The following is an 87,820-nucleotide window of genomic DNA, read 5'->3' as shown; positions in this document are numbered from 1 at the left end:
GTCGAACGCATGATGCGCGACGCCAAGATCACCCAGATCTACGAAGGCACCAACCAGGTCCAGCGCATCGTCATGGCCCGCAACCTCCCGTAATCGTCCGCCGCTTGAGGCCCTTTGAAAGGAGACAGGCCGTGACCCTGAAGATCGCTGTCTGTGTGAAGTACGTTCCCGACGCCACCGGCGACCGCGGTTTCGCCGACGACCTGACCACCGACCGCGAGGCCGTCGACGGCCTCCTCTCGGAGCTGGACGAGTACGCGGTGGAGCAGGCCCTCCAGATCGCCGAGGAGGCGGACGACGCCGAGGTCACCGTCGTCACCGTCGGCCCCGACGACGCCAAGGACGCGCTCCGCAAGGCGCTGTCGATGGGCGCCGACAAGGCCGTCCACGTCAACGACGAGGACATCCACGGCACCGACGTCATCGGCACCTCCGCGATCCTCGCCAAGGCCCTGGAGAAGACCGGCTTCGACCTGGTCGTCTGCGGCATGGCGTCCACCGACGGCACCATGGGCGTGCTGCCCGCGCTGCTCGCCGAGCGCCTGAGCCTCCCGCAGGTCACCCTGCTGTCCGAGGTCTCGGTCGAGGACGGGGTCGTGCGCGGCCGCCGCGACGGCGACGCCGCCAGCGAGCAGCTGGAGGCCCCGCTGCCGGCCGTCGTCTCGGTCACCGACCAGTCGGGCGAGGCCCGTTACCCCTCCTTCAAGGGGATCATGGCCGCGAAGAAGAAGCCGGTCGAGGAGCTGGACCTGGACGACCTCGGCATCGACGCCGACGAGGTCGGCCTCGGCGGCTCGTGGACCCTGGTCGACTCGGCCGCGGCGCGCCCGGCCCGTACCAAGGGCACGATCGTCACGGACGAGGGCGACGGCGGCAAGCAGCTCGCCGCCTTCCTGTCCGGCCAGAAGTTCATCTGACCCACCGTCACCATCCCTCAGGAGCAAGGAATCATGGCTGAGATCCTGGTTCTCGTGGACCACGCCGACGGTGCGGTCCGCAAGCCGGCCCTCGAACTGCTCACCCTGGCCCGCCGGCTCGGCGAGCCCACGGCGGTCGTCCTCGGCGCAGGCGACGCCGCGGCCTCGATCGCCGCGACGGCCGGCGAGTACGGCGCGGCGACCGTGTACGTCGTGGACGGCGCCGAGTTCGCCGAGCAGCTCGTCGTGCCGAAGGTCGACGCGCTCACCCAGATCGCCAAGGACAAGGGTGTCGCCGCCGTCCTGGTGACCTCCTCGGGCGAGGGCAAGGAGGTCGCGGCCCGCGTGGCGCTGCGTCTCGGCTCCGGTCTGATCACGGACGCGGTGGAGCTGGAGGCCGGCGAGACCGGCCCGGTCGCCACCCAGTCGGTGTTCGCCGCCTCGTACCAGGTGAAGTCGACCGTCTCGCACGGCGTCCCGGTCATCACCGTCAAGCCGAACTCGGCCGCCCCGGAGGCCGCTCCGGCCGCCGGCGCCGTCGAGAACGTGACGGTGGCCTTCACCGGCAACGCCGCCAAGGTCGTCTCGCGCACCGCCCGGGTGTCCACCGGCCGCCCGGAGCTCACCGAGTCGGCGATCGTGGTCTCCGGCGGCCGCGGTGTCGGCGCGGCCGAGGGCTTCGAGGTCGTCGAGAAGCTGGCCGACTCGCTCGGCGCCGCCGTCGGCGCCTCGCGCGCCGCGGTGGACGCGGGCTGGTACCCGCACTCCAACCAGGTGGGCCAGACCGGCAAGCAGGTCTCCCCGCAGCTGTACATCGCGGCGGGCATCTCCGGCGCGATCCAGCACCGGGCCGGCATGCAGACCTCGAAGACGATCGTCGCGGTCAACAAGGACCCGGAGGCCCCGATCTTCGACCTGGTCGACTACGGCGTGGTCGGCGACCTCTTCACCGTGCTGCCGCAGCTGACGGACGAGATCGGCACCCGCTGACGCAAGGAAGGAGGGGGCGGGTGGCACTCTGTGCCACCCGCCCCCTCCTTCGTGTCCGTGGGACGCGCTCAGAACCAGCCGTCGAGCGCGACCTCCTCGCAGAGCCGGACGACCGGCCGGCGGCCCGGTCCCGTGCCGTCGTGGAGCAGCCTGACCCGCACCCCGGGGCGCACCGCGTGCGGCGGACCGTCGACCCGGCAGCGCACCACGAAGCCCTCGGCCATGTGCACCGGCCAGAGGTCGGCCTCGGCGGCGGTGAAGGCGCGCCGCACGGAGATCACGCCCTCGCCGGCGCTGAGTTCGGGGGCCAGGTCGGTCGACCCGCAGGTCGGACACAGCAGGCGCTGGAAGGTGGTGGTCTGGCACCAGCGGCACACCTGGTAGTAGAGCTCCGGCTCGGCGGCCGACTCGTCGGCCAGGAGGGCGGCGGAGGACGTCCGCAGGCCCGTGGATCCCGTGTGGAACACGATGACATCTCCTTGCACTCGGCGGCTCGACCGTGCGTGGTGCAAAGATATGGCACTCAGTGCCAGCATTGAAAGACCTCAGTACCCTCAATTGACGATACTGAGATCCCTTCGTGTCCCTCAGTCCTCGCCCAGGCTCGCCTCGACCTCGCGCACCACGCGCCACATGGGGGTGGAGCGCTTGGTGATCACGACCACCACGTCCTCGGCCTCCTGCTCCCCCGCCGCCCCGCCGCCGGCCGGCACCGCGTCCGGGCTCAGCGTCTCGCGGACGAACCCGAGCGCCCGGTCGACCTCCGCCAGCGGGTCGCCCTCGCCGCCGGAGCGCAGCCAGTGGCGCAGGGTGTGGTTGTGCGCGGCGACCACGGCCGCGGCCACCACGTTGGCGCGCAGGGTGCCGTCGCGGCGGTCGGCGTAGCGGGTGCGCAGATAGTCGCCGAGGGTCTTCTCGTACCGCCAGACCACGGAGAGTTCGTACGTCCGCAGGCCGGTCACCTCGCGGGTGAGGCGGTAGCGCTGGACGGAGAAGGTGGGGTTCTCGGCGTACATGCGCATCACGAGCCGGGTGGCCTCGCAGACCCGCACCAGCGGGTCGTCGGAGTCCGCGCTCGCGGCGAGGAACTCGGTCATGTCGGCGAGGCTCTGCTCGTGGTCCGGGAAGACCACGTCCTCCTTGGACGGGAAGTAGCGGAAGAAGGACCGCCGGCCGACCCCCGCCGTACGGACGATGTCGTCGACCGTCGTCTGCTCGTAGCCGCGCTCCAGGAAGAGCTCGAAGGCCGCCGCGACGAGGGAGTCGCGCATCGAGGGCTTGGCGGGGGTGGCGGGGTTGCTGCTCATGCCCCGAACCTAGCACTCGGATCCCTCTCGCGGCGGCACTTGGTGCCATCGCCCAGGTCAGCGGCTCACCGCCGCCGTCTGCTCCGGCTCAGCGGGCCGCCATGCGCAGCGCGCCGTCCATCCGGATGGTCTCGCCGTTGAGGTAGTCGTGCTCGGCGATCATGGTGACCAGGCGGGCGTACTCGTCGGGGCGGGCGAGCCGCTGCGGGAAGGTGACGCTCGCCGCGAGCCCGGCCCGGACGTCCTCGCTGAAGCCGGCCATCATCGGGGTGTCCACGATGCCGGGGGCGACGGTGACCACCCGGATGCCGTACTGGGCGAGGTCGCGGGCGGCCGTGACGGTCATCCCGGCGACACCGGCCTTCGACGCCGCGTACGCGATCTGGCCGACCTGCCCCTCGAAGGCGGCGATGGAGGCGGTGTTGACGACGAGGCCGCGCTGCCCGTTCTCGTCGGCGTCCCGCTTGGCGATGACCTCGGCGGCCAGCCGCATGACGTTGAAGGTGCCGACCAGGTTGACGTCCAGGACCGCGCGGAACAGCGCCAGGTCGTGCGGGCCCTTGCGGCCCAGGATCCGGGCGGAGGGCGCGATGCCCGCGCAGTTGACCGCGAGCCGCAGCTCGGCGCCGTCCTCCTCGATCCGCGCGAGCGCCGCCCGCACCTGCTCCTCGTCGGTGACGTCGGCGGCGAGCAGGGTGACGCCCTCGGCCGGCGCCTCGGCCCCGGCGACGGCCTTGTCGAGGTCCAGGCCGTAGACGGTGGCGCCGCGGGCGGCGAGCGCGGCGGCGGTGGCGGCGCCCAGGCCCGAGGCGGCACCGGTGACGAGCGCGGCGGATCCTGCGATGTCCATCAAACCTTCTTTCGGAGAGACCACCGGCTTCAGCCGGAGGGGGAATCGAATCCTTGGAGCGGAGGCGCGAAGCGCCGGAGTTCACTGCGTTGTCAGTGGCGGAGGATAGGTTGATCGCATCAGCCGCGACCTGGGAAACCGGAGGAGGTGGGCCGCGTTGATGCGTGCGTACAAGTTCCTCCTGCGGCCTACGGTCCGCCAGGAGCAGGCTCTTGCCGAGATGCTGCGGGATCACTGCTCGCTCTACAACGGGGCCTTGCAGGAACGGCGGGACGCCTACCGGCACGCCTCGAAGACGAGCATCAAGTACGGGGATCAGTCCGCGCAGCTCAAGGAGATCCGGGCCTTCGAACCGGAGCGTCAGGGCCGCTGGTCGTTCTCCAGCCAGCAGGCGACCCTGCGCCGCCTGGACAAGGCGTTCCAAGCCTTCTTCAAGCGGGTCAAGGCCGGTCTGACGCCTGGATACCCGCGCTTCAAGGGTGTGGGCCACTTCGACACCGTGGTGTTTCCGAAGGACGGAGACGGCTGCCGCTGGGCCTCCACCCCGCACGATGCGCGAACCCGCGTCCGGCTCCAGGGAGTCGGGCATGTCCGCGTGCATCAACACCGGCCCGTGCGCGGTCAGGTGAAGACGATCAGCGTCAAGCGGGAAGGCCGCCGCTGGTACGTCGTCCTCGCGTGTGACGAGGTGCCCGCCGACCCTCTGCCGCCCACGGGCGCGGTCGTCGGCATCGACATGGGTGTGATGCACTTCCTCACCACATCCCACGGCGAGCACGTCGCCAACCCGCGCTTCCTCGAAACGGCGGCGGAGGAACTGACCGAAGCTCAGCGCGTCCTCTCGACGTTCCCGATGCGCACTCGTCAGCGGACGAAGAAGCACCAGGCCGCAGCCCGGAAGGTCGCCAGGCTGCACGCCAGGATCCGTCGCCAGCGTCTCGACCACCACCACAAGACCGCCCTCGGCCTGATCCGCGACAACGACGTGATCGGGCACGAGCGGCTGAACACAGCGGGCATGACCAAGACGCCCGCGCCCCAGCCCGACCCCGCGCAGGATGGCGCGTTCCTGCCGAACGGTGCCGCCGCGAAGGCCGGGTTGAACAAGAGCATCCTCGATGCGGGTTGGGGGATCTTCCTCGGAATCCTGGCGCAGAAGGCTGAGAGTGCCGCTCGCCGCGTGATCCCGGTGGACGCCCGCAACACCTCCCGCACCTGCCCCGAATGCGGGCATGTCGCGAAGGAGAACCGCGTCACCCAAGCGAAGTTCGAATGCGTCCGATGCGGCTTCGCCGAGAACGCCGACATCGTGGGCGCGCTGAACGTCGAGCGCAGGGCCGGGCTGGCCCTCTGCGACGCTGCTTAGCCAGCGACGGAGGAAGCCCGCGACTTCAGTCGTGGGTGGAGTCACGAATCTCCTCGTACGAAGCGGCGGCCCGGAGCCGGGCCGCCTCAGGTGTGCACTGCTACTTCCATTCCCAGACCCTGGCCGTCGCCTTGTCGTTCGCGTCCGTCTCGAACTCGAAGACTCCGGCGCAGCCGTTGAGCCGGGTGAACTTCGCGGACGCGGTCTCCCAGAAGAGGGCACCGCGCCAGCTCACTCCCCCGGACTCCGTGAAGCGGCCGACTCCGGAGCCGTGCCAGGTGACGGTCTCGCCGTCCCGGGTCATCACGACCCCCTGGCCTTCTCCGAAGAGCGTGCCGTCGGCGCCCAGGACCGACTCGTACGTGCCCATGTCCGTGATCTCGGCACCGAGCATCGTGCCGGAGGCCCGGAAGGACGCCTCCATGACCGGGTGGCCACCGTCCGTGGCCAGCACCCGGAACCCCGTGACCTCTCCCTGTTCCTCACCGATCAGATCGCCGAGCATGATGGGACTCCTCTCCGGAACCTGCGGATCGGGATCCCCTCTTCCGGAGTACGCCCGGCGGCACACCCCGGCAACCGGAGCCGCCGGGCACGGGCGGGCGACCGTCAGGCGGTCAGACCCCGGCTGATGACCAGGCGCTGGATCTGGTTCGTCCCCTCGAAGATCTGCATGATCTTCGCCTCGCGCATGTAGCGCTCGACCGGGAAGTCCCGCGTGTAGCCGTAGCCGCCGAGGACCTGGACCGCGTCCGTGGTGACCTTCATCGCCGTGTCGGTGGCGATCAGCTTCGCCGCGCTGGCCTGGCGGCTGAAGGGGCGGCCGAGGTCGCGGCGGCGGGCCGCGTCGAGGTAGGTGGCGCGGGCGGCGTCCACGGCGGCGGCCATGTCGGCGAGCAGGAAGCCCAGGCCCTGGTGGTCGATGATCTTCCGGCCGAAGGTGGTGCGCTCGTTGGCGTACGCGACGGCGGCGCTCAGCGCGGCCTGGGCGAGGCCGGTGGCGCAGGCGGCGATGCCGAGGCGTCCGTTGTCGAGGGCGCTGAAGGCGATCTGCAGGCCCTGGCCCTCGGTGCCGATCAGCCGGTCGGCCCCTATGACCGCGCCGTCCCAGTGGGCGGAGGTGGTGGGCACGGCCTGGAGGCCCATCTTGCGCTCGGGCTTGCCGAAGCTGAGGCCCTCGGTGGCGCCGGGCGCCAGGAAGCAGGAGATGCCGTGGCTGCCGGGCGCGGTGCGGGCGAAGAGGGCGTAGAAGCCGGCCCTGCCGCCGTGGGTGATCCACGCCTTGTTGCCGTTGAGGCGGTAGGCGGCGCGGCCCTCGGCGTCCTCGGTGCGCTCGGCCTTGCAGGCCAGCGCGGCGGCGTCCGAGCCGGCCTGCGGCTCGGAGAGGCTGTAGCCGCCGATCTCGCGGCCCTCCAGCATGGCCGGCAGCCAGCGCTCCTTCTGCTCGGCGGTGCCGAAGGCGTGCAGCGGGTGGCAGGCCAGGGTGTGGACGCTGGTGGCGACGGCGACGGCGGCCCAGCGGGCCGCCAGCTCCTCCAGGACCTGCAGATAGACCTCGTACGGCTGGCCTCCGCCGCCGTACTCCTCCGGGTACGCGAGGCCGAGCAGCCCGGCCTCGCCGAGGGTCGCGAACAGACCCTCCGGATACGTCTCGGCGGCCTCGTGCTCGTCGACGCGCGGGGCGAGCTCCTTGTCGGCGATCTCCCGCGTGAGGGCGATGAGGTCCGCTGCCTCGGGGGTGGGAAGCAGGCGGTCGACATCCATGGCGACTCCATCAGGACACAGGCGGTGCTGCGAAACGGTACTGCGAGGGGTACGGCAGTACCGGTTAGCGTAGCGCAGCAGCCGGAAGGCACAAGCCCCCGAACGGGTCGACCCGGCATACTGTTCGGGTGATCGAGACCTCCGCCGCCGCACCCCGCCTCACCGGCCGCGGCGCCGCCAGGCGCTCCGAGCTCTTCGAGGAGCTGGTGGCGCTCCTGGTCGGCGAGGGCTTCGCGCGGCTCACGCTCGACGACCTCGCGGCCCAGCTGCACTGCTCCAAGCGCACCCTGTACGGCCTGGCCGGCAGCAAGGAGCAGCTGGTCAGAGCGGCCGTGGTGCACTTCTTCCGACGGGCCACCGGCCGGGTCGAGGCGGTGCTCGCGGCCGCGACGGGACCGGCCGAACGCCTGGCCGCGTACCTGCGCGCGGTGGCCGCCGAGCTCGCGCCCGTCTCCCCGCAGTTCTTCGACGACGTGGCCGCCTTCGAGCCCGCCGCCGAGGTCTACGAGCGCAACACCAGGGCCGCCGCCGGACGGGTCCAGCAGCTCATCGAGGAGGGCGTGACGGCCGGGGTCTTCCGCGACGTCCACGTGGCCTTCGCGGCCGACGTGATCGCCTCCGTCATGGTCCGCATCCAGCAGCGCCAGGTGGCCGCGGCGACCGGTCTGGCCGACGCCGCCGCGTACGAGCAGCTCGCGGAGCTGCTGCTGCACGGCCTGCAGAAGGCGGGTCTCAGCCCGGGCGGCCTGAAGCCGGCCTGAGCCGGTCCCCTTCGGAGCCGTACGCACGCGAAGAGGGCACCCCGGGGATCCGGGGTGCCCTCTTCGGCTCGTACGCGTACGGGCCAGGTGGTACGCGTACGGGTCAGGCGACCGAGCCGATGCGGCCGGCCGGCTCGCTCGTGCCGTCGTGGTGGATCGGGGTGTGCGCGCCGGTCAGCGAGACGCCGCTGCCGCCGCGCCGGTTGGCGACGATCTCGGCGCCGATGGACAGCGCGGTCTCCTCGGGCGTACGGGCTCCGAGGTCGAGGCCGATCGGGGAGCGAAGGCGCGCGATCTCGAGCTCGGTGACGCCGACCTCGCGTAGGCGCCTGTTGCGGTCCTCGTGGGTGCGGCGGGAGCCCATCGCGCCGACGTAGGCGACGGGAAGACGGAGGGCGACCTGGAGCAGCGGCACGTCGAACTTGGCGTCGTGGGTGAGCACGCACAGCACGGTGCGGCCGTCCAGTTCGCCTGCGGCGGAGGCGGCCTCCAGGTAGCGGTGGGGCCATTCGACGACGATCTCGTCGGCCTCGGGGAAGCGGGCCTTCGTCGCGAACACGGGCCGGGCGTCGCAGACGGTGACGTGGTAGCCGAGGAACCTGCCGACCCGGACGAGCGCGGACGCGAAGTCGATCGCACCGAAGACGATCATGCGCGGGGCGGGGACGGAGGACTCGACGAGGAGGGTGAGCGGCTGTCCGCAGCGGCTGCCGTCGGCGCCGATCTCCAGCGTGCCGGTGCGGCCGGCGTCGAGCATGGCGCGGGCCTCGCCGGCGGCGGTGCGGTCCAGCTCGGGGTGGCCGCCGAGCCCGCCCTCGTACGAACCGTCCGGCCGGACCAGGAGGGCCTGCCCCAACAGGTCCTCCGGGCCCGAGACGATCCGGGCCAGCGCCGCCGCCTCCCCCGAGACGGCGGCGGCGAGCGCGGCGGGGAAGACCCCGCCGCGGACCGGGGTGACGAGGATGTCGATGATGCCGCCGCAGGTCAGACCGACCGCGAAGGCGTCCTCGTCGCTGTAGCCGAAGCGCTCGACGACGGTCCGGCCGTCCTCGAGTGCCTGCCGGCACAGCTCGTAGACGGCGCCCTCCACACATCCGCCGGACACCGATCCGATCGCGGTGCCGTCGGTGTCGACGGCGAGCGCGGCGCCCGGCTGCCGGGGCGCGCTGCCGCCGACCGCCACCACGGTGGCGACGGCGAACTCGCGTCCCTGCTCGACCCACCGGTGCAGCTCCTCGGCGATGTCCAGCATCTCGAACTCCTAGGGGGATGGTGTGGGGAGGGCGACGTCACGCAGGGCTCGTGCCCCGTCAGCCGACGCCCACCCAGCTCTCGATCGGGTGGATGGCGAAGTAGACGATGAAGACCGCGGTCAGCGCCCACATGAAGCCGCCGACCTCCCGCGCCTTGCCCTGGGCGGACTTGATCACCGCGTAGGAGATCACGCCGGCCGCGACACCGGTGGTGATGGTGTACGTGAAGGGCATCAGGACCACGGTGAGGAACACCGGGATGGCGACGGAGCGGTCGCTCCAGTCCACGTGCTTCGCGTTCTGCATCATCATCGAGCCGATGACGACCAGGGCCGCGGCGGCGACCTCCTGCGGCACGATCGCGGTCAGCGGCGTGAAGAAGAGGCACAGGGCGAAGAATCCGCCGGTGACCACGGAGGCCAGGCCGGTACGGGCGCCCTCGCCGACGCCGGTGGCGGACTCGACGAAGACCGTCTGGCCGGAGGCACCGCCCGCGCCGCCGAGGATGCCGCCGGCGCCGTCGATGAACAGGGCCTTGGACAGACCGGGCATGCGGCCCTTGTCGTCGGCGAGCTTGGCCTCGGTGCCGACGCCCAGGATGGTCGCCATGGCGTCGAAGAAGCCGGCGAGGACCAGGGTGAAGACGATCATGGTGATCGTGATGTAGCCGACGTCGCCCCAGCCCGTGAAGTCCACGTTGCCGATGAGCGAGAAGTCCGGGGCGGAGACGGCGCTGCCGTGCAGCTCCGGGGCGCCGGAGAACCAGGCCTTGGCCGGGATGTCGGCGACCGCGTTGAGGACGGCCGCGAGGACGGTGCCGGTGACGATGCCGATGAGGATCGCGCCGGGGATGTTGCGGGACTGCAGCGCGAAGATCAGCAGCAGCGTGAAGGCGAAGATGAGGACCGGCCAGCCCTCCAGCTCGCCGGCCGGGCCGAGCGAGACGGGGCCGCCGCCGGGGGCGGGGTTCTCGTGGACGAAGCCGGCCTTCACGAAGCCGATGATGGCGATGAAGAGGCCGATGCCGATGGTGATGGCGTGCTTGAGCGCGAGCGGGATCGCGTTCATGATCATCTCACGCAGGCCGGTGACGACCAGGAGACAGATCACGGCGCCGTAGGCGATCGACATGGCCATGGCCTGCGGCCAGGTCATGACGGGGACGACCTGGGAGGCCATCACGCCGGAGACGCTGAGGCCGGCGGCGAGGGCCAGCGGGACCTTGCCCCAGAAACCCATCAGGAGGGTCGTGGCCGCCGCGCAGAGCGCGGTGGCGGTGATCAGCGCGGGCTGGCTGAGGACGTTGCCGTCGACATCCTTGCCGGAGAGGATCAGGGGGTTGAGCAGGAGAATGTACGCCATCGCCATGAAGGTGGTGACGCCGCCGCGGATCTCCGTCGCGACGGTGGATCCTCTCTCCGAGATGTGAAAGTACCGGTCGAGCCAAGACCTGCCGGCGGGGTTGCGCGAGCCGTTGCCCGCGTCCTCGGCCGTGGTCTTGGGCTCCACTGACGACTGGGTCATGGGGCCTACTCCCAAGGTTCAAAGGGGCACCCGCGTACTGCGTTGGGGATTGCGGGATTTGGGATATCGAGTTGGCTGCACGACCCGGGGGACGGCCCGAGACGAACGGGTGATTCGGTACTGCGGTTCCTGCTGGTTCTGTTGGTTCTGCTGTTACTGCTGGGGTACTGCGGTGTGGGGGGTTTCCCCGGACGGCGCGAGCGGGAGGGAAGTGTGACGTTCCTGGGAGGCACGCACCGTCCGGGGAGGTCCTAGAGGGTGCCGGTCAGGTGCTCGGGGCGGACCGGCGTCCTGTTGAGCTCCAGGCCCGTCGCGTTCCGGATCGCCGCGAGGACGGCCGGGGTGGATGACAGGGTCGGGGCCTCGCCGATCCCGCGCACGCCGTACGGCGCGTGGGGGTCGGCCAGTTCGAGGTAGTCGACCGGGATGGTCGGCGTGTCGAGGATCGTGGGGATCAGGTAGTCCGTGAAGGAGGGGTTGCGCACCTTCGCGGTCTTCGGGTCGACGATGATCTCCTCCATCACCGCGACGCCGAGGCCCTGGGTGGTGCCGCCCTGGATCTGGCCGACGACGGAGAGCGGGTTGACCGCCTTGCCGACGTCCTGGGCGCAGGCCAGCTCGATCACCTTGACGAGTCCGAGCTCGGTGTCGACCTCGACGACCGCGCGGTGCGCCGCGAAGGCGTACTGCACATGGCCGTTGCCCTGGCCGGTGACGAGGTCGAAGGCCTCCGTGGGGCGGTGCCGCCACTCCTCCTCGATCTCGATGACCTCGTCCTCCAGGACGTCCACGAGGGAGGCGAGGGCCTCGCCGTCGTCGGTGACGACCTTGCCGCCCTCCAGGAGGAGTTCGGCGTTCGCCCAGGCCGGGTGGTACGAGCCGAACTTGCGCCGGCCGATCTCCAGGACCTTCTCGCGGACGAGCTCGCAGGAGTTCTTGATGGCGCCGCCGGTCATGTACGTCTGGCGGCCCGCGGAGGTCGAACCGGCCGAGCCCACCTGGGTGTCGGCGGGGTGGATGGTGACCTGCTGGACGCCGAGCTCGGTACGGGCGATCTGCGCGTGGATCGTGACGCCGCCCTGGCCGACCTCGGCCGCGGCGGTGTGGACGGTCGCGACGGCCTCGCCGTTGATGACCTCCATGCGGATCTTCGCCGTCGAGTAGTCGTCGAAGCCCTCGGAGAATCCGACGTTCTTGATGCCGACCGCGTAGCCCACGCCCCGCACCACGCCCTCACCGTGCGTGGTGTTGGACAGGCCGCCCGGCAGCGCGCGGACGTCCGCGCCCTCGCCGGCGGTCTCCCACTGGCGCTCCGGCGGCATCGGACGGGCCTTGACCCGGCGCAGGAGTTCGGCGACCGGGGCCGGCGAGTCCACCGGCTGGCCGGTGGGCATGATCGTGCCCTGCTCCATGGCGTTGAGCTGGCGGAACTCCACCGGGTCCATGCCCAGCCTCGCCGCGAGCTTGTCCATCTGCGCCTCGTACGCGAAGCAGGCCTGCACCGCGCCGAAGCCGCGCATGGCGCCGCAGGGCGGGTTGTTCGTGTAGAGGCCGATCGCCTCGATCTCCACGTCGTCGATGACGTACGGGCCGACCGAGAGGGAGGAGGCGTTGCCGACGACCGAGGCCGTGGACGACGCGTACGCGCCGCCGTCGAGCACGATCTTGCACTTCATGTGCGTGATCTTGCCGTCCTTGGTGGCACCGTGCTCGTAGTACAGCTTGGCCGGGTGCCGGTGGACGTGCCCGAAGAAGGACTCGTAGCGGTTGTAGACCATCTTGACCGGCTTGTTGGTGCGCAGCGCGAGCACCGAGGCGAGGATCTGCATCGAGATGTCCTCGCGGCCGCCGAAGGCGCCGCCGACGCCGGCCATGGTCATGCGGACCTTCTCCTCGGGCAGGCCGAGGCAGGGGGCGATCTGCTTGAGGTCCGAGTGCAGCCACTGGGTGGCCACGTACAGGTCGACGCCGCCGTCCTCGGCGGGCACGGCGAGGCCGGACTCCGGGCCGAGGAAGGCCTGGTCCTGCATGCCGAAGGTGTACTCGCCCTTGACGATCACGTCGGCGCGCTTGGCGGCCTCGGTCGCGTTTCCGCGGATGATCGGCTGGCGGTGCACGATGTTGGGGTGCGGGACGTGGCCGGAGTGGTGGTCGTCGCGGTTCTCGTGGACCAGGATCGCGTCGGGCGCGGTCGCCGAGGCCTCGTCGGTGATGACGGGCAGCTCGCGGTACTCGATCCTGATCTTCGCGGCGGCGCGGCGGGCGGTCTCCGGGTGGTCGGCGGCCACGAGGGCCACCGGCTCGCCGTGGTGGCGGACCTTGCCGTACGCCAGGACGGGGGTGTCCTGGAACTCCATGCCGTAGTTCTTCGCGGCCGGCAGGTCGTCGGCGGTCAGGACGGCGTAGACGCCGGAGACGGCCAGGGCCTCGGAGGTGTCGATGGACACGATCTCGGCGTGGGCGACGGTGGAGCGCAGCACCTGGCCCCACAGCATCTCCTCGTGCCACATGTCCGAGGAGTAGGCGAACTCGCCGGTGACCTTGAGGGTGCCGTCGGGGCGCAGCGTGGACGCGCCGACACCGCCCTGGGTGTGGTTCTGGGTGACGTCGCGGGGGATGCCCGTGGTGGTACCAGCCATGATCAGACCGCCTCTCCCTGGCGGGCGGCCGCCAGGCGGACCGCGTCGAGGATCTTCTCGTAACCGGTGCAGCGGCAGAGGTTGCCGGAGAGCGCCTCGCGGATGTCCGCGTCCGTCGGGGACGGGTTGCGCTCCAGCATCTCGTCGGCGGCGACCAGCAGACCCGGGGTGCAGAAGCCGCACTGGACGGCGCCGGCGTCGATGAACGCCTGCTGGATCGGGGACAGTTCGACGCCCTCGCCGGTCTGCGAGTCCTGGGACGCCCGCGGGCGGAGCCCGCTATTGGACGGGCGTGCCTCCCACTTCTTGGCGGCGTCGAGCGAGGTGCCGCACGCGCCGGAGGCACAAGCGCCTCCTTCCCGATGGGCTTCCTCGCGCTCCTTGGCGTACTCGGCGAGGCCCTCGACCGTGACGACCTCGCGGCCCTCGACCTGACCGGCCGCGACCAGGCAGGAACAGACCGGCACGCCGTCCAGACGGACCGTGCAGGAGCCGCACTCGCCCTGCTCGCAGGCGTTCTTGGAGCCGGGCAGACCCAGGCGCTCACGCAGAACGTAGAGGAGGGACTCGCCCTCCCAGACGTCGTCGGCTTCCTGCGGACGACCGTTGACCGTGAAATTCACGCGCATGGTTATGCAGCTCCTTCAAGGGTGCGACCGTTGCCGGCGCGGTACTGCTCCCAGGTCCAGCCGAGCGTGCGGCGGGCCATGATGCCCACGGCGTGGCGGCGGTACCGGGCGGTGCCTCGGACGTCGTCGATCGGGTTGCAGGCGCCGGAGGCGAGCTCCGCGAACTGCTTGGCGATCGACGGGGTGATGATCCTGCCGTTGTCCCAGAAGCCGCCCTCTTCGAGCGCCGCGTTCAGGAACTCCTCGGCCGCGGTCGCCCGCACCGGGGTCGGGGCGGCGGAGCCGATGCCGGTCCGCACGGTCCGGGTCTCCGGGTGGAGGGCGAGGCCGAAGGCGCAGACGGCGATGACCATCGCGTTGCGGGTGCCGACCTTGGAGTACTGCTGGGGGCCGTCCGCCTTCTTCACGTGGACGGTCTTGATGAGCTCGTCGGGCTCCAGCGCGTTGCGCTTCACACCCTTGTAGAACTCGTCGATCGGGATGAAGCGGGTGCCGCGCACCGACTCGACCTCGACCTCGGCGCCCGCCGCGAGCAGCGCGGGGTGGGCGTCACCGGCCGGGGAGGCGGTGCCCAGGTTGCCGCCGACGCCGCCGCGGTTGCGGATCTGCGGGGAGGCGACCGTGTGCGACGCGAGCGCCAGACCGGGCAGTTCCTCGCGGAGGTTCTCCATGATCCGGGAGTACGGGACGGAGGCGCCGAGCCGGACGTTCTCCTCGCCGACCTCCCACTCGCTCAGCTCCTCGATGCGGTTGAGGTCCAGGAGGTACTCGGGACGCCGGTGGTCGAAGTTGATCTCGACCATGATGTCCGTACCGCCTGCGATGGGGACGGCCGTGGGGTGCTCTGCCTTGGCGGCGAGCGCCTCCTCCCAGCTGGCGGGGCGAAGGAAGTCCATGGTGGCTCTCTTCTTGTGCTTCGGGTGGGGGTCGTTCGTACGGGCCATGGGGGACGGCCGGCCCTCGACAAACGATCTCTTCATGTGCTGTTAACGCGTGGTGTGTGGCCTAGTACACAAGCCCCGGTCCCCCGTGTGCAGCCACCGAACACATGAAGCAGTTGGCTGGCTGCCGCCCTCGTCTTGTAGATTCGAACGAAAGGCGGGGAACAGTAACCACTGCGTTTCCCCCTGGAAACGGTGGCACCACGTCACCGACCACAACGCGACACCCATCGACGAGGAACGGCGGCGAGACCATGCGGCTGCGCGCACTGCTGGAGAACGACGCGCTCGGGCTGCGCCTGCTCGGCGGAGAGGACGAGCTGGACCGCACCGTCCGCGGCGTGATGACGACCGACCTGAAGGACCCCAGCCGCTACCTCTCGGGCGGTGAGCTGGTCCTGACCGGTCTCGCCTGGCTCCGCGAGCCGGCCGACGCGGAACCCTTCGTCCGCATCCTCGCGAGCGCCGGAGTGGCCGCGCTGGCCGCCGGCGAGGCCGAGCTCGGCGACATCCCGGAGGACCTCGTGGCGGCGTGTTCACGCCATCGCCTTCCGCTGTTCGGAGTCAACGAGTCCGTTGCGTTCGCGACGATCACCGAGCACGTTGTTCGACAGGTCTCCGGCGAGCGGGCCGGCGACCTGGCCGCCGTGGTGGACCGGCACCGGCGCCTGATGACCTCCGGACCGGCCGGCGGCGGCCCCGAGGCCGTCCTCGACCTCCTCGGCACGGACCTGGACCTCCGGGCCTGGGTGCTCTCCCCCACCGGCCGCAGCATCGCGGGCGCCGGGGAGCCCCTGGAGCCCTCGCTCGCCGCCACCCTGGCCGGCGAGCACCTGGCCGCCACCCGCACCGGCCGGCGCGGCCCGCACCGGCTCTCCGTGGCCGGAACCGCCTACTCGCTGTTCCCGATCCGCAACACCGGCCGCGGCGCCGCCCCCGCCGCCCGTGACGTGCGCGAGACGGTGCTCTCCGACTGGCTGCTCGCCGTCGAGGCCGACGCCGGCGACTGGCCGGCCGCCCGGCTCGACCTGCTGCAGGGCGTCACCCAGCTGATCGCCGTCGAGCGCGACCGCCGCGACGCCGCCCGGACGGTACGCCGCCGGCTCGCCCAGGAGGTCCTGGAGCTGGTCCAGACGGGCGCCGCACCCGCCGAGATCGCCGCCCGGCTGCGGGTCGCCGCACCGGTGCTGCTGCCCGGCCTCGGCACCGCCCCGCACTGGCAGGTCGTGGTCGCCCGCGTCGAGTGGGACCAGGAGCCCGGGCAGAACGCCGTCGACGCCGGCCCCGTCGCCCAGGCGCTCCTGGAGGAGATCCTGGTCGACCCGGCCGCCTCCGGCGCCGACTCCGCCGACCGGATCGCCGTCGCGCACAGCGGCGACGAGGCCATCGCCCTCGTCCCGCTGGCCACCGCGCCGCTGCCGGACAGCGAGGACGAGCTGCCGCCGGTCACCCTGGGCCTGCACGCCGACGCGCTGCTCGACGCCGTCCGCGCCCCGCTCACCGCCGGCCTCGCCGACGACGGCCGGCTCACCCTCGGCGTCAGCGCCGCCGTGCACTCCGCCGAGGGGCTGCGCGGCGCCCTGGAGGAGGCCCGGCACGCCCGCCGGGTCGCCGCCGCCCGCCCCGGCCGGGTCTGCGCCGCCGGCCACCACGAGCTGGCCTCCCACGTCCTGCTGCTGCCCTTCGTCCCGGACGACGTGCGGCGCGCCTTCACCGCGCGCCTCCTCGACCCGCTGCGCGACTACGACCGCCGCCACCGGGCCGAGCTCATCCCGACCCTGGAGGCCTTCCTCGACTGCGACGGCTCCTGGACCCGCTGCGCGACCCGCCTCCACCTGCACGTGAACACGCTGCGCTACCGGGTGGGCCGGATCGAACAGCTCACCGGCCGGGACCTGTCCCGCCTGGAGGACAAGCTCGACTTCTTCCTGGCGCTCCGGATGAGCTGACCGGATGAGCTGACCGGATGAGCTGATCGGGTGAACCCGCGATTCCGCCGCGGGGATTCATCTCATCGGGTGATCAAGCGACCTGACGGGGCGGCAGTCGAGAGCCGCCCCGTCCCGCGTCCCCCCGTGTTTCCGGCCCCATGTCTTTGTGAAAACTTTCACCCACCCCCTTGGCCCGTGCCCTCGTTCGTGCTGAGATGCCGTCCTACTCACAGCTCGATGGCGTGCTCGGGGAGGGCAATGTGGCGTACGGGCGGGGAACCCCACTGGAAACCGCGATCTGGAGGCTTCGCTCCCGCGGCTGCTGGACGGACGCCGCCGAACTCCTCGCCCCCCGCGCGACGGAACCCGCCGCCGCCCTGGAACGGGCGGCCCTGCTGATCGAGCGCTGCCTCTACACCGAACAGGGCTGGGCCGAGGCCGAGGAGGCGCTGCGCGCCGCCGAGGCGGTCGCCCGCACCGACGAGGAACGCGGGGCGGCGGCCTGCGAACGCGGCCATCTCGCCTACGCGTCGACCCTGCTCGGCGTACGGGACCGGGCCGACGAGGCCCGCGCGGCGCTCGGCCGGGCCGCCGCCCTCGTCGGTACCGACACCGCGGGACGGGCGCTCCTGGACTACCGGCGCGGACTGTTCGCGCAGAACCTCGGCGACTCCCCGCAGGCCGCCCGCGCCGCGCTGCGCCGCGCCCACGCGGGCGCCACCGCCCACGAGGACGCGCTGCTGCTCTCCTCGACCTGGCGGCACCTCGCCGGACTCGCCCTGCGCGAGGGCGAGTTGGCGGAGGCGCGGCACGGATTCGCCGAATCCCTGCGGATCCGCGAGGAGTTGGGCTACCTCGTCGGCACGGCCCCGGCCCTCGCCTCCCTGGCGGCCACCGAGACCGAACCCGAGGCGGGCCGCCTGCGCGCGGAGGCGACCCGCCTGTTCCGCCTCCTGGGCGGCGTACCGACCTGGCTGGCGGCCCAGCTGACGCCGCGGCCGGCGATCTGAGGGGGCGCGGGGCGGGGCGGGGCGCGGATCGTGGGCGGGGCGGGGCGCGGGTGCCGTTCCGGTGACCGCATTCGGGACTGCATGATTTACGGCGCGGCCAACTCTCCTGAGACCTGAACGCCCTGCACTCCGCGCCACAAATCACGCTTCACGTCCCGAACGCGGCCCCCTGCACGTCCCCCGCGCCCCTCAACTCGTCGGTTCCCACCGCACCGGCCCCTCTTCGGCCGGGGTGAGGGGGTCAGCCCACCCGCTCAAGCCGTATCAGCGCCTCGTCGAGGCCCACGATCAGCGCCCCGTCATCGGTGACCGCGACGGCGCGGACCGGCGGGCCGGGCCGGAAGACGAGGCGGGTGCGCCGGTCGACGTCGTGGAGTTCCACGGTCCCGTCCCCCCAGGCGGCGGCGAGGACCGGCCCGCGCGGGGTCTCGGTCGCGGCGAGCGAGACCACCGGGGCGCGGCGCTCGGCGAGCGGGCGCGGGTCGGCCTCCTTGCCGGGTGTCCACCGGCGCACCGCGCCGTCCGTGCCGCCGCTGCACACGAACGGCGTCGCGGACTCGACCGCGGCGACCGCCGTGACCCGCCCGCTGTGCAGGGCCGCCTGGTGCAGCCCGGTCAGGCCGAAGGCGTGTACGGACCCCAGCCGGTCCCCCACCACCACGGACCCGGCGATCGCGGCGAGCGCCGTGCCGGGGTGCCGGCTGAGGGTGGTGGAGACGGCCTCGGTGAGGCGCTGGAGGTACGGAGCGCGCGGTTCCCGGCCCCGTACGGTGTGCAGCCGGCCCCGCTCGTCGAGCAGCAGCACCGTCCCGTCGGGCGCGGGCGCGAGGGCGGTGACCCGGCCGGTCACCGGGTGGTCGAGCCGCCCGAGCGGCCGGGCGTCGGTCGCGGCGAGCAGCCGTACGGTGCCGCCGAGGTCGGCGGCGAGCAGGGTGCCGCCCTGTACGGCGAGCGCGCCCACCGGCCCGGGCCAGGGCGGGGCGACGTCCCCGACGACCCGGGTCCAGCGCACTCGCCAGGGCGCGGGCGCGGCCAGCTCCTCCAGGGCGGGCCGCAGCCGGGGGTCGGCGCCGTCGCCGAGGGCGCCGAGCAGCACGAGGGCCCGGTCGGCGGGGGTGCGGGCCGCGCAGAGCGCCTGCCCGGCGCGCAGCCAGGCGGTGCGGAGCCCGCCGTGGGCGTCGTCGGGGTCGCTCTCGTAGCCGGTGGTGACGGCGACGGGGTCGGCGGTGCAGACGACGGCCGGGTCGGAGAGCGTGCTGCCGAGTGAGGGCAGCGGGGTCGGGGTTCCCGCGTCCTCGTCCTCGTCCTCGTCCTCGTCCTCCGCGTCGACGACCGTCACCCGCCCCTCCGCGAGCAGCGCGTACGCGGCGGTGCCGGGCCGCACCTCGACGACCACCCGCACCCGGCCGAGCCGGGCCAGGTCGGCGACGAGCGCGGCGACGGCCGCGGGCTCGGCGGCGGCATGCAGCGCGGGCAGCAGCAGCACGGTGCGGGCGGCGCGGGCGGTGTCGCTGGTGGCGAGGGCCCGGACGAGGTCGCCGGGCGAACCGGCGACGACCCCGAGGCGGTCGGCGACGGCCCAGGCGGTGCCGAGCGCGGTGCGCCCGGTCAGCGGGACGAGCGCGCGGGCACTGCGGTGCCGCCCGGCGGCCCGGGGCCCGTGCCCGGCGAGCCAGTCGAGCAGCCCGGGGCCCCCGGTGACGAGGCAGAGGCGGGGTGCGTCGGGGTCGGTGAGCCAGCCGAGCAGGGCCGCGGCCCCGGGGCGCTCCGCGCGGACGGACGGCATGGACACCTCTCGGTCGGTCGCGGGGTCGGCGCGGTTCGAACGGAGTAACAGGCTGACACTGTCGACCTTAGTCGTCAGTGCTGCGCTCCGGTGAAGTGCTCGCGTACGAGTGACGAGACGACCGCGAGATCCTGGGCGATCAGGGCGTCGAGGAGGGCGGTGTGCTCGGCGGCGTCGGCGACGAGTTCGCCGTGGCGGGTGGCGGGGGCGCTGACGAGGGGCCACTGGGAGCGGCGGTGGAGGTCGTCGGCGACGGCGAGGAGCTGTTCGTTGCCGGCGAGGGCGAGGACGGCGCGGTGGAAGGCGCGGTCGGTCTCGGCGTAGTGGGCGCGGTCGCCGCGGGCGGCGGCGGTGGCGGTGGCCTCGGCGAGGGGGCGGAGGTCGGCCCAGCGTTCGGCGGGCACGGTGCGGGCGAGCCGGAGCATGACGGGGACCTCGATGAGGGCGCGGACCTCGGCGAGTTCGGCGAGTTCGCGCGGGGTGCGTTCGGTGACCCGGAAGCCCCGGTTGGGGACGACCTCGACGGCGCCCTCGGTGGCGAGCTGCTGCATGGCCTCGCGGACGGGGGTGGCGGAGACGCCGAAGCGTTCGCCGAGGGCGGGGGCGGAGTAGACCTCGCCGGGGACGAGTTCGCCGCCGACGAGGGCGGTGCGCAGGGCTTGGAGGATCTGGCCGCGGACGGAGTGCCGGCGCACGGTGCGGGGCTCGCCGAGACCGAGGCCGGGCTCGGCGTCGAGGCCGGGGGCCGGGGGCTCGCTGTGGGTGTGTTCGCCGCGGACGGTCTGTTCGGGGACCCGGCCGGCCGCCGGGTCGCCGTACGCCGCGGGGGCGGGGCGGCCGGTCGTCCGCCCGCGGGTGCTGCCCTGCTCCACCGGGGTCCTCCTGCGCCGTCGTGCCTGGGGCCCGGCTCGCGGTGCCGGGGTCCCCCGTGCACGATAGGCGGACGGCGTCGCAGTTCAAACACCGCATCGGTCGGGTAAGGTAAGGCTAACCTGCTAACGATCGTGATTCGGTGGTCCCGCATGGCCGTGCCCGCTCTGCTGCCGTCACCTTTCGCCTCGCCCGTCGCCGCCGCCTACGCACGGCTCGCCGAGGTCTTCACCGGTCTACGCGTGGAGGAGCTCGCCGGGGACGAGCGGCTGCCGCGCGGACCGGGCTGGGTGACCGCGCAGGAGCTGGGCGCCGGCGGGGCCGGTCTGGACGCCTTCCTGGCCTGGGACGAGGAGCAGGTGCGGCGGGACTACGGGCGGGCCGCCCGCCCGGACGTGGTGGCGGGCTTCGGGCTTCACCGGTACGCGTGGCCGGTGTGCCTGCTCGTGACGCTCCCCTGGTTCCTGCACCGCCGGGTGCCCCGGCTCCCCGCGCGGAACCTGTCCTTCCAGCGGGCCCTCGGCCGGATCGCGGTGCGGGTCGAGGAGTTCTCGTGCCTGCCGGGGGATCCGCTGGCGGAGCTGCCCGGCGCCCGCGTGGTGGCGGACGAGGAGGCCCTGCGCGCGGCGGCGCGGGACGCGCTGGCCGAGCACTTCGAGGAGGTGCTCGCGGGTTTCGGGCCCCGGATGCGGCGCGGCCGGCGGGGACTGTGGGGCATGGTGACCGACGAGGTGGTCGAGAGCCTCTGGTACATCGCGGCGCTGCTCGGCGAGGAGGGCCGGGCGCTCGCGGACCTGGAGCGGCTGATGCCGGGCACGGCGCGGCCGTACGTGGGGACGGCGGGCTTCCGGGAACTGCCCGGGTCGGCGGAGGCCTGCGGCGGCGGGGCGCGCGCCACCCGTGACCGGGTCACGTGCTGTTTCTTCTACACGGTGCGCCCCGAGGACACCTGTCTGACCTGCCCGCGCACGGCCGACCCCGAGCGGGTCCGCCGGCTTGCCGCGACCGCCTGACCCGCCTGCCCTCCCTCCACGGTCACACCACCCGCAGGGGTGATCGAATTCGAACGCGACTCGGCGTCCTCGCACCGCAGTTCGACCAGATCGCACCTATTCGTATGCTGTGCGACCCCAATGGCGTGCTCTTGTCCCGAAACCCCGTGGCCGCCCCGCCCGGTCGGCCAATATGGGCCGCCGTATCGCCCTCTCTGCGAGACAAAGGGACACCGCATGAGACTGACCGACATATCGCTGGACTGGCTGCTTCCGGGCGGCGTGATGGTGGCGGGAGTCCTGACGGCGGTGGCGGTGCTCGCGCGCGGGAAGCGCGCCGCTGACCAGGCCGCGGCCGACGACACCTGGGAGCGCAGCGAGGAACGCCGCAGACGCAAGGAGGCCGTCTACGGCACCGCCTCCTACGTACTGCTCTTCTGCTGCGCAGCGGTCGCCGCGGCGCTCTCCTTCCACGGGCTCGTCGGCTTCGGCCGGCAGAACCTCAACCTCACCGGGGGCTGGGAGTTCCTGGTCCCGTTCGGCCTCGACGGCGCCGCGATGTTCTGTTCGGTGCTCGCCGTCCGCGAGGCCAGCCACGGTGACGCGGCGCTCGGCTCGCGCCTCCTGGTGTGGACGTTCGCCGGGGCGGCGGCCTGGTTCAACTGGGTGCACGCGCCGCGCGGCCTGGGCCACGCGGGCGCCCCGCAGTTCTTCGCGGGCATGTCCCTGTCGGCGGCGGTGCTCTTCGACCGGGCCCTGAAGCAGACCCGGCGGGCCGCGCTGCGCGAGCAGGGCCTGATCCCGAGACCGCTGCCGCAGATCCGGATGGTCCGCTGGCTGCGGGCGCCCCGGGAGACCTTCGGCGCCTGGTCGCTGATGCTCCTGGAAGGCGTACGGACGCTGGACGAGGCCGTGGACGAGGTGCGCGAGGACCGGCGGGAGAAGGAGCAGAACCGGATCCGCCGGCGGGAGCAGGCCAAGCTGGACCGGGCGCGCCTGAAGGCCATAAACCGTCAGCACCGGGCGTTCGGCCGCTCCGGCCGCCAGGTCGACGTGGCGGCGCTCGGCGCCTCCGGTGGCGGTGCGGGCTCCGCGGCGGGGCCGGTGCCGGCCGCCGTCGCGGAGCCCGCCATAGCCGACCCCGGACAGCTGCCGCTTCGCTCCCGACCCTCCCTGCAAGCCGTCAAGGGCGCTGAGCCGCGCACGGGCGAATCCCGGACGGTGGACCTCACCGCCGAGGACGACACCCAGGCGCTGCCGCGCCTCGACTCCCTGGAACGCAAACTCGCGGACCTGGAGCAGCAGTTCGGCTGAGCTGCACACGCCGAGCCGCACAGCTTGAACGGCGGGGTCGCCCGAGGATCCTCCTCGGGCGGCCCCGCCGTTTCAGTCCGCCCCGGACAGTTCGAACCAGACCACCTTGCCCACGCCGTGGTTCTCCACCCCCCAGGAGTCGGCGAGGGCCTGGACCAGGACCAGACCGCGCCCGTGCGTACCGTCGTCGGCGTGCGGTACCCGCGGGCGGGTGAGTCCGGACACGAAGTCCCGCACCTCGACCCGCAGTTGTCCGGGGAGCACGGTGGCCGTGACGACCGCACCGTGCTCGGTGTGGACGAGGGCGTTGGTCACCAGCTCGCTGGTGAGGAGTTCGGCGACGTCGGAGGCGCCCGGTCCGCCCCACGACCCCAGCATCGCGCGTAAGGCATGTCGCACCTCCGGTACGGCGGTGAGATCCGCGCATCCCACCTTTCTGAGCAGTCGAGTCGACCGTGTCGTCTCCCCGGCCATATCCCCCACCCCGTCGTCGGATCGAACAGGCTCACGGGGATGCATGCCCGGCTGGCAGGGCGGCATTCATGGATGTGCACGGCCCGTCAGGGGCGCGGGACGCCGGGTGTCAGGGACGAGGGACGTTGCGAAGGTTCGACCGGGCCATCTGGAGCATCCGTCCCACTCCCCCGTCGAGCACCATCTTGCCGGCGGACAGGGCGAAGCCGGTGACCATCTCGGCGCTGATCCGGGGCGGGATGGAGAGCGCGTTGGGGTCGGTCACGACGTCCACGAGTGCCGGACCCTTGTGCTTGAAGGCGTCCCTGAGGGCGCCCGCGAGCTGCTTGGGCTTCTCGACCCGCACTCCGTAGGCGCCGGCGGCCCGCGCGATGGCGGCGAAGTCGGGGTTCTTGTTGGTGGTTCCGTACGAGGGCAGTCCGGAGACCAGCATCTCCAGCTCGACCATGCCGAGCGAGGAGTTGTTGAAGACGATCACCTTCACCGGCAGGTCGTACTGGACCAGGGTGAGGAAGTCGCCCATGAGCATGGTGAATCCGCCGTCGCCGGACATCGACACGACCTGCCGCCCGCGGTCGGTGAACTGGGCGCCGATGGCCTGCGGCAGCGCGTTGGCCATGGAGCCGTGGCTGAAGGAGCCGATGATCCGGCGGCGTCCGTTGGGGGTGAGGTAGCGGGCGGCCCAGACGTTGCACATGCCGGTGTCGACGGTGAAGACGGCGTCGTCGTCGGCGAGTTCGTCGAGCACGGAGGCCACGTACTCGGGGTGGATCGGGACGTGCTTCTCGACCTTGCGGGTATAGGCCCTGACCACGCCCTCCAGGGCGTCGGCGTGCTTCTTCAGCATCCTGTCGAGGAAGCGCCGGTCGGTCTTGGCGCGGACCCGCGGAATGACGCAGCGCAGGGTCTCGCGGACGTCGCCCCACACGGCGAGGTCCAGCTTCGAGCGCCGGCCGAGCCGCTCGGGCCGTACGTCGATCTGGACGATCTTCACGTCGTCGGGCAGGAAGGCGTTGTACGGGAAGTCGGTGCCGAGCAGGATCAGCAGGTCGCACTCGTGGGTGGCCTCGTAGGCGGCACCGTAGCCGAGCAGTCCGCTCATGCCGACGTCGTACGGGTTGTCGTACTGGATCCACTCCTTGCCGCGCAGCGCGTGTCCGACCGGCGACTTCACCCGCTCGGCGAACTGCATGACCTCGGCGTGCGCGCCGGCGGTGCCGCTGCCGCAGAACAGCGTCACCCGTTCGGCCGAGTCGATCATCCGTACGAGGTCGTCGATCTCGCCGTCGCCGGGCCGGACGGTGGGCCGGGAGGTGACGAGTGCGCTCTGGGCGGCCCGCTCGGGGGCCTGCTGGGCGGCGATGTCGCCGGGCAGCGAGACCACACTGACGCCGCCCCGGCCGACGGCGTGCTGGATGGCGGTCTGCAGCAGCCGGGGCATCTGGCGCGGGTTGGAGATCAGCTCGCTGTAGTGGCTGCACTCGCGGAACAGCTGGTCGGGGTGGGTCTCCTGGAAGTAGCCGAGGCCGATCTCGCCGGACGGGATGTGGGAGGCGAGGGCCAGCACCGGGGCCATCGAGCGGTGCGCGTCGTACAGGCCGTTGATGAGGTGGAGGTTGCCGGGGCCGCAGGAGCCGGCGCAGGCCGCGAGCCTGCCGGTGACCTGCGCCTCGGCGCCGGCCGCGAACGCGGCGACCTCCTCGTGCCGCACCTGGATCCAGTCGATGGCGCCGTTGCGGCGGATCGCGTCGACGACGGGGTTCAGGCTGTCGCCGACCACTCCGTAGAGGCGCTGGACGCCCGCGCGCACGAGGAGGTCGACGAACTGTTCCGCCACGTTCTGTTTGGCCATGGATCCATCAACCCATGGGCACCGCCGTCGTGCCTCCTTGGGTTACGCCTCCCAGACGGCGACGCCCGTGCGGTCGTCGGCGTAGCCGGTGACGCGCAGCTGGGTGTCGGCGAGGAAGGCGGCGAGGCCGGGCGGTTCGGCGCCGGACCAGCGGGCGGCGAGTTCGTGGGCGAGGGCGGGTTCGCCGCGCATGGGCTCGGCGAGGCCGTGCGAGGCGAGCAGCAGCGTGTCGCCGGGGCGGGCGACGGAGGCCCGGAAGCGGAACGGTTCGGCGGGCGGCGGCAGGGGGTCCTCGACGAACGGGCGGCCGGGGGCGTCGGCGACGCCGAGCCGCATGGTGAGCCGGTCGCCGTCCTCGCCCGCCTCGGGCACGTCGTAATCGGCCGGGTCGTCCTCGCCGAGCACGGTCCGGGCGGGCGGCACGGGCCGGGAGCCGAAGCCGACGACGGGGGCGCCGACGGTCGCGGTGGGCTCGGGGAGCAGTGGCTCGATGTCCTGCCAGGTGCCGTCGCGGAGCCGGAAGAGGCCGCCGGTGCCGATGCCGAAGAAGATCCGGGTGCGGCACTCGGGGTCGGCGGAGAGCAGCAGACAGCGCAGGCCCGCGGTGTACTCCTCGGGGTCGAGGTCGCGTTCGGCGGCGCGGGAGCGGAGCTTGCCGTAGGTGCGGTCGGTGAGCCGGTGCAGTCCGGACTTGAGGTCGCCGCGGCGGCCGGCCCGGATGTCCTCGGAGAGCCGGGCGTGGCTGCGGCCGACGGACTCGGCGATCCAGCGGCAGGCGTCGGCGGCGGCGAGGTGGGTGTGTTCGGAGCCGCGCCGTCCGGCGGCGACGGCGACGAGCACGAGGGCGGCCTCGTCGTGGCCGAAGCGGGCGGTGAGCAGGGCGTCGCGGCGGGGTTCGCCGCGGAAGCGGGCGGAGTCGCCGCGGACGGAGACGGCGCGCAGGGTGTAGCCGCCGTAGCGGGCTCCGTCGAGCACGGTGTCGGCGACGAGCGCGTCGAGTTCGCCGGGCCGGGCGGCGGGCAGGTGGGTCGGCTCGGGGTCGTAGGTGGGCGGCCGGGTGCCGACGTGTCCGGTACGGGGCCGGGGCGCGGGGACCTGCACGGTCGGTGTCTCGACGGGCGGCGGCGCGGGCGGGGGCTCCGGGTCCAGGACCGGGTCAGGGACCGGGACCGGGGCAAGGACCGGGTCCGGGGCGAGGCGCGGGTCCCGGTCGGCCTCGGCCGCGGGCGGGGCCTCGGGCGGCGGGGCCGGGAGCTCGGTCGTGGTCGCCGCGGCGGAGTCGTAGCGCTCGTCGAGGCTGTCCGGCGTGGGCGCGGGTGCGGTGTCCTGCGCGTCCTCGTCGTACAGCTTGTCCCACCAGTTGGTGTCCCCCTGCTGAGTCATGCCCTTATTGTCCACCGCACAGGGCGTCAGAAAACGGGACATCGGGAAAAGCTCTGGGCCGAAAGAGTGGTCCGCCGGACGACCCCACCCCCCACGGGAAGGACGCCCGGCGGACCGGCGTGGTCAGCGCACGTCGTAAGCGCGGACCACGGTCTGGGTGACGGAGTTGCCGTGGGCGTCCGTCAGTTCGGTTCTCAGGGTGCCCTGCTTGCCGCCGGCGCCCGCGTGGTTCACGGTCGCGGTCCAGGCGTCGCCCTGGTGGGTGATCTGCGCCGCGGTCCAGGTGGTGCCGCCGTCGTAGGAGTACGAGAGGGTGGCTGCGGCGATCGCGGCGGGGGTGTAGCCCGCGTGACCCGTCACACCGAGGCCGATGTGCTGGCCGTCGGTGGCGGCGAGGGTCTTGAGTCCGTCCTCCGGAAGGTCGTACCGGGGGAAGAGAATCGGGATGCCCTGAGAGTAGACGTTCTCGTCGAGCTTCGAGGTGAATTTCCAGAGGGAGTTGACGGAGGTGGAGCGGTTCCACACCTTGCTGCCGAACTTCATGACGTTCTGTTCGAGCGTGTACTCGGCGCTCTCGGACGGGACTTCGAAGACACCGAACGGCCATGCGCTCTCGCCGAGCACCTCGTCGCCCTTGCGCAGCCGGAGGCTGCCGGCGTCGCCGAAGGAGCCGGCCTCGCCGTGGTGGGTCCGGTCGCCCCACACGGGCCTCCCCCAGCCTTCGGCCGGGGGCACCCCCATCTCGCTTCGCCCGCCACCGCGGGCGGCGGCCTCGCTGCCGACCAGCGGTCGCTCACCGGTACCGATGGCGGTCGACCGGGTGTCCCGCGGCGCTGCGGCCGCGGTCGTGGCGACCGCGGTGACGGCCAGGACGGCGGCGGTCGCCGCTCCCAGGGCCGTACGCGAAATCGGGCGCATCGCTCTCCCCATCTGGATCCGGACACGAGGGCATCGGCACATAAGGGCATAAGGCACCCATGTCCGGAGGCTGTTGGTGCTGCGGTGGCGCCACATTGGCAGAGGTGAGGGTGGTGCAGGCAGGATGGGCGAGGCGGGAATGCGCCGTGGCCGATTCCCGCCAGAGCACCAACGGAACGAACACGTCCGGTGGATGTCCGGAACATTCCGGGTCGTCCCGGGACGTCCGCGCGAGGGGTGGGACAGCGATGCTGGCAGCGATAGGTCTCGACGAACGGCAGGAGTCCGCCTACCGTGCCCTGGTCTCGATGGGCGCGGCCGAGGTCTCCGACCTGGCCCACCGGCTCGCGCTTCCGGAGCCCGACACCGAGCGGGCGCTGCGCCGCCTGGAGGCACAGGGCCTCGCCGCGCAGTCCTCGGCCCGGATCGGCCGGTGGGTCGCGGCCCCGCCCGGAGTGGCCCTCGGCGCGCTGCTCACCCAGCAGCGCCACGAGCTGGACCAGGCCGAGCTGGCGGCGGCACTGCTCGCCCAGGAGTACCGGGCGGAGGCCACCGAGCCGGCCGTGCACGACCTGGTCGAGGTGGTGACCGGCGCGGGGGCGGTCACCCACCGCTTCCTGCAGCTCCAGCTCGGCGCCACCGACGAGGTGTGCGCGCTGGTCACCGGGAAGCCGATCGCCGTGTCCGGGATGGAGAACGACGCCGAGGCGCTGGCCGTCGAGCGCGGGGTGCGCTACCGGGTGGTCATCGAGCGCGAGGTCATGACCCTGCCGAACGGCCTGGTGGAGCTGTCGGCGGCGCTCGGCCGCCACGAGCAGATCCGGGTGGTGGACCGGGTGCCGACCAAGCTGGTGGTGGCCGACCGCCAGCTCGCGATGGTCCCGCTCACCGGCCGGGGCGCCGAGCCGGCCGCGCTCGTGGTGCACGCGAGCGGCCTGCTCGAATCGCTGATGGGTCTGTTCGAGTCGGTGTGGCGGGACGCCCTGCCGCTGCGCCTCGGCGCGGGCGCGCAGATCACCGAGGACGAGGTGCCGGGCCCGGACCCGACCGACCTGGAGATCCTCAGCCTGCTGCTCGCGGGGATGACCGACGCGAGCGTCGCCAAGCAGCTGGACCTGGGGCTGCGGACCGTGCAGCGGCGGGTGAAGGGCCTGATGGAGCTGGCCGGGGTGACCACCCGGCTGCAGCTCGGCTGGCACGCGTACGAGAAGGGGTGGGTGGCCCGCGGGTGAGCCGGGGCCGTATGGCAGGGTGAGCGCCCGGTCGGTGAGCACCGGCCGGTCTCGTCACCCCTCTGGAGTACCGCGCATGAACGGAAGGCGCCGTCGCGCCCTGCTGGCCACCGTCACCCCGATGCTGGAGCCCGGGGAGCAGGTGGAGGTGACGTCGATCGTGGGCCTGAGCACCGTGTCCGTGGGGCGGACGGCGGCCTTCGGCATCGCCTCGGCGATCGCGAGCGGCGGCGCGATGACCGTGGTCCCGACCCCGGTGCCGCACTACCTGGCGATGACCGACCGCCGGCTCTTCATCTTCCGGGCGGACCCGACGTTCGCGAAGCCGGTGGAGCACACGATGACGATCCAGCGGGAGGGCCTGTTCCGCTCGGAGATCAGGGAGCGGATCCTGAACTCGTCGTTCGTGCTGTCCTCCCCGTACAGCGAGACCCGGCTGAAGATCGTCTTCCCGCTGATCAGCCGCAAGGAGCGGCATCTCGTCGCCGCGGCGATTCCTGTGACGGGTCCTGTGACCGGCCCGACGACCGGCTGACGATCGCGTCCTCCGTGCGTATCGCTTGACCTGCGGGAACGCCGGGCCTCCGGCACCCTGGGCGAATGGGTGTGTGGCAGCTCCTGCTGATCGCGATGGTGATGCTGCTCGGCCTGTTCGGGGTCCTGACGCCCGGCGTGCCGGGGACGTGGCTGGTGTGGGCGGCGATGCTGTGGTGGGCGCTGCACGAGCAGACCGGCCTCGCCTGGATCCTGCTGGTCTCCTCGACCGGCCTGCTGCTGCTCACCCAGGTGGTGGTCTGGCAGCTGCCGCCCCGGCGTTTCCGGGGCGTCGGCATCACGCGGCGGATGGTGGCGTACGCGGGGACCGGCGCGTTCCTGGGCTTCCTCCTCCTCCCGGTGCTCGGCGCGATCCCCGGCTTCATCGGCGGCGTCTATCTGTCCGAGCGCCTGCGCCTCGGCGGGCACGGCCAGGCCCGCGCGGCCACCCGCACGGTGATGCGTGCGGCCGGCACGAGCGTGCTGGTGGAGCTGTTCTCTTGTCTGCTGATCGTGGGAGCCTGGGCGGGGGCGGTGATCTGGGGCTGACGTCAAGGAGGTCGGGTGCGATGGCCGGCGGCATGAGGGACTTCGACGGTTTCACCGAGGCCGAGCAGGCCTATCTCGCGACGCAGCGCCTCGGCCGGCTGGCCACGGTCGACCCGGCCGGCCAGCCGCAGGCCAACCCGGTGGGCTTCTTCCCGCAGGACGACGGCACGGTCCTGATCGGCGGCGGCGCGATGGGCCGCACGAAGAAGTGGCGCAACCTCCGCACCAACCCGCGGCTCGCCCTGGTCGTCGACGACCTGGCGAGCGTCCGCCCCTGGCGGGTGCGGGGCGTGGAGATCCGCGGCGAGGCGGAACTCCTCGTGGGCCCGCACGCGCTGGGCCCGTACTTCAGCGAGGAGGTGATCCGGATCCATCCGCGCCGGATCCACAGCTGGGGGCTTGAGGAGTTCCAGGGGGCGGACACGGCCTAGGCCGTTTCTTCCGGATCAGGGTCGGACAGGCCCTGGGCGTCGCTCAGATAGCGGGCGGCGTACGAGCGCCAGGGGCGCCATTCCGGGTGGTCCCGAAGGCCCGGGGCCGGGACGTCAGGGTCGCCGAGGGCGCGGGTGCGGATGACGGCGACGGCCTCGGGGCCGACCCCCGGGACGGCGGCCAGGGCCTCGGCGGAGGCGTCGCGGTCGGCGCCCGGGTCGAGACGGACCGTGCCGTCGGCGAGGGCGGCGGCCAGCGGGCCGGCGACCGGGTGGCCGGTGAGCGCGGCGGGCTCGGGGAAGACGTGGGTGAGCGCGCCGCAGGGCGTCTCCAGGGGTGTGCCGTACGACTCCACGAGCCGCGCGGCCTCGTCGGGGCCGACGAGCGTCCGCAGCGCGAACTCCTCCGGTTCGGCGGCGCCCGGGGACCGTACGCCCGGGCGGGCGGCGACCTCGGCGGCGAGGCGGGGGTCCGCGCCGAGGCGTTCGGCGACGGCGTACGGGTCGGCGTCCAGGTCGAGGAGGCGGCGCAGCCGCTGTACGGCGGTGGTGAGGTCGCGGAGCTCGGTGAGGTGGATCCGGGCCTCCAGCCAGCCGCCGCTCCCGCCCCGGCCGCCGCGGCCCGGGGCGCGCTCGTCGACGGAGACGATCCCGGTGCCGTACGGCAGGCGCAGGGTGCGCCGGTAGGTGCGGGCGCCGGGCGCGCCGACCACCTCCTCGACGCCCGGCAGCGCCTCCGCGGCGAGCAGGTCGAAGACCTCCCCCGTCGCGTACGGACCCCGGTGCGCGAGCCGCAGCGGCACCCCGGCGGCCAGCGCGGTGCGCGTCCCCGCGCCGGTCCCGGTGCCGGACTCGGCGCGCAGTTCGGTGGGGGTGCGGGCGTAGACGGCGCGGATGGTCTCGTTGAACTGCCGCACGCTCGCGAACCCGGACGCGAACGCGATCTCGGTGACCGGCAGCCCGGTGGTCTGCAGCAGCAGCCGCGCGGTGTGCGCCCGCTGCGCCCGCGCCAGCGCGACCGGCCCGGCCCCGAGCTCCGCGGTCAGCTGCCGCTGCACCTGCCGCGCGCTGTACCCGAGCCGCCCCGCCAGCCCCGGCACCCCCTCCCGGTCCACCACCCCGTCCCCGATCATCCGCACAGCGCGCCCCACGACATCCGCCCGCACGTTCCACTCGGCCGACCCCGGCACCGCATCCGGCCGGCACCGCCGGCAGGCTCTGAACCCGTGCCCCTGCGCCGCCGCGGCGGTCGGGAAGAAGCTCACGTTCCGCCGCTTGGGCGTGACGGCCGGACAACTGGGCCGGCAGTAGATCCCGGTCGTGGCCACCGCGAAGAAGAACACCCCGTCGAACCGTGCGTCCCGACTGCTGACCGCCTGGTACCGGGTCTCCTCGTCGAGGGGCCCGAGGTGGGTGCCGGCGGGTGCCGTGGGGCCGGTCTCCGTGTCCGTCATGTCGTCCAGTGTGCGGGACCGGGAGGGCTGCGACTGGCGGATTTCGGACACGGAGTCGGGGCTGATGCCCCGGGGCGTACACCCTGCGGTTGCGGCCCGGGCGGCCGTGGGCCGGAGCTGACCAGCCTCAGGCGCACAGGCCCGCCGTGCCGGTGAGGTGGCCCGGTGAAGCCGGGGCCGTCCCGGCCCCGGCTTGGCAGGCCCCGGGCCGCCCTTGCCCGTGCCCCGGGCCCGTCACCGCAGGCGGCCCCGCTTCGCGTCCATCGCCGCGCGGCCCTCCGCGCCCTTGCGCTTCCAGTCCTTCAGGATTTCGGCGCGGAGGCGGGCGTCGGTCTTGGCGACCAGGCGCTGGTTCTCGCGGATGAGCTTGCGGTAGCTGTCGAGGCGGCGTTCCGGGAGGGTGCCGTCGGCGATGGCGGCGGTGACGGCGCAGCCCGGTTCGGACTCGTGGGCGCAGTCGTGGAAGCGGCACCGCGTGGCGAGGTCCTCGATCTCGGCGAAGACCTGGCCGACGCCGGCCTCGGCGTCCCAGAGGCCGACCCCGCGGAGGCCGGGCGTGTCGATCAGGACGCCGCCACCGGGGAGCACCAGCAGGTTGCGGGTGGTCGTGGTGTGGCGCCCCTTGCCGTCCACGTCGCGGGCGGCCTGGACCTCCATGACGTCCGTGCCGAGCAGGGTGTTGGCGAGGGTCGACTTGCCGGCGCCGGAGACGCCGAGCAGCACGCTCGTACCGCCCGCCGTGACCGCGCGCAGTACATCGAGACCGTCCCCGGTCAGGGAGCTGACCGGCAGCACCTGCACACCGGGGGCGACCGTCTCGACGTCCTCGACCAGGTACGACAGCCCCACCGGGTCCGGCACCAGGTCGGCCTTGCTGAGGACGACGAGCGGCTGCGCTCCCGACTCCCAGGCGAGTGCCAGGAAGCGCTCGATCCGCCCGAGGTCGAGTTCGACGGCCAGCGACACGGTGATGATCGCGTGGTCCACGTTGGCGGCGAGGACCTGGCCCTCGGACCTCTTGGAGGAGGTGGAACGGGCGAAGGTGGTGCGGCGCGGCAGGTACGCCCGTACGTAGCGGGGGTCGCCGACACCGTCCGGGTCGACGGCGGCCCAGTCGCCGGTGCAGATCACCCGCAGCGGGTCGTGCGGCACGACGAACGTGGTGTCGGCGCGCACGACGCCCTCAGGCGTGACGACGTCGCACTGGCCCCGGTCGACCCGGAGGACCCGTCCGGGCAGCAGACCCTGCGCCGCGTACGGGGCGAACTCGGCCTCCCACCCCTCGTCCCAGCCGTAGACGGCGAGGGCGTGCTGAGCATCAGAAGTGGAAGACGTGTTGAGCGAAGCGTTGAACAAGGGGAAACCCTTCGAAGGGTGGCCCCGGCGGCGCGCTTCGAGCGCGCGGAAGCGGAGTGGGTGTCAGCCGGAGACCACGGGGGTGGGAACGATGAACTCCTGAATGCGGGCAGCGCCCGTCACCGTGACAGTCATCAATGTCCTCACCTCCTGCTTCTTCTCGACGAACCGACACCGTGCCCTCGGCAACGACACAGCCGCGCCTCGGAACGAGCAGAACCATAGCCCCACCCAAGGACACGGCACCACCGATTAAATCCCGGGCCTCACCCGGACGCCCCACCTGCTCCACGCATCACCATGCGAAGCGAGACGGCTCCGCGGCCGCCCAGCAGGACGGGACCTCGCCGTCGCGCCACAGGGTCCTTCGAGGTGACGGCCTTGCTCGGGCCGGTCAGAGGTAGTGCTGGAGCAGGGCGGCCGCGTCGACGGTGCCGAGGACATGCGGCCGGCCGTCGTCGTACTCGACGACCAGGACGACGCTGCTGTCGGTGCGCTCCATGAGCGTGGCCATGTGGAGGGGCGAGGCATCCGGACTCACGACGGTGAGTGCGTCCGGGCGCTTCGGCAGCACGTCGGCGAGCCGAAGGATCTCGGTCCGGGCCCGGACCGTGTCGTCGAGGGAGTCGTCCACCACCGCGGCGAGGAGGGGGTCCTCGCGTACGGCCTCGGGCAGGGCGGCGGCCAGGATCCGCGTCGCCGGGACGGTGGCGAGGGGGTGCCCGTCCTCGCTCACCACGACGAGCGCCGGGGCCCGCTCGTGAACCAGGACTTCCGCGGCCTCCCGGAGGGTGGCGTCCAGGCGCACGCAGGTGCAGGGCCAGGCCAGGTCACGCGCGCGCACGGGCCGGGGCCTCCGCGGTCGTCGCTCCGTCCTCGGGGCGCGCTTCGGGTGCCTCGCCGGTGTCGACGAGGTCGTCGACGCGGAAGAGGCGGGCGATGGGGACGTCGGTGCTGCTGTGGGCGATGATCGAGAAGGCGATGCAGACCGCGATCAGGGTGTACGCCTCCGGGCCCTGCGGGATGCCCGCCTGGAGGACCAGCAGGCCGTAGACGACCGAGGCGAAGCCCTTGGGCCCGAACCAGGCCGCGACCAGCTTCTCCCTGCGGTCGATCCGCGTCCCCCACAGCGACAGCAGCAGCGACGCGGGCCGGATGAGCACGATCGCCAGGACCACCGCGACGTACCCGCCCACAGACAGGTCGCCGAACAGGTGCGGTGTCAGCAGCGCGCCGAAGACGAGCAGGGCGGCGAACTTGGCCAACTCCGCCAGGGACTCCCCCAGCGGCTCGAAGGCCTTCTGCGACTCCGGCGAGACGGCGGCGAGGACCGCGCCCGCGGAGAACGCGGCCAGGTACGGGTTGGCGTGGGTCAGGTGGCACGCGCCGTACAGGATGATCCCGGTGGCCAGCGGCAGCAGGGGCTGGAGCTTCGGCTCGGCGCCGAGCAGCGGAAGCCGTACGAGCCCGTTGACCAGCAGCGGGAGCAGCACGCCGAAGGCCAGCCCCAGGCCCAGCTCCAGACCGATCGTCCCGAACGACGCCTCGGCGTGGCCCGCGGTCGGGCCGGCGGCGGCGATGAGGACCAGGACGACCGGCAGAGCGAGCCCGTCGTTGATCCCGCTCTCGACGTTCAGCAGCTCGCGCAGCCGGGCCGGGACCTCCTTGCGTCCGACGATCGCGGAGGCGAACACCGGGTCCGTCGGCGCCAGTACGGCGCCGACCAGGAAGGAGGTCGTCCAGTCGAGTCCGACCAGGTAGTGGGTGATCAGCGCCATGCCCACGCATGCGAGCGGCATGCCCAGACCGAGCGCCCGTGCCGGATTGCGCCAGTTCGCCCGCAGCTTGGCGAAGGAGACGTGCATGCCGTCGGTGAACAGCACGGCGAACAGCGCGAGATCGGCGGTCACCGACACGATCTCGCTCTCCGGCGAGATGTGGATCAGCCCGAGGAATCCGTCGCTGACCAGCGCTCCACCGAGGAGGAAGAGCAGCGAGGTGGACAGAACGGTCCGGGCGGCGAGCCCGGACAGCAGCACCGCGACAAGCAGCGCGGCCCCGAAGACAGCGACGAGCACCATGAAGGAAGTCCCCCGATCGGCAGCGAAGACATGTGTCCCTTGTTCGCCGACCAGACTTCTGTTCGCCGACCAGACTTCCCGGCACTCCGCAACGGACCTTACACATTTCTTACGCGGCATTGACAGGGCCTTGACGGGCACCCGGGCGCGGCCGGAATTGCCGGGATCCGGCAACCAGGGCGGCGAGGGCTCCCGTTCGACATCACCCACGCGAAACCCGCAGGCGCAGGCCGTGATCCATCGACTCGGCCTGGAGCGCTATCTGCCGGACGGCACCGTCCGCAGTCGGCTCGCCGGTGATCGGCGTCGTTACGAGGAGGCTGCACAAAATAGGGAAGGGTGGCGGGCATGGCTTGGGTTTCGATGGTCGCGGGCGCGCTGCTGGTGCTGGTCATCCTCCGGGACGTGTTCCACACGCTGTGGCATCCGACCAGGCACGGCGGGCTGAGCCGACTGGTGATGATGGCCTTGTGGCGGCTGTCGGCCGCGTGGGGAGTCCGGCGGCGGCCCGCCGGACTGGCGGGCCCGCTGGGCATGGTCATGGTCGTCGCGCTGTGGACGCTGACCGTCGCGGTCGGCTGGGGGCTGGTCTACTGGCCCCACATGCCCGAGCGGTTCTCCTACGCGGAGGCTCTCGTCCCCGCTGAGCACGCCGGCCCCGTCGACGCGCTGTACGTCTCACTGGTCACCCTGGCCACGCTGGGACTGGGGGACATCGCGCCGGCATCCGGATGGCTGCGTGTGTTCGCCCCCCTGGAGGCTCTGGTGGGCTTCGTCCTGCTGTCGGCGACCGTGGCATGGATCCTCGGCGTCTACCCGGCCCTGGCCCGCCGCCGTGCCCTGGCGCTGCGCCTGTCGCACGTACGGCGGAGCCGGGCCACCGCAGAGGCGCTCGACTCGGACGGGGGCGCGGCCCTTCTGGACGGCATCGCGACGGCGCTGTCGGTGACGTCGGTCGACTTCATGCAGTACGCGGAGTCGTACTACTTCTACGACGGCGACGAGAACACCTCACTGCCCCGGCAGCTCGCATACGCGGCCACCCTGGCCCGGCAGGCGGAGAACGCGCGTCACCCGGACGTGCGGCTGTCCGCGTCGGTACTGCGTACGGCGCTGGACGATCTCGCCGCCGTCCTCGACGCGCGTTTCCTGCGCACGCAGATGCCCACTGAGCAGGTCTTCGCGGCGTACGCCGCCGATCACGGACGGGCGGACGCGTCCGCGCCGTGAGATGTCGGCGGGCGTCGCGCCGGACCGTCTCAGGCCAGGGCGAAGTAGCGCAGCCACAGGTAGAGCGCGGACACGGCGACCGTGGCGGCGGTGACGACGAGGCCGTATTTGGTGAACTGCCAGAAGGAGATGGGCCGGCGGTTGCGTTCGGCGATGCCGAGGACGACGACGTTGGCGGAGGCGCCGATGGCGGTGGCGTTGCCGCCGAGGTCGGCGCCCAGCGCGAGGGCCCACCACATCACGTGGTCGGGGTCGCCGCCCATGTCGGTGACGAGTTCGCTGGTGATCGGTGCCATCGTGGCGACGTAGGGGATGTTGTCGACGATCCCGGAGAGCACGGCCGAGCCGCCGAGCAGCAGCATCGATCCGCCGAGTTCGGCGCCGCCGATCGCGTCCGCGAGCCAGCCGGCCAGCTCGCCGATGACGCCGGTCTCGATCAGTGCCCCCACCATGACGAACAGGCCGGCGAAGAAGGCCAGCGTGGGCCACTCGACCTCGCCGAGGACCTCGCCCGTCTCGACCTTGGACACGGCCACCAGCAGGCCGGCGCCGAGCAGGGCGACCACACTGGGCTCGTAGTGCAGCACGGGGTGCAGGACGAATCCGGCGACGACGAGGGCGAGGACGCCCAGGCCCAGGGCGAGCAGCCGGGGGTCGGTGATGGCCTCGCGCTCGCGCAGCTCCATGACCTCGGCGGCGCGCTTCTCGTCGTAGACGAAGTACTTCGCGAACATCACCCGGCACAGCAGGACGAGGACGCATATCAGGACCGCGCACAGCGGTGCGAGGTGCACGAGGAAGTCGTTGAAGGTGAGGCCGGCCCGGCTGGCGATGATGATGTTGGGCGGGTCGCCGACGAGGGTGGCGGTGCCGCCCACGTTGGACGCGAAGACCTCGGCGAGCAGGAACGGCAGGGCCGGCAGTTTCAGCCGGTCGCACACCAGCAGCGTGACGGGGGCCACCAGCAGGACGGTCGTGACGTTGTCGAGCAGCGCGGACGCGACGGCGGTGATGACGACCAGCATCGTCATCACCCGGAACGGCTTCGCCCTGGCCTTCTTCACCGACCAGATCGCCAGGTATTCGAAGAGCCCGGTCCGTTTCAGCACACCGACGATCATCATCATGCCCATGAGCAGGAAGATGACGTTCCAGTCGATGCCGGTCTCCTGCGAGTGGAAGGCGGAGGCGTCGTCGGTGGCGCCGATGGCCAGCATCAGTCCGGCGCCGCCCAGGGCCGCGGCCACCCGGTGGACCCACTCGGTGACGATCAGGACGTAGACGCCCGCGAAGACGGCGACCGACGCCCAGCTCTGCCAGTCGTTCACGCCTGGCCGCCCTTGGCGAGCAGGTGTCGCATGAGCCCCGCCGCGGAGACGACGCCGAGCAGACGGCTCGTGGGACCGTCGCGCTCGACCACCGCCACCAGGGGTACGTGGGTGCGGGCCATGGCCGCCGCGATCTGCATCGACCCCGCGTCCGGGCCGACGTACGGCGGCTTGAAGGAGCGGGCGGGCAGCCACTGGGACACCGTCTTGCCCGTCAGGTCGTCGACGATCGCCTCGGCGTGCCGTTCGTCGATGACCGGGGCGAGGAGCGGGTCCTCCATCACGTACTCGGGCACGAGCTGGCGCACGACCTGGGAGCCGGGCACGACGGCGTACGGAGTCCCGTCGGCGTCGAGCACCAGAAGCGCGGGCAGATCGTGCTCGGCAAGGAGTCGGACCGCGTCCACGGCACGGTCGTCGGTCGTGACGTGCGGATACGGCTCGGCGAGATCACGGGCGGGCATGCGGCGGCTCCTGACCAGGGGTCGTCCGAAAACGGGAACACGAAAGAACTCGCCGACCAGACTTCCCGGCACACCGTCGGCAACTTTATAGGTTCCATACGGCTTTCTGGCGAGTCCTTGACGGCGGCCGGTCGTACGGCGGTGTGTCGTACGGGAGCTACGAGCCTCCGGATCAGGCGTCGGCGGGCGGGGAGGCGTGCCGTCCGCCGCCGCGGGCGAGGAGATGGCGGGGGTCCGCGGCGCGCGTGATGGCGGTCTCGACGGCCGTGATGCGGTCGGCGAGCAGCCCGAGGGCGGCGACGGCGCGGGCCAGGGGGTCGTCGGCGGCACCGCCGAGGGCCTGGGTTCGCGCGTGGGCGGCGGTGATCCCGGTCCAGCGGGTGGCCTGCTCGGGGGTGAGGGTGCCGCGCAGGGCGGCGAGTTCGAGGAGGTTGGCCTCGGCCTCGCCGGTGAGGGTCTGGGCCTCGGCCGTGTAGTGGTCGTCGATCACGGCGGCGAGCTCGGCGCTGTTCATGGCGGGCGAGATACGGGCCACGATCTTGTTCATGTTGCGGTACGAGCCCTGGAGGCGGAACGGCGGCTCGGTGCGGGCGTCGTCGGACTGGGCGGCGGAGGCGATGTACGCGGCGTTGACCGCGAGGACGGTCTCACGGGCGGTCAGCAGGTGCCGCAGCACGGCGAGGATCCGGTCGAGCTCGGCGGGGGCGTAGGGGTGGGTGAGCCGGTCGCGGTGCGCCGTCGGATCGGCGCCGGCGAGCCGGACGAGGAGTTCCAGGTCCGCCCGGTCGCGGCCGGCCAGCGGGGCGAGCACCGGGTTCGCGGTGAGGGCGTTCTCGACGAAGCTGAGGGCGAACGCGTCCTCCTTGCCGGTGAGGACGTCGCCCAGGTTCCAGACGTCGGCGCGGTTGGCCAGCATGTCCGGCACCCTGAAGCGCCCGCCGGACTCGGTGTAGGGGTTGCCTGCCATGCAGACGGCGAAGCGCTTGCCGCGCAGGTCATGGCCGTTCAGGCTGCGGGTGGCGTCGCAGAGCGGGATGAACCTCTGCAGGAACTCGGCCGAGCAGTGCTGGATGTCGTCGAGGTACAGCAGCACGTTGTTGCCGGCCGCCAGGGCGAAGGCGATCTTCTCCAGTTCGCGCCGGGCGGCGGCGTTGGGCGCCTCGGCGGGGTCGAGGGAGGTGGTGGTCCGGCCGAGGGCCGGACCGTCGGCCTTGACGAGGAGCAGGCCGAGCCGGTCGGCGACGTACTCGACGAGGGTGGTCTTGCCGTATCCGGGCGGGGAGAGGAGCAGCAGCAGGCCGTGGGAGTCGGTGCGCTTCGCGCTGCCGGCGGCGCCGATCTGCCGGGCGAGGTTGTCGCCGATCAGCGGCAGGTAGACCTCGTCGACGAGCCGGTTACGGACGAACGACGACATGACGCGGGGCCGGTACTCGTCCAGGCGCAGGCGGTCCCGCTCCGTCCGGAGGAGTGCGGTCCGCTGCCGCTGGTAGGCGCGGAAGCCGGGCACCCGGTGGTCGGCGAAGTCCGCCGTGCGCGCCAGGAACTCGTCCAGGCGGAGGGTGAGCGTGCGCCCGGTGATCCTGGGGTGGGTGCCGAGCAGGCCGGTGACCCGTGCGGTCGTCGTGGCGGCCGTGTCGTACCGCTCAAGGCCGGGGCAGAGTTCCACGGCCACGGCTTCGGCGAGGGTGCCTTCGTCGATCTCCTCTCCGCAGGACGCCGCGTAGGCCGTGAGCCAGCCCTCCACGAGCTGCCGCCGTGCGGGCAGTCCGACAAGGGCGGGCAGGGCGGCCAGGTCGTCGTCGTACGCCGTGTCCCCGACCGTACGGCGGAACTTGTCCAGGAACGTGCGGGCGGCTTCGGACAGGGCGAACCCGGCGGGCGCGGCGGCCAGTTCCTCGAAGAGATAGGCGGCGGCCGCGGCGTCCCCCACCTCCGCGGCGAGTTCCGCCGTGGCCTCGCCGATCGCGGGGGCGAGCCCGAAGGTGTCCCGGGCCCGGACCAGGGACACGGCGCGGCGCGTCCACGCGGCGCGCGTCTCGTCGGTGGTGCCGTGGGCCCAGAAGATCTGCGCCTCGGCCCGGGCGGCGGCGGGATGACGGAGCAGTCCGGCGCCTTCGTACAGGTCGAGCAGTGCGGTCAGGATGAGCGTCGCGTCGTGGTCGTGCACGCCCCGCTCGTACCCCTCCTCGTACGCGTCCTCCGCCTCCCGCCGTACGAGCGCGGGCAGCTCGGGACCGGCGAGCGGGGCGGGCCCGTGGGCGGCGAGGAGCCGGGCCGCGAGGTACTCGGACCGGTAGGTCTCCGGCGACTCGGACGGCAGCGCCTGGCCCCAGTAGGGGCGGGTGGCGGCGAACTCCGGGTCGGTGACGGGCAGGCGGTAGTCGGTGCCGCTGAGGGCGAGGGCGAGGGTGTCACCGTGCGGGACGAGGGTCAGCTCGGGTGCCTGGCGGTTGACCGCGAAGGCGTGCCGGCCCAGGCGGATGGTGTCCCCGCCGTCGGAGTAGAGGTCGGTGCGGTCCCGCAGGGCGCGGCCGACCTCCTGGCGGGCGGCGCCGAGCAGGCCGTCCAGTTCCTCGGCCCGTACGGAGTCGCCGAGTCGCCGCAGCTCGTCGATCGTGCGGCGGACCTTGGCGACCATGGGGTCGGAGGCGAAGTAGGTGTGGACCGCGTCGGCGGTGTCCAGGGTGGCGGCGCGGCGGGCGATCGTCTCCAGGACGCGGGTGGCGGAGTCGGCGAGCCGCTGGGCGCGGCAGGCGCGTTCGTCCTGGAGGGTCTGGCGGCGCGCCGAGAACGCCTCGTGGATCTCGGTGCGCCTGGCGTCCGTCTCGGCGAGGAAGCCGTCGTGGTCGGCGAAGCGGGACTCCAGGTTCTCCAGTCGGAGGAGCAGCGGGGCGAGCCGGTCGTCGCAGTCGGCCGGTGTGGTGGTGGCGGCCAGGGCTCCGGTGACCGCCTGGGCGAGCAGCGCGAGCTCGGCGGCGAACTCGGCCCGGCCCTCCCGGTCGAGGAGTTCCGACCGGCGGGCCGTGAGGGCGGCTCGGGCACGGTTGGTCCCGGCCAGGACCTCGGCGATGCGCTCCAGGATCGCGGTGCGCACGGTGGCGTCGCCGACGTCGAGGCCGGCCACGACCTCGGTCAGCGTCCGCAGGCCGGTGGTCAGTGCGTCCAGGCGCTCGGCCACGGGGCCGGCCTCGGCGACGGTGCCGATCGCCGCGGCCGCTTCCGCGAGCCGTTCGACCTCGTCGGCGTGGCCGGCGAAGGCGTCCTCGCGGGACAGGAAGGACACGGCCCGTTGTGCCGTGGTCTCGGTGGCGCCCGCCAGGTCGCCGGCCAGGGCGTCGATCCGCCCGGTGTCGGCGTAGCGGGTCTCCCGCAGGGTCAGCAGGTGGCCTTGTGCCTGCCGCAGTTCGGTGATCCGGCCGATCCACTCCGTCGCCTCGGCGGGTGCCTCCCCGCGGATCCGGCGCACCAGGCGGGCGATGTCCGCGGCCGACGCCTCGACGGCCTCGGCGGCCCGCCGGGTCAGGGTCTGTACGGTCTCGAACTCGGCGAGCACCTGCTCCGCGGTGGCCCGGAGCTCGTTCAGCGGTGTGAACAGATCACCGGCCGCGGCGTCGCTCAGCCAGTGGTGCCGGTCCGCGGCGCCTGCGCAGGCCGCCAGGAGCGTCTCGTACCCGACGAGGGTGGGTGAGGTCTCGGTGACCTGGCGGGCGATGGAGAGACAGTCGGAGACGCCGCGCACCAGGTCGGCGTTGCCGATCCGGGCCAGCGGGCCGCCCGTGGCGGGCGCGGTGTGGGTGGCGGCGGCGTACGGGCTCTGCCAGAGCTGGAGCGGGTGCACCCGGGTGGGCTCGTCCGTGTCGGCGCGGAGCACGGTCAGGGCGCCGTCGTCGAACAGCGCGTAGCCCCGGCAGGACAGGGGGTTGGCGATCTCCTTGCGGATCGTGTTGTACGGCAGGAGCAGGCTGCGGCCCTCGGCCGGCGCGTGGAAGGCGTACAGCACGTCCTCGCCGTTCGGGGAACGTACGGCCTGCCGGAACTCCAGCTCGCCGGCGGCCCCGTCGAAGGTCTTCACCGTCCCGTCGGCCAGGCAGTATCCACCGGGGAAGACGATTCCCTGGTCCTCGGGCAGCCGTCGGCAGGACTGACCGATGGCGTCGAGCCGGACCACGGTCCGCGTGACGGTGTGGAAGACCAGATGCCGCCGGGTGGGCTCCTTGTACGGGCGGATGCGCAGCAGGATCAGCGGCCCGACGGTCGTGTGGGCGACCTCGGCGTCCGCGAGCGACTGCAGGGGCTCGTCGACCGGCTCGGCGTGGATGCCGTCCGCGGTCTCGGTGTCGTTCTCGGTCTTGACGGTCAGTGTCCCGCCGACCGTGGCGACGAACACCCTGCCGCCGATGGAGATGTGCGGGTGACGGCCCAGGACGTGGTCCTCGCGGGTCGTCTCGGTCCACTCGAAGTCCTGCGGCGCTGGACGGACATGGTCGCGCTCGCCCTGGGAGTCCAGGAAGCGGGCCCCGCCGGCCGGGGTGAGAGACCAGCGGAGCACGCGGATGTCGTCGGCCTGCTCGCCGGTCCGGAAGACGGCGAGGAGCCGGCCCTCCCCGCGGCGCAGCCTGAGCAGCCGCGCCCCCTGGTAGTAGCGGTGCAGGGCGGTGAATTCCCGGACGAAGTCCGGATCGTCCAGGAGGCCGGGCACGGCGTCGTCGGGCAGCCTGTTCAGCTCACGGTCGTGGAGGGTGAACACGTCGCCGACGGCCGTCGGACGGTCGAGCCGCGTGGCGGCGGCGTCGCAGCCGAACAGCAGCAGGTCTCCGACGGCCACGATGTCGCGCGGCACACGCTCGTCGTCGGTGCGGATCCGTGCGGTGCCCATAAGGGTGAGCCCGGTGGAGCCGAATTCGGCGATCCGGGCGGTGTTGAGGGCCTCCGTCCGGCGGGCCAGTTCGGCCGCCTGGGCGCCGAGGCGGTCGCGCAGCACCTCGTACGTGCCGGCGTCCAGCGTGTTCCCCGAAGCGGCCGTGCCGGCCATACCGGTCAGATCGGCCATACCGGTCTCCATCCGTTCCAGCTCCCCTGCGTGCACAGTGATTCGGGTTGCCGAGCCGCCCCCCCTCGGCGGCTCGGCAGCCCCCGACCGCACCCCCGTGGCGGTCAGTTCTTGGCGGCGCCGTTCAACGCGCCCGGGTCGGCCGCGGCCACCGGCTCGGCCGCCGCCGTCCCGTCCAGGACGCCGGACTTCATGACCTTCGCGAGCAGCGCGGACACGCTGAGGTTCTGCACGTCGGCGGTGGACAGCGAGCCCAGCACCTTCGTCAGGTCCTCGGTGAAGGAGCCTTCGCCGTTCAACCACGGGCCGGCGAGGGTCCGCGCGGTCTGCGAGTGGTCCAGGAAGCCGTCGACCGACCTGCCCAGCGAGACGGACTGCACGAGCCGGTCGAGGAAGACGGACTCCCCTCCGACGATGTTGATGTCGGCGTGCTCCAGGCCGGTGGCCAGGACCGTCGCCTGTGCCTCGGCGACCTGCCGCTGCACGTCGAGGCCCGCGAGCCGGATGTCCTTCTCCGCCTCCAGGCGCAGCCGGTACTCCTCGTGGGTACGGGAGGCCTCGTCGAGCGCGGCCATGGCGGCGGCCTTCTCGGTGAGGCCGGCGGCCTCCGCCTTGAGCTTCTCGCCGATCGCGGTCGCGTCGGCGAGCGCCATCTCACGGGTGCCCTCCGCCTCGGCGAGCGCCTTGGCGCGCACGCCCGCCGCCTCCGCACGCAGCCTGGCCTCCGTGGCCTCGGCCTCGGCGCGGCCCGTCTTCTCGATGGCGGCGGCCTCCTGCTCGCGTACCCGCGCGGCGGCGAGGCCTTCTGCGGCGGCCTCCGCCTGGATGCCCTCGGCGAGGCGGATCCTGGCGCGGGCGTCGAGGTCCGCGGCCTTGTTGCGGGCCTCGGCCAGGGTGAGTTCCTCCGCCGCCCGGTGCACGGCCGCCTGCTCGGCGGCCTCGGCGGCCTTGATGTCCTTGACCAGCTTCTCCTGTGCCTCGGCCTCGGCGGCGATGACGATCGCCTGCCGGTTGCGCTCGGCCTCCTCGACCGTGCGCAGCTTCTTGATGGACTCCTCCTGCTCGGCGACGGTGCGGTCCACCGCGACGCGCTCGCGGATCACCTCGGCGATGTCGCGGCGCTCGGCCTCGACCTCCCGGTCGGCGGCGATCCGGGTCAGCTCCGTCTCGCGGTCCCGGGCGATGACCTCCAGGAGCCGGTCCTTCTCGATGCGCTCGTTCTCGACGGCGATGACCCGCTCACGGTTCTTCTGCGCGACGGCGACCTCGCGGGCCTGGTTCTCGCGCTGGACGCCGAGCTGTTCCTCGGTCTTGAGGAAGGCGCTCTGCGCCCGCAGCCGCTCCTCCTCCACCACCCGGGCCGTCTCGGCCTCCTCCCGGGCCCGTACGGTCTCGATCTCGCGCCGCTGCTTGATCTCGGCGTCCGCCTGCCGGCGCTCCAGCTCCAGGATGGCCTCGCGGGCGTCGACGTTCTGGCGGGTGATCTCCTTCTGCTCGTGCTGTCGGAACTCGTTGGTGCGGACGTTCTCGACAGCGGTCAGTTCGGTGATCTTGCAGATGCCCTGGGCGTCGAGGATGTTGCCGGGGTCGAGCTGGGCGAGCGGGGTCTGCTCCAGGTAGTCGATGGCCGCGTCCTCCAGGCTGTAGCCGTTGAGGTCGATACCGATGATCTCGATGATGCGGAAGCGCAGCTCCTCGCGCTTGGTGTACAGGTCGGTGAAGTCGAGCTGCTTGCCGACCGTCTTGAGCGCCTCGGAGAACTTCGCGTTGAACAGCTCCTGCAGCGTCTCCTTGTCGCTGGCGCGGGCGGTGCCGATGGCCTGAGCGACCTTGACGACGTCCTCGGCGGTCTTGTTGACCCGGACGAAGAACGAGATCCGGATGTCGGCCCGGATGTTGTCGCGGCAGATCAGTCCGTCGCGACCGGTCCGGGAGATCTCGATGGTCTTCACCGAGATGTCCATGATCTCGGCCTTGTGCAGGACGGGCAGCACCACCTGCCCGGTGAACGTCACGTCGACCTTGCGCGTCTTCGAGACGATCAGCGCCTTGCCCTGCTCCACCTTGCGGAACAGCCGGCTGACGACGAAGAGCACGGCGACGACGAAGAGCAGGGCGACGGCGACGAACACGCCGACGCCCATGGTGATGGCATCCATGACAGAACCCCGTGTCGATCGAAGAGATGAGGGCGTACCCGCTCAGGCGGAGGTACGGGGGCCGAGCGCCGTGTCGTACTGCGCGGCCCGGGAAAAGATGCCGGTTGCTTTTCCGTACCCCGGCATCGGCTGCACACCGACCCCTCCGGCAGGACCATCCTGACGCGGACGACACCGACCGTGCATTGCCGTGACCCGGCAATCTTTGACGCCTCCTTGATGCCGGTGGCGTGCCCTCGGCGAGGCCATGCCGCCCTTGGTCCCCACGCGTCAGGAACTCGTCATCGGAGCGTCAGGATCTGGGAGGGGCCGTGCCGGAGAGCGCGACGACCGAGGAATATCTGGAGGGGTACGCCGAGATCCTCGCGGACTCGTGCGCGACGGGCCGGCGCCTGACCCGCGAGGAGCTGGACGGGCTGCGGGCGCGCGGCGAGCGGGCGGCCGAGGACGGCCTGGGTCTGCGGCCGCTCGTCCGGGCCCACCTCACGGCCGCCCGCGCGTCACACCCCGGTCTGCCGGAGGCGGCTCACCGGCATCTCCTGGCCGTCGTGGAGCAGGCCGTGGACGCTTTCACCGAGGGGCACGAGCGCGCGCAGCGGCTGGCGGTGCGTCAGGAGGAGGCGGCGCGGCGGGAGTTCGTCGACGATCTGCTGTACGGGCGCAGTGATCTCGGGCGGCTCGCCGAGCGTGCCGAGCGGTTCGGGCTGCTCCTGTCGCACGCCCACGCGGTCGCCGTCGCCGAGGGGCCGGAGCCGTACGCGGACGGATATCCGGTCTCCCGCTCCGTCGAGTCCTCGCTCGTCGCCCGCTTCGGCAACCGCCGCATCCTGATCACCACCAAGGACGGGCGGCTGATCTGCGTCGCCCCCGCCGACGAACCCGAAGTGCTCGCCTACTTCGCGAAACTGGCGTACGGCGCCACCGACGGCGGCCACGTCGCCATCGGCCGCGCGCATCCCGGCGCGGGCGGCGTCGTCCACTCGTACGAGGAGGCTCTCAACGCCCTCGATCTCGCCGCCCGCATGGACCTGGACGCGCCCGTGCTGCACGCCTCGGATCTTCTCGTCTATCCGGTCCTCACCCGCGACCGCCAGGCCATGGCGGACCTCGTGGTCAGTGTCCTCGGCCCGCCGCCGCCCCACGACCTGATCCGGAAGGCGGCCCGGTCCAAGCGATCTTGGATCCATACCCGCTGCGCTTGGTGGCGCAGTCGCAGCGGACCGTTGCGTCCGATGGCGGCTGCGCCACCTCAAGCGACGGGCGGCTGGATCCGCCGGCTCGTCGAGCACCGCGCCTCCTGCGGAGCGCACTCGTCGTACGGATCCCACGCCGCCTACGGCCACGGAGACCACCACGGCGGCCACCACGACGGCCACCACGACGACCACGGCCACGGCCACCACTCCGGCCCGGGCATGGGCACGGCGATCGCGGCGGGTGCGGCCGGACTCGCCGTCGGCGTCGTCGGCGGCATGGTCGCGGCCGAGGCCGTCGACGAGATCGGCGACTTCTTCGAGGGCGACGAGGAGGAGGAAGGCGGCGAGGGCTGAGACAGCCTGACAGACCATCGCCCGGACGCCTCCCGGCCCGCGACCGCATCCCGGTCGTGGGCCTCGCCATGCCGGGCCGAAGGCGGGGAGTGCAGCCACACGGGCTACTTCCGCGGGCGGCCCCGGGGGGCATCCCTCGGAATCGCCTCTACAGGACTGTAGGTTCTGGATTCGGGTACAGAGACACCCTCTCTCCCCGCAGGAGCCCCCATGCGTGCCCGCCCCCTCACGACGACCGGCTCGCCAAGGAAGCCGCCCCTCTCGTGGAGCGGCCCGCGAGGAGGTGACCGGGAACGGCACCAGTGACGCTCACCCCTGATAGTTTCTACATCAATGTAGAAGATGTGGGTGATCCAGACCGTCCCCCCTTCCGGCCTGGACCGCCTCCGACACGTAACGCAGAACGGAGCTCGGACATGGCCCTGTGGGACCGCATCAAGGAATCCGCGTCGACGATGCAGACGCAGCTGATGGCGAAGAAGAACGATCTGAAGAGCGGCGCCTTCCGTGACGCCAGCATGGCGATGTGCGCGCTCGTCGCCGCGGCCGACGGCAGCATCGACCCCTCCGAGCGGCAGAAGGTCGCCCAGCTCATCATGAGCAACGAGGTCCTGCAGAACTTCCCGGCGGAGGACCTCCAGCGCCGCTTCGAGGCCAACTGCGACAAGCTCACCGCCGACTTCGACTTCGGCAAGGTCAGCGTCCTCCAGGAGGTCGCGAAGGCCAAGAAGAAGCCCGCCGAGGCCCGCGCCGTCATCCAGATCGGCATCATCATCGGCGGCGCCGACGGCGACTTCGACAAGGACGAGCAGGCGGTCGTACGGGAGGCGTGCTTCGCCCTCGACCTCCCGCCGCACGAGTTCGACCTGTAGTCCTACACCGTCCAGGGTGGGGCCCGCCCCGTCGTCGCGGGCCCCGCCCTTCACGCCTTCACGCCGCGGTCAGGCCAGGTCCGTCAGCTCCTCCGCGTACACCTGCGACAGCGGCTGCGGCCCCACGTACTGCTGGCAGTTGCACTGGCCGGCCTCGTAACGGACCGGCTTCTTGTGCTCGTCCCAGGCCGTCGGCACCTCGACACGTTCATGGCACCGGCCCTGCTTGTCGTGCTTCGCGAGATGGTGCGTGCACCCGCACACCGGCTCCGGCGGCTTGTGCGCGGCCTCAAGTGCGAGGCGTTCCTGCCTGGTCGCCTCCAGCAGTTCCATCTTGCGCTCGTGGCGATTGCGCAGCGCCGTACGGATGTTGTCGGCCGCCCACGCGAAGCCGCCTGTCCAGAACAGGATCAGGACCCACCAGAACCAGTCCATCAGTCCCCCTCATTCCCCCGGTAGAGGACACCAGGATAGGAGTGGGCGGAGCGCGTCAGAGAGGGGTCGCCGCCTTCAGGATCAGGAACAGGGTGATAGCCGAGTTCGCCGAGGAGAGCGCGGAGACCGTGGTGCCGGCCGCCGCACCCCACGCGGCCAGACCGGCGGTGGTGAACAAGGACGGCCAGAGGCCGGCGGCGGGCGCCGGGCCCAACAGGGCTGCCACGCGGCGCGGTACGGGGCCGGCGGAGGCGAAGCCCGCGAGCGTCACGGAAGGCGTGCCGCGGGAGAACAGCGCGGCCTTGGCGACCGCGCGGGCCACGACGCGGCGGCTGCCGACCCGGGTGGCCGCCTCCTCGTCCGCCCACCGCTCGGTGGTGTAGGTGACTGCCGTACGCAGGGGCCGCAGGAACGGATTGGCGCAGGCCGCCAGTTGCACGAGAAGCAGAGAACGGTGGTGCCGGGCGTCGAGGTGGGCACGCTCGTGGGCGAACAGGGCCCGGCGCTCGGGCCCGGTCAGCGTGGCGAGCATCGCAGTCGTGACGACGACGCGGCCCTTCCGGCCCGGCAGGGCGTACGCGTACGGGCTCTCGTCGGGCAGTACGACGACCGAGGTCGCGGGCAGTCCTGCCAAGGCCCGGCGGGCCCGGCGGCGGACGCGACGATGCCGCCACCCGGCCCTGACGCAGGAGGCGAGGACGGCGAACAGGGCGGGGATGGCGACCTTCCCGGCGATCTCGTCGTAGGGAACGGCCTCACGGACCTCCGGGTCGGACCAGCCGTCGGGCAGCGGGTTGCCGGGCAGCTGTGCGGTGCCGACGACCATCAGCAGTGCCAGGCACAGCGTGCTGCACACAGCGAGCACACCGGACACGCCGACCAGGATCCAGGTGGCCGTCCGCGGATGCAGGTGGTGCTCGGCAAGGCGGGCGACCGGCCACGCCGTTAAGGGCAGGACCAGCGGCAGGAAGACGAAGACCCCCATGCGGTCAGTCTTCCCCCTCTTCGGGGTCCTGAGCCAGCAGGTCCCGCAGAAGACGCTCGTCGTCGGGCGAGAGGCCCGTCACGAAGCTGGCGAGCACCGCTTCCCGATCCGTCTCGCCGTCGAGCACCCTCCGCATCCGGAGCGCCGCGAGTCCGGCCTCGTCGGCGACCGCCGTCCATTCGAACGAGCGGCCCGCCCGCTCGCGAGCCACCGCGCCCTTGGCGTGCAGGCGGGTCAGGATCGTGATGACGGTCGTGTACGCGAGGTCGCCACCGAGCCGCTCCTGCACCCACCCCGCAGTATGGGCACCGTCGGCCTGGCGCAGCGCGGCCAGCACCTGCGCCTCGAGCTCACCCTGTCCCCGCCGCCGGGGAGTGGCGTCCTGGCCCTCTCGCGTGTTCCTCGTCATTCCGCCACCCCTCCCACCGACTCGTCCCGCCCCCTGTGGGGGCGGTACATCGTACTGAGGCGACACGCCTCGGTCCGCGACTGTTTCCGTGATGTCGGTGGCGACGTACGCCGCCAGAGGAACGCGGGCCACCGCATCGGGGCCGCTCTTCCCGACCCTTCTACATCACTGTAGATTTACTGGCTCCAGCACGCCACGTTCCGGAAGGAGGACGACATGGGAGTGAGCCTCTCCAAGGGCGGCAACGTCTCGCTGAGCAAGGAAGCCCCTGGTTTGAGCGCGGTCACCGTCGGTCTGGGCTGGGACATCCGCACGACCACCGGTGCGGACTACGACCTCGACGCGAGCGCCCTGCTCCTGAATGACACGGGGAAGGTCGCCTCCGACCGGCACTTCGTCTTCTACAACAACCTCACCAGCCCGGACGGTTCCGTCGAGCACACCGGCGACAACCTCACCGGCGAGGGCGACGGCGACGACGAGGCCATCAAGGTCGACCTGGCCGCCGTACCCGCCGACATCACGAAGATCGTCTTCCCGGTCTCCATCCACGACGCCGCCAACCGGGGCCAGAGCTTCGGCCAGGTCCGCAACGCCTTCATCCGCGTGGTCAACCAGGCGAACGGCGTCGAACTCGCCCGCTACGACCTCTCCGAGGACGCCGCCACCGAGACCGCGATGGTCTTCGGCGAGCTCTACCGCCACGGCGCCGAGTGGAAGTTCCGCGCCGTCGGACAGGGCTACGCCTCCGGGCTCGCCGGCATCGCGGCCGACTTCGGCGTCAACGTCTGACCCACCGAGCAGGACAACCCCTCCAGCGAACGGAAGACCGTGTTCGGAATCAGCGAGATAGCGATCCTCCTGATCGTCGTCATCCTCCTCCTCGGCGCCAAGAAGCTGCCCGAGCTCGCCCGCAGCGCGGGCAAGGCGGCCCGCATCCTCAAGAGCGAGACCAAGGCCATGAAGGCCGACGACGCCCCGGAACAACAGGCCACCTACCAGGTCACCGACAGTCGCCCCCACCAGGCCCCGCCGCAGGGCGGCAACGAGCAGCCCGGCGGCTCCCCCGGCCCCACGGGGAGCACACGCCTCTGACGCCCACGTCGCCCGGCCAGGCGGTGCCGGCATGTGTCACCACGGGTATCCCAGAGCACGCCTGAGCCGCCACGTCGGAGGATGCTTCCCGTCGTCCGCTCCACAGCAAGGCCCCAGGCCAGCGGGTAGATCGCGCGGTGCAGCAGGAGATAACCGCTGCGGGGCGGCAGATAGGGCCCGATGTCGCGCCGCACGGCAGTCGGCGGTGCCCTCGCCGTCGCCGGCTGCCTGGCCCTGGGCGTCACCACCCGCACGCGTCAGCACCATCCGGTCGCGACCGCGCGCGAAGGCTCCTGACCCCATGCCCGCGCCCGCCACAGCACCGCGCACCAGCCGCTGGCTGCGTGAGGCCGTATCGCTCACCGCCTGGTGGACCGTGCTCATCCTGGCCCTCTGGCTCCTGAGACAGGTGACGGGCCACCCGGCCGGCCTCGCGCCGAGCGCCGCGTCCGCCGCCCTCATGACCGCCATCGGCGAAACCGCGTCAACACCAAACTCGACGTGCGCGAGCAGGTGTACTCGTCCGCGCCCAAGCCGGTGATCACCGAGGACAACCTCGTGGTGAACATCGACACCGTGCTCTACTACCAGATCACCGACCCGCGGGCGGCCGCCTACGAGGTCGCCGACTGGAGAGCCCCTGGGCGTCCCGACGGGACCGCCGCCGCGCGAGCTCCGCTGCCGGACCGTGCTTGCGCGGTCACCTCCCGTCCGGCCGCGACCGGCCCGCGAGGACGTCGTAGAGCACGACGAGCGCCACGGCCGCGGCGATGAGCCCCAGGCCGATGTACGCGCACGTGGAACGCACGCCGCTGGGTGCGCCGGCCAAGCGCGGGATCTCGTTGGCCGGCACCGCCCCGTACCCGGCAGGACCGGCGGCGCCGAGGAGCCGCACCGGTCCCTGCGTGTAGCGAAACCGGCCCGGCTGCCGGCCGGCGAGGACGGCGCGGCTGGGAACCAGGACGAGTACGGCTACACCGACGATGAGAGCCCAACTGCCCCACGTGCTCAAGACGATGCCTCTGGACGACCGCCTGCCGCCGCCCGTCGGACACGCAGCTGGTGCATCTCATACATCCCGAGCATCGCGGTGGCAGCGTTCAGGGGGAACGCGACGGTTTCGGCGACGGCGGTGATGCCCCAGGCGCGGCCGATACTCGCCGCGAGCGCCGCGCACAGCAGCAGCGTGGGCAGGATCCGGCGCCACAAGGGCAGCTCCGTCAGCAACCAGACCCGTACGCACAGAACGATGTTGAACATCAGGAAGGCGAGCGCGAACAGCGCGAGGATGATCAGGGTGAGGGGCATGGCCGGGTCCTTCGGGGCAGGGTGAAGGCAATGCCGACCAGACTTCCCGGCTCACCCGCCGCCGATCCTAGCGTCAGCCGTTGAGGTGCCGGTGACCCCCGGCCCCATCAGTGACCGGGGCACTTCTGCGCGGATCCACCGCTCGCGCCGCGTCCCCTGCCGCCTGCGGTGAGTGCCGGGGTGCCGGGGTGCCGGGGGATCGTTCCTCCGTCCCTCCGTGTCACTCACGGGCCCGCTTGAAATGGAGGTCACGGCCGGCGAACAGGTGGACGTAACCGCACGACCGGCAGATCAGACCGGTCGCCGATTCGTTCGCCCAGGCCAGGTCGAAGAGCTCCATCCCCGTGCTGTTCAGCTTGACCTCCCGCTTGCGGAACGTGTCGTTGTCGCACATCAGGCAGAGGATCGGATGCTCGCCGATTGCCGCGTGCACTGACTTGGCCATGCTGGTTCCCCGCTTCTACGTCGGTTCCGGCGGTGGGTGTGCGGGCAGGTGGCGTGGGTTGTCGCGCCGCGAGGCCGGGGCGGGGCGTCGTCACCGCCGGCGACTGCTGCATCCCGGGGCGAGTGCCCCGTAGTAATGCAGACGCGCCAGGGCCTGCGCTGTCTGCGCTCCATCGGTTCCGCCCCGTGTACGCTGCTGAATGTGGGTCCGGTGCCGTCAACTCCCCCGTTTGTCGGCACCGGACCCTCTCTTGTCCGCTCCTCCCGTCGGGGGCGGCGCTTGACGGCGCCAATCACGTCCATGCCCTCGATGGGGCCATCCTGAAGCAGAACCGCTGCTCTGGGCTCTGCCGCTGCCAGGCAGTCTTTGCTGTCTCCTCGATGCCGGGAACGGACCCTGGCGAACAGAGTGCCGACCATGGTCCCCGCGCCGACGGACCTCTCACCGGCGCGACGGAGTCTGATCCGGCAGGCGAGGATGCTGCGAATGGTGCCGAGCGACCGGGACGGCCATGTCCTGATGGCAGCGGTCAGGGCAGTTCGGTGAAGGTCTCCACGGCGCCGGTCTTGCCGGTGACGACGATGATGTCGCCCGGCTCGACGACCGTGTCGGCGGTGGCGTAGGTGAAGTCCTCGCCGGGGCGCTTGATGCCGACGACGGTGATCCCGTACTCGCTGCGCACCTTGGACTGGCCGAGGGGCCTCCCGGTGGCGGCCTTGGGCGCGACGGTCTTGACGAGGGCGTAGTCGTCGTCGAACTCGATGAAGTCGAGCATGCGGCCGGTGACGAGGTGGGCGACGCGTTCGCCCATCTCGTGCTCGGGAAGCACGACGTGGTGCACGCCGAGGCGTTCGAGGATCTTGCCGTGCTGGCGGCTGACAGCCTTGGCCCAGATGTTGGGGACGCCGGCTTCGAGGAGGTTGGAGCTGATGAGGATGCTCGCCTCGATGGAGCTGCCGATGCCGACGACGGCGCTGGAGAAGTCCTGGACGCCGAGCTGATTCAACACGTCGGGGTCGGTGCAGTCCGCGGCGGCGGCATGAGTGAGGCTGTCGCTGTACTTCTGGACGAGACGGGCATCGGTGTCGATGCCGAGGACGTCCCAGCCCCGGCGCATCAGCTCGTTCGCCAGCGAGTAGCCGAAGCGCCCGAGGCCGACGACGGCGACGCGCTGGTCGCCGGCGGGCCGGTGCTGCTCGGTGAGCCGCTGGCGGCGCCGCTTGCGCAGGTTGTGGAGGTAGTTAGCCAATGACGGGTCGCTCCTCGGGCAGTTCGTACCGTCGCGTGCGTTCGCGCAGCGCGAGCGCGGAGACCAGGGTGATGGGGCCGATGCGTCCGATGAACATCAGGACGACAAGGATGAGCTGCCCGACAGCCGGCAGGTCGGCGGTGATGCCGGTGGACAGACCCACGGTCGCGAAGGCCGACACGACCTCGAACAGCACGGCTTCGAAGGACGCCTTGCTCACCGAGAGCAGCGCGAGGGTGGCGCTCATGACCAGTCCGACGCCGAGGAGCGCCACGGTCAGGGCCTGGCGCAACACGTGCGGGGCGAGGCGGCGGCCGAGGACGACCGCGTTCGGCTCGCCACGGACCTCGGCGAGGATCGCTGCCGCCAGCACCGCGAAGGTGCTCACCTTGATGCCGCCGGCGGTGCCCGCGCTGCCGCCGCCGATGAACATCAGCATGCAGGTCATCAGGAGGGTGGAGGCGTGCATGGCACCGACGTCGAGGGAGTTGAAGCCCGCGGTGCGGCTCATCGCCGAGTGGAAGAAACTGTTGAGCAGCTTGCCCCACACGTCGAGCGGGCCGAGGGTCGCCGGATTGGTCCACTCCAGCAGGCCGGTGAGCACTGTGCCGACGATGAGCAGCGCCACGGTGGTGATGACCGTGAGTTTGGTGTGCAGCGTCCAGTTCTTCCGGCCGGTGGTGCGGACGCGGTTGCGGTGACGCAGTATCTCCAGCAGGACCGGGAATCCGATGCCTCCCAGGATGACGGCGACGGCGATCGGCAGGGTGACCCACACGTCCTGGGCATAGCGGGTGAGGCTGTCGGCATGGAGCCCGAAGCCCGCGTTGTTGAACGCGGACACGGCGTGGAAGAAGCCGAGGTAGGCGGCCTCACCGAAGGAGTTTCCGTACCCGAAGCGGAAACGCAGGGCGAGGAAGGCCCCCACGGCGAGCTCGATCATGAGAGTCGTGCCGGCGACGCCGAGCAGGACCCGGCGTACGTCCCCGATGCCCAGGCTCCTCGTCTCGGCCTGTGCCGTCAGCTGCATCCGCAGCCGCAGCCGGCCCGAGACCAGCAGGGCGAGGAGGGAGGCCATGGTCATGATGCCGAAACCGCCGACCTGGATCAGAGCCAGGATGACGCCTTCGCCGAAGCCGCTCCAGTACGTGCCCGTGTCCACGACCGCGAGACCGGTCACGCAGACGGCGGAGGTCGAGGTGAACAGCGCGGTCAGGACACTGGGGGCGTCACCGTTCTCGGCCGCGAGCGGCAGCATCAACAGGACGGTTCCGGCCACCACGACGCCGGCGAACCCGAGGACCACGGTCCGGGCGGGGTGCGCCGAGAAGAACGAGCGTCCACGGTGCCGAGCGACAGTGACCACGATTCCGGCAGCCCTTCCAGCGGATACGCCACGTCTCCCGAACCGGCGACGCGTCAATGACGCGTCAAGAACGCCCGTCACCCTACCCGTGCCTGCGGCGCCGGGCGGCATAGGCACCGGCTCTCCGCGCCGTGGCGCACACCGAACCTGGAGGACCTGGGCCGGCCGGAGGCCGCCCGCGCCAAGCAGGAGGCCGACATCGCCGAAGCCGTCGCCCGGCGGGCCGCCGAGCAGGCCGGGCTGAAGGCGCAGGAGGAGATCGCGGTCGCGCAGCGGACCCTCCACCTGAAGCAGGCCGAGGCCGAGGCCGACGCCTTCGCCTAGTACGGCGACGCCGCCGTCCTGCACGTCGAACTGCCCGTAGCGGGCCTTCTCGCCGCGACGTTCACCGCTCTGCCCCACCTGCCCCCCGTTCGCCGACGAGTGGATCGCGCTCGGCATCGGCATCGCCTTGCTCGTACCACTCCACGTGGCGACGATCGTCCGCAGCATCGGCGTCGGACTCCGAGACATGCGCGCCGCGAGCAGCAGGGCGAACCAGTGGCGCGCACTGCGCTCTCTGCCTCGCCGAGTCCAGGGGCTGCTCATGGGTGCGGGCCCGGCCGGAGTGGTGCTGCTCGTCGGCGCCGGGGCCGCCGGCTCTTCTCTTCCCTCCAAGGAGTGGACTCCGTACGGGGCCGATACTTCGCCGTCGACGCGACACCCTGCTGGTCGCCTGGTTCCTCCAGGACCTGCACAGGAACGGCGTCATCCCTCCTCCACCGTGACAGCGCAGGGGGGGCACCAGATACTTCCTGCCTGTCAGCAGCCCGCATTCCGCGCGAGGTTGGTAGCCGCCTCGCGGAGCACTGTGGTGCTGGTGCGGATGGCGGTATCCCGGTCGACGATGTGCTCCTTCTCCTCCTGCGAGGGCTTCCTGAGCGTGACGTTGATGTACGGGGCGGTCGAGCCCATGCGGGCGGCGCAGCCGGCGGGGAGTACGGCCCTGGCCTCGTCGGGACGCAGCCAGCCGGTGAAGGCGGGGCCGAGCGGGAAGGAGTCCTTCCTGGGGCCAGCGTCGTGCAGCTCGTCCGTAATGGTCGGTTGGAAGATGCCTCGGGGGTGGTCGCTGTCCGGGTCGGCACGCATCACGTGGCACGCCGTGAACACCGCGGTGTCGCCCTTGCCCGGACTTTCCCGCGGCTCCGCGCTGACCTCACCCGCCTTGCCGTCGTCGATCAACTCCGCCGTCTGCCGACTGAGCGCCCCGTAACACAGCCTCTGCGGCAGCGGGGGCTTCTCCGCGTCAGTCAGAAGAACGCCGTCACGACGGCCGCCCGGCGAGGCCCAGAACGATGGTCAGCGGCAGCCACTTCTTGTCCATGGTGTACGGCTGCCCCATCTTCTTGCCGGCGTCCCCGATGCCGGTCTGGTACCACTGCTCGGCGGTCGCCTGGAGGCCGAAGACCGCACGACCCTGATTCCGCCGCCGCGCACCGGCGTGCGGGAGGGCCGGACACGACACGGGAGCGCCATTACGTGCCCGAACGAGCAACGGATGTCCCCCTCCCCGTTCAAAGGGGGGGCATCCGTTGCCGTCCTAGGGGGTGTCAGCCTCCGTACCCACCGGTGCTGTCGCCGTAGCCACCCGTGCCGGGGCCGTGGTCGTGACCGCCGGGGATACCGGGCAGACCGGGGCCGTCGCCACCAGGAATACCCGGAACACCCGGGCCGTCACCACCAGGCATACCCGGAACACCCGGGCCGTCACCGCCGGGGATACCAGGAAGGCCCGGGCCGTCACCGCCCGTGCCGGGGCCGGAGCCCGTGTCCGCGCCACCGCCGCCGTTGACACAGGTGTTGCCGAAGGCCGGGTTCAGCGCACCGATCACGTTGACGGTGTTGCCGCAGAAGTTGATCGGAACGTCGATCGGGAGCTGGGCGACGTTTCCGGACCCCACGCCGGGCGATCCGGCCGCGGCGCCCTGGGCGGTCGCGCCACGCTCACCCAGGTTCGCGCAGGTGTTGCCGAAGGCCGGGTTCAGCGCACCGATCACGTTGACGGTGTTGCCGCAGAGGTTGACCGGGACGTGTACCGGGACCTGCGCGACGTTGCCGGAGGCGACACCGGGCGAGTTGGCGGCGACGGCCTCGGCGCCCGAGTCGGCGATGGCCAGAGCGGCTCCGCTCAGCGCGACTGCGCCCGTGCCGGCGAAAACCGCTGCGGCCTTCGCGATGCGAGACATCAAGAGACTCCTCAGTGAATACGGTCGCAGGGATCACGACCGTGCTGCCCGCTCAACGCCCCTTGCGAGCTGAGGTCACCTTCGTTAGCCCAAACGGGATGCCCATGTGCCGCACGGGGAGAATCGTCCCTTCACCACCGCGGGAAGTCCTCGCGCGGACTGTGGAACACCGGGTAGATCAACAGGCCGCTTCTGTCCGGACTCGGCTCGAGCGGGAGCGCGGCCCCGCCGCCCGCGGACCACGAAGTCCGTGTTTCGGGCCGTCGATCTTCACCGACGGCCGCTGAAACGCTTTGGCGGAGTCCGTCGTGCCACTGCCACCGCACTCGACGGAGGACCGTTTCGGGTGCCTCAAGGCTCTCGAAGAGGCATCTGCGCCGCCGACGGCCGGCTACCCCAAGCGCGTCAAGCTCCACCAGGCTCAAGGCGGCGGGACGCCGGAGGCGGGCACGTAGCTCTGCATCGCCGACGCGATCGGCTCGCCGCCCGGCGAACGACGTCCCGGCGAAGCCCCTCCCGCCCCCGCCGGGGTCACCGGTCGGTCCACCAGTGCACGTTCGCCGGGTCACACGTCACGTCGGCTCGGGGTAGTCGGCGTAGGAGCCCTCTCCGGTCTCGGCGGACCGGTCGTGGATGCGTGGTCGTCCCGCTCTCGAAGAGGTTCGTTCGTCCGCAGTCTCCGACCCCGCTCGCCGCAGCGCGACCGGAAGGACCGCACGGCCCACGACCCCACGTGGGTCGTCGAAGCCCGGCTGGACCACGCGCGGATCGGCGAGGGGTGGCCGAGACCATGACCGCACGTGCCGTCGGCCCACGGTGCACTCCCCCGCGGACTCAGCCGCTCAGCTCGATGTCGAAGATCCGCAGCGCGGTGCCGGAGGTGATGCTGCCTGAAGGCAGCGTGACCGATTCCAGGGTCTTCCCCGCCGGCAGGGTGATCGTCTGTGCCCAGACCGAGGCTGTGTGGACGTACGGTCCGGTGGTGCCGTTGTACGGCGAGCTGTGCTGGTTCTGGTAGGCCGCGCGGGCGACCAGGGTGTTGCCGGGCACGGGTGTGGTGTCCCACCAGTCGGTGAGAGTGAGGGTGAACGGCTGGGTGGTGCCGTCCTGGAAGCGGAGGGTTCCTGTGGCGGCGGGGGCGTGGGACGTGCTGAAGCCGAGGAAGCCGAGCTTGCTTCCGTTTCCGGTCACCCGCACGGTCTGGCCGGCGGCCACGACATGGTCCGGGGTGCCGAGGACGCCCGGGTGGAAGGTGTAGGTGACGCCGTCCGCGGTGACCTGCCGACCCGCGCCGAGCCCCGCCGCTGTCAGCGCTTCCGCGGAGAAGGTACGGCCGGAGTTGGTGACGGAGGACAGTCCGCCGGCGCTGGGATTGGCGTCGGCGGTGACGCCGACCTGGTTGTACGTCGCCGCCAGGGGCAGTGCGCCCGGAGGGACGCCCGGGCCGTTGTACGCTCCGCGGTTCGGGCTCGCCGTCGCGGAGACGGGGTTGCCGAAGAAGTCGCGTCCGCCGTTGCCGGCGATGACCGTCCCGGAGCCGAGGGCCGGGGAGCCGGTCCGGAGCTGGTGTCCGGTGAGGCCGGCCAGGCTCTCGCCGCCGCTGCCGGGCGCCACCAGCTTCGGGTCGGCGGTGATGGCCCGGCTGTCGCCAGGTGCCGGAGTGATGCCGCCGAAGTAGGAGTTGGCGTCGTAGGTGACGTCGGTACCGGTCGGGAAGCTGCCGCCGGGCGCCACGAAGACGTTGTTGGTGACGCGCTTGTTGGCGCTGATCGTGTCCTGTATCGGCCGGGACGGGCAGACGAACGTGTTGTTGTAGATATGGGTGATGCCGGTACCTCCGGTGGTGACGACCATCCGGCAGTCGTCCTGGGAGACGTTGTAGCGCAGCACGGCATCCGTGCTCGTCGAACCACCGCAGTTTCCCAGGCAGTTGAGGTACCAGCCGCCGGCGTTGCCGAACGAGTAGTTGTACTGGAACAGACAGGTGCCGGTGGTGGCGATGTCGCAGTCCCAGGCGGTGGAGTCGAAGGTGGACGGCCGACTGCGGCCGACCACGTTGAACTGGAAGGTCGGGTTGTGGCTGTTGTACGGCCACATGCCGGCGAAGTTGCCCGCGACGAAGGGGTAGGCGCCGAGGCCGAGGTCCAGGGCCGTGTTGCGCTCCACCAGTGGCGTGTCGGCGTTGTGCACGACGATGCCGTCACCGCCGGCCTCGCGGATCGTATTGCGGGCGATCAGCACCCCGGTGCTGCGCGCCGCGCCGTCCCCGCTGATCTTGATCGCACCGCCGCCGGTGTCGTGCACCGTGTTGTCGGTGATCGTGATCCCGGCGAACGGCCCTGCCACGCCCGATGCATGACGGACCATGATGCCGGCGGAATAGACGTACCACGACGAGTTGGCGCCGGTCTTGTCGCCCCACCCGGCGGTGTGGTCGACCTCGTTGCCGGTGATGACGATGCCCGCCTTGGCAGCACCGGACACCGAGTCCACCTGGATCCCGGTGCGCTGGGCACGGGACGTCGACCGGTTGGTCACGTGGAGATCCCGGATGACCCAGTGGCTCTGGTCGGTGAGGTGGACGGCGTACGGGGCTCCGTCGCCGTCGACGACCGGCGCGGGTCCGGTTCCGTAACTCCCGAGGGTGACCGGCACACCCGCCGCCCCGGAACCCTGCGGTGCCAGCGTGCCCGTGCACGTCGTACCGGCCCGCAACGACAGCGTGTCGCCAGGGCCGAAGACGTGCCCGTTGGGGCCGGCGAGGGAATTCCACGGTGCGGTGGCGGAGCCGTCGCCGTCGACCGACGCCGAGCAGTCGACATACTGGTCGCCGCTCGCGGCGGTTGCCTGCGCAGGCGGGAGGACGACGCCCCCGGCGACGATCGCCAGCGCGCCGATGACAGCGGCGCGGGCTCGAAGTAGTGATCTCACTTTTGTCAGCCTCTCGGACACGGGTTCGCGAGGAGACGACGCAGGAACGCGCGCCGCACGGTGCTCCCGGCGGCGTGCGCGTGATCTGCCTCGTCGCGAGTGAATGTCGGGCCGCCATCAACACCTGTCAAGAACTTCGGACAGAATCGCTCACCATCAAACAAAATGCCGCCCGCTCTGCCTGCACGGAGAACCAGGCAGCCACGATGGCCGCCCTCACCCCCGCGTCGCGGACCGGCGAACTCGGCCTGCCTCAGACCGCGAGCAGAGGCGAACAGTCGGTGTTCTCCCCCGTGCGACGTCAGCGGCGACCAGGACCGCGTCCGGGCCTGGTCCGCAGTTGAGTAGCCGTACTCATGCCGGGAGTTGGGGAACGGCCCGAGGATGTCGGCACCTCGACACAAGGAGCCCGGCATGTCCACCATCTCCACGACGCTCTCCCGATCGGGCGCCCGCGGCACCGGGCGTCGGCTGCGCGGTTCTCTCGTGGCCCTCGTCACCGTCGCGCTCGCGGTGTCGGCGTGGCACGCGAAGGACCCCACCACGTGGATCCTGGAGACGGTGTGGGTGATGATCGGCCTGCCCCTGGCGGTCCTCCTGCGCAAGCGGTTCCCGCTCGGCGATCTTCTGTCCTGCATGCTGGCCGTGCACGCCCTGGTCCTCATCACGGGCGGGCACTACACCTACGCGGAGGTGCCCGCGGGCGACTGGGTACGGGACTGGTTCGGCCTGGAGCGCAACCCGTACGACCGCTTCGGCCACCTCATGCAGGGATTCGTCCCGGCCATCCTGGTCAGAGAACTCCTCCTGCGCACCTCACCGCTGCGCGGCAGCCGCTGGCTGCCCCCGCTGACGGTCTGCGCCTGCCTCGCCTTCAGCGCGGTCTTCGAGATGCTGGAATGGGCCGCGGCCGTGACGGGAGGCCAGGCCGCCGACGCCTTCCTCGCCACCCAGGGCGACGTCTGGGACACCCAGTGGGACATGTTCTGCGCACTCGTCGGCGCCATCTGCTCGCTGCTTCTCCTCAGCCGCGCACACGACCGCTCCCTCGTCCGGCTGAAGCGGACGACGACCGGGCGCCGGCGCTGGTGAAGACACTCCTGAGGGCCGGTCTCCTCACGGAGCTCCGGGGGCAACAGGACGTCCGCCTCGCTCGCCTGCGCGTGGAGCGGGTGATCGCGTGGAGCGGAGCCGTACGTACGGCGATGAGCGGTACGGGCGGGCGCAGGCCGAGTCGACGTCAGGTGTTCGGCGACGCGAGCTACTGCTCCAGGGCGGCGGCGGGCAATGGCTCGACGCCCGTGATCCGTCGGATCCGGGTGGGCTCGACGAACACCGAGACGCGCCGCTCCCCCGGGAGCAGCCACGCGTAGTGGTCGGTACCGAGGTACTTACGGGCGAGTACGTCCATGTGCTGCTCGGCCTCGATGCCGGTCACGAAGCGGACGACACGGCCGAGGATCTGAACGCGGTCGTACGGGTCGTCCGGATTGACAGTGGACAGGTACAGCCGGGGGTCACGGCGGAGGTTGCGTTCCTTGACCCGGCCGACCGTGGTGTTGAACCACAACAGATCACCATCGAGATCCACCCACATGGGAGTGACGTGCGGTGCGCCGTCCTCGGTGGTGGTCGCCACGAACCAGAAGCGAGGCTCACGCACCCAGGCCCGGATCTCGTCTGTCCATCCGCTCACAAGTCACCCCTGCCGATCGCCCCTGTGCGGTCGAGCGGCTGCCCGCCGCTGCACCAGGCGCCGCGAGGACGTCACGGCTCCACGACGACCACCGCCCGGTCCAGATGGTCTTTCCTGGGGTGGTGTTCTGGCAAGCCGACAGGTGTGCGACTTCGTTCGCTCGTCGCCCTCTGAGACAGCTGCACCGAAGGGATGGGCGATGCCGGCGCCGGTGGCGCGCTCCTGATCCGATCACGCACAACAGCGGTGCCGCCTCCCCCGTACCGGGAGGAGGTGACACCACGACCGCCTGTGCGCGGCTGCGGAGGTTCAGCTTTCCCATGAGCCGGTGCAGGTGGGTCTTGACGGTGGAATCGCTGACGCACAGGTGATCGGCGATCTCCTCGTTGGCCAGGCCCTGGGCGACGAGGCCGAGCACCTCGGCCTCGCGTCCGGTGAGCAGGCTCCTCGCGTCGGCCCCGGGCCCGACCGCCTGCTGAGGCTGCTGATCCTGAACGGCGTGCTTCTGGACGAGACGGCGGATGCGGGCCGGGGCGACCAGGAGGTCGGCGGAGAGGGTCGCGTTGACGGCGCTGAGGAGCTGCTCGGGCGGCATGTCCTTCAGCAGGAAGCCGCTGCAGCCGGCGCGCAGGGCCGCGTAGACGAACTCGTCTTCGTCGAAGGTGGTGAGGACGACGATGCGCGGGGCCGGGTCGAGACCGAGGGCGAGAATGCGCTCGGCGGCGGCGAGTCCACTCAGCCGGGGCATGTAGATGTCCATCAGTATGAGATCGGGGCGGTGCTCGCGGGCCGCGGCGACCGCCTCCTCGCCGTCCGAGGCCTCGACTACCGGGCCCAGCCCGTCCACCGTGCGCAGCAGGGCGACGATGCCGGCACGGATGAGGTGCTGGTCGTCCACGACCAGGATGCGGGCCACAGGGCTCCTCGGCCTCGGGAGATGCTCACGTCAGGACCAGCCGCTGGTCCGGTCCCGGTCCTGGGGGGTGTCCGCGTCCAGGGAGGCCTCCTGCTCCAGTGGGAGGCGAAGACACACCCCGACTCCGCCCCCCGGGCGTGGTTCGGCGCTCAGCGAGCCGTGCCAGATCTTCGCCCGTTCCCGCATGCCGATCAAGCCGTGCCCGGAGCCCTGGGCACGCGCCGCGGCGCCGGGGACGGCGTCCGAAGCCGAAACGGGCGCTCCTCCGTCCAGCACCGTCACCCGCAGTTCCCGGTCCAGATAGTCGACGGCGACGTCGGCCGCCCGCGCCGTGGAGTGCTTGACGATGTTGGTGAGCGCCTCCTGGACGACGCGGTAGGCGCACAGCTCGACGCCGGGGTGCAGCCGTCGCCGTGGCCCGGAGAAGCCGACCGTGACGCAGAGGCCGGCCGCTTCCATGCGTTCGGCGAGCGCGGGGATGCGGTCGATGTCGGCGAGCAGGTCGTCGGGGATCGGCGCGGACGGGTCGTCCGGGACGGACGGTCCCTGCGCACCCGCCCTACCGTCGAGATCGTACGTACGCAGCACGACGAGGAGTCGGCGCAGGTCGTCCAGGGTGTCCCGGCCAGCCGTGGCGGCGATGCCGAGCGCCTGGTGGGCGGCGGCGGGGTCGGAGTGGAAGGTGTACTGGGCGAGGCCCGTCTGCAAGGTGACGATGGTCATGTGCTGCGAGATCGTGTCGTGGAGCTCGCGCGCGATCCGGAAACGCTCGTCGAGCACCGCCTGACGGGCCTCCTGCCGTTGCTGCTCGTCCAGCAGGATGGTGAGCCGCCGCAACTCCGCGTTACGCTGCGCGAGTCGCCGCTGCGAGAGCCCGAAGGCACCGGCGACGGCGGGCACGATCAAGGCCTGCACGACCGTCACGGGCCAGGGCAGCCGGCCGGACGCCCCACTGACAGCGATGACCGCGGCCAGCAGCATCGCGCCCCACAGGACGAGGCTGCGGCGTTCGCGGGCGGCGACGAAGACGAACGCGACCGCCGGGCACCAGAAGTTGACCGACGGCTGGAAGCCGAGCAGCAGGTATCCGGCGAATGCCGCCGCCGTGGCGACAAGGACGCCGGTCCGCCTGCCGCGAGCGCATCGCCCTCGTCGACCAGAACAGCCCCGTCATCAGCGGTACCCTCCGCGACAACATCACCTACGGAGTCCCGGACGCGCCGGACGACGAAGTCCACCGCGCCGTCCGGCTGGCCCGCCTCGACGACGTCGTCAGCCGCGTACCCGGCGGACTGAACGGCAGCGTGGGCGAACGCGGAGCGAACCTGTCCGGAGGCGAACGCCAACGCCTCGCCCTGGCCCGCGCCCTCGTCACCCGTCCTTCCCTCCTGCTGCTCGACGAGCCCACGTCCCACCTGGACGCGGTCAACGAGGCGGCCCTCACCACGGCCCTCAAAGAGATCAGCGGCCAGTGCGCCATCCTGGTCATCGCCCACCGGCTCTCCACCGTCCAGCACGCCGACCGGATCGTCGTCCTGTCCGAGGGGCGCGTCACGGCGGCCGGCCGCCACGAGGAACTCCTCACCGCAAGCCCCCTCTACCGGACCCTGGCCACCGCACAGATGCTCCGCCCGGCGTCTCCACCGCGCTCCACGGCGCACGGCCCGGCGACTTCGACGCGGTGACCGGCGTGACACAGGCCCGACCGTACAGACCGTCACGTGCGACCGGGCCGCGGATCGACCGCTACGCGGCCGCGAGTGCCAGGGTCGGTGACTGGCGGGGTCGGTGACTGGCGGGGTCGGTGACTGGCGGGCGGCGCGGACCGCCGGGTAGAGGCCTCCGCCACCGTGCCGATCGCGAGGGTCGCGACGAATCCGGCTCCGGCCGCCCAGGGCGGGACCACCCAGGGAAGTCCGCCCGTGGACGCGTACACGGCAGTCGCCGCCCCGCCCAGGAGGACGCCGACGATGCCGCCGAGGCCCGACAGCCTCTGGGGAACTCCGCCTTCGCGCTTCCACCGCTTTCTGAAGCGCCTCGACGAACAGAACGGGGACAATCTCCGCCGACGCCGGCCGTGGTCGGCTGCGCGGACGGCAGGTTCGTCGTTCCCGCCGCTCGTCGCGACCGCGCCCACGCCGCATACCCGGTCGACCACTACCACCAGTGGTGACTGACAGTGTCTTCGTGCTGATGCAGCCGAACGGTTCCTTCCGTTCACGGCTCGGGTCCCGGTCCGCGAGGACACGCGGGAACATAGGGTCCCGCTTCAGGGAAGCCGGGCAGCCCCATGTGAGCGCAGAACTCGAAGCACACAAGTTCGTCCTGCCGCCCAACCTCGAAGATAATCCGATCAAATGGTACGATTCGTCGCCTTTCCCCCACGACTGCATGATCGAGAGAGGGCTCAAAGCCTCGTGAACAACGTACTTCTCGCCAGTCAGAACGCCATCAAACTGGAAGAAGTCCGCAGCGTCTTCCCGGAAGTCGAAGTCCTGCACGTCGAACTGCTGGAAATGCAGGCGGTGGACGTGCGACGCGTGGTGGAACACAAGCTGGAGCAGGTCGCGGCCCTGGGGCTGCCCGGGCCGGTGATCGTCGAGGACACGGGCCTCGCCCTGGAGGCCTGGAACGGCCTGCCCGGAGCGCTGGTCAAGTGGTTCCTGGACGGGTTGAGCGCCCAGGGACTCAGGGAAGCCATCCCGAGCCACGGGTCCACGGCGGCGATCGCCACCAGCGCGGTGGGCGTCGTGTTCAACGGGGAATGCGAGGTGTGGGAGGGACACACCGAGGGGAAGCTGGTCGACGGCCGTGGTCGACTCGGCGGCTGGACACCGGTCTTCGAGGTCGCGGACACCGGACTCACCCTCGGCGAGATGGGTTTCGACGACCGGATGCGCTGGACCATGCGGCGCGAGCCGCTGCTCGCGGCCCGGGAATGGATCGCCGAACGCACCGCCACGAAGCGGTGAGCGTCCCGAAGATGATCGGCGTCGACCCCGAGGAGCGTAAGGCCTACACCTGCTTCAACCTCACCTATTACGGTCTGATGCGCATCGCCGCCGGGGAGGACGTGCACTCCACCGTGATCGACGCCGCGGCTCGACGCCGGCTCGGCTCCTTCGCCCGGAGCTCACGACCGGCGATCGACGATCCCTTGATGGCGTCGGACGTGGCCGGTTCCTGGTGCCAGTCGGTGAAGACCATGCCGGAGTTGTACGGCGGGTGGGAACGATGAACTCCTGACTGCGGGCAGCACACGTCACCGTGACAGTCATCGACGTCCTGGGACACGGCACCACCGGTCACATGCGGGTGGCCGGCTATCCGGTGAACGTCTGGATCCCCAGGACGGCGAGGAGCGCCAGGCGTTCGGCGTCCCGGCTGCCGGGTTCGGCTGTGTAGATCATGATGCGTAGATCGTTGCCGGCGACGACGAGTACGTCGCAGTCCAGCGTGAGGGCACCGACGTGGGGATGGTCGATGGTCTTGCGGGCGGCCTCGTGCCGGCCGACGGCACCGGATTCCCAGAGGCCGTCGAACTCGGCGCTCTTGGCGCGGAGTTGAGCGATGAGCTGTCGCAGTCGCGGATCGGCCGGGTAGCGGCCCGCTGTTCTGCGCAGGTCGGCGACCTGCGCGGCACGCAGGGCGCCCCGGGATTCGGGGGTGTGACGCACGCGGGTGCCGGTGCCGAGGAAGTTGCGCCATACGGCGTTGAGTTCGTTGCCCTGCCAGTCCCCCATCAGCGCCGTGTACAGGGGGTTGGCGAGCAGCTGGGTCCACGCGGCGTCGAAGACCACGACGGGGGTGCCGGTGAGCCGGTCCAACATCCGCTGGACGTTCGGCGTGATGTGCGTCGGGACCGTCTCCGGTCCCGGAGGAACGAGACCGGCCAGCTGAAAGAGATGGGCGCGCCCGCCGCTGGTGACCCGCAGGGCCCGGGCGAGGGCTTCGACGACCTGCGCGGAGGGGCTGGTGGCCCTGCCCTGTTCGAGGCGGGTGACGTAGTCGACGGAGATGCCGGCCAGCTGGGCCACCTCTTCACGCCGCAGCCCCGCAGCGCGCCGGTGGCCGCCCGCGGGAAGACCCGCCGTCTCGGGTGAGACCTGGTCACGCCAGCGCCGCAGGGCTGCGCCGAGTTCTGTCGTCGCCACACAGGACAGTCTGGCTCATGCGCCACACGGTGTGCCTGGTACCGGCAGTCCTATGAAGACGGGTCTACTGCCTGCTTCCGTGTTCTGCGCCCATCGTGGAGACATGACAGCGACAGGAACATCCGCCGCCCAGATGATCACCACGCCGACCCCAGGGGCGCGGGCGTGACCGCGCCGCAGCCTCGCGTCCTCGTCACCGGCGGGTCCGGCTTCATCGCCGGACACTGCATCCTCCGACTCCTGGAGCAGGGATACCGGGTACGCACGACCGTGCGCACCCTCGGGCGCGAGTCCGCGGTCCGGGCGCAGCTCCGCAGCGCCGGGATGGTGAACGGCGGCGCCTTGACCTTCGTGGCAGCGGACCTCACGAGTGACGCGGGGTGGGCCGATGCCGCCGCCGGGTGCGACTTCGTCCTGCATGTGGCCTCTCCCGTACGCGTGGAGCGTGTCGAGAACGAGGACGATGTCATCGTTCCGGCGCGTGAAGGCACTCTGCGCGTGCTGCGCGCGGCACGCGACGCCGGTGTCAGACGGGTCGTCCTCACCTCTGCCTTCCACGCGGTCGCCTACGGATACCCGCGCACCGACCACCGGTTCACCGAGGAGGACTGGAGCGTTCTCGACGGGCCGGGTGTCACCGCGTACACCAAGAGCAAGACGCTCGCCGAGCGCGCCGCATGGGATTTCGTCAGCGCCGAGGGCGGTTCGACGGAGCTCACCACGATCCTTCCCGTCGCGGTCATGGGCCCGGTGATGGGCAAGGCGGTCTCGGGATCGAACCACCTCGTTCAACGCATCCTCGACGGGGCGATGCCCGGCTACCCCGATCTGTGGATCCCGATCGTCGACGTACGCGATGTGGCAGGCGCGCACCTGCTGGCCATGACCACCCCTGAAGCGGCCGGCCGGCGCTTCCTCACCGCCGGCGGTCCGGCGATGTCGATGAGCCAGATCGGCGCCGTCCTCAGAGCCAACCTCGGAGACGCGGCCAGGCACGTACCGGCCCGGTCCCTCCCCAGTGCCGTGGTACGCATGCTTTCCCTCGTCGACAAGGAGCTCCGTACGATCGTGCCCGACCTCGGCTTCGCCAGGAGGACGACCAGCGAACGGGCCCACCGCGTGCTGGGATGGCAGCCCCTCAACCGTCCCGAGGACGCCGTCCTCGCCGCCGCCGAGAGCCTGATCAGGAAGGAACTCGTGAGGTCAGGGCGTGGCCGAGCTCCGCGCGACGCGGGCGGTGCTGCGGGGGCTGGCGGAGCGGGCCGCCGCGACCGACCCGGCCGACTGCACCGACGCCGAGGTGTGCCGGATCCTCACGGGGGCGACGAGCCGGGTCGATGGTGACCGTGGTCGCTGAGGAGGCGAAGCGGGTCTGCCTAGCGTGAAGGCTCCTGGGGGCATCCCGCCCCGTTGTACGAGGGCGAGCTCGCCACGGACCTGGGCGGGCCGGCCAGTGGTGGGGCGGCCTGGTCGCGCCCCGGTGGGAGGCCACCGTCGCCGCGTCCCTGGCCGCGATCCGCCAGGAGGCCGAACGACGAGCGAAAGTGGCCTGATCCAGGCACCGAGGCGCTCCGCTGCCCAGTACCCGAGCCGGGTACGCCGTGCCTCCAGATCGGGGCGGACGGCCCGGTCCCCCGTGGTGAGGAGGTACCAGGCGAGGCCCCCGAGGCCAGACCGTCGCAGTGTCGCTGGTCAGGCGTCTTGGCGCAGGTCGGTCAGTGCGTCCTCGACTCCGCGGTGGAAGGTGGGGTAGGCGTAGATCATGTGGCGGAGCCGGTCGACGGGGATCTCGTTGTGGACGGCGACGGCCAGTCCGTAGAGGACTTCGCCGCCCGTCGGTCCGGCGGAGGTGGCGCCGACGAGGACGCCGCGGTCGCTGTCCTCGACGAGTTTGATCAGGCCGTGGTTGCCGGCCTTGTGGATCCAGCCGCGCGCGGACGACGGGACTCGCGCGGTACCGGTGCGCACCCGCAGTCCCCGCTCGCGGGCTGCGTGTTCGGTGAGGCCGACGGAGCCGACCTCGGGGTCGGTGAAGGTGACCCTGGGCAGGGCCCGGTAGTCGGCGTCCGGGCCCGGCCGACCGAGGATGTCACGTACGGCGATCTCGGCCTGGTACATCGCCACGTGCGTGAACAGGCCCCGTCCGGTGAGGTCGCCGACGCCCCACACGCCGTCGGCGGCCCGCATCTGCCCGTCCACGTCCAGCGCGCGGGCGGCGGGGTCGAGACCGATGGTTTCGAGGCCGAGCCCGCTCAGATCGGGTCGGCGACCGGTGGCCACCAGCAGACGCTCCCCCACGATCTCCTCCCCGCCGTCGAGCGTCAGCCGGAACGTGTCGTCCGCGTGGCGGACACCAGTGGCACGCACTCCGACGCGGACGGTGACGCCCTCCTCCTGCAACACCTCGGCCAGCAGCTCGCCGGCTTCGGGCTCCTCCGCGGGAAGCAGCCGCTCCATCGCCTCCACGACGGTCACGGCGGTGCCGAAGCGGGCGAACGCCTGCGCCAGTTCGACGCCGATGGCGCCGCCGCCCAGCACCAGCAGCGAGGCGGGCGGCTCCTTGACGGAGACGGCCTGCCGGTTCGTCCAGTACGGCACATCCGTCAGGCCCGGCACCGGCGGGATCTGCGGGCGGCTGCCGGTGGCCAGCACCACCCCGCGCCGCACGGAGAGCGCTTCGCCGTCGGCCTCCACTCGGCCGGGGCCGGCCAGGCGGGCCCGGCCGCGCACGAAGAGGCCGCCCTTGCGGGTGAACCGGTCGACGGCGACCCGGTCGTCCCAGTCGTCCGTGGCCTCGTCCCTGATCCGGGCGGCGACCGGCGCGAAGTCCGCGTGGACCCGGGCGTCGCCGGCCATGCCGGGGACCCGCCTGGCCTCGGCCAGGAGGTTCCCGGCGCGGATCATCATCTTGCTGGGGATGCACGCCCAGTACGGGCACTCGCCGCCGACCAGCTCCGCCTCCACCCCGACCACGTCGAGCCCTTCCTCGGCCAGCCGCTCGGCGGCATGCTCACCGCCCACCCCCATACCGATCACCACAACATCGACTTCCTGTTCCCGCGCCATCGGGGCCTCCTCGATCAGACGTGCCCGGGGATCTCGGTCATGCGTATCCGGGGCGGAAGGGATGCCGGTGCCGCCACGTCGCCGACGTCACCCAGGTGGGTCGCACGCTTCGATCGTGCCGGGGACGAAGGAGGCGGTTCGGTGAGCGCGCTTACAGTTCTCGCCCTGCCCGGCGGCCTACGTTCGGATCACGGTTCTCAGGACGACTCACACAGGAGCTCCGCGTGACTCAGGAAGCCGCACCCCAGGCCAAGGCCGATCGCGACGAGGTGTTCGTGGAGTTCACCAAGTCGATCTGTCCGCTGTGCAAGACACCCGTCGACGCACAGGTCAACATCCGAAACGACAAGGTCTATCTACGTAAACGCTGCCGCGACCACGGCGAGTTCGAGGCGCTCGTGTACGGGGACGCCGAGGAGTACCTGTCCTCGGCCCGCTTCAACAAGCCCGGCACCATCCCGCTCACCTTCCAGACCGAGGTGAAGGACGGCTGCCCGAGCGACTGCGGACTGTGCCCGGAGCACAAGCAGCACGCCTGCCTGGGCATCATCGAGGTCAACACGGCCTGCAACCTGGACTGCCCGATCTGCTTCGCCGACTCAGGACACCAGCCTGGGGGCACCTCCCGGACGAAGTCTGCGGGAGGCTACTCCATCACCCACGAGCAGTGCGAGCGGATGCTCGACACCTTCGTCGCGAGCGAGGGCGAGGCGGAGGTGGTGATGTTCTCCGGCGGCGAGCCCACCATCCACAAGCACATCCTCGACTTCGTCGACCTCGCCCAGGCCCGGCCGATCAAGAGCGTCAACCTCAACACCAACGGCATCCGCCTCGCCACCGACAGGAACTTCGTCGCCGAACTCGGCAAGCGCAACCGGACTCCGGGCCGCTCCGTGAACATCTATCTCCAGTTCGACGGCTTCGAGGAGCGCACCCACCTGGAGATCCGGGGCCGGGACCTGCGCACCTTCAAGCAGCGGGCGCTCGACAACTGCGCCGAGCACGGGCTGACCGTCACGCTCGTCGCCGCGGTCGAGCGCGGCCTGAACGAGCACGAGCTCGGGGCGATCATCGAGTACGGCATCGACCACCCCGCCGTACGGTCCGTGGCCTTCCAGCCGGTCACCCACTCCGGCCGGCACGTCGCATTCGACCCGCTGGACCGGCTCACCAACCCCGACGTCATCCGGCTCATCAACGAGCAACGGCCCGACTGGTTCGCCAAGGGCGACTTCTTCCCCGTCCCCTGCTGCTTCCCGACCTGCCGCTCCATCACCTACCTCCTCGTCGACGGAGAACCGGGCAATCGCACCGTCGTCCCCATCCCCCGCCTGCTCGACGTCGAGGACCACCTCGACTACGTCACCAACCGCGTCATGCCCGACGCCGGCATCCGCGAGGCCCTGGAGAAGCTCTGGTCCGCCTCCGCCTTCATGGGCACGGAGACCACCGAGGAGAAGCTGCGGGCCACGGCCGAGGCCCTGGACTGCGCGGACGCCTGCGGCATCGACCTTCCCGAGGCCGTGAAGAGCCTGAACGACAAGGCGTTCATGATCGTCGTGCAGGACTTCCAGGACCCCTACACCCTCAACGTCAAACAGCTGATGAAGTGCTGCGTCGAGGAGATCACCCCCGACGGACGCCTCATCCCCTTCTGCGCCTACAACTCCGCCGGCTACCGCGAACAGGTCCGCGCCGAGATGTCCGGCGTCCCCGTCGCCCCGGTCGCCCCCAACGCCCTGCCACTCGCCGACCGCCTCACGACGACCCCGTACGGATCGAAGACCGCGAAGGAAGCCCGCGATGGACAGTGACCAGGTGAAGTCCTGCTGCGCCGCCGCGTACTCCTCCGACGTCGTCGCCCTGCTCCTCGGCGACTCCTACCATCCCGGCGGCACCGCCCTGACCCGCCGTCTCGCCGACGGCCTCGGTCTCACCCCGGGAGCGCGGGTCCTCGACGTCGCCTCCGGGCGCGGCACGACCGCCCTGCTCCTTGCCGACGCGTACGGCGCACGGGTGGACGGCATCGACTACGCGCCCGCGAACACCGCCCTCGCCCAAGGCGCCGCCCAGGCAGCCGGCCTCGCCGACCGGGCCCGGTTCACCACCGGAGACGCCGAGCGCCTGCCGTACCCGGACGGCGCCTTCGACGCCGCGGTGTGCGAGTGCGCCCTGTGCACCTTCCCCGACAAGGCCCGCGCCGCAGCCGAGTTCGCCCGCGTCCTCGTGCCCGGCGGCCGCCTCGGCATCACCGACGTCACCGTCGAGTCCGCCCGGCTGCCGGCCGAGCTCACCGGCCTCGGCGCCCGTATCGCCTGCATCGCCGACGCCCGGCCGCTCCAGGACTACGCCGAGATCCTGGCCGCCGCCGGACTGCGTACCGTACACACCGAGCGCCACGACCAGGCGATGCTCCGCATGATCGACCAGATCGAGGCGAGGCTGAACCTGCTGCGCATGACCGCGGCGGCCCGTCTCACTGCCGGGGGCGTCGACCTCGACGCCGCCCCCGGCGTCCTGGCAGCCGCCCGGGCCGCGGTCGGGGACGGCGTCCTCGGCTACGCGCTGCTGATCGCCGAGCGCACGCCGCAGTAGGGGGCCGGGAGCGGAGGCGCCTCTCGCGGAAAGGCTGCTCGGGCCGCAGGCGTCACCTCCGCCCCACCCCCGAGAGAACGACCCTCACGGATGGGACGATCACCATGACCACAGCCGCACACATCTCCCCCACGCCGTCCCCTCACCCGGGCGCCCCATCACCGGGCGCGGCGCCGCGGCGCAGAGGCCGGGTCGACGGTTCGGTGCCCTACTGTCTGGCCCGCGACCCCAAGGCACTGGGCAGCCCGGCATGGGGTGCCGCACCCCCACCGTGGGCCCCTGGACGACGCGAGGAGACGCACACCATGACCGACGCCGCAGCAGGCCACGAGGGCGCGGAGCGGACCTGGTGCCTGGCCGAGGTCGACATCTTCTGCGACCTGTCCGAGCAGGAGATGGAAGCCATCGCCGCCGCCGCGCCGATGAAGACCTACCACGCCGGCGAGATCGTGTACTCGCCCACCCAGCCCTCCGAGGTGCTGTTCATCCTCAAGAAGGGCCGGATCCGCGTCTTCCGGGTCTCCGCCGACGGCCGCGCACTGACCACCGCGATCGTCAGCCCCGGCACCATCTTCGGCGAGATGGTCCTGCTCGGACAGCACATGTACGACAACTACGCGGAAGCCCTCGACGACACCGTCGTGTGCGTGATGAGCCGCGCCGACGTCAACCGGCTCCTGCTCGCCGACGCCCGCATCGCCGCCCGGATCACCGCGATCCTCGGCCGCCGTCTGGCCGACCTCGAACAACGCCTGTCCGACAGCGTGTTCAAGACCGTGGCCCAGCGCGTCGCCACCACACTGACCACCCTCACCAGCGCCCAGCCCCCGGCCGGCCCCCTGCGGCCCGTCGGGCGCCACCCACAGATCGCCCTCACCCACGAACAGCTCGCCGCCCTCGCCGGCACCTCCCGCGAGACCTGCACCAAGGTCCTCCGCGACTACGCCGACCACGGCCTCCTCCGCCTCGCCCGCGGACGCATCACCGTCCTCGACTCCGAACGGCTCAGGGACGCCGCCGGCTGACGTCACCGATCCGCCGGACGCTCCAGGCGAGCCGGTCGGCGTCGCGGCCGTGCAGGATCAGGGTGCCGCCGTGCCCGGCGAGCGCGAGGGCGAGGTCGCGGCCCGCACACTGTCCGACCCCGTGTCCGATCCGTACAAGACGCCGCTCCCCTGCCCCTCCTAGCCTGCGGTCATGGACACCGACCGAAGCCGTAACACCGACTCCCCCACGCCCCGGCTCGACGTGATCGGGATCGTCACCGCCGACATGGCCGCCTCCCTCGCCTTCTACCGGCTGCTCGGCCTGGACGTCCCCGCCGGTGCCGAGAGCGCGCCGCACGTGGAGGTCACGCTGCCCGGCGGGGTGCGGGTGCTGTGGGACACCGAGGACGTCGTGCGCTCCTACGACCCGGCGTGGACGCGGCCGCCGGGCGGCGGCGAGCGGGTCGCGCTCGCGTTCCGGTGCGCCGGTCCGGAGCAGGTGGACGCGGTGTATGAGACGCTGACCGGAGCCGGCCACCGCGGGCATCTGAAGCCGTGGGACGCGGTCTGGGGGCAGCGGTACGCGGTCGTGCTCGACCCGGACGGGACGGGCGTGTCGCTCTACGCGGACCGCAGCCCCGCCACGTAACCGCCGATCGTCAGCCCGGTCAGCGCCCGCATCTCGCGTGCGAGGTGCGCCTGGTCGACGCAGCCGGCGCGCGGGGCGGCCTCCGCCGCCGGGACGCCCGCCGTGACGAGGGCGAGCGCCCGCTGCAGCCGGAGGATCCGGGCGAGGGTCTTCGGCCCGTACCCGAAGGCGGCGAGTGAGCGCCGGTGCAACTGGCGTACGCCGATGCCGAGCTCGTCGGCCACCGTCCCGACCGGCAGTCCGGCCCGCAGCCGGGCGACGACGGCGCGCAGCAGCGGATCGGGCGCGGGCGCCTCGGCGGCCCGCCGCAGCACCACGTCCTCCAGGGCGGCCGCCCGGTCCGCCGCCCCGCTCACCCTGTCGGCGAGCCGTCGCGCGACCCGCGCGCCCCACAGCTCCGCGAGGTCCACCCGCTCGTCCCGCACGGCGCTCGCCTCGACGCCGAGGACGCCCGCCGCCTCGCCCGGCGCGAACCGCACCCCGGCGTAGTGCGCGGCGGGGCTCCGGGGCACGTACGCCCTGGTGTCGGGTCCCGCGACGAGGAGCCGCCCGTCCGCCCAGATCAGGTCCATGCACCCGTCGGGCAGCACGGGCCGGGTCCCCGGGTCGCGGGCGTCGCCCGTCCCGATGTCCCGCCGCCACACGACGGCTCCGGCGAGCCGCGCGGGCCGTTCCTCGTACACCCGACCAGGGTAGGACCGCGGCGCCCGGGGTGCTACGTGTCCTTCTCCCAGCCCGCGTGCAGCCGGGACTTCACGTCGTCCGGCGGCAGGAACTTCGACCACCGTTCCGGGAACTCCGAGGGCATGTCGGGGTCGTCCTCGTCCACGTCGTCGGCCTCCGCGCGCAGGCGGGCGACGAGGTCGGCGGCCTGGGCGGCGCGGGCGCGTTCGGTGGCCTCGCGGGCGCCGGCGGTGGCGACGGAGGGCCAGACGCGGTCGATCGCGGCGTTGACGGCGGCGCCGACGAGGACCGCGAAGGCGGAGATGCCGATCCAGAGGAGGACGGCGATGGGGGCGGCGAGGGAGCCGTAGATGGTGGGGCCCTCGACCTGGCTGGTGAGGTAGATGCGGAGCAGGAAGCTGCCGAGCACCCACATGGCGAGGGCGACGAGCGCGCCGGGGATGTCCTCGATCCATGGGGAGCGGACCGGGACGGACACGTGGTACAGGGTCGTCAGGAAGGCGATGGAGAGCAGGATGACGGTCGGCCAGTAGAGGACCGAGACGACTTCCGTGCCCCAGGGGACCAGCTCGACGATGCGGTCGGGGCCGACGACGGCGAGCGGGAGGACGACGGCGCCGATGAGCAGCGCGATGATGTAGAGGAGCAGGGCGAGGAGCCGGGTCTTGACGATGCCCCGGTGCCCGTCGAGGCCGTACATCACCGTGATGGTGTCGATGAAGACGTTCACCGCGCGCGAGCCGGACCAGAGGGCGATGGCGAAGCCGAGGGAGATCAGCTCGGGCCGTTTGCCCTGGGTGATGTCGTCGAGGAGGGGTTCGGCGATCTCGCGGACGCCGCGGTCGGAGAGGACCGTGCCGGCCGCGTGCAGGATGTTCTCGCGGATGCTGGCGACGGTGTCGGTGTTGGTCCAGTCGTCGGCGTAGCCGAGGACGGCGATCAGGCCGAGCAGCAGGGGCGGCAGGGACAGCAGGGTGAAGAAGGCGGCCTCGGCGGCCAGGCCGAGGATCCGGTACTCGATGCACGAGTTGACGGTGTCCTTGAGGAGCAGCCAGACCGTCTTCCGCTTCGAGACGTTGCGGTAGAGGACACGCGCGCGGTGGAGCCTGCTCCAGGGCCGCCGCTCGGGCCGGTCGGGTGTTTCGTTTGCTGCCTGCACCTCCTTACCGTATCCGCATGGCAGCCGGCACCCACACCGTGACCAACCAGGCTCCGCCCCTGGTGGGATACGACATGTTCGCGACCGATCGGGCCCTGGCGGAGGCGGTGGCCCGGCATCTGCCCCCGGAGGGGGCCGAGGAGGCCCGCGCGGAGCTCTCCGCGTTCGGGGTCTCGGCGGGTTCGGCGCAGGCGCAGGAGTGGGGGCGGCTCGCGAACGAGCATCCGCCGCGGCTGCGGACGCACGACCGCTACGGGCACCGGATCGACGAGGTGGAGTTCCATCCGGCCTGGCACCGGCTGCTCGGCCGGGGAGTGGGCGCGGGGCTGACCGGCGCGTGGGGCCGGCCCGGTGGTCATGTGCGGCGGGCGGCGGGGTTCGTGCTGGCCTCGCAGGTGGAGGCGGGGCACGGCTGCCCGCTGTCGATGACCCATGCGGCGGTGCCGGCGCTGCGCGCCGAGCCGGAGCTCGCGGCGGCGTGGGAGCCGCTGATCGCCTCGCGGGTGTACGAGCAGGGGCTGCGGCCGCCGCTGGAGAAGACCGGTGTGCTGCTCGGGATGGGCATGACGGAGAAGCAGGGCGGCAGCGACGTACGGGCCAACACGACCCGGGCGGAACCCTTGGCCGCCGACGGGGAGTACGTGCTGACGGGGCACAAGTGGTTCTGCTCGGCACCGATGTCGGACGCCTTCCTGGTGCTCGCGCAGGCGCCCGGTGGTCTGTCATGTCTGCTGGTGCCCCGGGTGCTGCCGGACGGGACGCGGAACGCCTTCGCGATCCAGCGGCTCAAGGACAAGCTGGGGAACCGGTCGAACGCCTCGGCCGAGGTCGAGTTCGACGGGTCGACGTGGGCGCGCCGGGTGGGCGAGGAGGGGCGCGGGCTGCGGACCGTCATGGGGATGGTGGCGGCGACCCGCCTCGACTGTGTGCTCGGTTCGGCGGCGCTGATGCGGCAGGCGGTCGCGCAGGCCGTGCACCACGCCTCGTACCGCCGCGCGTTCGGCGGTCTGCTCGTCGACAAGCCGCTGATGCGCAACGTGCTGGCCGATCTGGCCCTGGAGTCGGAGGCGGCGACCGTGCTGGGGATGCGGCTCGCGGCGGCGTACGACGCCGATACGGAGGAGGAGCGGGCGCTGCTGCGGATCGCGGTGCCGGTGGCGAAGTACTGGGTGACGAAGCGGTGCACGCCGGTGGTGGCGGAGGCCCTGGAGTGCCTGGGCGGGAACGGGTACGTGGAGGAGTCGGGGCTGCCGCGGCTGCTGCGCGAGTCGCCGCTGAACTCGCTGTGGGAGGGCGCCGGGAACGTACAGGCGCTGGATGTCCTGCGGGCCCTGCGCAGGGAACCGGCGGCGCTGAACGCCTTTCTGACGGAGGTGGGGCGGGCGCGCGGCGCGGATCACCGGCTCGACCGGGCGATCCGGGACATGCTGGCGGAGCTGGCCGATCTGGAGGGCATCGAGGCGCGGGCACGGCGCCTCGCGGAGCGGATGGCGCGGGTGCTTCAGGGCGCGCTGCTCGTGCGCTGGGCCCCGCCGGAGGTGGCGGACGCGTTCTGCGCGTCGCGGCTCGGCGGGGACTGGGGAGCCTCGTTCGGGACGCTGCCGCACACGCCGGCCCTGGGCGCGGTGGTGGAACGGGCCCGGCCGGCGACATGAACGCGCGTGCGGAGCGTCCTCCGCGCGGGTGAGTGTGGCGTTGTGCCGCGCGCGCCAGGGGTGGACCTGAGGGGGTCGGCACGCGCGGAAAAGCGGGGGGTGGTGCTGCGCCGACACGGCACCACCCTCCGCTTCGGATCCACCCTCGTGCACGGGGGCGGGGGTTGCCAGAGTTGCATGAGGTTGCAGGATTACGGGAAGCAGCACGCGCGTGACGCTGCGGAGCGGCACGATGGGCGCCGGGCCGCGCACGGACGAGCGGGCCGCAGCCTGTGCAGAACCGATACAGCAGACCGATACAGCAGCCGTGCGTGGCAGGCGTGGCCGGGAGGGACCGATGAACAAGGCGCAGGTCGACCTGAACCGGCTCGCCGTGATGGACGCCGCCAAGGCGACCCGGCTGCTGCACAGGGTCCGCGAGGAGACTCTGGCCGGCCGGACCCCGCCGGTCGCGCCCCGCGCGGTGATCGACGCGTCCTGGCAGCGCATGTTCCGGCTCGGCGTGAGCCCGGACCAGAGCACCAGCACGGTGCTGCTCCAGCGTGACGAGCTGGAGGAGCGGCGCCGCTCCTCGGTGCTCGGCGAGGTCATGCGCACGCTCAGCGCCGGACTCGCCGGGATCGCCGACGCCTCCATGCAGATCATGGTGGTGACGGACGACCAGGGCCGGGTGCTGTGGCGCGACGGGAACCTCGCGGTGCTGCGCCAGGCCAACGGGATCTGTCTGGAGGAGGGCGCGGCCTGGAGCGAGCACACCACCGGCACCAACGCGGTGGGCACGGCGCTCGCCATGGGCAAGGCCGTGCAGGTGCACTCCGCCGAGCACTATGTGCACACGCTGCACAACTGGACCTGTGCCGCCGCCCCCGTCTTCGACCCGCGTGACCACCGGCTGCTCGGGATCGTGGATGTCAGCGGCCCGGCGTCCAGTTTCCATCCGGCGACACTGGCGCTCGTCGGCTCGGTGGCGCAGCTCGCGGAGGCCGAGATGCGCGACCGGCACCTGCGCTCGATCGAGCGGCTGCGGTCGGTGGCCGCGCCGATCCTGTGCCGGGTGGGCGGGCGCGCCGTCGCGGTGGACACTCACGGCTGGACGGCGGCGGTGACCGGCATGGCGCCGGTGGACCGGCTCGCGCTGCCGAAGTCCTTCCGGGCCGGGCGGGTGTGGCTGCCCTCGCTGGGGATGTGCGCGGTGGAGCCGCTGCCGGGCGGCTGGCTGCTGCGTGTCGAGGAGGGCGGGCGGCCGGGCGGGGACGGCGCGGCCGGCGGGGCGGTGAGCCGGGTGGTGCTCGACCTGAGCCGGCCGCGCCGCGCGACGGTGTCCGTGTCGGGGGCGGCCGGCAGCTGGTCCCAGGAGCTCAGCCCGCGCCATGCCGAGCTGCTGTATCTGCTCGCCCTGCACCCGGAGGGGCGGACGGCGGCGGAGCTGGCGCAGGACGTGTTCGGGGACCGGACGAGGACGGTGACGGTACGGGCGGAGCTGTCGCGGGTGCGGCGCAACCTGGCCGCCGTCCTGGCACACCGCCCGTACCGCTTCAGCGAGGAGGTCGAGGTCGAGCTGCGGCACCCCGCGCACCCGGCGGACCTGCTCCCCCACTCCACCGCACCGGCCGTGGTCGCGGCGCGGAGCGCGACGAGCGCGTGAGGGGTGGTGCGCCGGAGGTGCGCCCGGGGCGGCCTGGGGCCCGGGGTGCCGGGAGCCGGGCGGGCCCGGGCGAGGTGGTGTCCACGGGCCGGTCAGCTGTCCACATGCCGGACAGGCTCCCGCCCGATGTGACCGGCCTGTGGGATCCGCCCTGGGAATCCGGCGCTCCGCATGATGCGATAAGCCCATGAGCAAGCCCACGAGCATCACCCTCACCACCTGGTCCCTGGAACAGACCTCGCCGTCCGACCTCCGGCCCGTGCCCGCTCCCGAGGGACGCGACCTCAGGGTCGTACGGGCCGAGGTGCCCTCGGCGGAGTTCAGCCGCTTCCTCTATACGGCGGTCGGCGGCGACATCCGCTGGACCGACCGCCTGTCGCTGACGTACCCGCAGTGGCAGGAGATCGTGGAGAAGCCGGGCGCCGAGATCTGGGTGGCGTACGAGCAGGGGACGCCCGCGGGATACGTGGAGCTCGACCCGCAGGACGACGGCACGGTGGAGATCGTCTACTTCGGCCTGATCCCCGCCTTCCGGGGCCGCGGGATCGGCGGACACCTCCTTTCGTACGGGGTGGAGCGCGCCTGGGACCTGGCCGAGCGGTGGCCCGAGCGGACCCCGACCAAGCGGGTGTGGCTGCACACCTGCTCGCTGGACGGCGAGCACGCGATGGCCAACTACGAGCGGCGCGGCTTCCGCCTCTTCGACACCAGGGTGGAGCAGGTCGAGGAGCCGGCGAACCCGGGCCCGTGGCCGGGCGCGCACGCCTGACCCACAGCTCCGCCCGTACGCCGAAAGGGGCCCTGAACTGGGCCCCTTTCGCGTGACCCATGCCACACTGTCTTGCAGAACGAGACAGACGCGTCCATATCCTGGACGAAGCTGGACTGGGTCCAAAGTCCCGTGACACGCTTCCGTCATGCCTGGAACTGGAATTGCCTTGGTGAGTCGGCGGCACGTCGACCTCGGCCGCATGTCCAGCGCCATCTGTTCGGCGCGCTGAGCAGTTCAGCACCGCCGCACATCTTTCCTGACGTCCTGTCTCTGCGCATTGCCGCGCCACCCTCCTATCCGAGCGCGAGTGTGCAGGTCAGAGCCGCCCTCTCGCAGTCCCGAAGGACATATCGCCATGGCCGCCACCCCGGAAAACCCCACTCCCGCCACCGCCCGCCGCAAGGCCGGGCGCCACCGTGGCGAGGGTCAGTGGGCCGCGGGGCACTTCACCCCGCTGAACGGCAATGAGCAGTTCAAGAAGGATGACGACGGTCTCAATGTGCGGACACGTATTGAGACGATCTACTCGAAGCGTGGATTCGACTCCATCGACCCCAATGACCTGCGCGGACGCATGCGCTGGTGGGGCCTCTACACCCAGCGTCGCGAGGGTCTGGACGGCACCAAGACGGGTGTCCTGGAGCCGGAGGAGCTGGACGCCGAGTACTTCATGCTCCGGGTCCGCATCGACGGCGGCCGGCTGACCACCGAGCAGCTCCGGGTCATCGGCGAGATCTCGCAGGAGTTCGCGCGCGGCACGGCGGACATCACCGACCGGCAGAACGTGCAGTTCCACTGGATCCGCATCGAGGACGTGCCGGAGATCTGGAACCGCCTGGAGGCGGTCGGCCTGTCCACCACCGAGGCCTGCGGCGACACCCCGCGCGTCATCCTCGGCTCGCCGGTCGCCGGCATCGCCGAGGACGAGATCATCGACGGCACACCCGCCATCGAGGAGATCTACCGGCGGATCGTGGGCAACAAGGACTTCTCCAACCTGCCCCGCAAGTTCAAGTCCGCGATCTCCGGCTCGCCGCTGCTCGACGTGGCGCACGAGATCAACGACATCGCCTTCGTCGGCGTGCACCACCCCGAGCACGGGCCCGGCTTCGACGTCTGGGTCGGCGGCGGTCTGTCCACCAACCCCAAGCTCGGCGTCCGGCTCGGCACCTGGGTCTCGCTCGACGAGGTGCCGGACGTCTACGAGGGCGTCATCTCGATCTTCCGCGACTACGGCTACCGCCGGCTGCGCAACCGTGCCCGCCTGAAGTTCCTCGTCGCCGACTGGGGCCCGGAGAAGTTCCGCCAGGTCCTGGAGGACGAGTACCTGAAGCGCAAGCTGACCGACGGCCCCGCCCCGCCCGAGCCGGCCGGCCGGTGGCGCGACCACGTCGGCGTCCACAAGCAGCAGGACGGCCGGTTCTACGTGGGCTTCGCCCCGCGTGTCGGCCGGGTCGACGGCGCCACCCTGACGAAGATCGCCGAGATCGCCGAGCAGCACGGCTCGGGCCGGGTCCGCACCACCGCCGAGCAGAAGATGCTCGTCCTCGACATCGAGGAGGCGCAGGTCGAGTCGCTGGTCTCCGCCCTGGAGGCACTGGACCTGCGGGTCAACCCCTCGCCCTTCCGGCGCGGCACGATGGCCTGCACCGGCATCGAGTTCTGCAAGCTCGCGATCGTCGAGACCAAGGGCCGCGGCGCCTCGCTGATCGACGAACTGGAGCGCCGCGTCCCGGAGTTCGACGAGCCGATCACCATCAACATCAACGGCTGCCCGAACGCCTGCGCCCGGATCCAGGTCGCGGACATCGGTCTCAAGGGCCAGCTGGTCCTGGACGACGAGGGCAACCGGGTCGAGGGCTACCAGGTGCACCTGGGCGGCGCGCTCGGCCTGGAGGCCGGCTTCGGCCGCAAGGTCCGCGGCCTGAAGGTCACCGCGGCCGAGCTGCCCGACTACGTCGAGCGGGTCCTCAAGCGGTTCCAGGCGGAGCGCGAGGACGGCGAGCGCTTCGCCACCTGGACCGCGCGCGCCTCGGAAGAGGCCCTGTCATGAGCGGGCGCGCGGCCCCGTTCCACTGCCCCTACTGCGGGGACGAGGACCTGCGTCCGTCCGAGCAGGGGCACGGAGCGTGGGAATGCCACGCCTGCAGTCGAGCCTTCCAGCTGAAGTTCCTGGGGCTCCTCGCCCCGGCGACCTCCACCGACAGCCTTGGAAGGAACGAGATATGACGACCGCTCGGATCGCCGAGGACGCGACCGCGGCCGACCTGAAGGCACTCGCCGAGCAGGCCGGCCGTGAGCTGGAGGACGCCTCCGCCCTGGAGATCCTCCAGTGGGCCGCCGACACCTTCGGCGGGCGCTTCTGCGTCACCTCCTCCATGGAGGACGCGGTGGTCGCCCATCTCGCCTCGCGTGCCCGGCCCGGCGTGGACGTGGTCTTCCTCGACACCGGCTACCACTTCGAGGAGACCATCGGCACCCGGGACGCCGTCGACGCCGTCATGGACGTCAACGTCATCACCCTGACCCCGCGTCAGTCGGTGGCCGAGCAGGACGCCGAGTACGGCCCGAAGCTGCACGACCGCGACCCCGACCTGTGCTGCGCGCTGCGCAAGGTCAAGCCCCTCGAAGAGGGCCTGACCCGGTACGCCGCCTGGGCCACCGGCCTGCGCCGCGACGAGTCCCCGACCCGGGCGAACACCCCGGTCGTCGGCTGGGACGAGAAGCGGCAGAAGGTGAAGGTCTCCCCCATCGCCCGGTGGACGCAGGACGACGTGGACGCCTACGTCGCCGAGCACGGGGTGCTCACCAACCCGCTCCTGATGGACGGTTACGCCTCCGTCGGCTGCGCCCCCTGCACCCGCCGGGTCCTGGCGGGCGAGGACGCACGGGCCGGCCGCTGGGCCGGCCGGGCCAAGACCGAATGCGGGCTGCACGGCTGATGACCCCCACCCCTCAGACCTCCCAGGAGAACCACGTGACCGGTGCCACCATCTGGCTCACCGGCCTGCCGAGCGCCGGAAAGACCACCATCGCGTACGAGCTGGCCGGCCGCCTCCGCGACGAGGGCCACCGCGTCGAGATCCTCGACGGCGACGAGATCCGCGAGTTCCTCTCCGCGGGCCTCGGTTTCAGCCGCGAGGACCGGCACACCAACGTGCAGCGGATCGGCTTCGTCGCCGAGCTGCTCGCCTCGCACGGCGTGAAGGTGCTCGTGCCCGTCATCGCCCCGTACGCCGACAGCCGCGAGGCCGTCCGGAAGCGGCACGCCGCCGAGGGCACCGCGTACGTCGAGGTACACGTGGCCACCCCGTTGGACGTGTGCTCGGTCCGTGACGTCAAGGGCCTGTACGCCAAGCAGGCGGCCGGCGAGATCAGCGGACTGACCGGCGTCGACGACCCGTACGAGGCACCCGAGACGCCCGATCTGCGGATCGAGTCCCAGAATCAGACCGTGCAGGAGTCCGCGGCGCAGCTCCACGCGCTGCTCACCGAGAGGGGTCTGCTGTGACCACCGTCGCCCATGCTCACGACACCACGGACAGTCCGTTCGCGCTGTCGCACCTCGACTCCCTGGAGTCCGAGGCCGTCCACATCTTCCGCGAGGTGGCGGGCGAGTTCGAGCGGCCGGTGATCCTGTTCTCCGGCGGCAAGGACTCCATCGTCATGCTGCACCTGGCGCTGAAGGCCTTCGCCCCGGCGGCGATCCCCTTCACGCTGCTGCACGTCGACACCGGGCACAACTTCCCCGAGGTCCTGGAGTACCGCGACCGCGTGGTCGCCGAGCACGGGCTGCGTCTGCACGTCGCCTCCGTGCAGGAGTACATCGACGCGGGCAAGCTGCGCGAGCGCCCCGACGGCACCCGTAACCCGCTGCAGACCGTGCCGCTGACCGAGGCCATCCAGCAGCACCGCTTCGACGCCGTGTTCGGCGGCGGGCGGCGCGACGAGGAGAAGGCCCGGGCCAAGGAGCGGGTCTTCAGCCTCCGCGACGAGTTCTCCCAGTGGGACCCGCGCCGCCAGCGGCCCGAGCTGTGGCAGCTCTACAACGGCCGGCACGCCCCCGGCGAGCACGTCCGTGTCTTCCCGCTGTCCAACTGGACCGAGCTGGACGTCTGGCAGTACATCCAGCGCGAGAAGATCGAGCTGCCGGAGATCTACTTCGCCCACGAGCGCGAGGTGTTCCAGCGCAACGGCATGTGGCTGACGGCCGGCGACTGGGGCGGTCCGAAGGACACCGAGTCGACTCAGACGCGGCTCGTGCGCTACCGCACCGTCGGCGACATGTCCTGCACCGGCGCGGTGGACTCCGACGCCACCACCCTCGAGGCCGTGATCACCGAGATCGCCGCGTCCCGGCTGACCGAGCGGGGCGCCACCCGCGCGGACGACAAGATGTCCGAGGCCGCGATGGAAGACCGCAAGCGCGAAGGGTACTTCTAGTCATGACGACGTCCACCGAGCAGCAGCCCGCCGAGCTGGCGGCCACCACGCTGCTGCGCTTCGCCACCGCCGGTTCCGTCGACGACGGCAAGTCCACCCTGGTGGGACGGCTCCTGCACGACTCCAAGTCGGTCCTCGCCGACCAGCTGGAGGCCGTGGAGCACGCCTCCCGGTCCCGCGGCCAGGAGGCCCCGGACCTGGCGCTGCTCACCGACGGTCTGCGGGCCGAGCGCGAGCAGGGCATCACCATCGACGTGGCCTACCGCTACTTCGCGACCCCGCGCCGCCGGTTCATCCTCGCCGACACCCCCGGACACGTGCAGTACACCCGGAACATGGTCACCGGCGCCTCCACCGCCGAACTGGCCGTGGTCCTGGTCGACGCCCGCAACGGCGTCGTCGAACAGACCCGCCGCCACGCCGCCGTCGCCGCGCTGCTCCGCGTCCCGCACGTGGTCCTCGCCGTGAACAAGATGGACCTCGTCGACTACGCCGAGCCCGTCTTCGCCGCGATCGCCGAGGAGTTCACGACCTACGCCTCCGAGCTGGGCGTTCCGGAGATCACCGCGATCCCGATCTCCGCGCTCGCCGGCGACAACGTCGTGGAGCCCTCCGCCAACATGGACTGGTACGGCGGCCCGACGGTCCTGGAGCACCTGGAGACGGTGCCGGTCAGCCACGACCTGACGGCCTGCCACGCCCGCTTCCCGGTGCAGTACGTGATCCGTCCGCAGACCGCCGAGCACCCCGACTACCGGGGTTACGCGGGCCAGATCGCGGCCGGCGCCTTCCGGGTCGGCGAGCAGATCACCGTGCTGCCGTCCGGGAAGACGTCGACGATCGCCGGGATCGACGCGCTGGGCGAGTCGGTCGACATCGCCTGGGCCCCGCAGTCGGTCACCATCCGGCTCGCCGACGACATCGACATCTCCCGCGGCGACCTGCTGGCTCCGGCCGCCGACGCGCCGGCCACCAGCCAGGACGTCGAGGCGACCGTCTGCCACGTCGCGGACCAGCCGCTCACCGTGGGTCAGCGGGTGCTGCTCAAGCACACCACCCGCACGGTCAAGGCCATCGTCAAGGAGATCCCGTCCCGGCTCACCCTGGACGACCTCTCCCAGCACCCGGACCCGGGGCAGCTGGTGGCCAACGACATCGGCCGGGTCAGGGTGCGCACCGCCGAGCCGCTCGCGCTCGACTCGTACGCGGACTCGCGCCGTACCGGGTCGTTCCTCCTCATCGACCCCGCCGACGGCACCACGCTCGCCGCCGGCATGGCGGGCGAGTCCTTCGCGACCGCCAAGGCCGTCCCCGCCGCCGCGGAGGACGAGGAGGGGTGGGACTTCTGATGGGCGGTCAGGACATCTACGGGACCTTCGCCAAGGAGGGCGGCCGGGTGGGCTCCGGCGCCCTCGGTGCGGGCCGGGGAGGTGTCGCGCGATGTGCGTGCTGACCTCCGCGCGCCGCTGTCGCGGCGCGATGCCGCTCCACCCGCACCATCTCCCGCTCGGTCCCGGGCGGCGACATAAACGCAGACTTCGCAGAAGCTGAATCGAGGGGAACCACTCCCGTGCCTGCCACCACCCGTACGACCCTGCGCCGCGGCCTCGCGGTGGCCGCCGCACTGCCCCTGCTGATCGGGGCGCTCGCCTCCTGCGGCTACGGCTCCCAGGCCAAGAACGACCAGAAGAAGGTGGCCGCGGAGGGCGAGAAGCTCTCCGTCGACGCCGTACGGCTCGGGTACTTCCCCAATCTGACGCACGCCACCGCGCTGGTGGGCGACCAGGAAGGCATCTTCCAGAAGGAGCTGGGCGGCACCCAGCTGAAGGTGTCGACCTTCAACGCCGGTCCGTCCGAGATCGAGGCGCTGAACGCGGGCTCGATCGACATCGGCTTCATCGGCCCCTCGCCCGCGATCAACGGCTACACCAAGTCCAAGGGCAAGAACCTGCGCATCGTCGGCGGCTCGGCCTCCGGCGGCGTGAAGCTGGTGGTCGACCCGGACAAGATCAAGACCCTGGACGACGTCAAGGGCAAGCGGATCGCGACCCCGCAGCTCGGCAACACCCAGGACGTGGGCTTCCTCAACTGGGTCTCCGAGAAGGGCTGGAAGGTCGACTCGCAGTCCGGCAAGGGCGACGTCTCGGTGCTGCGTACGGACAACAAGATCACCCCCGACGCGTACAGGTCCGGTTCCATCGACGGGGCGTGGGTGCCCGAGCCGACCGCGTCGAAGCTGGTCAGCGAGGGCGCGAAGGTCCTCCTCGACGAGTCCGACCTGTGGCCGGGCAAGCAGTTCGTCATCACCAACATCATCGTGTCGCAGACGTTCCTCAAGGAGCACCCCGACGTGGTCGAGGCGGTGCTGCGGGGCTCGGTGAAGACCAACGCGTGGATCAAGGCCAACTCGGAGCAGGCGAAGGCCTCGGCCAACACGAAGCTCAAGGAGCTCTCCGGCAAGCCGCTCGGCGCGAAGGTGATCGACGGCGCCTGGCCGTCCATCCAGTTCGTCGACGACCCGCTCGCCGCGACGCTCCAGGCGCAGGCGGACCACGCGGTGAAGGCCGGTCTCCTCAAGGAGCCCGACCTGATCGGCATCTACGACCTGAAGCCGCTCAACAAGGTGCTCAAGGCCGCGGGCAAGCCCGAGGTGTCCGACGCCGGTCTCGGCGTGAAGTAACCACAACCCCACTGGAGGTGACGAACATGGCCACGACCACCACGCTCGCCAAGGCCGAGGACCGCGTCGCCGCGGTCGGTCACGCCGCGCGCATCGAGCACGTCTCGAAGTCCTTCGGCGGCCCCGCCGGCGGGCAGCTCGTCCTCGACGACATCTCGCTCGATGTCCGACCCGGCGAGTTCGTCACCCTCCTGGGGGCCTCGGGCTGCGGCAAGTCCACCCTGCTCAACCTGGTCGCCGGCCTCGACCGGCCGACCACCGGGTCCATCGACACCCCCGGCGGCCGGCCCGCCCTGATGTTCCAGGAGCACGCCCTCTTCCCGTGGCTGTCCGCAGGCAAGAACATCGAACTGGCCCTGAAGCTGCGCGGGGTGCCGAAGGCCGAGCGCCGCACCGAGGCCGAACGGCTCCTCGAACTCGTCCGGCTCGGCGGCTCGTACGGCAAGCGCGTCCACGAACTGTCCGGCGGCATGCGCCAGCGCGTCGCCATGGCCCGGGCACTCGCCCAGGC

General features: G+C 71.8%; 82 protein-coding genes and 3 pseudogenes. 41 read left to right on the top strand and 44 right to left on the bottom strand.

What is annotated here, in order from left to right:
* From AB0M18_RS30675 to AB0M18_RS30665, 3 genes are all read left to right on the top strand, one after another.
* On the top strand, positions 1-93 hold a 93-nt coding region (locus AB0M18_RS30675), incomplete at its 5' end, for an acyl-CoA dehydrogenase family protein (protein ID WP_132919430.1).
* A 38-nt stretch (positions 94-131) separates the two neighbouring features.
* Positions 132-917, top strand: a complete 786-nt coding sequence (locus AB0M18_RS30670; protein WP_365763745.1) for an electron transfer flavoprotein subunit beta/FixA family protein — start codon at positions 132-134, stop codon at positions 915-917.
* A 33-nt stretch (positions 918-950) separates the two neighbouring features.
* Entirely contained in the window at positions 951-1,907 is a 957-nt protein-coding gene (locus AB0M18_RS30665; RefSeq protein WP_365763743.1) for an electron transfer flavoprotein subunit alpha/FixB family protein, read from the top strand.
* A 68-nt stretch (positions 1,908-1,975) separates the two neighbouring features.
* Here AB0M18_RS30665 and AB0M18_RS30660 read toward each other — a convergent pair whose 3' ends face one another.
* The 3 genes from AB0M18_RS30660 to AB0M18_RS30650 form a co-directional block, all read right to left on the bottom strand.
* Entirely contained in the window at positions 1,976-2,374 is a 399-nt protein-coding gene (locus AB0M18_RS30660; RefSeq protein ID WP_265867906.1) for a zinc ribbon domain-containing protein, read from the bottom strand.
* 120 nt (positions 2,375-2,494) lie between these two features.
* On the bottom strand, positions 2,495-3,214 hold the full coding sequence (locus tag AB0M18_RS30655; RefSeq protein ID WP_365763741.1) for a TetR family transcriptional regulator: 720 nt from the start codon (positions 3,212-3,214) through the stop codon (positions 2,495-2,497).
* 88 nt (positions 3,215-3,302) lie between these two features.
* Positions 3,303-4,064 carry an SDR family NAD(P)-dependent oxidoreductase gene (locus AB0M18_RS30650; RefSeq protein WP_365763739.1) on the bottom strand — a complete coding sequence of 254 codons (762 nt, stop codon included), beginning with the start codon at positions 4,062-4,064 and terminating at the stop codon, positions 3,303-3,305.
* A 157-nt stretch (positions 4,065-4,221) separates the two neighbouring features.
* On the opposite strand from AB0M18_RS30650, the gene AB0M18_RS30645 reads away from it, so the two are divergent.
* The gene (locus AB0M18_RS30645) at positions 4,222-5,430 is read left to right on the top strand and encodes a transposase (RefSeq protein ID WP_365763737.1); all 1,209 of its coding nucleotides are present in this window, start codon (positions 4,222-4,224) and stop codon (positions 5,428-5,430) included.
* Between the two features lie 100 nt (positions 5,431-5,530).
* On the opposite strand, the gene AB0M18_RS30640 is transcribed toward AB0M18_RS30645, so the two are convergent.
* Entirely contained in the window at positions 5,531-5,935 is a 405-nt protein-coding gene (locus AB0M18_RS30640; protein WP_365763735.1) for a hypothetical protein, read from the bottom strand.
* Positions 5,936-6,039: 104 nt separating this feature from the next.
* On the bottom strand, positions 6,040-7,194 hold the full coding sequence (locus AB0M18_RS30635) for an acyl-CoA dehydrogenase family protein (RefSeq protein WP_365763733.1): 1,155 nt from the start codon (positions 7,192-7,194) through the stop codon (positions 6,040-6,042).
* Between the two features lie 128 nt (positions 7,195-7,322).
* On the opposite strand from AB0M18_RS30635, the gene AB0M18_RS30630 reads away from it, so the two are divergent.
* Positions 7,323-7,955, top strand: a complete 633-nt coding sequence (locus AB0M18_RS30630) for a TetR/AcrR family transcriptional regulator (protein WP_365763731.1) — start codon at positions 7,323-7,325, stop codon at positions 7,953-7,955.
* Between the two features lie 103 nt (positions 7,956-8,058).
* On the opposite strand, the gene AB0M18_RS30625 is transcribed toward AB0M18_RS30630, so the two are convergent.
* From AB0M18_RS30625 to AB0M18_RS30605, 5 genes are all read right to left on the bottom strand, one after another.
* Positions 8,059-9,207, bottom strand: coding sequence for an XdhC/CoxI family protein (locus tag AB0M18_RS30625; protein ID WP_365763729.1), 1,149 nt, complete (start codon positions 9,205-9,207; stop codon positions 8,059-8,061).
* A gap of 58 nt (positions 9,208-9,265) precedes the next feature.
* Positions 9,266-10,732, bottom strand: a complete 1,467-nt coding sequence (locus AB0M18_RS30620; RefSeq protein WP_365763727.1) for an NCS2 family permease — start codon at positions 10,730-10,732, stop codon at positions 9,266-9,268.
* Positions 10,733-10,983: 251 nt separating this feature from the next.
* Positions 10,984-13,371 (bottom strand): molybdopterin cofactor-binding domain-containing protein, encoded by a 2,388-nt coding sequence (locus AB0M18_RS30615; RefSeq protein ID WP_365763725.1) that lies wholly within the window; start codon positions 13,369-13,371, stop codon positions 10,984-10,986.
* A 2-nt stretch (positions 13,372-13,373) separates the two neighbouring features.
* Positions 13,374-14,000 (bottom strand): (2Fe-2S)-binding protein, encoded by a 627-nt coding sequence (locus AB0M18_RS30610; RefSeq protein WP_365763723.1) that lies wholly within the window; start codon positions 13,998-14,000, stop codon positions 13,374-13,376.
* Between the two features lie 2 nt (positions 14,001-14,002).
* Positions 14,003-14,896 (bottom strand): xanthine dehydrogenase family protein subunit M, encoded by an 894-nt coding sequence (locus AB0M18_RS30605; protein WP_365763721.1) that lies wholly within the window; start codon positions 14,894-14,896, stop codon positions 14,003-14,005.
* A gap of 299 nt (positions 14,897-15,195) precedes the next feature.
* Here AB0M18_RS30605 and AB0M18_RS30600 point away from each other — a divergent pair, with 299 nt between their 5' ends.
* Complete coding sequence (locus AB0M18_RS30600) at positions 15,196-16,890, top strand: PucR family transcriptional regulator ligand-binding domain-containing protein (protein WP_365763719.1); 1,695 nt, start codon at positions 15,196-15,198, stop codon at positions 16,888-16,890.
* 224 nt (positions 16,891-17,114) lie between these two features.
* Positions 17,115-17,882 (top strand): hypothetical protein, encoded by a 768-nt coding sequence (locus tag AB0M18_RS30595; protein ID WP_365763751.1) that lies wholly within the window; start codon positions 17,115-17,117, stop codon positions 17,880-17,882.
* Positions 17,883-18,123: 241 nt separating this feature from the next.
* Here AB0M18_RS30595 and AB0M18_RS30590 read toward each other — a convergent pair whose 3' ends face one another.
* Positions 18,124-19,668 carry a hypothetical protein gene (locus AB0M18_RS30590; protein WP_365763717.1) on the bottom strand — a complete coding sequence of 515 codons (1,545 nt, stop codon included), beginning with the start codon at positions 19,666-19,668 and terminating at the stop codon, positions 18,124-18,126.
* A 74-nt stretch (positions 19,669-19,742) separates the two neighbouring features.
* Complete coding sequence (locus AB0M18_RS30585; protein WP_365763715.1) at positions 19,743-20,540, bottom strand: GntR family transcriptional regulator; 798 nt, start codon at positions 20,538-20,540, stop codon at positions 19,743-19,745.
* A gap of 150 nt (positions 20,541-20,690) precedes the next feature.
* Here AB0M18_RS30585 and AB0M18_RS30580 point away from each other — a divergent pair, with 150 nt between their 5' ends.
* The gene (locus tag AB0M18_RS30580) at positions 20,691-21,551 is read left to right on the top strand and encodes a (2Fe-2S)-binding protein (protein ID WP_365763713.1); all 861 of its coding nucleotides are present in this window, start codon (positions 20,691-20,693) and stop codon (positions 21,549-21,551) included.
* A 216-nt stretch (positions 21,552-21,767) separates the two neighbouring features.
* Entirely contained in the window at positions 21,768-22,844 is a 1,077-nt protein-coding gene (locus AB0M18_RS30575; protein WP_365763711.1) for a DUF2637 domain-containing protein, read from the top strand.
* A 72-nt stretch (positions 22,845-22,916) separates the two neighbouring features.
* Here the strand turns inward: AB0M18_RS30575 and AB0M18_RS30570 are convergent, their stop codons facing one another.
* The 4 genes from AB0M18_RS30570 to AB0M18_RS30555 form a co-directional block, all read right to left on the bottom strand.
* Positions 22,917-23,318, bottom strand: a complete 402-nt coding sequence (locus AB0M18_RS30570; RefSeq protein WP_365763709.1) for an ATP-binding protein — start codon at positions 23,316-23,318, stop codon at positions 22,917-22,919.
* 109 nt (positions 23,319-23,427) lie between these two features.
* Positions 23,428-25,170 (bottom strand): pyruvate dehydrogenase, encoded by a 1,743-nt coding sequence (locus AB0M18_RS30565; protein WP_365763707.1) that lies wholly within the window; start codon positions 25,168-25,170, stop codon positions 23,428-23,430.
* A 42-nt stretch (positions 25,171-25,212) separates the two neighbouring features.
* Positions 25,213-26,553 (bottom strand): protein phosphatase 2C domain-containing protein, encoded by a 1,341-nt coding sequence (locus AB0M18_RS30560; protein WP_365763705.1) that lies wholly within the window; start codon positions 26,551-26,553, stop codon positions 25,213-25,215.
* Positions 26,554-26,676: 123 nt separating this feature from the next.
* A complete protein-coding gene (locus tag AB0M18_RS30555; protein WP_365763703.1) occupies positions 26,677-27,471 on the bottom strand; it encodes a hypothetical protein in 795 nt (264 codons plus the stop codon).
* A gap of 248 nt (positions 27,472-27,719) precedes the next feature.
* Here AB0M18_RS30555 and AB0M18_RS30550 point away from each other — a divergent pair, with 248 nt between their 5' ends.
* The 4 genes from AB0M18_RS30550 to AB0M18_RS30535 all read left to right on the top strand — a co-directional run bounded on the left by AB0M18_RS30550 (position 27,720) and on the right by AB0M18_RS30535 (position 30,217).
* Positions 27,720-28,703 (top strand): helix-turn-helix domain-containing protein, encoded by a 984-nt coding sequence (locus tag AB0M18_RS30550; RefSeq protein WP_365763701.1) that lies wholly within the window; start codon positions 27,720-27,722, stop codon positions 28,701-28,703.
* Between the two features lie 76 nt (positions 28,704-28,779).
* Positions 28,780-29,238 carry a hypothetical protein gene (locus AB0M18_RS30545; RefSeq protein ID WP_365763699.1) on the top strand — a complete coding sequence of 153 codons (459 nt, stop codon included), beginning with the start codon at positions 28,780-28,782 and terminating at the stop codon, positions 29,236-29,238.
* A 65-nt stretch (positions 29,239-29,303) separates the two neighbouring features.
* Positions 29,304-29,786: a DUF456 domain-containing protein gene (locus tag AB0M18_RS30540; RefSeq protein ID WP_365763697.1), complete on the top strand. Its 483-nt coding sequence runs from the start codon at positions 29,304-29,306 to the stop codon at positions 29,784-29,786.
* A 32-nt stretch (positions 29,787-29,818) separates the two neighbouring features.
* Complete coding sequence (locus AB0M18_RS30535; RefSeq protein ID WP_365763749.1) at positions 29,819-30,217, top strand: PPOX class F420-dependent oxidoreductase; 399 nt, start codon at positions 29,819-29,821, stop codon at positions 30,215-30,217.
* On the opposite strand, the gene AB0M18_RS30530 is transcribed toward AB0M18_RS30535, so the two are convergent.
* The 4 genes from AB0M18_RS30530 to AB0M18_RS30515 all read right to left on the bottom strand — a co-directional run bounded on the left by AB0M18_RS30530 (position 30,214) and on the right by AB0M18_RS30515 (position 35,108).
* Positions 30,214-31,671 (bottom strand): AlkA N-terminal domain-containing protein, encoded by a 1,458-nt coding sequence (locus AB0M18_RS30530; RefSeq protein ID WP_365763695.1) that lies wholly within the window; start codon positions 31,669-31,671, stop codon positions 30,214-30,216. The two genes, AB0M18_RS30535 and AB0M18_RS30530, sit on opposite strands and share 4 nt — an antisense overlap.
* A gap of 234 nt (positions 31,672-31,905) precedes the next feature.
* The gene (gene rsgA, locus AB0M18_RS30525; protein WP_365763693.1) at positions 31,906-33,027 is read right to left on the bottom strand and encodes a ribosome small subunit-dependent GTPase A; all 1,122 of its coding nucleotides are present in this window, start codon (positions 33,025-33,027) and stop codon (positions 31,906-31,908) included.
* 394 nt (positions 33,028-33,421) lie between these two features.
* A complete protein-coding gene (locus tag AB0M18_RS30520; protein WP_365763691.1) occupies positions 33,422-33,871 on the bottom strand; it encodes a CBS domain-containing protein in 450 nt (149 codons plus the stop codon).
* Positions 33,858-35,108 carry a cation:proton antiporter gene (locus AB0M18_RS30515; protein ID WP_365763689.1) on the bottom strand — a complete coding sequence of 417 codons (1,251 nt, stop codon included), beginning with the start codon at positions 35,106-35,108 and terminating at the stop codon, positions 33,858-33,860. The genes AB0M18_RS30520 and AB0M18_RS30515 overlap by 14 nt, the downstream gene beginning before the upstream one ends.
* 348 nt (positions 35,109-35,456) lie before the next feature.
* On the opposite strand from AB0M18_RS30515, the gene AB0M18_RS30510 reads away from it, so the two are divergent.
* Positions 35,457-36,338, top strand: a complete 882-nt coding sequence (locus AB0M18_RS30510) for a potassium channel family protein (RefSeq protein WP_365763687.1) — start codon at positions 35,457-35,459, stop codon at positions 36,336-36,338.
* Positions 36,339-36,367: 29 nt separating this feature from the next.
* Here the strand turns inward: AB0M18_RS30510 and AB0M18_RS30505 are convergent, their stop codons facing one another.
* The 4 genes from AB0M18_RS30505 to AB0M18_RS30490 all read right to left on the bottom strand — a co-directional run bounded on the left by AB0M18_RS30505 (position 36,368) and on the right by AB0M18_RS30490 (position 45,339).
* Positions 36,368-37,666, bottom strand: coding sequence for an ArsB/NhaD family transporter (locus AB0M18_RS30505; RefSeq protein WP_365763685.1), 1,299 nt, complete (start codon positions 37,664-37,666; stop codon positions 36,368-36,370).
* The gene (locus AB0M18_RS30500) at positions 37,663-38,130 is read right to left on the bottom strand and encodes a CBS domain-containing protein (protein WP_365763683.1); all 468 of its coding nucleotides are present in this window, start codon (positions 38,128-38,130) and stop codon (positions 37,663-37,665) included. Before AB0M18_RS30500 ends, AB0M18_RS30505 begins: the two co-directional genes overlap by 4 nt.
* A gap of 172 nt (positions 38,131-38,302) precedes the next feature.
* Complete coding sequence (locus tag AB0M18_RS30495) at positions 38,303-43,180, bottom strand: DNA repair ATPase (protein ID WP_365763681.1); 4,878 nt, start codon at positions 43,178-43,180, stop codon at positions 38,303-38,305.
* A gap of 104 nt (positions 43,181-43,284) precedes the next feature.
* Positions 43,285-45,339, bottom strand: coding sequence for a flotillin family protein (locus AB0M18_RS30490; protein ID WP_365763679.1), 2,055 nt, complete (start codon positions 45,337-45,339; stop codon positions 43,285-43,287).
* Between the two features lie 311 nt (positions 45,340-45,650).
* On the opposite strand from AB0M18_RS30490, the gene AB0M18_RS30485 reads away from it, so the two are divergent.
* Both AB0M18_RS30485 and AB0M18_RS30480 read left to right on the top strand, forming a co-directional pair.
* A complete protein-coding gene (locus AB0M18_RS30485) occupies positions 45,651-46,889 on the top strand; it encodes a PucR family transcriptional regulator (protein WP_365763677.1) in 1,239 nt (412 codons plus the stop codon).
* Positions 46,890-47,305: 416 nt separating this feature from the next.
* Positions 47,306-47,761: a TerB family tellurite resistance protein gene (locus AB0M18_RS30480; RefSeq protein WP_365763675.1), complete on the top strand. Its 456-nt coding sequence runs from the start codon at positions 47,306-47,308 to the stop codon at positions 47,759-47,761.
* Between the two features lie 69 nt (positions 47,762-47,830).
* On the opposite strand, the gene AB0M18_RS30475 is transcribed toward AB0M18_RS30480, so the two are convergent.
* Genes AB0M18_RS30475 through AB0M18_RS30465 form a run of 3 tightly spaced genes read right to left on the bottom strand, consistent with a single transcriptional unit; the run spans position 47,831 to position 49,590 of the window.
* Entirely contained in the window at positions 47,831-48,196 is a 366-nt protein-coding gene (locus tag AB0M18_RS30475) for a hypothetical protein (RefSeq protein WP_365763673.1), read from the bottom strand.
* Positions 48,197-48,251: 55 nt separating this feature from the next.
* The gene (locus tag AB0M18_RS30470; protein WP_365763671.1) at positions 48,252-49,181 is read right to left on the bottom strand and encodes a M56 family metallopeptidase; all 930 of its coding nucleotides are present in this window, start codon (positions 49,179-49,181) and stop codon (positions 48,252-48,254) included.
* A 4-nt stretch (positions 49,182-49,185) separates the two neighbouring features.
* Entirely contained in the window at positions 49,186-49,590 is a 405-nt protein-coding gene (locus AB0M18_RS30465) for a BlaI/MecI/CopY family transcriptional regulator (protein WP_365763669.1), read from the bottom strand.
* A gap of 216 nt (positions 49,591-49,806) precedes the next feature.
* On the opposite strand from AB0M18_RS30465, the gene AB0M18_RS30460 reads away from it, so the two are divergent.
* The 3 genes and pseudogenes from AB0M18_RS30460 to AB0M18_RS30450 all read left to right on the top strand — a co-directional run.
* Positions 49,807-50,382: a TerD family protein gene (locus tag AB0M18_RS30460; protein WP_365763667.1), complete on the top strand. Its 576-nt coding sequence runs from the start codon at positions 49,807-49,809 to the stop codon at positions 50,380-50,382.
* 39 nt (positions 50,383-50,421) lie between these two features.
* Positions 50,422-50,685 carry a Sec-independent protein translocase subunit TatA gene (gene tatA, locus AB0M18_RS30455; protein ID WP_365763665.1) on the top strand — a complete coding sequence of 88 codons (264 nt, stop codon included), beginning with the start codon at positions 50,422-50,424 and terminating at the stop codon, positions 50,683-50,685.
* A 477-nt stretch (positions 50,686-51,162) separates the two neighbouring features.
* Positions 51,163-51,318 (top strand): annotated as a pseudogene (locus AB0M18_RS30450) (SPFH domain-containing protein); the annotation flags it as partial.
* Positions 51,319-51,385: 67 nt separating this feature from the next.
* Here AB0M18_RS30450 and AB0M18_RS30445 read toward each other — a convergent pair.
* The 5 genes from AB0M18_RS30445 to AB0M18_RS30425 form a co-directional block, all read right to left on the bottom strand.
* Entirely contained in the window at positions 51,386-51,697 is a 312-nt protein-coding gene (locus tag AB0M18_RS30445) for a hypothetical protein (protein ID WP_365763753.1), read from the bottom strand.
* Positions 51,694-51,993 carry a hypothetical protein gene (locus tag AB0M18_RS30440; protein ID WP_365763663.1) on the bottom strand — a complete coding sequence of 100 codons (300 nt, stop codon included), beginning with the start codon at positions 51,991-51,993 and terminating at the stop codon, positions 51,694-51,696. The genes AB0M18_RS30445 and AB0M18_RS30440 overlap by 4 nt, the downstream gene beginning before the upstream one ends.
* A 220-nt stretch (positions 51,994-52,213) precedes the next feature.
* Positions 52,214-52,438, bottom strand: coding sequence for a zinc ribbon domain-containing protein (locus tag AB0M18_RS30435; RefSeq protein ID WP_365763661.1), 225 nt, complete (start codon positions 52,436-52,438; stop codon positions 52,214-52,216).
* A 529-nt stretch (positions 52,439-52,967) separates the two neighbouring features.
* Positions 52,968-53,687, bottom strand: a complete 720-nt coding sequence (locus AB0M18_RS30430) for a TrkA family potassium uptake protein (protein WP_365763660.1) — start codon at positions 53,685-53,687, stop codon at positions 52,968-52,970.
* Entirely contained in the window at positions 53,680-55,164 is a 1,485-nt protein-coding gene (locus AB0M18_RS30425) for a potassium transporter TrkG (RefSeq protein WP_365763747.1), read from the bottom strand. The genes AB0M18_RS30430 and AB0M18_RS30425 overlap by 8 nt, the downstream gene beginning before the upstream one ends.
* A gap of 36 nt (positions 55,165-55,200) precedes the next feature.
* On the opposite strand from AB0M18_RS30425, the pseudogene AB0M18_RS30420 reads away from it, so the two are divergent.
* Positions 55,201-55,365: pseudogene (locus tag AB0M18_RS30420) on the top strand (flotillin family protein); the annotation flags it as partial.
* 489 nt (positions 55,366-55,854) lie between these two features.
* Here the strand turns inward: AB0M18_RS30420 and AB0M18_RS30415 are convergent.
* The 4 genes from AB0M18_RS30415 to AB0M18_RS30400 all read right to left on the bottom strand — a co-directional run bounded on the left by AB0M18_RS30415 (position 55,855) and on the right by AB0M18_RS30400 (position 60,209).
* On the bottom strand, positions 55,855-56,274 hold the full coding sequence (locus tag AB0M18_RS30415) for a hypothetical protein (RefSeq protein ID WP_365763658.1): 420 nt from the start codon (positions 56,272-56,274) through the stop codon (positions 55,855-55,857).
* An 82-nt stretch (positions 56,275-56,356) separates the two neighbouring features.
* Positions 56,357-56,557: a hypothetical protein gene (locus AB0M18_RS30410; RefSeq protein WP_365763656.1), complete on the bottom strand. Its 201-nt coding sequence runs from the start codon at positions 56,555-56,557 to the stop codon at positions 56,357-56,359.
* Positions 56,558-56,642: 85 nt separating this feature from the next.
* A complete protein-coding gene (locus tag AB0M18_RS30405) occupies positions 56,643-57,278 on the bottom strand; it encodes a chaplin (protein ID WP_365763654.1) in 636 nt (211 codons plus the stop codon).
* Positions 57,279-58,112: 834 nt separating this feature from the next.
* Positions 58,113-60,209 carry a right-handed parallel beta-helix repeat-containing protein gene (locus AB0M18_RS30400; RefSeq protein ID WP_365763652.1) on the bottom strand — a complete coding sequence of 699 codons (2,097 nt, stop codon included), beginning with the start codon at positions 60,207-60,209 and terminating at the stop codon, positions 58,113-58,115.
* A 414-nt stretch (positions 60,210-60,623) separates the two neighbouring features.
* Between AB0M18_RS30400 and AB0M18_RS30395 the strand changes: the two genes are divergently transcribed.
* Complete coding sequence (locus AB0M18_RS30395) at positions 60,624-61,301, top strand: DUF2238 domain-containing protein (protein ID WP_365763650.1); 678 nt, start codon at positions 60,624-60,626, stop codon at positions 61,299-61,301.
* A gap of 169 nt (positions 61,302-61,470) precedes the next feature.
* Here AB0M18_RS30395 and AB0M18_RS30390 read toward each other — a convergent pair whose 3' ends face one another.
* The 3 genes from AB0M18_RS30390 to AB0M18_RS30380 are packed head-to-tail and all read right to left on the bottom strand — an operon-like array spanning position 61,471 to position 63,802.
* Complete coding sequence (locus AB0M18_RS30390) at positions 61,471-61,872, bottom strand: PPOX class F420-dependent oxidoreductase (protein ID WP_365763648.1); 402 nt, start codon at positions 61,870-61,872, stop codon at positions 61,471-61,473.
* Entirely contained in the window at positions 61,865-62,821 is a 957-nt protein-coding gene (locus tag AB0M18_RS30385) for a response regulator transcription factor (protein WP_365763646.1), read from the bottom strand. The genes AB0M18_RS30390 and AB0M18_RS30385 overlap by 8 nt, the downstream gene beginning before the upstream one ends.
* 30 nt (positions 62,822-62,851) lie before the next feature.
* Entirely contained in the window at positions 62,852-63,802 is a 951-nt protein-coding gene (locus AB0M18_RS30380) for a sensor histidine kinase (RefSeq protein ID WP_365763644.1), read from the bottom strand.
* Positions 63,803-63,915: 113 nt separating this feature from the next.
* Here AB0M18_RS30380 and AB0M18_RS30375 point away from each other — a divergent pair, with 113 nt between their 5' ends.
* Positions 63,916-64,506, top strand: coding sequence for an ABC transporter ATP-binding protein (locus tag AB0M18_RS30375; RefSeq protein WP_365763642.1), 591 nt, complete (start codon positions 63,916-63,918; stop codon positions 64,504-64,506).
* Between the two features lie 114 nt (positions 64,507-64,620).
* Here the strand turns inward: AB0M18_RS30375 and AB0M18_RS30370 are convergent.
* A pseudogene (locus AB0M18_RS30370) lies at positions 64,621-64,811 on the bottom strand (FtsX-like permease family protein); the annotation flags it as partial.
* Positions 64,812-65,238: 427 nt separating this feature from the next.
* Between AB0M18_RS30370 and AB0M18_RS30365 the strand changes: the two are divergent.
* Positions 65,239-65,793, top strand: coding sequence for a non-canonical purine NTP pyrophosphatase (locus AB0M18_RS30365; protein WP_365763640.1), 555 nt, complete (start codon positions 65,239-65,241; stop codon positions 65,791-65,793).
* A gap of 11 nt (positions 65,794-65,804) precedes the next feature.
* Complete coding sequence (locus AB0M18_RS30360) at positions 65,805-66,059, top strand: hypothetical protein (protein WP_365763638.1); 255 nt, start codon at positions 65,805-65,807, stop codon at positions 66,057-66,059.
* A gap of 85 nt (positions 66,060-66,144) precedes the next feature.
* Here the strand turns inward: AB0M18_RS30360 and AB0M18_RS30355 are convergent, their stop codons facing one another.
* A complete protein-coding gene (locus AB0M18_RS30355) occupies positions 66,145-66,975 on the bottom strand; it encodes a helix-turn-helix transcriptional regulator (RefSeq protein ID WP_365763636.1) in 831 nt (276 codons plus the stop codon).
* 165 nt (positions 66,976-67,140) lie between these two features.
* Here AB0M18_RS30355 and AB0M18_RS30350 point away from each other — a divergent pair, with 165 nt between their 5' ends.
* Positions 67,141-68,319, top strand: a complete 1,179-nt coding sequence (locus AB0M18_RS30350) for an aldehyde reductase (RefSeq protein WP_365763634.1) — start codon at positions 67,141-67,143, stop codon at positions 68,317-68,319.
* Between the two features lie 348 nt (positions 68,320-68,667).
* Here AB0M18_RS30350 and AB0M18_RS30345 read toward each other — a convergent pair whose 3' ends face one another.
* On the bottom strand, positions 68,668-70,041 hold the full coding sequence (locus AB0M18_RS30345; RefSeq protein WP_365763632.1) for an NAD(P)/FAD-dependent oxidoreductase: 1,374 nt from the start codon (positions 70,039-70,041) through the stop codon (positions 68,668-68,670).
* 224 nt (positions 70,042-70,265) lie between these two features.
* Here AB0M18_RS30345 and AB0M18_RS30340 point away from each other — a divergent pair, with 224 nt between their 5' ends.
* The 4 genes from AB0M18_RS30340 to AB0M18_RS30325 all read left to right on the top strand — a co-directional run bounded on the left by AB0M18_RS30340 (position 70,266) and on the right by AB0M18_RS30325 (position 74,271).
* Positions 70,266-71,855, top strand: coding sequence for a radical SAM protein (locus tag AB0M18_RS30340; RefSeq protein WP_365763630.1), 1,590 nt, complete (start codon positions 70,266-70,268; stop codon positions 71,853-71,855).
* A complete protein-coding gene (locus tag AB0M18_RS30335; RefSeq protein WP_365763628.1) occupies positions 71,845-72,636 on the top strand; it encodes a methyltransferase domain-containing protein in 792 nt (263 codons plus the stop codon). Before AB0M18_RS30340 ends, AB0M18_RS30335 begins: the two co-directional genes overlap by 11 nt.
* 305 nt (positions 72,637-72,941) lie before the next feature.
* Positions 72,942-73,661 (top strand): Crp/Fnr family transcriptional regulator, encoded by a 720-nt coding sequence (locus AB0M18_RS30330; RefSeq protein WP_365763626.1) that lies wholly within the window; start codon positions 72,942-72,944, stop codon positions 73,659-73,661.
* Between the two features lie 172 nt (positions 73,662-73,833).
* Positions 73,834-74,271 (top strand): VOC family protein, encoded by a 438-nt coding sequence (locus AB0M18_RS30325; protein WP_365763624.1) that lies wholly within the window; start codon positions 73,834-73,836, stop codon positions 74,269-74,271.
* Here the strand turns inward: AB0M18_RS30325 and AB0M18_RS30320 are convergent.
* Together AB0M18_RS30320 and AB0M18_RS30315 are read right to left on the bottom strand one after the other, a co-directional pair.
* Positions 74,244-74,954 (bottom strand): AraC family transcriptional regulator, encoded by a 711-nt coding sequence (locus AB0M18_RS30320; protein WP_365763622.1) that lies wholly within the window; start codon positions 74,952-74,954, stop codon positions 74,244-74,246. The two genes, AB0M18_RS30325 and AB0M18_RS30320, sit on opposite strands and share 28 nt — an antisense overlap.
* A 32-nt stretch (positions 74,955-74,986) precedes the next feature.
* Positions 74,987-76,114 carry a YihY/virulence factor BrkB family protein gene (locus AB0M18_RS30315; RefSeq protein ID WP_365763620.1) on the bottom strand — a complete coding sequence of 376 codons (1,128 nt, stop codon included), beginning with the start codon at positions 76,112-76,114 and terminating at the stop codon, positions 74,987-74,989.
* Between the two features lie 17 nt (positions 76,115-76,131).
* Between AB0M18_RS30315 and AB0M18_RS30310 the strand changes: the two genes are divergently transcribed.
* From AB0M18_RS30310 to AB0M18_RS30255, 12 genes are all read left to right on the top strand, one after another.
* Positions 76,132-77,769 (top strand): acyl-CoA dehydrogenase family protein, encoded by a 1,638-nt coding sequence (locus tag AB0M18_RS30310; protein ID WP_365763618.1) that lies wholly within the window; start codon positions 76,132-76,134, stop codon positions 77,767-77,769.
* Positions 77,770-78,106: 337 nt separating this feature from the next.
* Positions 78,107-79,414, top strand: coding sequence for a GAF domain-containing protein (locus tag AB0M18_RS30305; protein WP_365763616.1), 1,308 nt, complete (start codon positions 78,107-78,109; stop codon positions 79,412-79,414).
* A 187-nt stretch (positions 79,415-79,601) separates the two neighbouring features.
* On the top strand, positions 79,602-80,183 hold the full coding sequence (locus AB0M18_RS30300; RefSeq protein ID WP_365763614.1) for a GNAT family N-acetyltransferase: 582 nt from the start codon (positions 79,602-79,604) through the stop codon (positions 80,181-80,183).
* Positions 80,184-80,331: 148 nt separating this feature from the next.
* The gene (locus AB0M18_RS30295) at positions 80,332-80,415 is read left to right on the top strand and encodes a putative leader peptide (RefSeq protein ID WP_356067285.1); all 84 of its coding nucleotides are present in this window, start codon (positions 80,332-80,334) and stop codon (positions 80,413-80,415) included.
* Positions 80,416-80,541: 126 nt separating this feature from the next.
* Positions 80,542-82,239, top strand: coding sequence for a nitrite/sulfite reductase (locus AB0M18_RS30290; RefSeq protein WP_365763612.1), 1,698 nt, complete (start codon positions 80,542-80,544; stop codon positions 82,237-82,239).
* On the top strand, positions 82,236-82,415 hold the full coding sequence (locus tag AB0M18_RS30285) for a hypothetical protein (RefSeq protein WP_365763610.1): 180 nt from the start codon (positions 82,236-82,238) through the stop codon (positions 82,413-82,415). The genes AB0M18_RS30290 and AB0M18_RS30285 overlap by 4 nt, the downstream gene beginning before the upstream one ends.
* Positions 82,412-83,128, top strand: coding sequence for a phosphoadenylyl-sulfate reductase (locus tag AB0M18_RS30280; RefSeq protein WP_365763608.1), 717 nt, complete (start codon positions 82,412-82,414; stop codon positions 83,126-83,128). The genes AB0M18_RS30285 and AB0M18_RS30280 overlap by 4 nt, the downstream gene beginning before the upstream one ends.
* Entirely contained in the window at positions 83,128-83,697 is a 570-nt protein-coding gene (gene cysC, locus AB0M18_RS30275; RefSeq protein WP_365763606.1) for an adenylyl-sulfate kinase, read from the top strand. Before AB0M18_RS30280 ends, cysC begins: the two co-directional genes overlap by 1 nt.
* Entirely contained in the window at positions 83,694-84,629 is a 936-nt protein-coding gene (gene cysD, locus AB0M18_RS30270; RefSeq protein ID WP_365763604.1) for a sulfate adenylyltransferase subunit CysD, read from the top strand. The genes cysC and cysD overlap by 4 nt, the downstream gene beginning before the upstream one ends.
* 2 nt (positions 84,630-84,631) lie before the next feature.
* Positions 84,632-85,978, top strand: coding sequence for a GTP-binding protein (locus AB0M18_RS30265; RefSeq protein ID WP_365763602.1), 1,347 nt, complete (start codon positions 84,632-84,634; stop codon positions 85,976-85,978).
* Between the two features lie 221 nt (positions 85,979-86,199).
* Complete coding sequence (locus AB0M18_RS30260) at positions 86,200-87,309, top strand: aliphatic sulfonate ABC transporter substrate-binding protein (protein WP_365763600.1); 1,110 nt, start codon at positions 86,200-86,202, stop codon at positions 87,307-87,309.
* A 26-nt stretch (positions 87,310-87,335) separates the two neighbouring features.
* Positions 87,336-87,820: ATP-binding cassette domain-containing protein (locus tag AB0M18_RS30255; protein ID WP_365763598.1), on the top strand; the 485-nt coding region annotated here is incomplete at its 3' end.

The organism is Streptomyces sp. NPDC051909 (genome assembly GCF_040681095.1).
GTDB lineage: Bacteria > Actinomycetota > Actinomycetes > Streptomycetales > Streptomycetaceae > Streptomyces.
The sequence above is the reverse complement of the archived record's forward strand: the minus strand, read 5'-3'. Positions and strand labels throughout refer to the sequence as shown.

Bases quoted from the DNA above. Each gene is read 5' to 3' on its own strand.
- AB0M18_RS30665 (WP_365763743.1), top strand. From the start codon at position 951: ATGGCTGAGATCCTGGTTCTCGTGGACCACGCCGACGGTGCGGTCCGC.
- AB0M18_RS30655 (WP_365763741.1), bottom strand. From the start codon at position 3,214: ATGAGCAGCAACCCCGCCACCCCCGCCAAGCCCTCGATGCGCGACTCC.
- AB0M18_RS30650 (WP_365763739.1), bottom strand. From the start codon at position 4,064: ATGGACATCGCAGGATCCGCCGCGCTCGTCACCGGTGCCGCCTCGGGC.
- AB0M18_RS30640 (WP_365763735.1), bottom strand. From the start codon at position 5,935: ATGCTCGGCGATCTGATCGGTGAGGAACAGGGAGAGGTCACGGGGTTC.
- AB0M18_RS30635 (WP_365763733.1), bottom strand. From the start codon at position 7,194: ATGGATGTCGACCGCCTGCTTCCCACCCCCGAGGCAGCGGACCTCATC.
- AB0M18_RS30625 (WP_365763729.1), bottom strand. From the start codon at position 9,207: ATGCTGGACATCGCCGAGGAGCTGCACCGGTGGGTCGAGCAGGGACGC.
- AB0M18_RS30620 (WP_365763727.1), bottom strand. From the start codon at position 10,732: ATGACCCAGTCGTCAGTGGAGCCCAAGACCACGGCCGAGGACGCGGGC.
- AB0M18_RS30615 (WP_365763725.1), bottom strand. From the start codon at position 13,371: ATGGCTGGTACCACCACGGGCATCCCCCGCGACGTCACCCAGAACCAC.
- AB0M18_RS30610 (WP_365763723.1), bottom strand. From the start codon at position 14,000: ATGCGCGTGAATTTCACGGTCAACGGTCGTCCGCAGGAAGCCGACGAC.
- AB0M18_RS30605 (WP_365763721.1), bottom strand. From the start codon at position 14,896: ATGGACTTCCTTCGCCCCGCCAGCTGGGAGGAGGCGCTCGCCGCCAAG.
- AB0M18_RS30600 (WP_365763719.1), top strand. From the start codon at position 15,196: ATGCGGCTGCGCGCACTGCTGGAGAACGACGCGCTCGGGCTGCGCCTG.
- AB0M18_RS30590 (WP_365763717.1), bottom strand. From the start codon at position 19,668: ATGCCGTCCGTCCGCGCGGAGCGCCCCGGGGCCGCGGCCCTGCTCGGC.
- AB0M18_RS30580 (WP_365763713.1), top strand. From the start codon at position 20,691: ATGGCCGTGCCCGCTCTGCTGCCGTCACCTTTCGCCTCGCCCGTCGCC.
- AB0M18_RS30575 (WP_365763711.1), top strand. From the start codon at position 21,768: ATGAGACTGACCGACATATCGCTGGACTGGCTGCTTCCGGGCGGCGTG.
- AB0M18_RS30570 (WP_365763709.1), bottom strand. From the start codon at position 23,318: ATGGCCGGGGAGACGACACGGTCGACTCGACTGCTCAGAAAGGTGGGA.
- AB0M18_RS30565 (WP_365763707.1), bottom strand. From the start codon at position 25,170: ATGGCCAAACAGAACGTGGCGGAACAGTTCGTCGACCTCCTCGTGCGC.
- AB0M18_RS30560 (WP_365763705.1), bottom strand. From the start codon at position 26,553: ATGACTCAGCAGGGGGACACCAACTGGTGGGACAAGCTGTACGACGAG.
- AB0M18_RS30555 (WP_365763703.1), bottom strand. From the start codon at position 27,471: ATGCGCCCGATTTCGCGTACGGCCCTGGGAGCGGCGACCGCCGCCGTC.
- AB0M18_RS30550 (WP_365763701.1), top strand. From the start codon at position 27,720: ATGCTGGCAGCGATAGGTCTCGACGAACGGCAGGAGTCCGCCTACCGT.
- AB0M18_RS30545 (WP_365763699.1), top strand. From the start codon at position 28,780: ATGAACGGAAGGCGCCGTCGCGCCCTGCTGGCCACCGTCACCCCGATG.
- AB0M18_RS30540 (WP_365763697.1), top strand. From the start codon at position 29,304: ATGGGTGTGTGGCAGCTCCTGCTGATCGCGATGGTGATGCTGCTCGGC.
- AB0M18_RS30535 (WP_365763749.1), top strand. From the start codon at position 29,819: ATGAGGGACTTCGACGGTTTCACCGAGGCCGAGCAGGCCTATCTCGCG.
- AB0M18_RS30530 (WP_365763695.1), bottom strand. From the start codon at position 31,671: ATGACGGACACGGAGACCGGCCCCACGGCACCCGCCGGCACCCACCTC.
- AB0M18_RS30515 (WP_365763689.1), bottom strand. From the start codon at position 35,108: ATGGTGCTCGTCGCTGTCTTCGGGGCCGCGCTGCTTGTCGCGGTGCTG.
- AB0M18_RS30510 (WP_365763687.1), top strand. From the start codon at position 35,457: ATGGCTTGGGTTTCGATGGTCGCGGGCGCGCTGCTGGTGCTGGTCATC.
- AB0M18_RS30500 (WP_365763683.1), bottom strand. From the start codon at position 38,130: ATGCCCGCCCGTGATCTCGCCGAGCCGTATCCGCACGTCACGACCGAC.
- AB0M18_RS30495 (WP_365763681.1), bottom strand. From the start codon at position 43,180: ATGGCCGATCTGACCGGTATGGCCGGCACGGCCGCTTCGGGGAACACG.
- AB0M18_RS30490 (WP_365763679.1), bottom strand. From the start codon at position 45,339: ATGGATGCCATCACCATGGGCGTCGGCGTGTTCGTCGCCGTCGCCCTG.
- AB0M18_RS30480 (WP_365763675.1), top strand. From the start codon at position 47,306: ATGGCCCTGTGGGACCGCATCAAGGAATCCGCGTCGACGATGCAGACG.
- AB0M18_RS30475 (WP_365763673.1), bottom strand. From the start codon at position 48,196: ATGGACTGGTTCTGGTGGGTCCTGATCCTGTTCTGGACAGGCGGCTTC.
- AB0M18_RS30470 (WP_365763671.1), bottom strand. From the start codon at position 49,181: ATGGGGGTCTTCGTCTTCCTGCCGCTGGTCCTGCCCTTAACGGCGTGG.
- AB0M18_RS30465 (WP_365763669.1), bottom strand. From the start codon at position 49,590: ATGACGAGGAACACGCGAGAGGGCCAGGACGCCACTCCCCGGCGGCGG.
- AB0M18_RS30460 (WP_365763667.1), top strand. From the start codon at position 49,807: ATGGGAGTGAGCCTCTCCAAGGGCGGCAACGTCTCGCTGAGCAAGGAA.
- AB0M18_RS30440 (WP_365763663.1), bottom strand. From the start codon at position 51,993: ATGCCCCTCACCCTGATCATCCTCGCGCTGTTCGCGCTCGCCTTCCTG.
- AB0M18_RS30435 (WP_365763661.1), bottom strand. From the start codon at position 52,438: ATGGCCAAGTCAGTGCACGCGGCAATCGGCGAGCATCCGATCCTCTGC.
- AB0M18_RS30425 (WP_365763747.1), bottom strand. From the start codon at position 55,164: ATGCCGCCCGGCGCCGCAGGCACGGGTAGGGTGACGGGCGTTCTTGAC.
- AB0M18_RS30405 (WP_365763654.1), bottom strand. From the start codon at position 57,278: ATGTCTCGCATCGCGAAGGCCGCAGCGGTTTTCGCCGGCACGGGCGCA.
- AB0M18_RS30395 (WP_365763650.1), top strand. From the start codon at position 60,624: ATGTCCACCATCTCCACGACGCTCTCCCGATCGGGCGCCCGCGGCACC.
- AB0M18_RS30380 (WP_365763644.1), bottom strand. From the start codon at position 63,802: ATGCTGCTGGCCGCGGTCATCGCTGTCAGTGGGGCGTCCGGCCGGCTG.
- AB0M18_RS30375 (WP_365763642.1), top strand. From the start codon at position 63,916: ATGCCGCCGCCGTGGCGACAAGGACGCCGGTCCGCCTGCCGCGAGCGC.
- AB0M18_RS30360 (WP_365763638.1), top strand. From the start codon at position 65,805: ATGATCGGCGTCGACCCCGAGGAGCGTAAGGCCTACACCTGCTTCAAC.
- AB0M18_RS30345 (WP_365763632.1), bottom strand. From the start codon at position 70,041: ATGGCGCGGGAACAGGAAGTCGATGTTGTGGTGATCGGTATGGGGGTG.
- AB0M18_RS30335 (WP_365763628.1), top strand. From the start codon at position 71,845: ATGGACAGTGACCAGGTGAAGTCCTGCTGCGCCGCCGCGTACTCCTCC.
- AB0M18_RS30330 (WP_365763626.1), top strand. From the start codon at position 72,942: ATGACCGACGCCGCAGCAGGCCACGAGGGCGCGGAGCGGACCTGGTGC.
- AB0M18_RS30325 (WP_365763624.1), top strand. From the start codon at position 73,834: ATGGACACCGACCGAAGCCGTAACACCGACTCCCCCACGCCCCGGCTC.
- AB0M18_RS30310 (WP_365763618.1), top strand. From the start codon at position 76,132: ATGGCAGCCGGCACCCACACCGTGACCAACCAGGCTCCGCCCCTGGTG.
- AB0M18_RS30305 (WP_365763616.1), top strand. From the start codon at position 78,107: ATGAACAAGGCGCAGGTCGACCTGAACCGGCTCGCCGTGATGGACGCC.
- AB0M18_RS30300 (WP_365763614.1), top strand. From the start codon at position 79,602: ATGAGCAAGCCCACGAGCATCACCCTCACCACCTGGTCCCTGGAACAG.
- AB0M18_RS30295 (WP_356067285.1), top strand. From the start codon at position 80,332: ATGCCTGGAACTGGAATTGCCTTGGTGAGTCGGCGGCACGTCGACCTC.
- AB0M18_RS30290 (WP_365763612.1), top strand. From the start codon at position 80,542: ATGGCCGCCACCCCGGAAAACCCCACTCCCGCCACCGCCCGCCGCAAG.
- AB0M18_RS30285 (WP_365763610.1), top strand. From the start codon at position 82,236: ATGAGCGGGCGCGCGGCCCCGTTCCACTGCCCCTACTGCGGGGACGAG.
- AB0M18_RS30280 (WP_365763608.1), top strand. From the start codon at position 82,412: ATGACGACCGCTCGGATCGCCGAGGACGCGACCGCGGCCGACCTGAAG.
- cysC (WP_365763606.1), top strand. From the start codon at position 83,128: ATGACCCCCACCCCTCAGACCTCCCAGGAGAACCACGTGACCGGTGCC.
- AB0M18_RS30265 (WP_365763602.1), top strand. From the start codon at position 84,632: ATGACGACGTCCACCGAGCAGCAGCCCGCCGAGCTGGCGGCCACCACG.